The organism is Mesorhizobium shangrilense (genome assembly GCF_028826155.1).
Lineage (GTDB): Bacteria > Pseudomonadota > Alphaproteobacteria > Rhizobiales > Rhizobiaceae > Arvimicrobium > Arvimicrobium flavum.
On sequence record NZ_JAQGPN010000002.1, the window covers coordinates 55913 to 164605 of the forward strand.

The following is a 108693-nucleotide window of genomic DNA, read 5'->3' on the forward strand; positions in this document are numbered from 1 at the left end:
GATGACCGAGCCCATGCCTGGTGGCGGCTCGGATCCGTCGATGATCCGCACACGCGCCGAGAAGCGCAGCGACCGCTATGTCGTCTCCGGCCGCAAATGGTTCATCACCGGCGCCGAGGAAGCCGAACACTTCATCCTGGTCGCCAAGACATCGGACGACCCGCGCAAGGGCCTCACCGCGCTGCTGTTCGACCGCAGCCAGCCTGGCTGGCGCATCGAGCGGCGCATCCCGATCATGGGCCCGGAGGAGCACGGCGGCCACTGCGAGATCTCCTTCGACGGCCTCGAGGTTCCCTTCGAGAACGTGCTCATGAAGGAAGGCGACGGCCTCAAGGCGACGCAGATCCGGCTCGGGCCGGCCCGCCTCACCCACTGCATGCGCTGGCTGGGTCTCTCGAAGCGCTGCGTGGAGATCGCCCGCGCCTATGCCGCCGAGCGCACCGGCTTCGGCGTGCGCCTGGCCGACCGGGAGTCCGTCCAGCTGATGCTGGGCGACCTCGCCATGAAGATCGAGATCGGCCGGCTGCTGGTCATGAAGGCGGCATGGGCGATTGATCAGGGCTCCTTCGCGCGCAAGGAGGTTTCGATGGCCAAGATCCATGTCGCCAACCTGCTGCACCAGGCCGCCGACACCGCTATCCAGATCAACGGCGCGCGGGGATACTCCAAGGACACGGTGCTGGAGTGGATCTACCGCTACGCCCGGCAGGCCCGCCTGGTCGACGGCGCCGACGAGGTCCACAAGATGGTCCTCAACAACCACCTCAATACGGAAGGCGACGCCTTCTGGTCGTGGAACGCTGCCGAGTAGAGGCTGCCAGGGAGGGGATATTGCGCGTCGAGCCGCATCTAGCGCCGCGAGCGGCGAACCACGTGCCGCTCACACCGGTCGAGTTTCTGGTGCGTTCGGTGGAGGTCTATCCGCAACGGCCGGCCGTCGCATGGAACGGCCGGCAATGGAGCTACCGGGATTTCGGCCGGATGGTCGCCCGCTTCGCGCGCTTCCTGCGCGCCAGCGGCGTGGCCGAGGGGGAGGTCGTCTCGGTCATGGCGTCGAACCGGCCGGAGATGCTTGCCGCGCACTATGCCGTGCCGATGATCGGAGCGGTGCTCAACACGATAAACACGCGGCTCGACACCGATACGGTGAGCTACATCCTCTCGCACTCCGAGAGCAGGCTCGTCGTCGCCGATCCGGCGAGCGTCGCGGTCGCGTCCGAGGCGGCCAGCGCCGCCGGCACCAAGTGCATCGCTCTTGCGGGCGGCGAGGGCACTGGGGGAACGCCCGAGCTCGACCTTCTCAGCGACGACGACATGCCCTTCGAACCCGACCTCTCGGCGATCAGGGAAGAATGGCAGCCGCTCTGCCTCAACTACACGTCGGGGACCACGGGTCGGCCGAAGGCCGTCGTCTATCATCATCGCGGCGGCTACCTGAACGCGCTCGGCAACGTGCTTGCGCTGGGGCTGACGTCACGCTCGGTCTATCTCTGGAGCCTGCCGATGTTCCACTGCAACGGCTGGTGCCACACCTGGGCGGTCACCGCGGCAGGCGGCCTGCATGTGTGCCTCGACCGGCCCGACCCGGCGCTGATTTTCCCGGCGATCGAAGCCCATGGCGTGACCCACATGTCCTGCGCACCCGTGGTGCTCTACATGATGCTCAACCATCCGGCGCGCGCGACCCGCGACGCAGGCCGGCGCATCATGGTTGCGACGGGAGGTGCAGCGCCCACCAGCGCCCTCATCGCGCAGCTCGATGCGCTGGGCTTCGACCTCACCCATCTCTACGGGCTGACGGAATCCTTTGGTCCCGCCACGCTGCGCGAACTGTCGGATGAGCAGCGCGCCGAGCCGGCCGGCGTGGTTGCGGCCGAGCTTGCCAAGCAGGGCGTGCGTCATGTCGCCGCCGGGCGCGCGCGCGTCATCGGTGAGGAGGGCGAGGATGTCCCGATGGACGGCACGACGATGGGCGAGATCGTGCTGAAGGGCAACACGCTGATGGCCGGCTACTACCGCGACGCCGAGACCACCGAACAGGCGTTCAGGGGCGGCGTCTTCCACACCGGCGACCTCGCCGTGCGCCATCCCGACGGCAACATCGAAATCCGCGACCGGTCGAAGGACATCATCATCTCGGGCGGCGAGAACATCTCGAGCCTCGAGATCGAAGCCGTGCTGCATCAGCATCCCGCGGTGCTGCTGGCGGCGGTCGTGGCGGCTCCGCACGAGAAGTGGGGCGAGACGCCGGTGGCGTTCGTCGAGCTGCGCGGCGACGCCGAGCCGAACGAGGCGGAGCTGCGCGCCTTCTGCCGCGACCGGCTCGCCGGCTACAAGGTGCCGTCACGTTTCGTGCCGCAGGAACTCCCGAAAACGGCCACCGGCAAGATCCAGAAATTCGCGTTGCGCGAGGCGGCCCGCAGGCTGTCCGGTAACGAAGGCTGAAGGGCCCCATGATCACCGAATTCTCCATCGATCGCCTCGACGCGTTTCTCGCCGGACAGTTCGGCCATGCGGAACTCCGCATCGAGCGCGTCGGCGGCGGGCAGTCCAATCCCACCTTCTTCGTCGATCACGGCGCGCGGCGCATGGTGCTGCGCAAGAAGCCGGCTGGCCACATCCTGCCCGGCGCCCACGCGGTGGAGCGCGAGTACCGGGTGCTGAAGGCGCTGGAGGCGACCGATGTGCCGGTGCCGAAGACCGTGCTGCTGTGCGAGGACGACGGGATCGTCGGCACGCCGTTCTACCTGATGGAGCGTGTGGAGGGCCGCGTCTTCCACGACTGCGCGCTCCGCGACATCGCGCCGGGCGAGCGCCGCGGCATCTACCTCGCGATGGCCGACGCCATGGCCAGGCTGCATGCTATCCGTCCCGACGCGATCGGCCTCGCCGACTACGGGCGCCCCGGCAACTATTTCGAGCGGCAGATCGCCCGCTGGTCGCGGCAATACGACGAGTCGCCTGGCCAGCGCATCCCAGCGCTCGACCGCGTCATCGCGTGGCTGCGGGCCAACCAGCCCGCGGACGACGGCCGCGTGGCGATCGCGCATGGCGACTTCCGGCTCGGCAACATGCTCTTTCACCCGACCGAACCGAAGGTCGTCGCGATCCTCGACTGGGAGCTCTCTACTCTCGGGCATCCGCTCGCCGATCTCGGCTTCTGCTGCATGCCCTGGCACTCCGCACCCGACGAGTATGGCGGCATACTGGGCCTCGACCGCGCAGCGCTCATGCTTCCCGACGAGGCGGAGTTCGTCGCCCGCTACTACGCCTCCGCGATCCCCACGCCGACGCTGACACCCTTCCACGTCGCCTTCGCACTCTTCCGCTTCGCGGTCATCTTCGTCGGCATCGCCGACCGCGCAAGGGCAGGAAATGCAGCCGAGGATGCCGGCAAGCTTGGAGGTCTGGCCGGCTGCTTCGCCAATCGAGCTGAGGATGTGATCCGCGAATGCATCGACCGTAACCTGCTGCCGTTACGCTCTTCCAGGTGATAGAACCGCGAAAGGTCTCCGCCGACGGATCGCATTGAGCCAAGTCTACCCACATGCCAGCCAGAGAGGGTCGCCCAGCTGGTTGCTCGACCGAGAGGGTTATGAGTAGAGCCCGCTTCGACACCGCGATCCTACGCTGCGTTGATCGGCGACCTGGCATTCGTGGGTTCGCGTGTTCAATCCAAGGTTAGGTTAGGGTAGAGTCCAACCAAAAACATTCTGAAATCACATTTGGCGCGCTGCCGGCTTGGCAAACTGGACGCCGCGGTGGCTGGCGTCGCCCCTCGATGGCGACGCTTTGGAACGGACCAGTGACGGGGCGTCGATGTCGCGCTCGACGGTGTCGATTGTGGCGATCCCGAAAGTCTGGTTGTGGACGATGCCGCGGGCCAGCTGCTGGCGCGTTGACCATGTCGCAGGCCTATCTCGCGCACCCACGATACCCGCAACGCCCGCCTGCAGGCATGATGGGGCCGCCGACAGCGGTCGCGGAAAGGCAGAGGCAGGCGCGTGTTGTCGCGTTGCGGGCGGCGCGGATGGGCATGGACTAGCTCCTTCTAGAAGAAATCGAGTGATGGGCCGCGGCCGCGGTCGCGACGGTTGAAGACCTTGAAGTCGTCGGCGTCGGCTTGCGAGCGCGGGAGATCGGGCTGCGCGCCTGGCGGCCGGGCGCGCACTCGGCCGCGGCCAAAGATGCGTTCGAGCGTCTGCACGCGTTGGCGCTCAAGCTCGGCGGCGGCTGGCAGGTCTTCGTCGGGACGGATGGCGAGGAAGCGGCCCTCGTTTTCATCATCAGGCGGCTTGTGGGTGAAGGCATCGAATTTGTCGGGGGCTTCCCGGCAGCCGAAGCGAAGAAAGTCGCCGCTGCAGGTGCAGCCATAGCGCTGGCGGTGGTCTGCCTGCTGGCGGGCGGCGACGCGCGCAAAGGCGTCAAATGTTTTTTCGGCATCATCTGTGTTTTTCATGTCATTCCTTTAGCATCTTTTCTGGTTGTTTCGCAAATTGTTGCTAAAACTGTTCTTTGCGTTTCTATACCTTACTTGCTGAAATTTGATTTCTTCGGTGTATTGTGTTATGACAATAGCACTTTTGTTAATATTTTTTGGCCGGGACGAAGCCCGCCCGGTTCAACGATTGGAGAGGTGGCGGATGGCGAAATACAGTTTCAACGCGAAGGCGGCGAACGCGGCGGCGCTCTATCTGCTGATGTTTGTCGGCATGCCGGTGGCCGGTTATCTGATGGCGCGGGCCGAGGGGCGGACATGGTTTCCGGCCCCGGCGGAGGAGCTGAAGGCCCATGCCGTCGGGCCGGGCCAGGCCGCCGTGATGCGGCCCGAAGAGGTCGGCTATGTGTTCGACTTCGAGAAAAACGAGGTCCGGATCGCCAGCGACTGGATGCAGGCGGCGGTGCCGATGACGCGGTTTCTTGAGCTCGACGTGGTCGAGCGGGTAAAGGCAGCGGCCTGCGCTGACGCCAAGGAGCAGTCGGGCGATGTCCCGGAAAAGTTTGTGCGCGCCGTGTGCTGGGAACGGGGGCTTTAGAAGACGCTGTAAGGCTAGAAACGCCGTCGTCGCCGCCGAAGCTGGCCTGCTTGTTGGCCCACCATTCATCGAAGTCGAGCCTATGGGGATCGCATTCCAGGGCGTAGACGACCGGCTGCGCTTTCATGCCTTCGTGCGGCTTGCCGTTGTGTAATAGATAGACGCCCTGATCGCCGACGATCCAGAACCCGGGGCCGGTGACTTTGCCGTAGAGCGGGCGGATTTCGAGCGGCCATTGCTGCATGGCCTGAGCCAGCAAGCCCTTGAGGGCGGCGTGGGGAAAGGTCAGTTTCATGATGTTCTCCTTGGTTTTGAGGGGGAGCGGGACGGTCAGGCGCGGATGTAGCCCTGCCGGGAGGCCTCGGCGGCGTACTGGCTGATGGTCTGCCTGGCGACGAAATGCAGGTCGCGTTCGACCGGCATGCCGAGCTTGCCGCGCAGCGCCTCGAGTTCGGAGACACGCACGGAGCCGAGTTCGGGACAGCCGAGGCCGAGATCGCAGAGTCCGACGGCGATGTCGGGGTCTTCCGGATCCAGCTCGGTGAGCAGCCAGGTGCAGCCGGCGTCGGGGGTGAACAGTTTGATCAGCGGCTGGAAGTCGGGCTCGTCGGGGGTGCAGGCGAGGCGGGCCATGGCGCGGCCGTTTTCGAGCAGCTGGTCGCGGATGGCGTCGGGAATGAGGATCATCGGGTTGTCTCCTTGGGGTTTGAGGGATGGTGAAAACGACACCGCCCCGCGTGTGGGGTTGCGCGGGGCGGTGAAACCGGTCAGCGGTGGCCGCCGTCAGGCGGCGTCGTCGAACCGCCAGACCGGAATGCCGAGCCGGCGGGCCTTGTCGGCGAGGTTGCCGGTGATGCCGGAGCCGGGGAAGATGATGACGCCTTTGGGCATGGTTGCCAGGAGGACGTCGTTGCGCTTGAAGGGTGCCGCCTTGGCGTGCTTGCTCCAGTCGGGCTTGAAGGTGATCTGGGTGACGTGGCGGCTGTCGGCCCAGCAGGCGGCGATGCGTTCGGCCCCCTTCGGGCTGGCCCCGTGCAGCAGCACCATGTCGGGATAGCGGGCGAGCGTCTTGTCGAGCGTGTCCCAGATCAGCTGGTGATCGTTGCAGTCGACGCCGCCGGAGAAGGCGATCTTGGTGCCGGCGGGCAACATCACTTCGGTCTCGGTGCGGCGTTTGGCGGCGATGAAGTCGCGGCTGTCGATGACGGCGGCAGTCATGTTGCGGTGATTGACCTTGGACCCGGAGAGCGGCCGCCAGGCGGAGCCGGTGTGCTGCTCGAAGAGGTCGCAGGCGAGGTCGGTGAGCGCTTCGAAGCAGTTGCGGCGTTCGAGCAGCGTGATGCCTTCGGCGGTGAGCTGTTCGAGTTCGACGGACTTGACCTCGGAACCGTCCTGTTCGTCCTGGCTGCGGCGCTGTGCGTGCTCGTTGTCGTCGAGCAGGCGCTGCGCGCGGTAGCCGGCGCGGTGGAACAGGTTGACCGCCGACCACAAGAGGTCCTCGAGGTCGGGCTCGAGGCGGGTGTCGGTGAAGGTCGAGACCAGCGCGTCGAAGATGTCGATGATCGCGGCCTGGGCGTGGTCGGCGTCGGGCATCGGCCGCGGATCCGGCTCGTCGTGCGGGCGAAACCCGTAGAGCTGCAGTTCCGAAAGGGCGGCGGCGGTGAGCGAGGTGGCGGCGTGAGGCGAGGGCATGATCATCGAATGGCTCCTTGGCTGGCTGTGGTGGGCCGCGACCTTCGCGGCCTTTTTCCGGGATCATCCCTGCGGCGGCGGGCGGGCCGTAGAACCGCGCGCCTCGGCGCGCGGCCGGAACGCCAGTGGAGGATGGCCGGGCGCAGATTTTTTGCTGGGCGAGGAGCGCCGGCCCTGCCGGCGCGGGGAAAAAATCTGCAGGACGGCCATTTCGAGGCCTGTCCCGGCGACGCTATGATCCCCTCTCGGAAAAGGCTGCGTGGAGGTCGTGAGCTGCGCCGGGACGAGAGCGCGGTCGAGGTCGCGCCGCTGGCCGCCGCCACTCTCCCCTAGCGGGGGACGAAACGGGCGGCGTCGGCGGCGGTGAGCTGGGCGCAGATGCGCAGGGTCAGGTCGGCGAGGCCGGCGCGGCGCAAATCGTCGTTGAAGTCGCCGAGCGCGGGCTTCAGGCGCATCGTCTCGATGCCGTCGTTGCAGGCGCGGGCGTGCAGGCGTTCGACGCCGCGGCGGCCGGCTCCGTCGGCATCCTCGGCGATGTAGAGCCGTTTGACGCCGGGCGGCAGCACGAGTGCGCCGAGATGGGCGGCGGACAATGCGGCGATCATCGGCATCAAGGGCATGATCTGACGCAGTGACAGCATCGTCTCGATGCCCTCGCCGGCGGTCATCACGTCGGCGGGGTGGTCGAAGCCGAAACGGACACCGTGGCCGAGCAGGGCGCCCATGGCGCGGCGCGGATGTTCGACATGTGCCTTGGCCGGATGGCGGGGATCGAGCCAGGTGCGGTGCAGGCCTTTGAGCGCCATGCGCTCGTCGGTGACAGCGGCGATCAGGGCGGGAAAGGTGGCGCGGGCGCCGTCGTCGCCGCGATAGTAGCAGCCGGGGTGGAAGCGGAGGCTGGCGGTCGTGCCGGTGAGATGGGTGAGGCAACGGGCGCGCAGATAGGCTTCGGCGTGGGTGCCGGAGAGCGTGCCGGACATCGCCCACAGGCGGCGGAAGGCGTCGGAGCGCTGCTTGCCGACGGCAGCGGCGGGTCGGGCGGGCAGCGGGTCGGGGCGCGGCAGGCTGAGGAATCGGCGGGCCTCGTCGGCAGCGTCGTGGACGGTTTTCAGGCCGCAGCTTTCGCGGATGAGATCGAGCAGATCGCCGTGGCTGCCTTGTGCGGCGTCGGTCCATTTCCCGGCCGCTCCCTTGCCGCTGTCGGGACCGGCGAGGCGGACGTAGAGCGAACGGCCGGGATTGTTGGCGGTGTCGCCGACCAGCCAGTAGCGGCCATGTTTCGAGCCGCTGGAGAGATAGTGGCGGCACACCGCCTCGGCGTTGCGGGCAAGAGAGCGCGACAGGTCATGGATGGCGTGGGGAGGGGTCATGGCGCACCTCACGCGGCGGCGCGGTCGATGACCGCGGTCAGCGGATAGCGGGCGACGAGCCGGTCGAGGATGGCCGGGCCGTCGCTGCCGACGGGAATGAAGAAGCGCAGTTTCCAGCCGATGATCTCGTGGATGAGACCGTAGGCGGCGAGACGGTCGCGCATGGCCTGGCTGAAGCCGGTGAGTTCGACACGATACTCGTCCATGACGCGGACGCGCCTGAGCTGCAGGCCTTCGGCGAGCTGCAGGGTGGCCTTGCCGTCGGCGACGAGCCGCCAGGCCTCGTTGGTCGCCAGCTGCGGGGCGTCGTCGAGGCCGAGGTTGCGATAGAAGCGGCCGAGCAGGGCGGGCGGGAGGAGGCGGCCGATGACGCGCTCGCCGTCGTCGGTCTGCAGGCGATAGACGCGGCAGTTGTCGTCGGGCAGCCGCCGCCAGATCGGCAGGAGCAGCCCGGTGACGATGTGGAAGGTGGAGTCGGAGAACTCCGGCAGGGTTTCGATCTCGGCCTGCCAGGCGGCGGCGAAGCGGTCGCGATCGGCCGGCTCCCAGTGGGTGTCTTCGAGCGCATGGACAGGCATGCCGTGCTGTTCCATGGGCCGGATCAGGCGGATGCGGCGCTCGATGCTGCCGTCGTCGAGCATCAGGCTGGGGGCGGAAACTTTGACGCAGGCGCGGTTGGAGCGGTCGTTGACCAGCAGGGCGGCGCCCGGCGTGTCGGCCAGCGCTAGCGCGTCGGCAAGGGTGAGCGGATGGTTGCGCTCGCGCTTGGCGATGGTGAAGATGCGGGTCTCGGCGCCGCTGGCGGGATGGGTGTAGACGGTGCGCCGCGCTTCGATGCTGAGCGCATCGGCGCTGATCGTCTCCAGGCCCTTGTCGTAGACGCCGGCGGCGATCGCGCCCTCGATGCGGGCGGCGAGCAGCTGCTCGAACACCTCGAACAGCGCGTTCTGCAGCGCGATCGGCAGAGCCAGCAGACGGTTCAGGAAGGTGGTGATGGGCGGCAGCTCGTCCTTCAGCCCGCCGCCGTCGGCGTCGCGGAGCGACAGGCCGGTGGCGGATTCGAAGCGCTGTAGCGAACAGCATTCGACCTTGCCGGCGTAGGTGAGCATGTAGAACTGCCGGAGCGCATCACGGGCGTAGTGCGATTCCAGATTGTCGTCGGCGCGGAACAGGCCCTGGCCGCCGGTCTGGCGCTGGCCCTTGGTGATGGCGCCGAGCGTGTCGAGGCGGCGCGCAATGGTCGACAGGAAGCGCTTTTCACCCTTCACATTGGTGGCGACGGGACGAAATAGCGGCGGCTGCGCCTGGTTGGTGCGATTTGAGCGGCCAAGCCCCTGGATGGCGGTGTCGGCCTTCCAGCCGGCCTCCAGCATGTAGTGGACGCGCAGCCGCTGGTTTCTGGCGGCAAGGTCAGCGTGGTAGGAGCGGCCGGTGCCGCCGGCGTCGGAGAAGATGAGGATCTGCTTGTCGTCGTCCTGGAACGCCTGCGCCTCGGCGAGGTTGGCGCTTGCCGCACGGTTTTCGACGGCCAGCCGATCGAGCCCGTTGGCGGCGATCTTGCGGACGATGCGCCGGCTGCGGCCGGTGACTTCGGCGACCTTGTCGGTGCCGAAGCGCTGGATGATCTGGTCGAGCGCGGCCGGGATCGGCGGCAGCGAGGCGAGGTGCTCGATCAGCCGGTCGCGCTGCTCGACGGCCTCGCGGCAGATGACCGGTTGACCTTCGTGAAAGGCGGGCCGCGACGAGATGTTGCCGTCGGCGTCGGAGAACTCGTCGAACAGCTGCACGGGAAAGGAGTTCATGAGGTAGTCCATGACGTACTCCCTCGGCGTGACGTCAATCTGCAGGTCGCTCCACTCCTCGGTCGGGATCTCGGCGAGGCGGCGTTCCATCAGCGCCTCGCCGGTGGAGACGATCTGGATGACGGCGGCGTGGCCCTGCGCCAGCTCGTGGTCGACGCTGGCGATCAGCGTCGGCGTCTTCATCGAGGTGATCAGGTGCGAGAAGAAGCGCTGTTTTGACGACTCGAAGGCGGAGCGCGCGGCGGACTTGGCTTGCGCGTTGAGCGTGCCATGTTCGCCGGTGATGTTGGCGGCCCGCATCGCCGCGTCGAGATGATTGTGGATGATGGTGAAGGCGTCGGCATAGGCGTCGTAGATGGCGATCTGCTCGTCGCTGAGCTGGTGCTCGAGGAGGTCGTAGACGACGCCTTCGTAGGACAGCGAGCGGGCGGTGTAGAGGCCGAGCGCCTTCAGGTCGCGGGCCAGCACCTCCATGGCGGCGACGCCGCCGGCGTGAATCGCCTGGATGAACTCGGCGCGGGTGGCGAAGGGGAAGTCGTCTGAGCCCCACAGGCCGAGGCGCTGCGCATAGGCGAGGTTTTCGACGTCGGTGGCGCCGGTGGCCGAGACGTAGACGACGCGGGCATCGGGCAGGGCGTGCTGCAGGCGCAGCCCGGCGCGGCCTTGCTGCGAGGGGGCCTGGATGCCGCGGTCGGACTTGCCGCCGCCGGCATTGGCCATGGCGTGGGCCTCGTCGAAGACGATGAGGCCGTCGAAATCGCGGCCGAGCCAGTCGACGATCTGCTGCACGCGCGACGCCTTGCCCTCGCGCTCCTGGGTGCGGATGGTGGCGTAGGTGGTGAACAGGATGCCCTCGGCGAGCTTGATCGGCGTGCCCTGGCGGAAGCGCGACAGCGGCGTGACCTGCAGGCGCTCCTGACCGAGCGCGGACCAGTCGCGCTGCGCGTCGTCGATCAGCTTGTCGGACTTGGAGATCCAGATCGCCTTGCGGCGGCCCTTCAGCCAGTTGTCGAGCAGGATGCCGGCGGCCTGGCGGCCCTTGCCGGCGCCGGTGCCGTCGCCCAAAAACCAGCCGCGGCGGAAGCGGACAGCGCCCTCGGCCTCGTCGGCGGCGGCGGCGATCGTGTCGAAGGTCGCGTCGACGGTCCAGGATCCGTCGAGCCGGCCGGAGTGGGCCTCGCCGGCGTAGATGACGCTCTCCAGCTGGGCGTCGGACAGGATGCCGTCGCTGATCAGGCGGGACGGCAGATGCGGCCGGTAGCTGGGCCGCGGCGGCGCGACCGAGGCCATGGCGGCGGACTGGACGAGGGTGTCGGGGTGCGGCTGCGCGTCGGGGATGCGGATCGACTGCAGGGCGTAGGTTTCGTAGATCGCCTGGCTCAAGGCGTGGCCCTGCGGCGGCGTCCAGGCGCAGGTCTCGTAGGCGAGTTCGACGGCTGGTTCGCTTGGCCGTGTGACGGACGGGACAGGCGCGCGGCGCGGCGCGGGCGGGGCGGTGGTGCGGCGCGCTGGCAGCGTTGGCAGCGGGGTGACGCTGACCGGGGCGCGGTCCGGAAGAGTGGCGAGCAGCGGCAGCAGCGCGTGTGCGTCGGCGACCTCGGGGCAGGATGCGACGAAGACGTCGGCGCGATCGGCGGGGATCTTGTCGAAGACAGAGAGGCGCGTGGCGATCGACGTGCCGTGGCGGGCATAGGCGCGGCCGTCGATCGGCGCCGTGAAGACCAGGCGCGCCTGCTGCTGGAGGCGGATGAAGGTGTCGCGCAGCGCCGGGTTGTCGGGCGACTGGCTGGCCCCGGTGATGGCGACGAGGCGGCCGCCGGGGGCGAGGCGGGCAAGCGCGGAGCCGATGTGGCGCAGCGCGGCATCGGCGACGCGGCCTTCGACATGGGCGGCGACCGAAAACGGCGGATTCATCAGAACGACGGAAGGACGAAGGGCGGCGTCGAGATGGTCGTGGATATGGGCGGCGTCGTGCTGGGTGAGCGAATGCCCGGGGAAGAGGGAGGCGAGCAGCGCGGCGCGGGTGTCGGCCAGCTCGTTGAGGAGGAGCCGGGCGCCGGCGAGTTCGGCGTGGATGGCGAGCAGGCCGGTGCCGGCTGATGGCTCGAGCACGATGTCGGTGCGGGAGATCCGGGCGGCGGCGGCGGCGCAATAGGCGAGCGGCAGCGGTGTCGACAGCTGCTGCAGGGCCTGGCTCTCGGCCGAACGCTTGGTATGGGTGGGAAACAGCGCGGCGATGCGGGCGAGCATGGCGAGCGCTGCCGCCGGATCGGCGGCGCGGCGCAGGATGGCGGGCCCGAACTTGCGCAGGAAGAGCAGTTGCGCGACCTCGCAGGCTTCATAGGCGTCCTTCCACAGCCACAGGCCTTCGGCGTCGGAGCCGCCGAACTGGTGGGTCATGGCGGCACGCAGCGCGTCGCTGGTGACCGGCAAGCCCTGCTCGAGCGTCGGCAGCAGCTGCGCTGCGGCAGCAATTATGGGCGCGGCCCGGGCAGGCAGGACGGCGGGAGCGGCCGCGGCAGCGGCCGCGGGAGAGACGGTCAGGGTCATGGAGGAAGCCTCGCGGAGAGCGCGGTGAGGGAACCGAACCGCGCGAACGCGCTCTCTCTGGCCCGCCCGGTTCTCCCTCCTCGCGGGACGCTCTCACTCTCACTGGGCGCGGGGGAGTGCGTGTTCGGATTGGCGGGTGTTGTTGGGAGGCGCTGTCAGGTATTCTGCAGTGTTCTTAGGAGGAAGAGCGCGATGCGTTATCAAGAGCTCATACTCGACGAGAAGACCGAGAAGATTGACGGCGAGATCTATCGAGTCGTCATTGACAGCATGTTTGACGATGAAGCGTGCTCGATCGATTTTGCGGGTCGCATTCTACGGGAGGATCGGCCCGTGGCTGTGGTTACCTTGCGGGCTACTGTCATCAATCCGCTTGATGTGACCGGGATGTTGCTTTTTGCGGGCGGGGTGTACGGCGTTTGCGTCGCGGGCGGCCTCATTGGGGCGGTAGGCAAAACCGCTTTCCAATCCTACGAGGCTGCAAAGAAGGATAGCCCGACGGCTTCACGGTCGGAGAAAGCGAAGATGGTGTGGGAGGGTGTCGTGGCCCGCAAGACAGATTTGAAGGGTGAAGCGGTAAAATCGCTGACGGGATGCGTGACAAAGTTTTTTGGACCATGACTCAGGGCGCGCGAGGCTCTGGAGGCATCAGAACGTAGCTGGCGACACGGCAACCAACGCCGATGCCGTGATAGATAGTGGGTACAGATAAGACGAAAAGCGCTGTGGTGGTGCTTAGCGGCAGCGCCGCGAGGCTCATGAGCACGGTGGCTCCGACAAACCAGGGATTGCTAACCATCCGTGTTACGTTTTCGGCGCGGCGATTGAAGCTGTCACTCAGGCGTGCGCGTGTCTCATTTTTCATATTTGTCTCCTTGTTATTGTTGGCCTTTTGGGCAGTTGATTTTTAGCATTTTTGAACGGTGGCGTCCGCATCGGTTTGGATTCTGTCCACGCCGTAGTCATGGTAGCCCTCTTCCTTGCGGAGCGCGGTGAGGGAACCGAACCGCGCGAACGCGCTCTCTCTGGCCCGCCCGGTTCGGCTTCTTCCCGGGAGGCCTCTCTCTCTGGGGTATTAGCGCGGGCGGCCTGAGAGGGGGCCGCCCGGATCCTCGTCTGAGTCTGGAGCTTACTGCACGGCAGGGCGACGGCAGCTGCGTGAAGGTCGGCCGAAGGTTCCGATGTTACCAGTCAGAGCCGCGAGCTGTGGGCTATGCAACGAACATCGGGGACGGTGGCGCAGCCTTCGCCACAGTCGAGATTGGCGGATGAATGGGCATGCGAACAAGGTTTTGCAGGAAACGGGAGCGCACTACTTGTCTTTGTTGAGCAACGCGTGCGTCCTCTTGCTGACCTCATCGGCGTGCCGGATTGCCGCGTGAAGCGAGGCGCGGGTCTGCTTGGACCGCTCAAGCTGCGCGCGGGCTTCGTCGAATTCCTTCGTCAATGTTTGTTGAAATTCCTTGTCGCTTTTCATCTACTCTCCCGTGTGCGTGTTTCATTTTTCATACTGTATCCTTGTTGTTGCCCTTTTGGATAGTTAGGCAGAGTCCCTTGATATCATGTAAACTGTATTTACGACTTATTGTGGTATTATTTTGAGCGCATTATTTATGCAGCGGGTGAGCATGGCTCATTCATCTGAAAGCGAAGGGTCAGCGGCAAGCGGCGTGGATGATGATGTCATCGAGGAGATGCGGCGGTTTCGCGCCAGGATCAAGCGGGCGCGACTGTCGGGCGTGTTCATGTTCGCCGACGGCTCGGCGGAGTTTTACGAGAACGGGCAACGGCATTCGGAGGACGGCCCCGCGGTGCTGGCGGCCGATGGATCATTGCTGTGGTATCGCCGCGACAGGCTGCATCGCGACGACGGGCCGGCCATCGAGGAGGCCAACGGCAATCGCGCCTGGTATCGGCACGGCAAGCTGCACCGCGACGACGGGCTGGCGCTGATCGTCGGCGGCAGGATGCGGTGATTCCGCGACGGGGAAGAAGTCGCGCTGGTCTGACAACGGGCGTGTCCGGCGTGGCGTGGCTAGGGTCGTGGCGCTGCCGGAGACGCCGGGGGAGTTGACGGGGCCGCGATGCGGGCGCCGTGCTTCCACCAGATGGTGGCGGTCGTCGCGCCTGTGGTGGTGTCGCGTCTGATCTCGGCGGGGCCGTCGTCGCGGTGGCGTTTGCCATCGATCCACCAGGCTTCGTAGACGGCGACGCCGGTTTTCGGGTCGCGGTTAAAGTAGGCTGGTCCTTCGGTGCGATGGGCTTTGCCGTTGATCTTCCAGGCTTCGATGACGGCGATGTCGCCGGCGGCGCTGCGCTGGATGTGCTGGGGTCCGTCGGCGCGATGCGGCACGCCGTCCTGCCGCCAGTCTTCGAGGTGGACGACGCCGGTGTCGCCGTCGCGGTGGATGATGGCGGGAGCGCCATCGCGATGCAGGACGCCGTCCTTTTTCCACTTTTCCAGCGTGATGATGCCGGTTTTCCTGTCGCGGACGACGTCGGTCAGGTACTGGCCGCCGCTGACGACGGTTTCGCGGTCGTCGTCATTGGTGGGCGGTTCGGCGGCGTGATTGCTCAGGTTGAAGGCGATGGCCAGGAGCGTGCCACCGAAGACTAACGCCGCAATTGCTTTCTTTTGCATGATACTTTTTTTCTTCTTTGTTGCTACTTGACGATCAGCGTCCGGGCGGAGCGTGACAGATTCTGCGTGTATTCGAGCTCCTGGCGCGTGCGCAGAACAAACTCGTGGGCGGTCTGCGCAACGGCGACGACGGAGGCTGCGATCGCGCCGGCGGTGGCGGCGTCGCGAAGGTCGCCGGCCAGTGGAATCCTATCGAGCTGGTTCATCGGACCTTGTGAGACCATGACCGCAATGTGCCGCGGTGTGCGAGGGTCCTGCAGCTTGTCCTTGCCCCAGTAGCCGGCGAGCTCCGTCGATAGAGCGCAGGTGTAGGACGTGTTGTCTTTTTGCAGAGCGAGCGTTGTTGAGAGTTTGGTCGGTCCGCCGTCGTCGATGACGGCATTGTCGAGGTTATCGATCTGCCAGCCAGCGGCCTTGAGCGCGATCAGGCTCTGCGCGAAGATCCGGAGGGTGCATGCGTCGTGCTCCTCGCCGGTTAGTTGCGGTTGTTGCGAACGCCCGAAATAGGCAAAGATGCTGGTAAGCATTGGTCTGCTCCATCCTAGATTGTTGTCTTTGCGAGCCCTTTTATTTTGCTTGGATCTAGGCAATTGCTGTCCGGTTTCGCAAGTTTATTCTGCAACGTATTGAAATCGTTTCGGTATTGTTAGGCGCTTCTCGCGCCCCATTTGATTGATTATGTGTACTCTTGTGAATTATTAATACTCTGGGCGTATATTATACTTGTCGGAATAGTCTCGATAAAGGCAAGTGATCGCCCCGGAACACGGGATGATGAGCGGCAACGAACAGTTTTGGGGAGAGGAGTCTGAATGAGTTACAGCATCCTGAAGTCGGCGTTCAACGCCAGTGCGCGGGTTGTGGAAGCAGTCGCGTCGTGGCTTGGTTTGGCCACGATCGACATCGACCCGGCAACGGCCGCGGTCAACGCGGAGGGGCTGTTCGTCAGGGCCGATCCGGCAACCGGCCTGACGGGCTATTACAACAAGCAAGGGCAGCTGCATCGCGAGAACGGTCCGGCGCTCGTCGTGCGCGATCCGGTCAGCGGCGTGGTCACTGCCGAAACCTGGTGCCAGAACGGTCGGCCGTGGCGCGACGACGGCCCGGCGGAGATCAAGCGCGACGCTGAAACAGGCGTGACGACGTTCGAGGGCTGGTGGCAAGGCGGCAAGCCGCAGCGTCTCGATGGTCCCGCGGAGATCACGCGCGACGCCAAGACAGGCGTGGCGACCTACGAGGCGTGGCGGAAAGACGGCCAGCCGCACCGCGATGGCGGGCCGGCGCTGACCGTGCGCGACGCCGACACCGGCGTCGCCACGCGCGAGGAATACTGGCAGGACGGCGAGCAGGTTGCTCAACGCCCGGCGCGATCCTTCGGAGGCGGGCCGAAGCCGTAGTGGATCGGCGAAGCGTTCTGGTTCTGGGTGTTGTTGTTTATGAGCGCGGGCTTAGCGCGGCGTGATGACGCCGGCGTCGGTGATCGCTGACGTCTGGTCGGGAGAGCTCATTGTGGGGGTTCTGAGCGTGGCGCGGAGCGTGCGGCGATGACCTCGGTCAGCCGCGCGACAATGAGCGCGGCGGCCTCGTTGGTGCTGGTGTTGTGTGCGGTTTCGAGCAGGGCGATGCCGGCCTTGCGGACGGCAAGCAGCTTGACCTCGTTGCGGAGGATGCTTTCGCGTTCGCTTTGCGGGGAGGCGCGGCCGATGTGGCCGCGGCCCTGGTGCTCGATGACCAGAACCGGCCAGCCGTAATTGTCGCAGATAACCAGATCCGGGCGCTTGGTGTTGAGCGCCTTGTAGACGGCGTAACAGCTGTCGCAGCGGCGCCTGAGCGCGCGGTTGCGGCCGTAGCTGCAGGCCATGCATTGCGTCGTCAGCAGTTCGCCGAGCGAGGGCTGGGCATGGACATGCCAGCGGCGGGTGCTTGGCTTGAGGATGTCGAGGGCGGCGAGCGCGCCGAGAAAGATCTGGCTTTCGCCTTTGTTCATGATCCGCTGCGGCGCCAGGGTGTCGCATGCGGTGATGCGGGCAAGCTCGTCGGCGTAGAGTTGCTCGTAAGGCGAGGCGGGCCGGTCGGAAGGGGCGGGGACGCTGGCCGGGATTTCGGCTGCAGAGGTCGATCCAGGGGCGAAGCGGACGAACGGGTCGGTCGCCTGCACAACCGCCGGGGGCGGCGGTTTCTTCAGCCAGTGCCAGGCGATGGCGGCGAGGCAGAAGGTGGCGATGGCGGCGAGGCAGAGCGTGGCGATCGCGGCGGCGAAGGGATTCGCCGCGATGAGGTCGAAGATGACGGCGGCGACGCCGAGCAGGACGAACAGCAGGACGAGAATGCGCCCCGGTCCTTTGTCGCGTGCGGCGTGCCGCCTTGAGGTGGGGCGGCGGTTGGTCATTTGGAATGATAGGTCACCTTTGGCAGGGGTGGCCAGCATCATTCAAGTATTACTTAGACTTACGGAAACTGTTTGCGTGTATTTCTATGTAATGATATGTCATTAATCGTATGAATTAGCATTTTGAGGAGGAACGACTATGGCGCCGAAGCAAGACGATGGCGGAAATATGGGCAAATCATTTGATGCGGCAGCGGGCGGCAAGCCCGATCCGGAGATGGTGAAGCGGGCTGAGCAGTTTGTGGCGGATGCGTTGCGACAAGCCGAGGCCATGGCCCCTTATTTGAAAAACGTGCCCCCGGCGCTGGAAAGCCTGTGCGCAACCAAGAAAAAACTCGGACTGTAAGGAGACGATGAGGACGCCAGCATTGGAACAAGCGGGAAGCATTGCGAAATCGTTCGCCGACGCAATCGAGGCTGAAACCAAGAACGACCCCGGCAAGGTGTTCGACCTGCTGGCGCAGGCGACGGACGAGGAGCTGATGCGCGTCCTGGGCGCGCAGCTGCCGAAAGCGGGCGCGAGTGTGGCGGATGTGGCCGTCAGCCAGCTGTTTGCGGCCAACACGTATGCCGAGGTGGCCGGCCGGGCAGGCCTGTCCGGCGCGCTCCAGGCCTATGTGCCGTCGACGCCGCGATCGGCCGAAGTGCAGGCGGAGCTGAAGTGCCGAGCCCCGGCCTTTGCAACATTGTGCAGATAGGAGGGAGGGTCATGTCGACGCGGAGGGACGTAAAACAGCTGTGCAAGGCATTCGTCGGGGCGATGGAGTGCGACCTGCTGCGGCATATGGAGATGCACGAAGAGGAGAGGAAGAAGACGACGCAGTTCCGGTTCATGGGGCGCGTGTCGCAATCGGACCTGTATGCGCTCACGGGCTTTGGAGTGACGCGATTCTGCTTTGATACTGGCTATGTGCGCAATGCCGAGATGTACGCGACGATGGCCGAACGCGAGGGCGCGTTGGCCAATCTTCGACAGTACGTTCCGGCGACGCCGCCGTCGGCCGCGATGCAGGCGGAGTTTGCGCGTCGGGCGCCGACCTTCACGAAACTCTGCCTGTGAGGACGCCAATGACAGTCACATCGAAACAGATTCAAAGCATCGCGCGGTCGTTTATCGAGGCCGTCAATGACGGGTTCGCGCCGGAGGCTGAAAGTGCGGCACTGGTCGATCAGCTGAGCGACGAGCAGGCCGAGGAGCTGGTGGACGCCATGGAGGCCGAAGGGCTGCTGGGCGATGTCAGCCTACGGGAGTTACGGGAGGGGCCGCCCAGTCGCGACGAGGAAGACCTCTTCATGGCCGAGGTCTATGCGAAGGTGGTGGAGAACGCCGGCCGAAGCGCCGAGTTCAAGAAGTTCGTGCCCGCCGACGCGCACGCCGGAAATGCAGGCGGTGCTGAAGGCGAAGGCCCCTGCCTTCGCGAGACTCTGTCTTTAAGCCGATTGCGAAAGTCATCTGCATGCCAACCTATTTCATTGCCATTGGGCGCGACGACAATCAGGCCGCGCAGGATCGGTCCTCTTACCTGGAATCGCGTTTGGCTGCGGGCGTTGCCGTGAAGGCCCGCCTTGAAGCCTTTCTGGCCGAAAATGGCTTGTCGCGTAGCGTGGAACATCTGGATGAACCGCAGAGGATGGGCGTGCTGCGGATTCTCTGCTCTCCGGATGTCGCCAGGAAGATCGAGGAAGCCGGCATTCCCGGCATCGACTTCATCGTGAAGGATTTCAGTGTCGCCGTTCGTCGTGGCCACCTGCCTTCGCCGGGATGAATGTGATGGGTGCTGGCATGCAGGGAACGGTCAACGGAGGACGGATCGGAAACTGGGCTTTTTACGCGCTGATGCTGAGTTTGCCGGTGTATGCGCTGATCTTGACCAACAAGTTTCTGGGTGACGATGCGGTGAAGGTCTATGCCGCCAATAGCGCAAGGCTGGCGGAGCCCGGCAGGAGCTTTCAACTGGTCGATCCGCATACCGTGGAGGAGGGTGGGGGCTGGAAGACCGCCGAAGCCTTCAACTTCGAATCGAGGCGCGTGCTCGGTCACCATTGGTTCGGGACGAGGATGGTCGATGTGGTCATTCCGTTCGAGGCGTACGCAGATCCGGGCAAGATCGAAGAGGCCCGCGCTGCCGGCTGCCGGATCGCGGTTCAGGTGAAGGCGGCGTTGGCGGATTACGATTTCGGCGTTTACGCGTTTGCCAACGAATTGCAGGTCTCGAAGGAGATGCAGGCGCGGGCTGACGGATTCCAGCAGGCATACTGTCCGGCCTATCGCCCTTGACGGGTCCGAGGGTCGTTATTGCGCCTGTCTATCTTCCAATTGAGTCAAGGCTCTAGTTTCGGTCTTGCCTATTTTATGGAAATTCCCGGCGTTTGCAGGCATACTGTTGTTGAACAATATTTGCCGGGAGGCTTTTTTTATGACGGAACAGCTTGAAGACACCTCTAAACCTTCGCGTCTGGCCGTGGCTTTTGGCCAGGCGGCCCCCTATGCGGTTTGCGCCGGCCTGATGGGCGTCGGGGCGGCTGTCGGCATCGCGCCGGTGGCGCCCACGGCGGCCGCCGTCAGCGCCGTTGTGGTGGCGGGCGTGAGCTTCGTGCAGGGGTACAGGCGTTAGACGGCTCTTTTTCTTCCCATCCGACCTTGTCAGCACGTCCTCGCGAGAGGGGTGCTGATTTTTTTGGCTGAAAGTCTTTCTGCGCGTTCGGCCTCATCAGTCTTTTTCTAATGTATTAAGAATACATTGGATTTTATGCATTGTTCAGTCACCCTTAAACTTTCATGTGTAATCTTGGCAATATTGTTCAACTTTAAGAAGGGGACTTTATGTCGATACACGCAAATCCTGAAGACATTGTCGATAATCTGAGAGCCATGGGCTACAGCGCAAATCACTACACGCGCGAAGCCGACGGCGACAAGCGGCCGATCAACGCCGTCTACATCAATGCGGGAACCAGCCGGGTGAAGGCCTATCTCGACCTGATGGGCGAGACGCCGGCGTTCAAGGTGTGGACCGAGTACGAGGAGGGCTACAAGCCGCGCCACGGCGAGCCGCTGCATGGCGCCGAGCTGGTGCGCTACAACGTCCATGAGCGCGAGCGGGTGCGCGCCGACCTGACCCCGGCGGCGCTGGCTGCCTACGCGGTGGCGGCGGACGGCGGCGACCTGCAGGCTCTGCAGAGCGCCTTCGGGCTGGCGCCGTGCCATGATCGCTACAAGGCGAAGGGGCCGAAGGAAGAGGTGGCGGCGGAAGCGCAAGGCCCTGCGGCTGCGCCGGCGGCCGCGCCCGGCATGTAACGCGCTCGGGCGGCTTCCCGGCGACGGGGGCCGCCCGGAGGCGGCGGGCGTTGCAATGGGTTGCGCCCAAAATTTTATGGCACGGGGTTGAGCTGATGGCCGAGCATACCGACCGTACCGTTTACCCGACGAGCGCCTTGGCTGCACAGGCCGCGTTCAACCACGTTGCCAAAGAAGGTCGGGACACGTTTCGCATGGACGAGAAAGAGATCGCGGTGCTGCCGACCGAGGGCGGTTACTGTGTCCAGCTTTGGCAGCGCAAGGTCGGCCACAGTTATCTGTGACGTCGCGTGGGGAGCGGCCGCGGGCAGGTGGTCTGCGGGCGTTGTCGGTCGGATTGGCTGGCGTTGTCAGAGATCGCGGGCCGGGGCAAAGAACATGCCGAAGCCGTTCTGGCGAAGATGGTCGGTGGCGGCGGTGGCCTTGTCGCCGGTCTTTTGCTCGCACTCTTGCGTTGTGATTTGCACACCGAACGGGTTGAAGGTGACGATGCCGCCGGGGCCGCCCAGCAGATAGTGTTCGCTGGACTGCTTGACCTGGTGTCGCATCTCCTCGAGCACGCATTCGTCAGCCTTTGACAGTTGCGGCGATTGCGCATTTGCCGTGCCGCAAAGAAACGCCGACAACGCAATGCATGATAAAGATCTGTTCATCGTTATTCCCCTTCTTGTTGAAGCCACGTTAGTACACGATCGGCCTTTCTTTAGTCAAATTTTACCGTTTTTCTTTGATTAAGCTATTAGCGACTGCCGCTGTGCTTTGATCCGCGTTAACAACAGGCCGCTCGGCGAGGGTGACTGGAGGGCTTTGTCCATGATCCACATGGGGAAGAAAGCGCTGGCGATCGCAGCGGTCGTGCTGTTCGGCCTGGAGGCGCAGGCCGGGAGCCAGGAGGGCCAGTGGGACGGACCGGGCAGGGCCGCGCTGAAGGCGTTCGTGGCGGCGCAGAAGGGCTGGCTCGATCTGCCGACGCCGATCGCCTTCTATGGTGACTTCACCGGCGACGGCGGCGAGGATGCCGTGGTCTTCGTCTATAGCGACATCGCGGGGGCGGCCGGCAATTTCGACCTGAAGGTCGCGCTGTTTGCGGGCGCCGATGGAGCGTATCGCTTCCTGGGCTATGCGTCGGAGGTCTACGGGGTGGAGCCGCGCGACGCGGCGTTCTCCAAGGGCCTGGTCGAGATCACCACGACGATGCCGCAGCCGGGCGATCCGCGCTGCTGCCCGACCGGGTCGCAACGCTACGCCATTGTCACCCCGTCGGAGTGAGGCGGGGGGAGGCCGCCGCGGGGCGGCAGGGAAGCCCCGGACCTCGGCGAACGGACGGGACGAGATTGGGGCCGTCGAGGCTGCACCGCCAGGGTCGCGGGCGCCGGGGTTGTTCAGGGTTGCTGGCGGAAGGGCCTGGCTGGTCTGCGGGCATTGCCGGTCAGCCCGTGACATCCGCTGCGTGAATGGTTGTGTGGCGTCGAAGGCGCCGTGTCACCGGTTTTTCCTGTTGACGTTTTTGTTCTGAAGCTACGCGAACGCCAAGGGGGCAAGCGTGAAGCTCCTCCTCTGACGTTGCGGCCCGCGGGGCGGGTGCTGGGGGGCGTTACGCGTGGGTGCTGTCCTCACAAACGCAACATAAAAAAACAGGAGGACACGACAATGACGACACACAAATTCAGCATCGGCCGCCAGGGCGCCCTGCAAGCCCGGTTCCAGCAGGCCACCAGCAACCTGAGCGTCGCCCTGCTCGAGGTGCGCGACCTGGCCGCGCAGCTCGAGGCCGAGGAATACCTCGCCCGGCTGTTCGGCGAGGTCCGGGGGATCCGGCCGCAATAGCGGCCGTCCCTTTCCCCTTTCCGGGTAGCCCGGCGTGCCCGCGTCAGAGCGACGGGGCGCGCGGGGCCTTGGGAATGGCGGTGTTGAGATCGGTGTCGATGCCCTCGGCCTTCAGCGTCTGCAGCTGCTGGGCGGCGGTGCGCTCGAGCTGGTCGACGCGGGCGCGCATGTCGTCGATCGGCTGCCAGGCGTAGAGCTTGGCGTCGACGGTGGCGAGGTCGAGCTTCTTGCCGATGTCCCAGCCGCTGGCGTCGTGGTCGCCGATGGCGATGCCGAGATGGCCGCCGATCTGGCCGAGCTTTTCCTTCATCTCGGCGTTGAAGGAATTGCTGTTGGGCGCGTTCTGCCCGAGCAGGCCGAAGTCGAGGTCCTGGTTGTTGAGCTCGATGGTGACTTCGACCAGCGAGCCGTAGAGCGTGAGCACCTCGCGCTCGCTGCCTTCGAAGACGACCTTGGTGTAGTTGTCGCCGAGCCAGTTTTCGACGTCGGCGTGCTGCAGCTGGTTGGCTTTGGCGGCGTGCGGATCGTCGCGCTGGATCGGGTCGGCGCTGAACGGCGTGTGCTTGCCGTCGATGACCATGCCGACGAGGCGGCCGCCGCCGGTCATTTCGAAGTTCTCGTCGAGGCCGACGGTCGCCAGCGTCTTCACCCACAACTACATCGAGGTCGGCCGCATCAACCGTTTCTCTCGACAAGACGGCCGTCTGCGTTCTCGATCGCGACGAGACGCTCATCTGGCAGGGCAAAGTGGGTAGCGAGCCCGGCCCGCTGATCGACAAGCTAAGCCTCTGGCAGGCCGACCTCGATCTTGTCGGACTTGAAGCCTGCCCGCCGTCGGAATGGCTGCACCATCATCTGACCGAGGCCGGCCTTCCGGTTGCCTGTGTCGAGACGCGCCATGGCTTGCCCGTCCTGGCCGATGCCCGCCACCGCCATGGTGATGCGGTAGGCGTCCTCGCCGGTCCTGGCGATGTCGTAGGGCGGCCAGTTGTCAGCGTTCGGCGTCCGGCTGGCGTCTCGAGCAGGTCGAAAACGCGATCGAAGCCGATGCTCGACCGATAGAGCGGGGAAAAGTCGAATGCAGTTCTCATAGCCATATCCTCCATTGCTGAGCAACATGGGTACGAGGAGCGCCAAGGATACGACGCTCCTTGACCTTGCCGACCCCTGAGGACCCCGGCAAAATCGATCTGGGAATTCGCTTTCCGCGCGTCAAGAGGTCAGCGCCGGAACGTCCTTCGCTGATGCGCATTGTCTTGAGGTCGCCAGCCGGATTTGTGTTCCGACGGCATCTTCCAGATTGGACATGAACGGAAGCAGCCATGCCGATGACGCGGGAAGAGATCGTATCCGTCCTTGGGCCGACCGACGAAACGCTCGTCGCCCACATCCTGTCTACCGGCGCGTCCTTCAAGGAACTGCGGGAAGCTGGGGCCTGGCTCAACGAGGACGAGGCGCTGATGGGCGAAGGACGGCCGCTGCCGGACACGCGCGTCGCGGCACTGATCGACCTGCTGGACGCCGACGAGGACGATTGAGCGCCTGTGTCGGAGTGGGCTATTGCGGCCTTGATGTTCCGGAGAAGGTGCCCATCTCCACGAGAGATGCGTGTCGCTGACGCTGTCCGATTGCTTGCTCGCAAAAGACGTCAAAAACGGAGAAAGTGATGAACGACGTTCGGTTTCCCGAACCTGTAACCCTCGAATTTCCCACTGCCTCGCGCAATGTCGCCAGCAGTTTCGAGGCGCTGGAGTGCCTGGACCAGCAGTGGCCCGAATGGGCGCGCGGACGGAGCTGGCGCGCGGCGGAACGCGCCTGCCGCGATGCGCTCGACGGATGGCGCAGCGCGCGCGACGCGCGCAAGGCGTTTCTCAAGGCAGCGAGACGGGCCGGACTGGTGTCGTCGAAAGTACTGTCTCGCAAGTCGAACCCGGCACCGTTAATCGGCGGCCTGCGGCCCGACATGAGCTTCAGTGGATGGCAATGACGCCGTCGACGGCGCGCCATTCCGACGGCTCGATGAGACGATGGTGGGCGACGCGCACGGAGTGCAGCGCGCCCTCCAGTTCGCGCTTCCAGTAGCCGAGGAATCCCTTCAATTCCGGAAAATGCGGTGCCAGATCGTATTCCTGCCAGACATAGAGTTGCAGCAGGCTCGGGTGGTCGGGAAGATGATAGTGGATTTCGGCCGTGGTCAGGCCGTAGCCCTCCATCTGCAGGCGGAATTCCCGGCTGACCGCAGTGACCATATGCGTCTCCTCTGCCTTGGGTCTTCATGCATCCAGACGGTCGAAACTGGGCCGTCGATCACCCGAACGCGATGGGACAGCCGCCTTGTCGAGCCGACATAGCGCGTCCATGATCTGGTCGAAGGAGACCGGCTGTCCGGCCCCCGGCGGTGGGCGCAGCGCCGGAACGGATTCCGCCGCGCAGGCATCCGAGGCCCAGGACGAAAGGATCGCGCGCTTCTCCTGAATATCGAGCGTGTCGTCCTTCAGCACGTCATCAGGATGCCTGAAATGCTTCGCCGGCGACAGCAGTCGGTCAAGCGCGAGATCGGATGTTTCGGGAACAAGAGAAGGAATGATCGGCGAGAGCGTTTGTCGGTCCATCTTGGTCCTCCGTCTTTCCAAAAAGCTCCTTTGTGCAGGCTTCGGTTTCACCGCCCCGCCTGCGGCATGGGTTCGGATAATCTTGTTCGACCGGGCGGAAAATTCAAGCGGGAAATGCACGGGCCTCGATCCGATTAGTCGTATGTTTTCATCGCTCTAGCACTTCATCGGTGCGAGTGCCAAAAAATTTTGCCGGGCCTCTTGAAACCGGAAAATCGCAAAATTAGCTCGATATGCGTACGCGATGCCATAAGGGTCGCGGCGCCCCACATCGGCCCTATATTGCCGGTCCGGTGTGGAGGAACCTCAAAAATCTGTTTGTCCTGAAGGAGAACGATATGACGTTCCGTCCATTGCACGACCGTGTCCTGGTCCGCCGCATCGAGGTCGACGAAAAAACGGCCGGCGGGATCATCATTCCCGATACCGCCAAGGAAAAGCCGCAGGAGGGCGAGGTCATTGCCGTCGGCCCCGGCGCGCGCGACGAGGCCGGCAAGCTCGTGGAACTCGACGTCAAGGCCGGCGACCGCATCCTGTTCGGCAAATGGTCCGGCACCGAAATCAAGCTGAACGGCGAGGACCTGCTCATCATGAAGGAAAGCGACGTGATGGGCGTGATCGAAAATGCCACGACGCTGAAGAAAGCGGCCTGACCGGCGCGAACCCATTATCAACCAGTCAACGAAAGCTGCCTATCAAAGGAGTGATCCAATGGCTGCCAAGGAAGTGAAGTTCCATTCCGACGCGCGCGAGCGCATGCTGCGCGGCGTCGACATTCTCGCCAATGCCGTGAAGGTGACGCTTGGCCCCAAGGGCCGGAACGTCGTCATCGACAAGTCGTTCGGCGCGCCCCGCATCACCAAGGACGGCGTCACCGTCGCCAAGGAGATCGAGCTTGAGGACAAGTTCGAGAACATGGGCGCTCAAATGGTGCGCGAGGTCGCCTCCAAGACCAACGACCTTGCCGGCGACGGCACCACGACCGCAACCGTTCTCGCCCAGGCCATCGTCCGGGAAGGGGCCAAGGCCGTCGCCTCCGGCATGAACCCGATGGACCTGAAGCGCGGCATCGACAAGGCGGTCGACGCCGTGGTGGCCGAGCTGAAGGCCAATGCCCGCAAGATCACGAAGAACGACGAGATCGCCCAGGTCGGAACCATCTCGGCCAACGGCGATGCCGAGATCGGGCGTTTCCTGGCCGAGGCGATGCAGAAGGTCGGCAACGAGGGCGTCATCACCGTCGAGGAGGCCAAGACCGCCGACACCGAGCTGGAAGTCGTCGAAGGCATGCAGTTCGACCGCGGCTATCTCAGCCCGTACTTCATCACCAACCAGGACAAGATGCGCGTCGAACTGGAAGAGCCTTATTTGCTCATCCACGAGAAGAAGCTCGGCAATCTCCAGGCCATGCTTCCCGTGCTCGAGGCCGTGGTGCAGTCGGGCAAGCCGCTGCTCATCATCGCCGAGGATGTCGAGGGCGAAGCGCTGGCCACGCTGGTCGTCAACAAGCTGCGCGGCGGCCTCAAGGTTGCCGCCGTCAAGGCGCCCGGCTTCGGCGATCGCCGCAAGGCGATGCTGGAGGACATCGCCATCCTCACTGGCGGTACGGCGATCAGCGAGGATCTCGGCATCAAGCTGGAGAACGTCACGCTCAACATGCTCGGCCGCGCCAAGAAGGTGGTGATCGAGAAGGAGAATACTACCATCGTCGACGGTGCCGGCCGCAAGGAAGAAATCCAGGGTCGTGTTGCGCAGATCAAGGCCCAGATCGAGGAGACCAACTCCGACTACGACCGCGAGAAGCTGCAGGAGCGGCTCGCTAAGCTGGCCGGCGGCGTTGCCGTCATCCGCGTAGGCGGCGCGACCGAGGTCGAGGTCAAGGAAAAGAAGGACCGCGTCGACGACGCGCTGCACGCCACCCGTGCCGCGGTCGAGGAAGGCATCCTGCCGGGCGGCGGCGTCGCGCTGCTGAGGGCGGTCAAGGCACTCGACACGCTTGCGGCCGACAACGTCGACCAGAATTACGGCATCGACATCGTCCGCCGCGCCATCGAGGCCCCTGCCCGGCAGATCGCCGAGAACGCCGGCGCGGAAGGCTCGATCATCGTCGGCAAGCTGCGCGAGAAGACCGACTTTGCCTGGGGCTGGAACGCCCAGACCGGCGAATATGGCGACCTCTACAAGCAGGGCGTCATCGATCCCGCCAAGGTCGTGCGCACCGCGCTGCAGGACGCCGCTTCAGTCGCTGGCCTGCTGGTCACCACCGAGGCGATGGTGGCCGAAAAGCCGAAGAAGGAAACCGCGCCCGCGCTGCCTGCCGGCGCTGGCATGGACTTCTGACGTCCTGACAAACGGCCCGCTCCCGCTGTCGGGAGCGGGCTTTTCGTAGATAGCCCGGGGGTGCCATGAACAAGATGACCAGCGTCGGACCCGTTCCGACGCCGACCCATTCGCCGAGCGAGTTCCTCGCCTATGAAACGGAGTGCCGCAGCGCCTTGAAGCCGCTGCTGACGGGCCTGCTGGACATGGCCGAATCCGCTGGCTGGAACCGACGCACCGCGGCGTCGACGCTGATGTTCCTCGCGGCGCAACATGTGTCTGCGGTATCGCAAGCATCCAAGGCGGGATGAAACTAGATCGGTTCTCGCCGATTACACTCGGGGATGGAAGGCAACGCTCCTGACGAGGAGGGCGTAATGCCTTTTTGTTTTTCAAAGGGGGCAATCGAGGGCCGGAACGATGCAGCAATACCTGGATCACAAACTCGAATGTCCCTGTTGCGGCACGATCCGATTGCGCATTCCCGTCGGTGTCACCGACTCCACCGAAATCAAATGCGATGACTGCGGCCTGCGTCTGGGAAGCCGGGCGAGCTACAGGACGACTTTGCAAAGCAAGGCGGCCATGACGGTGTCTTTTGGCTGTCAAGAGGCAGGATCAAACGGATCGACTGAAAGACTCGCCCACCGCATTATCACCGAGGCAACGTTCTGGACGCGCGTTCCGTAAGAGAGGGAGCGGCGGCAGCATAGCCGCCGCCCTGGGTCGCTTGTTGATTAGACGCGCAACGGTTTCTCTGTGTTTCTGATGGACGGTATCATCCCGTCTTCGACTAGGATGTCTTTCTTCCTGGCGAACTGCACGAGAATGCCGCGCGCGGTCTCTGCGTCGATCTCGCCGGCTAGTGCTGCTTTACAGGCGCGGATCACCGCCCTTTGCTCCGGGCTGTTTCCACACCAGTCTACGACGAACTGGTAGGCATCCACGACGGAGTTCAGCTGGCGCGGAAAGCCAAGCCCGACCCACACCCGCACAGGCTTTTCGAAAGGCTGGGAAAGCATCGCTTCCTCCCTCCGAAACGGTCAGGTGGCGACACCGCCAATCTCGCCGGTTTTCGCCCCGGCCGTCCAGGGCATCGCCGCAGAGACATCCTCGAGGATTTTCGCCGAACGGGCAAAGCCGACAAACGCATCGCGCGCTGCCTTCAGCGGGACAAGGCCATCGAACGCGCGATGGCACGCCCGTGTCGCCGTTTCATAGATCACGCCGCGGCGGTGCTTGGGCCACTCGTGGAGAAAGTCGCAGGCATCCTCAAGACAGGCGATCTCCTGGATGAGGCCCTCCGTGGCCCTCACGAATACGGGACTTTCGAATGTTCTCTCGCTCATTGAAACCTCCAATGGTTGAACGATTTCAGCTGGTTGAGGTTGATCACCCCGGCAATTGGCGGTGACCAAAGGAAATATGTGAAGGCCGATTTTCGGCGTCAAGATCATGCGAGGACGGTCGGACACAATTGACAGGCGGGTCGCGGCACTTGCGATCAATCAGCTGTTGGCAGTGATGTCAGCGTCCGGATACGATCAGACCAAGTCGGCTTATCGCAAACCGAAGCACGTGTTTCAGCCACGCGCCTCATTGCACTCCGGTACGGGGCGCGACATGCGTACCGGTATGGTCCAGCCGGCGCTTACGCTTCGCCGGCGCGCTCGCCCCCGTTCTTTCCAACCTATCGCCCGCTGAAGCCTGGAGAATCGAGGCGCTGGCGCACCTACTCTATTCGGGCTCCGCCTGGGAGGTCCTGAAGGATTACGGCGGTCTCAACGGTGCCCAAGCCGGAGAGGCCGCCTCTTGAGCGCTCGATACGATCTTGTCCGCGGTCGCCTCGGGTTCAATGCCGCGGGCATGACATGGAAAGCCAAGGAGAATGGCAATGAGCATAAATGTCACCATCATGCATGAAGGCGAGACCCGCTGGGTCGTCGCCGACCGCATCCGCTTCCTGGGCGGTCTTGCCGATTTTGCGATGTCTGCTTCTGGGCAGAGGCAAAGTTTGTCTCTATGGCCGACATTGGGGGGCGCGTTGCCGCCGAAGCTCGTTCACTCGGTGGAGGTCAGCTTTCTCGACGGAGCCGTCCGAAACCTTCCCGACCGCTTCCCACCACTTCTCCGCGTTGGCGGACATCGCCAGATTGGCGCTTGACGATCAGGTACCGATTACAGAAGGGATCGTCACCTCTGGCCGAAACCCGCGGCGCGGGGTTCGGGGCGCCGCAGGCGCCTAGAGCCCGGCCCGGCGCAGGCCGGGCGCGCCCCTGTCCATGGGGGAGACGAAAGCTGGAAAAGACAGAGGAGGGCCCGGCCAGGACGCCGGCGGGTTACGGACGCGGCGCCGGCGGCGACGGCTGTTTGCCCTGCTTGGCCTTGGCGGCTGCCTCCAACCTGTCGAAAAGGGGCGCCGTCGTGGGCGATGAGGCGTTCGGTGACGTCGCGCAGCAGCTGTTCGCGGTTGCGCGGTCCCTCAAGGACGGCCGAGACCTCGGCCATATCGTCGAGAGCCGATATGGTTCCGAGCGTGATCATCGCTGCGCGGACTTTGGGATAGTTCTGGAGCAGGGGGGAGGCATGCGGCGGGAGTTGCTCCTGGATGCCCGTCTCAATGTACGGCCTCAATGTTTCGCGCAGGAGGTGAAACCGGGCCTCGTAGCCGGGATCCTTGCGCAGCGCCTGCACAAAGGCGGCGTGGGGGATCTCCTTGTCGAGAACCATTTGCTCGACGATTTGGTCTTCTGTCATCAGGAAGCTCAGGAGCGCGAAGGTGCGTTTGAGCTCACTGGCGTCGGGTGTGTTGTTGTCCATAATTGCTCCGTTGTTAAGGTTTTATGGACAAGTGCTAGCATGGGCGCGCGAGCGCGTACTATTTCAATAAGTTTAATAAAGTTTCAATTTTGGCTATACTTTCTCAATTTGCTGGCTTTTCGGCCACAAGCTGCGCTATTCAGCATATGATTACATAATATTTGGAGGATACTACATGCCAATGTTGTCGAAACTTTCGCTCTGCGCAGCCTTTCTGGCGGCGGCACCGCTGTCTGCGGCCATTGCGCAGACGTCGTCGAAGGAGATCATTGCCGTCAGCTGCGGCAAGCTGGACACGGTGCTCGACATCGGGACCTGCCTGCAGGGCGCTGTCGCGGCTGGCGATACTGTGAGAGGTTTGCTGCCGCCGGGGATCATGGTGGATCGCAGGGTGGTCGAGGCGGCGCGAGCCAGTGCCGCGTGCGTGGGGTTCAAGCAGAGTGCTGCAGCCGTTCTCGGTGAGATCGGCACGGAATCCGATATGAGCGCGGCCGTCACATCGGCGCTGAAGACGGCACTTGCTGATCTGCTGGAGGACACGGCCGATTGCAACATGGAGATCGGGAAAGCCTTTGAAGGCGCAGCGTCCGCGGTGAATGTCGACGTTTCCAAAGCCATGGAAGAGGCGGCGGCGGTCAGCCGGGAGTTGAAGCTCGTGGCCGGCAAAGCGCGTGGCCCGGCCCCCTGATATCGTCGCAAAACGCGGCTGCCGCCGTCCTTTTGTGGGGCGGGGCAAGCCGTGTGGGTTGTCAGGGCGTGGCGGCGCGGGGCGGCACGGGGGTCAGGGCGTTTTCTTGCGGGCCGGTTTGGCGGGCTGCGGGGCCTTCTTGCGGTTGCGGCCGAGGCCCATCTTCTTGGCGAGCGCGGAGCGGGCCGCCGCATAGGCGGGGGCGACCATCGGGTAATCGGCGGGCAGGTTCCATTTGGCGCGGTATTGGTCCGGCGTCATGTTGTGGTGGGTCATCAGGTGGCGTTTCAGCGACTTGAACTGTTTGCCGTCCTCGAGACAGACAATGTAGTCGTCGTGCACCGATCGTTTTGGATTGACGGCTGGCTTTAGAGGCTCGTCCGCGGATGCCGGCCCGGGGTTCGCCAGCTGCGACATGGACAGGTGGACCTGGGCGATGAGGGCGGCCAGTTCCGAGGCCGGCACGGGGTTGTTGGAAACATAGGCCGAGGTAACGTCGGCCGTCAGTTCGAGGAGTTGCTGGGTGTTGTTGTCGATCATGGCAATCTCTTGATGGCAATACCTTCAGATAATTGGTTTTTGTGCGGATTGCAAAGAACGCGCGCAGGCGAAAGACCGTGTCCCCAGCTTATGGGAGCAGAACCTTGTGTTGGCGAATTTCTGGGGAGGGGAGCCGGGAAACCAGCGGGGCGGTGCGAACGACATCGGGAAGCCGTCGAGGTGCGTGGTGGTTTCGTCGTATGGCCGAGCAACCTGGCAACGAGTACCAAAGTTTGGTACACTGGAGAAAAGGAGACAAGCGATGCCAAGGAACACTTCCGTTTCGCTCGGCGAGCATTTTGCCGGCTTCATCGATGACCAGCTTCGGGCCGGGCGCTATGCTTCGGCCAGCGACGTGGTGAGGGCCGCGCTGAGGCTGCTGGAGGAACACGAGACCAAGGTCGAGGCGCTCCGCGCTGCGCTGATCGAGGGCGAGCAATCCGGCCCGGCGCTGCCATTCGACAGCGACGCCTTCCTGAAACGGATGCACGAAAAGCATGTCGGATAAGACCGGCGCCTACAGGCTTTCGCCACGCGCCATCGGCGACCTGGAAGAAATCTGGCTGTACACGATGAAGAACTGGTCGCCGGAACAGGCCGACACGTATCACGAAGCCATCATGACCGCGGTCAGGGAATTGGCCGCGGGGACAAGAACGGGGCGCGCCGTCGATGTTCGCGAGGGCTACTTCAAACAAGCCGTGGGCTCGCATTTCATCTATTATCGAAAAACCGTGTCAGGCCTGGGGATCGTCCGCATTCTGCATCAACGCATGGATGTGAATCGGCACCTGTGACCGTCCATCGGCGACGCATTTGTCTGGTGCCATTGCGCGGACGTCATCGAGAGAGATCTATTGCGTGTTCGGGTATTTTGAGAGGAGCCGGCGGGCGCAGATAAGTGCGGCGGCGCGAAGGACAGGGGATGCCGTCGCGGTGCAGGTGGGCGGTGGCCTGCGTCGTCTTCTCGCCGGTCTTGCGCTCGCAGGCGGCGGCGAGGGTTTGCATGACGTCGGGCTTGATCGCATAGGCGACATCCCGCCCGTGCGGCATACGCGCTCGTCTGCGATAGCGTTGCAGCGGTTCGGTCAGGGCGGTGGAGCATTGCGGTTCGTCTCGCGATGATGCAAAATCCCGCCGGGTGTCCTTGCGTCTCTTGTGCAATGGGCAGGTGATAGCGCTGGTCGGGCCGCCAGCGGCTAGACTTGTTCGAGGCGCCCGATGGCTCATAATCCGCACGCTCGTGCAACCGTGTTCCGCCGCTTCATCGACAGCGAGTCGTCTGGCGGCATCATCCTCATGGCCGCAGCCGCGCTTGCCCTTGTGGTGGCGAACTCGCCGATGGCGGAGACCTACTTCGCCGGTCTGAAACTCGATGTCGGACCGCTGAACGTCAGCCACTGGATCAATGACGGGCTGATGGCGGTGTTCTTCCTGCTCGTCGGGCTGGAGATCAAGCGCGAGTTCGTCGACGGCCAGCTTTCGACCTGGCCGCGGCGCATCCTTCCTGGCATCTGCGCGGCCGGCGGCATGGCCGTTCCCGGGCTGATCTTCGCCGCGCTGAACTGGAGCAATGGCGAGGTGATCCGCGGCTGGGCTGTGCCGACCGCAACCGACATCGCCTTCGCGCTCGGCGTGCTCTCGCTGTTCGGCAACCGGGTGCCGGTCTCGATGAAGGTGTTCCTGACGGCGCTCGCTATCATCGACGACCTCGGCGCGGTGGTCATCATCGCGATTTTCTACACGGGCGACCTGCAGCTGTGGGCGTTGGGGGGCGCGGCAGCCGTACTGGCCGCGCTGTTCGCGCTCAACCGCACGGGGGTGAAGCTGCTGCTGCCCTATCTGCTGCTGGGCGCCGGCCTCTGGCTTCTGGTGCTGCTGTCGGGCGTGCACGCGACCGTCGCCGGTGTGGCGCTTGCCCTGACCATTCCGATCGTCCGCCCGAAAGGCGGCAGCAGCGAACGCACGGTGGACTCGCCGCTCCATCGCCTCGAGCATGCGTTGGCAAAGGTCGTGCCGTTCGTCATCATCCCAATTTTCGGGTTCGCCAATGCCGGCGTGTCACTCGCCGGCGTGAACGCCGCGTCCTTGACGGACAGCTTGACGCTTGGGGTTGCCGGCGGACTGGTCGTCGGCAAGGTGGTGGGCGTCTACGGCACGGCGCTTGCGACCGTGAAGCTCGGCTGGGCCGATGCGCCTGTGAACGCCGCGCCGCTGCACCTGCTGGGAGTGGCGCTGCTCTGCGGCATCGGCTTCACCATGAGCCTGTTCATCGGCCTGCTGGCCTTCCCGGACAATCCTGCCCTTCAGGACGGCATCAAGATCGGCATCCTTGTGGGCTCGGTCGTCGCAGCCGTGCTGGGTTCGATCGTTCTGTTTGCCAGCCCAAGGCCGGGCGGCGCGGAGTCGCGCGTGTTTTGAACGATCTCGATAGCGCGGGCCGCCAGATCGAAATGCCGGGGTTCCGGTCCCAGGCGTTGGGAGGCGTGGGGAAGTCAGAGGACGGGATCGGTGTCTCTGGTGGACCTGGAGAGGGCGGTGCGGGCGCCGTGCTCGAGCCTTGCGACGGCCATGATCGTTGGCTTGAGTTCGGCCGGGGCGTGGTCGTAGTTGCGGCCGGACTTGCCGTTGAGGCGCGGCAGCAGGCCCTGCGGGATGGCCTGCCAGTTGGAGGGGTCGGTATTCTGCCGGTTGCCGTCGAGGCATTTCAGCACCATGCCCTCGGGCACCGGGCCGTTGGCCTGTTCCCACAGCCAGCGGTGCTTGTGGACGCGCCAGGTCGCGGCGCCGGTCCACGGGTTGGTGGCGTCGGTGATGATCCAGACATAGCCGTCCTCGTCGACGGATTCGTGGCCGGGGCCTTTATAGTTGTGCGGCAGCTGCCCCTTGCTGAACTGGGTTTTGCGGGCGTTGGGATGACGACCGCCTGTGCCCGCAGGGCAGGGCTTGCCCTTGTTGGCTGGAACCGCGCCCTTTTCGAAGTGTCCGGTGCGCCCGGTTTTCCAGCCTTGCCGCTTGCGCAGGCTGTTGAGCTTCGCCGCCGAGGTTTCGGTGCGGCCGAAGCGGTCGCAGAAGGCGCGGTGATAGTCGGCGATCGGCAAGGTGCAGTTGTCGCGCAGCCAGGCCAGCTCTTCGCCGGTGTATTTCATGCCGCGGCCGACATAGCGGCCGGGGGCGCGGCCGACCTTCCAGCCGTTGCGTTTGCGCAGCGCGTGGAGGTGCGCGGCAGAGACCTCGTCGCGGCCGAAGGCGGCGCAGAAGGCGCGGCGGTAGTCGCTGATCACCAGCGTGCGGTTGATTTCCAGCCAAGCGAGCTCGGCGGCGCTGTAGGCGATGGGGCCGCGTCTCATGGCTTGTGCTCGATGACGGGCTTGTTCTCGATGACCGGCAGGCTGAGCGTCTGGTCGGGGCTGTACTCGGCGGCGATCCTGGCCGCCTCGACGCGCAGCGCCGCGTTGCGGATGATCTTGTCGGCGACGGCGACGATCGCCTTGCTGCGGCGGGCTTCGATGTCGAGCTGTGCGGGCGTCAGGTCTTCGTCGCACAGGCGTTCGAGCTGGGCGAACAGGTGATCGTTGAGGTGGGGCAGCTTGTTCTTCATCGGAGGTCTCCTCTGTTGCAGGGCGGTCAGCCGAAGTGGCGGCCGGTTTCGGTGAAGGTGTAGGAGTTGGCGGCAATGCCGTCGTCGACGGCCTCGTCGCTGGTCAGGTACTCGTACTCCGTCAAAAGCTGGCGGTAGAGCCAGTGGGCGAGGTCGCGCAGCGCTTCGACGACGGCGGTTTCGGCGTCGGCGGTCATCGGCTGGCGGGTCGGGCTGTCGCGCTCGACGTCGAAGTCCATCGAATACGCGTGGCAGTAATGGCCGCGATGCCGGAAGCTCGCGGCAAGCTGGTAGAAGTTGCGGCGCTGAACCGCCTGCAGCGCATCGGCGATGGCGTGCAGCTTGGCGTCCTGCGGGGCGTAGGAACGGATCTGGCGGCCGGCGTGGGCAGCATAGGCGTAGTGGCCTTCGTAGCAGGCGCCGTCGCCCTGCGAGGAGAATCCGCGGAAATAGATGCGCGGGTCCTGGCGGAGGCCGCCGCCCATCAGCCTGACGGGGGATGCCGCCAGCGTGATGCCGAGGATGCGGCAGATTTCGGCGAAATCGTCATAGACGCTGTCCCACCAGTCCCAGCTGTTGACCCAGCTTTCGCGGAACCAGGTGCGGGCCTTGTCCTTGGCCGGATCCGACAGTTCGGCGAAGTCGTAGACGGTGGTTTCGACGATGCGGGCCATGGCTCATGTCTCCTCTGCGGCGGCGGCGTGAACGGGGAGCGCCGGCGGCTGAACCGCGTGTGGCTCGCGGGCGTCGTCGACGGCGATGGAGGTGGCCCCGATGCGGACGCTGAGCGGCTCGTCGTGGTCGGGGTCGTAGCAGTGGGCGACCAGCTCGCCCTTGTCGATTTCGATCCAGATTTCGCGGTTGCGGCCGTCGGGGGCGGTGGCCGAGACGTCGAAGCGGTCGGCTCGGATGCGGATCGTCGTCGGCCAGGGCTGGCGGTCGGCGGCGGTCAGGTCGGTGTCGTAGCCGTCGGCGAGACGCCAGTCGTGGAGCGCGAGGGCGAGGGTTTGCGCGTCGGTCATGGTTTAGGCCTCCTCTGCATTGTCGGGATCGGCCAGCATGCGGGTCAGCCATTCATTGGTGCTGAGCCAGCCGATCTCAGCGCCGGTGGCGAGGTCGAGGGCGTGGGCGCCGCCGCCAAACGTGTCGAGGCGCGGTTTCGAGCAGGTGTGGGCCCACTCGAATCCCCAACGGCCGGTGAGGCCGAGAGCCGGGCCGAGCTCGCTGACGAAGGCGATGACGTGCTGCGGTTCGCCGGAGGTGTCGTCGTCGCGGATCCACAGCGTGGTCGGGTGGGTGTCCGCGACCCCGAGCATGAAGCCGATGGGCGTGGCCTCGTCGCGCTCGAGGCGTTCGGCGAGCGCGTGGTAGCGCTCGCGCGCCCGGGTGACGTTGGCGGGGCTGCCGACGTCGAGGATGCAGGAGAAGTGGGTGAAGAAATCAGCCATGGAGTTTCCTTTCAGAGGTTGGTGGTGACGGGGTGGGTGCCGGGCTGGCGTGCGGTGAAGGTCATGCTGGCGCGGCGCTGGAGGACATCGAGCCTGACGGTGCCGCGCGCGCCGGGTCCGTCCTGCCAGCCGATGTGGAACTCGCTGAGCGCGTCGTAGGCGAAGCCGTCGATGGCGTCGGCCAGCGGGCGGTGGGCGGCGATGGGGTATTCGGCGACGGAAACGACGGCGTAGAAGTCGACGGTGACGTCAGGGACGCGGACGAGGTCGATGCTGCCGCGGCGGGCGCGGCTGCTGAGGCTCGTGCGGTTGTCGTGGCCGTCGAAGGCGACGGTCACCTGGTCGATGCCGCATTCGGCGAGCGCGTCGAAGATGATGTCGCGGTTGAGGGGACGGCAGAGCGCGAGGGACGTCAGAAAGCGCTGCAGCTGGCGGTCGTGGGCGTCGGTCATGGCGGGTCTCCTTGGGTTGGAAAAACCGAAAGGCCCCGGGGTGAGCGGGGCCTTTTCGGGGAGCTGGGTATCTGGCGGCGGCGTCAGAGCCGCCATAGGTGGACGAGGTGCTGCGCGTCGGCATGGTGGGCGAGCATGGCGCGGTAGAAGTGCTTGCGGCGGTCGCGCAGGGCCGGGTCGCGGCGGGTCTCGGGCGCGATCCTGGTGCGGGCGGCGCGCACGACGCTGCGCCAGTTGTCGTGGACGGTGATGTCGAGCCGGAGATAGGTGCTGAACATAGCGGTCATCCTTGGTTTGCGGGCGGCGGATCGACGGTTGTGTGGAGCGGCACGGCGCGCCCCATCCAGGGTTCGGGATGGATGGCGCGGGCCCAGTCGGCGAAGCTCGGGATGCGGCCGAGATCCTCGGTGACGTGCTGTTCGCCGATCCAGCGGGTGGGGATGACGCGGCCGGTCGACAGCGTGATGGTCGGACCGTAGACGGTCTCCAGCATGAAGATGCCCTCGGCGTGGTGGCGCAGCGCCCGGTGACGGAAGTCGGCGAGGATTTCCTTGCTCTGGTCGAACCAGGTATGCAGGGGCAGGTAGTCGTCGACGCTGCCGCCCCATTTCTTCACCGAGCTCAGCGCGTGATGGTAGGGATGGGCCATGGCGATCTCCTTCAGAGGTCGTGGATGTAGCCGTCGGAGGCGGTGTAGCGCCCGTTGAAGTCGAGGGTCGCCGTCTTGGCGGCGACGCAGAGCGTCACCGTGCCGTAGCCGCCGTCATTGTCCTGCCAGCCGCTGTGAAAATCGCAGAGCGCGTCGTAGGCGAAGCGTTCGAGCGCCTGGTCGAGGGTCTCGACGGTGGTGGCGGGTTCGTCGGTGGCGGACGCGGTTTCGGTGAAGCTGACGGTGATGGCGGGCATGCCGACGACTTCGTTGGCGTCGTTGTAGAGGGTGACGGACTCGATCTGGCCCTCGTCGCCGGATCCGTCGAACTCGATGGTGGCGGTGGCGACGCCGTACTCGGCGAGAACGGCGATCAGCATGTCGCGGTTGCGGCGGCGGCGGTGCTCGGCGAGCGCCGTCAGGGCGGCGTGTTCGGCGAGCCAATCGTGGGAGTCGGTCACGGCGGGTCTCCTCGTCAAGGGTTGCAAAAAGACGCAAGCCCGGTGGCGAGCCGGGCCTGTGGTCGGGCGCTTGGTCGAAAGTGGGCGGCGTTACGCTCCGGTCGGCAGCGTCAGATGCGGGTAGCAGCTGGCGATGGTCTTGCGGGCGATGGCGACATGTTCGGGCTTGAACGCCTCGGGGAAGGCGAGGGCGACGAGCCCCCAGTCGCAATCTTCCTCGAACCAGCCGTTGCCGCTGTAAGCCATCGAGCGCCAGGCGGGCGGCATGGCGGCAAGGCGCTGGTCGGACAGCTTGAGGCCGCCGTGCGAGGCCGTGTCGATGCGCCAGATGCCGTCGACGATCTGGGTGACGTGCTGGATTGCGCCCCAGGGCGAGTGGGTGAGGCGGCGGGCGTCGGGGGTGTGAATGACGGGGTCGGTCATGCGTGGCTCCTTGCGGTAAAAAGGACGGAAGCCCGGCGGTGAACCGGGCTTCCGTTGAGGTCGCGGGAGAATGAACCTATTCGGCGGCGACTGCGGCGCCGTGGCCGTCTGCGTCGCCGCTGTCGTCGTCACCGTCGCCTTCGCCGTTGAGGAAGGCGGGCAGCGCGACGACGTTGTCGTCGTCCTGGTCAGCCTCGGCCGCCGGATCGTCGGCCGCCTCGTCGTCATCGGCCGGCGCGTCGAGCAGCGTGGCTTCCGGCGCGTGCAGGGCTTCGGGCAGCCAGCCGGTGTCGGCCAGCAGGCGTTCAGCCTCGCGGGCCATGTCGGCCTTCTTCAGGTGGTCGATCAGCTGTACCGACTGCTCGCCGCAGGCTTCGCGCACGGCGTTGAGGATGTGCGGCTTGGAGACCCGGCCGAGATAGTTGTCGACGGTAGGCTTCCAGCCGGCCGCCGCCATGTCGAGCGGCGCTTCGCGGGCCAGCGTGTCGCCATTGGCGGTTTTGGCGGCGTTGCCGTTCCACTGGTCGCGGACGACGTTGACGGTCATCGCCGCGCAGTGGGCGAAGAGCCGGGCCTGCACGTCGGCGTCGAGGTCGCCGAGATGCGCCCACAGCTGGGCGGGATTCTCGGGCAGCGAGTCCTCCCAGTCCTGATGCCGTTTGTCGATCTCCTGGGCGGCGGTGCTGTCCTTGAGCAGCGGCACATGCGAGAGCTGCATGGAGGTCAGCGCGCGGATCTGCAGGCAGGTGCCGGCGGAGGACGCGCGATAGAAGACGTCGACGCAGAGCGCGTGCAGCACGGCGCGGTAGGCGGTGGCGGGGTTGCCGGCGACGGCGTTGCGCAGGAACAGCGTGCGGTGCGCCGACAGCTCGGTCAGCAGCGCGTTGGAGAGCGGCTTCAGCTCGTCGTCTTCGTCGTCGGCCGGCGGCGGCGGATTGAGGCCGCTGTCGAGCACGATCGCGGTGACGCCCGACGCGCGCGGCATGCCCGGCGCGGCCTCGCCGGATTGGCCGCCGGCCGCGTCGGGATCGTTGGTTGCCGGGCGTTCGTCTTCCGGCTTGACGAAGCCGCGTTCGATGCGCAGGTCACCGTCACGGTCGAGGCTGACGAAGATGCCGGCGCGGGCGATGTCGTCGGGATCGAAGACGACGGGGCGGTTGTCGAGCGCCTCGATCATGGTCTCGATCTCGCCGAGCCGCTGGTCGACCTCGTCGGGCAGTTCGTCGGCCTCGGCGTATTCGGCCTCGAGCCGGTCGAACTCCTCCTGCAGCGCGGTGCGCGACTGTTCTTCCTCGGCGGTCATGTCGACCGTCTCGCCGCGCAGGCGACGCATGCCGTTGGTATGGCCGTAGGGAAAGTCGATGGCGACGGCGATCCACTTCCAGCCTTCGGCCGTGAGCGTTTCCGCCTCCGCCTTCAGCTTGTCGTTGACCAGGCGGTCGAGCAGCGCCGGATCCTGCAGCCAGCCGCCCTCGTCGTCCTCGAACAGATCGCGGGTGACGATGCCGCCGGCCGCCTCATAGGCGTCGACGCCGACGAAGGTGACGCGGCGGTCGTCGCCGCGGACAGCGGTGTCGGTCAACAGCCGGCGGATGTAATAGGGCTGCTTGTTATAGCTCTGATGCACGGCGTCCCAGACCTGCAGCTGGCGGGCCTGGTCGGTGGTGACGGTGAACGCCATCAGCTGGTCGAGCGTCATCTCGTCGGCGACGTAGAGCGCGAGCAGCGCCGGGGCGACGGCGGCGAGGCGCAGCCGCTGCTTGACGATGGCGGCGGTGACGAAGAAGCGCGCGGCGATGTCTTCTTCGGTCATGCCCTTGTCGACCAGCGTCTGGAAGGCGCGGAACTGGTCGACGGGATGCAGCGCCTCGCGCTGCGTGTTCTCGGCGAGCGAGTCCTCCTCGGCGATGCCGGTCTCCTTGATGATGCACGGCACCGGCACGTTTTTCGGGACGCGCTTGGCCTTGACCAGCATCTCAAGCGCGCGGAAGCGGCGACCGCCGGCGGGCACCTCGTAGAGGCCGGTTTCGGCGCCGTCGGCGGCGATGACCGGGCGGACGTAGAGGCTCTGCAGCAGGCCGCGGTTGGCGATGTCCTCGGCCAGCGTCTCGATCGACACGCCGGTCTTGACCGTGCGGACGTTGGCCTGGCTGAGCACCAGCTGGTTGAACGGGATCTCGCGGGTGACGGCGAGGGTCTTGATCTTCGAGGGCTTCGACATAGGAAAGAAACTCCGTGACAGGGCGCCGGGAGCCACTCTCCCGGTCTCTGAGACCCGTCACGAAAACCGGAACGGCTCTCTTCCTCGGCGGCGGCCGCGCAGCGGCCCGCCGCATGCGGGCGAGCGGCGGCTTGGTATTTCTCAAGTCTATCTTGTGATTCTGCCGAGGTTCTCCGTTTGCTCTGCAATTTGACAATTGTTTTATTTGGGCGAAACCGAAAGCCGTTGGTATAACCGTTCCTTGATATTTGAACGACTTTGAAAGGCGAGAATGATGGGGCAGAAAAGGGGCTGGATGGGCGGTTTGCGGCGGTGGTTTCGGGAAAGGGCCGAGAGCGACGAGACGGCGGCTGCCAAACGCGGTCCGGCTGATGAGGAGCGGCGGCGGGCGCATCCGCAAACGACGAGCGGCGCGGCCGACAGCGGGCGCGTCGGCGCGCCGCGCGCTGCAGGGGTGACAGTCTAGAAGAAATACAAGCTGATCCCGTCGGAAAAGCCGGGGCTGTTTCGCGTGCGGGCGACACGGGCCTTTGGCGCGGTGGCGGCGAACCAGATCGGCGGCTTTGTCGAGAGCGAGCGCAATCTGAGCCAGAAGGATCTGGCGTGGGTCGCCGACCATGCCGAGGTGACGGGCGAGGCGACGGTGCTGCATGACGCCTGGGTGGGCGAGAACGCGCGCGTCTTCGGTCTGTCGCGCATCGGCGGCGACGCTCGTGTCGAGGGCCGCGCCGTGGTCGACGGCTGCATCGTCGGTCATCGGGCGCGAATTTCTGGGAGCGCCCGCATTGAGAACTCATGGGTGGACTGCGAAGCGAAGATCGGCGGGACGGCGGATCTGCGCGGCGACGGTAAAGTCAGCAACTGCACGATCCGGGGTCGCATGCCGCCATCAGAGCCGCCGGCGCCGAAGGGCGTGTGAGGCGCGGTGGAAGCGAAACGCAAGAATTTCTCGGACGAGATCGAGATCGTCTACCAGGAGCGTTCCGCCGGAAAGTGGGGGGAGTATTGTTGTTGTCCGCCGATGGCGGTGGATCTGAAGACCGGGGCGGTCATTTTTGATCTTTCGGGGTCGGGCTGGGATTACGATTGGGTCGAGATAAAGGATGACCGGTTGATCGTGCATATGAAGCATCATCCGGACGCTCTTTGTGCAAGCTACGAGATTCTCCTCAAAGGCCGGGATTTGCGGGTGAACGGCGAGGCGGTGACGGCGGAGGACCTGGAGCGGCGGCTTGATCAGGCGCGCAACGCGAGCGTCCTTGCGCTTCTCGGTAAACTCGGCGGCGTTCCACAAGTCCGACCGATCCTGCGCCCAATCGGCGTTCACGCCCTCGGGCAGGACAATCTCCGCATGTTCCACGCCCTGCTTGGCCGTGTAATCATGCGTGATCCCGTCGCGCTCGTTGGTCAGCTTTTTACCAGTACGATAGCCGTAGAGGCGACGTCGCTGCGGCCCTTCGCCCGCGAAACTGGCTTCATGCTTAAATGGTACATCGCCAACCCTGTTGCCTCGATACCGTTTCCAACTCTCCCGCCAGCCTCCAAGCTGGTGGCGCGCTGAGTTGCGTAGCAACTCGGAAGTGCGCCCTTATGAATCTCAACCACTTCCCTCTTTCATCAACGGTGTAACGGTGCTGACCCCCAGCCGCTGCGGTACCTCTGCATCAGGATAACCCCGATCGGTGATCTAGCGGACTGCGTCACGTTGGCGGAAGCGAGGCAAAGGAGCCTGACGTTAGATTATTTCGAACATACGAACAGGATATTCCATTGGACATATTCCGGTGGTCAAAATAGCCTCCCTCGAGAAAAGGGAGGAGTATTCATGCGTTTATCAAAACTCGTTTCGGCTTCGTTGATTTCATTTTCGACGTCTATATTGTATTCCTTTCCAGCCATTTCGGAAGAAATCGTTGTAATGGGCTATAGAGGCGTTTTTGAAGATAATTTCAAAAGTGCAGTCGTTGAGCCATTTCAGACAGAACATCCCGATATTAAGGTGATTTACTACGGCGTCCAGAATACGGCGACGATGCTGGGAAATATGCGTGCTCAAAAGGATGCGCCTCAGACGGATGCCGCCATTCTCGATATCTCCGCAGCGAATATTCTCCTGAAAGAGGGGCTTATCCGGGAGTTGGATACGTCGAAGCTTTCCAATTACGCAGATCTTGGCGAGTTCGGCAGGGAAATCGGCGGCTATGGGCCGCCCCTGACGTACGATACACTCACACTGATGTATAACACCAAGGCTTTTCCGGAGAAGCCCAATAGCTGGGACGCGCTTTGGCACGAGAAGGTAAAGGATAGGATCATTGTCCCGTCGGAAGGCGGCGGTGACATCCAGGCCATTCTGATGATGATCATTGCCGACAAGATGGAGGGCGGAAAGGGCTACAGGGAGTCACTTCAGGCCGGTGTCGACAAATTGGTCAAGCTGGCACCTCACGTGCAGACGTGGGAGCCGAAGCCGGATACCTATACGCTCGTCGCCAATGGCTCCGCCGATCTCGGTATAGGATGGAATGCGCGGACGCAGTTCTATGCGGATAAGACCGGCGGGCTGATCGACGGCGTTGCACCGGTTGAAGGCACTGCGGCCCAGATCAACGTGATCAGCGCCACGGCTAACCGTCCGAGAAACGGCGCGGTGGAAACCTTCATCAATTACGCCATCGATCCGACAGTTCAGGCGCGCTTTTCCAAGCTGATGTACTATGCGCCCACCAATACCAAGACTGTCCTGGACGACGCAACGCAGAAGCGTATCCCGCTGCTGAATCCGGAACTGCGCAGCAATCTCATTCCCGTGAACTGGATCGAGATCGGCGACATTCGCCAGACGTTGCTGGAGCCGTGGCGCCGGAACGTGCTTCCAGCTGGACGCTGATCCAATACTGCACTCCATCGAGGCAGATTTTTCTAGCAGGCAATCGCGATGAACTCAGTTGTAAGCCGCGCGTCCGGCCAGGGCTATTCCGGTAGCCCGTCGGAGCACAGACCGGTCTCGAGCCGATCCGTCACCCTTTGCCTCGACGGAGTAACCAAAACCTATGGTGGGCGCGCCCCGGTCGTCGATGCGCTCTCCCTAGAACTACCGCCGGGAAAGCTTCTCGGACTGCTGGGACCCTCTGGTTGCGGGAAGTCCACCACGCTCAGGATGATAGCTGGACTCATCGGCACCAGCAGCGGGCGGATACTGGTGAATGATGAAGACATTGCGCAAATGCCACCCCACAAGCGCGACATAGGCCTGGTATTCCAGAGTTATGCGTTGTTTCCTCACATGAGCGTGGGCGAAAATGTTGCGTTCGGCCTCTCCATGCGAGGGGTGAAGCGCGAGGAAGCCAATGCACGCGTCGAAGAGGCGCTTGCCATGGTCAGACTAGAAGGCTACGCGGCCCGAAAGCCGCGCGAAATGTCCGGCGGTCAACAACAGCGAGTAGCTTTGGCCCGGGCGCTGGTCATCCGTCCGCGCATCCTTCTTCTCGATGAGCCGCTTTCCAATCTGGATGCAAAATTGCGCGAGGAAATGCGCCTCGAAATACGAGAAATCCAGAAGCGCCTGTCTATCACTACCCTGTTTGTGACGCACGACCAGACAGAGGCGCTGACGATGTGCGACCTCGTCGGGGTCATGGCCAACGGCAGGATTGCGCAGCTTGGAACCGCAAAGGAAATCTACGAGCGTCCCTCGTCGCTTTTCGTGGCCGAGTTCGTCGGTCGGACCAACGTGCTTCCTTGCGAGATCCTCGGCCAGGATATTATCCGCATGGGCTCCATGACGTACAAATGCAGGACCGGCGATCTTGCCTCGGGGACTGGCAAAGCTGCCATAAGGCCTCATCGTATAAGTATCAGCCCGGATCGCGACCTGTCGCTTGTGAGCAATGTGACGAATACGGCAAGGGCTAAGGTCACGCGGGTTACTTATGTGGGAGAAACTGTCCAGTATCAGGCCGAGATCGATGGCGCGACATTCCTGATCGAGGTGCCGACCACGAACGATGACCGCACCTACTCGGCCCACGACAAGGTGCTGTGCGAGTGGAAGCCCGACGACATGGTCGTTTTCAGGGGCTGATCATGATGGAAAATCAAAAGCAGAGAAAGATCTCTGGCGGACGCAGGCAGATCTTCACCGCCTTGCTTCTACCAATGGTTCTGATCAGTTTTGTAGCCTTCGTTCTTCCTGTTGCCCGGTTGATCCAGATGTCGTTTGAAGAAAGCGACGTGAGTGGCATGCTGACCGGAAATTACACTTCTGGTAATTACCCGGCCTTCTTTACCGACGGTTTCAATCTCGATCTCATTACGAACTCGCTCGTCATGAGCATCGTTGTAACAGTCACAACACTCGTTTTTTCCTTTCCAGTCGCGCTATATTTGTTTCGGATCAGTCCGGCATGGCGCAACATCCTTTTCGTTATAACCATTTCTCCGCTGCTGGTCAGCAGCGTGGTCCGAACCTATGGATGGATGATCATCCTTGGCCAAAGCGGCTTGATCAACAATGCGCTCATTTATAGCGGCGTGATCGTCGAACCACTACGCATGGTGAACAATTTTCTGGGTGTGATCATAGGTCTCGTGGAGATTATGATGCCCTATATGATCCTGTCTCTCATCGCTGGTTTCGGACGTCTCAGCGCTGTCTATGAGGAAGCAGCAGCATCTTTGGGTGCGAGTGCATTCACCCGCTTCTGGCGCATCATATTGCCGCTGGCACTACCCGGCATAGCGCTTGGTTGCCTGCTTTGCTTCGTGCTGTCGGTAAGTTCGTTCATCACCCCGAAGCTGCTTGGCGGCGGCCGGGTCTACGTTCTGGCGACCGAAATATACGACCAGGCAATCATCCAGTTGCAATGGCCCAAGGCGGCCACGATCTCGGTGGTGGTCCTGATCATTTTCGCCATAGCACTTTTTGCATATTCGTGGGCGCTTCGCGCTCTTGACCGTCGGTTCAGCTAGCGGGCGCGTGAGGAATTCAATGGTAGGCACCAGCAAATGGCCGCTACGGATACTGGTCGTACTCCTGTACATCTTCCTGCTCGGACCGATCCTGATCGTCGTGCCGCTATCGTTCAGCAACGACACATATCTGACCTTCCCGCCTGAAAGCTGGGGTATCCGGTGGTATGGCGCGATGTTTTATCACCAGCGGATGACAGATGCATTTCTTGTCAGCCTGGCCATTGCGTCCATCGTGACAGCGTTGTCGCTGGTCGCGGGAATTCCGGCCGCCTATTGTCTGGCCCGGGAACGGTTCACCGGCCGTGATGCCTTGTTGAACCTTTTTACGGCCCCGCTGCTCCTGCCGACGATCGTCCTCGGGCTTTCGATCCTTCTGGTTTTCGTCAGGCTCAATCTGCTTGGTACGTATCATGGGATCGTGATCGCGCATCTCATCGTAACCACGCCCTATGTCATCCGGATAATGATTACTTCCTTCACGACGCTGCCAGCCTATGTGGAGGAGGCGGCCAAAACCCTTGGTGCTTCTCCGCTGGTCGTCTTTCGCAAGATCACATTACCGCTCGTCCTGCCTGGTTTCGTGGCAAGCGCCGCACTGTCGTTCCTGCTTTCCTTCGACGAAGTAATTATCTCGCTCTTTCTTACTGGCCCGCGATTAACAACACTTCCGGTAGAAATATATAATTATGTTGAAAGTCAGACTGACCCCATGGCCGCATCTGTTTCAGTTGTTCTTGTCTCCGCCACAATGGCAATCGTCATCGTAATTGAAAGGACTGTTGGCTTGGCCAAGGCCATCGGACGTTAGTTTTGCCATCACCTTAAATAGATAGTTAGGAATACAAAGTGCACAATATTGCTCTGTGGATGTCGCAGCCAAATCTGAGCTATCTCGAAATTGCCCATAATCTCGGGATGAGCTCCCTCGTGCTCGAGTTGGAGCACGGGACTTTCGATCTGGCGACTCTCGATCAGTTTCTGGCCTTTTCAAGAGCCCTTGGCTTGAAGACCATCACCAAGGTTTTGGGCCCGACGAGCGAAGCGATACAGCAGGCGCTTGATTTCGGCTCCGGCGGCGTAATCGTTCCCCACATCCTCGACCTAGAGCACGCCAGGAGCGTGACGAGAGCGGCGAAATATCCTTTGCTGGGAACACGATCCTATGCGGGTGGTCGCGTATTCAAGTATGCACGCCCAGCAAGCGAAGCGTTCGCGAGGGAAAACGAGAACACAAAGTGCTACGCGCTGGTCGAAACGGCCGAATGTCTTAACGACATTGAAAAGATCGTCGAATTGGAGACGGTCGACGGAATCTTCCTCGGACCGTCTGATCTGGCGCTCGCTCGGGGTCGGGGCGCTTACGCATTCAATGATGAGGATCGCCGCGACCTGGTTCGGTGCGCGAAGGCTGCGATCGGTGCCGGAAAAACCTGGATCATGCCGGCATGGACTGCCGCCGAGCGCCGGTTCGCGCTTGATGAAGGCGCTTCGCTGCTCGTTGTAGCTACCCAGCACATGACAGTGCGTCAGGGCATTGCCGAGACATTCCGGTCGCTCAAGGCCGAAGCGATCATCGCCTAGCAAACAAATTTGGAGTCCTTCAATGAAGATCAGTCTTATTCAATCGAATCCGCAGACAGACAGGGCGAAAAATCTGTCGACATTGCAGGCGATCATGTCGGGCGTTGTCGCGGAGGATCGCCCGGACCTCATCGTGCTGCCTGAATATTTTGAATATTATGGGGGCAGGGCGATCGATAAGGTCGCTGCTGCACAGTCTCTTCCGGAGGCCGATGCCTATCAGATGGCGAAGGCTTTCGCCCGGACAACAGCGTTTTCGTTCACGCTGGATCGATCATGGAAAAGGCGCCGGATGCCCCGAAAATCTACAACACCACCGTCGTCTTCAATCGGTCCGGTGAAGAGGTTGCACGCTATAGAAAAATGCATCTCTTTGACATAGCGACCGCCGATGGTACGACCTACAGGGAATCCGACACCGTCATGGCGGGGTCAGAGACGGCGATCTACGAGGTCGATGGCCTGAAAGTAGGCTGCGCGATTTGCTACGATATCCGTTTTTCAGAGCTATTCCTGAAGCTTGCCAAAGACGAGGTAGATGTCATCATTTTGCCGGCGGCCTTTACCTTGCAGACAGGCAAGGATCATTGGGAAGTTTTGGCGCGCGCGCGCGCAATTGAAACGCAGGCCTATTTCGTGGCGTGCGGCCAGTGCGGTCCCAATATCGTCGGCAATGAGACGCGTTACACCTATGGGCATTCGCTGGTCTGCGATCCTTGGGGGCACGTCGTCGCAAGGGCATCTGACGGTGTCGGGCATGTCACGGCCCGGATCGACGTAAACCAGATCAAGCGCGTCAAAGATCTTATCCCGATGAATAGTCATCGTCTGAATGTCTGGGGCTGACGATGGACAAATTCATTGTGAGGGGAATGCCCGAGCAAATTGCTAGGGACGACCTTGAATTGTTGAGCGGAGTGGAAACGGCCACTGTCGGTCATTGGCGCGTTTTCGGATTCATGGATCGGGGTATTCAGGGGCTTTTGCGTGGAAAACGGGTCGTCGGCACGGCAGTCACGCTAGCCATACCCGGTCCGGACTCGACGTTGTTGCATCATTGCATCGGAAAATTGCGGCCGGGCGACATACTGGTTGTCGATCGGCTGGGTGATAATCGCCACGCGTGCTGGGGGGGCGCTGTCACGGTCGCTGCGAAGGCTGCTGGGGCAGTGGCCGGGATCGTCGATGGACCATGCACCGACATTGCCGAGATCGAGGGTTCCGACTTTCCGATGTGGTGTCGGGGACTGTCCCCTATCACGACACGTCTTTATGCTCTTGGCGGCGGCTTCAACGTGCCGGTTTCCTGTGGCGGTGTTCCCGTATTGCCCGGAGACGCGATACTCGCCGATGAAAGTGGCGTGCTTGCTCTGCCACCGGGCGATGTCCGGGACGTTGCACGGGAGGCATTGCGAAGGCAACAGGTCGGAGGGGCGCGCGAGGAACAGATAAGGCAAGGCGCGCTATTGGGCGACCTTTCCGGTGCCAGTGCAAAGATCAGCTCCTGCGCGTGACCGCCAGAACAGCGATGCCGTATTCACTTTCGGGTCGGCGGGGTTCTCCGATAGAAGTCGGAAAGCAGTGGCCTGGCCTGGGTCGGGTCTAAATGGAATCGCCATGAATATCCGATTTCTTGAGACGGCCATCTGGCTCGCGGAATTGAGAAGTTTCCGCGCCACCGCGGATAAGTTGAACATGAGCCCCGCCGCTATCTCGAATCGTATAACGGCCATCGAGCATGAATTGGCTGTTCGTCTGTTTGAGCGAGACACCCGCGATATCAAGCTGACGGCGGAAGGAGCCCTGTTCGTGGAACGGTCAAAGAAGATCGTCGACGACTACTCGTCGCTCATCGGTGCACTGAAACGACCGGGGTCGATCGCAGGCGTCGTTCGGATAGGCCTGGTTCCGGGAGTGGCGATGACGATCTTTCCGCTCGTGTTCAAGACGTTGCGAGAGAGTTTTCCGCAGATAACGGTGTCCTTAACCACGGACAGCAATTCGACGATATTGACGAAACTCGATGAGAAAAAGCTTGATATCGTCTTCGGTACGGAAACGCCCAGCAACCGCAGCCGGACTTCGGTGAGCCTGTGCAAATTCGGTATGTTCTGGGTAGCCAACCCGGCCAAGATCGAAATCGACACTACCGAGCCCCTTGGAAAGCGCGAACTCTCGGAATATCCAATAATCTCCTACGAATTCGGGACCATCAATCACAGACGGACGGTAGAGTATTTTGCCGATACCAATTCCGGCGAAACGCTGATGCACTATTCGAACTCCCTGGCTACGACCATCAGCATGGTTGTTGCCGGGATCGGCATCGCAGTCGTCCCTCCCATCCTCATCCAAAACGAGCTTCGGTCGGGATCGCTACAAGTACTGAAGACGAAAACTGCCTTCCCCGCAGCGGACTATTTCGCTGTCTACGGCGATACGGAAGCTTCGAGACTGTCGTCATTCATCGCGTCGCTCGCCTGTAGGGCCGCGGATGAGTTTTGCTCGTTGTACGACGATAGTCTGGCGGCCTCAAGAGTGACGCAGCCATGACCCTTTTAGACGCCGCTACAGTTAATAGGCAAACCAACCAACCCGGCTGCTTGAGGGCTTACTGAATGGAAATGACGGACCAGGAGTTCGAGGCCCTTTTCGAGAGGATGGGATTTAATTTGGATAGGCAGACATATAGCGAGATACACGCGCACCGCGCCGTCCTCGATGCCCTGTTGAAGGCAATACCCTGTGATCTGCCATTTGAGCTGACGCCTGACGTTCCTACCCAAGGCGAACCGTCATGAACCCTCAGCTGACTATCTCACAGGCATCGCGGTTACTTGCAGAGGGAAAAATATCAGCAGTTGAGCTGACCAAGGACTGCTTGTCTCGAATTTCGCAATTTGATGGGCAATTGAATTGTTTCATCCATGTAACAGATGAACGTGCTCTTGCCGACGCCAAAGCGTCCGACGCGCGCCGCAAACGAGGCGAAACGCTCGGACGCCTCGATGGCATTCCGATCGCGCATAAGGATATTTACAATACTGCTGGCATAGCAACTACCGCTCACTCCCGCCTTCTTCAGGCCAATGTGCCCTCTGTAGACGCCCATTGCGTAATGCAGTTGGCCGATGCCGGTACAGTTTTACTGGGCAAGCTCTCGACATTCGAATTTGCGATGGGGGGGCCTATTCGGCATTCCGATTGGCCTCCTGCAAAGAATCCTTGGAACCCAGCCCATATGCCCGGCGGCAGCAGCAGTGGCTCGGCCGCTGCCGTGGCCGCGGGTTTTGTGCTTGGAGCTACCGGGTCGGATTCGGGTGGCTCGGTACGCATACCCGCAGCCCTCTGCGGGACAGCAGGTATTAAACCGACACAGGGCCTCGTGAGCACTGCGGGCATTATGCCGTTGACCCCCTCTTTGGATCATCCAGGGGTGTTGGCATGGACAACAGAAGATTGTGCCATTCTGTTTGATGCTCTGACTGGCGCGGGAAGCTCATTTGCGGACGGACTTGAGGGGGGCTGTCACCTTCTCGAGGGCATCCGAGTCGGTGTCATTGATCACTTTCACAAGGTGGACCATCCTGTCGATTACGCAACCCAGACCGCCATATCGAACTGTCTTGCAAGTATGGCGCGGTGCGGTGCCAGAATTGGGACCGTGAAGCTCTCGCCACTCTGGGATTATCACGCTTGTGGTTTCATCATTTTGCTGGCTGAAGCCTTTTGTCTGCACGAGTCTTGGCTGAAGACCCGATTCCATGAATATTCGGATGTTTTTCGTGACCGTGCTGTCTTGGGAGCTGCAATCTCCAGTTCTGAATATCTGAATGCTCTGCGCCAGCGCAGCGCGCTCCGAATGGAGATGGACCGTGCCATGTCGGATGCAGACATTCTGGTGACCGCCGTCCAGGCGGGCGAGGCCCAGCACTTCAAGAATTACGACAAATGGGCAATGCTCGAGCGCCCGAGCTTAACAATGCCTTTCAACTTGACGGGTTTCCCTTCGATTTCGATATGTTGCGGCTACGGCCCCAAGGGGCTTCCCCTTGCCATTCAGATCGCCGCTAAACCAGGCTGCGACGAACTGCTGCTTCGCGTCGCCAGCAGGCTGGAAAAACAAATTGAGGGCCGGCGACGTCCCAAACTCTGCTAGGCTCAGGGATAGGCAAAGGGCGGGTATAACAATACCATGCTGCGCAGCGCATAAGTCCGGGTTTCGGCCCGTCCTTTGGTCGTGTTCTCATTCATTATCTCTCTTACCGGCTCAACACTACCCCTGCGATCGGGAAAGCTGCTGTTTCAGCATATGATCTCGGGATAGTTCCGCCATTCGCGTGCGCTCCACGACACGGGCCATTTCCTTGATCTGCTCGGACTTCTTCGCCAGCTCGGGATTGCGCTCGAGCTGCTGGGCGAAGTCGCGAGGATCAGAACGGCCGAACCGCACCGCGAGCGCCTTGCCAACCTTCCGCGCTTCCTCGAGCGCAGCCGTGCCGTCCGGTGTCAAGCTAAGCTGATTGATCCAGCGATTGCGCTCCGTCATCGGCACCTTGTCCACCTGGGCGATAGCCTCGGCGCTGCGCGGCGTGAGGTCGGGAACCTCGACCACATCGCGCTTTTCGCGCAGCCACTGCTCTGATTTCCGTTCCTCACCTAGACGGCGCTGCCATGTCTCGGCCGCCGATTCGACATGCCGGGCGATTGCACCGACATAGCCCAACGCCTGCTTGCGCTCCTTGTTGTCGCCAAACAGGCGGACTTGCCGCGTCTCGAAAGCGCTCCGGCTACGCGGTAATGGCTTTCGCCATCACCTTGCCATCGCCCCCTTGGTCGATGATCGCGGAACCCAAGCGACCGGGCACCTCGTCCGGATCGTGAAATGCGGCCCGGATCATGGATTCCGCTGATTTCCAGTGGGTATCAAATGTCAGCAACGCCTTTTCGCGGGTCGAATAGCGGACAAGCTCGGTCTCGCCCGTTGCCGGGTCCGCGCGCTCGGGCTGCAACTTTACCAGCGCCGGCGAGGCCATGGCCTTCGCAAAGGCACTCTGGAACTCCTGCGGGTCGTCGTTGATGTAGCGATGCAGCGTCCGCGCAACGTCGTGGTGTTCGAACACACTCGTTTCCCCGGTGATGATCGCAAGCACCTGCTCGGGCTTCTCGTGGATCAGCTCGGGCATTGCGCCGCGCTGCGTCCTCGTCCAGCCGGACGCGCGACACGTCCATGCCACGCCTGTCGATCTGCGTGGCATGGACGCCCATATGCTCGGTCGGCGTCAGCTCAAGCCCACGTTCCGAATGCGACCGGTGGTCGATGCGGATATCCAGCCCGGCCATGGCCAGCCGCCCATTGGCCACTCCCTTCCACCTCTGGCGAACGTCGCGAAGCTGCATATCGGTCGTCGGCAGGTCGTTCGATAGCAGCCATTTGTTTTCCCGCTAAAGAGTTGATCAGGCAGAATTTTGCTTTGGTATACATTGCATCCTTTATCATTATATTTCGCATTTCTTCGGATATGCTTGAGAGGCAGTGTGACGGGTCAGCGCTCGTGGCGGGGGCCACGGCAGACGGCCCATGCCGAGCGGCGCGCCCGGGCGGTGACGGCCGGTGACCTAGCGATAGAAATAGGCGTAGGCGACCGCGTTGAGCGGACCGCCATAAGCGGCGGCGAGGGCGCGGATCAGGCGGCGCTGGCGACGCGGCAGGGCGGCGATGTCGATGCGGACGGAGCGCCACAGGCGGGCGTCGCGGTCGCGGTCGATCTGCTCCTGACGCTCTGCGTCGTCGGCGCGGTCGCGCATGACGTGGTCGATCGTGGGCTGGAAGAACGCGATGAGTTCGGCAAACAGCGGCAGGCTGTCGCGTTCGGGCTGCTGACGGCGGGCGGCTGCCTTGCGCTTGCGTGGCGTATCGACGAACCGTCCATAGCGGGGACGACGGCGGAATTTCATGGCGACCTCCTTCGGATCAGGCCGCAACGGCGGCGGGTTGGACGGGCTGGAGGGCGTGCAGGAAGTCGGCGCCGCGCTGCTCGTGGGGGGCGGCGGTGAAGATGGCGCGGGAACCACCCTTCATGACGCCGAGCCAGTGGCCGAGATAGGCGGCGTGTTCTTCGCGCGGTGCGGCGATCGGCGAGAGACCGAGGTCGGCGCAAAGGAAACAGGCGATTAATTCAGCACATTATCTGGACAGTTTCATGGTTTTGGCGCCGGGTGGCGGATCCGGTTGGCTGTTTCGCTGTTCGTGGCGGACCAGGCCAGTTTTGACGGCGGCGACGAGGTCGTGGGGCTATTCGCCGAAGACGGTCAGCGAAGAGATCAGATAGCGGCCGAGGGCGGCGCTGTGGGCGCTGCGTTCGTCGGCGTTGCGCAAATGCGCATCGAGCAGGCGGCGGCCGAGATCGTCGCTGGGCTGCGTTGTCATGTAGGCGGCGAATCCGGTCGCATCGCTGAGATCCCCGGCGCTTCGCAGCCATATTAGGTAGTGAGCGGCGAGGTTTTCGTGCGCTTCCTTGATGTTGGTGAGATAGGCGTCGGGGATCGGGTTCACGACTGCCCCCGCGGTTGCGGGGCGACGATTTGCGGCTCGAGTGTGTCGCGCAGCAGCGATGCGGCGGCGGCGTGGCCGTTGGACAGGGCTGCTTGCAGTGCGTGGTGCGGCCTTTGGCGGCAGCGGTCTCCAGGGCTCTGCTGTCGCGGGCGTGGACGTAGGCGCCGCGCTCGATAAGCAGGGCGGCGAGGTCGTTGAGGCCGGATTCGGCGGCAAGTTCGAGCGCGCTGTCGCCTTCGGCGTGGATGTCGGCGCCGCGGTCGAGGAGAGGCTTGACGGTGTCGGTATGCCCCCACCAAGCAGCCTCGCGCAGGGGCGATGTCATCTCCGGCGTGAATGTCGGCGCCACGCTCGAGCAGAAGCGTGACGGTGTCGATCTTGCCGCCCGGGCGGCGCCGGCCAAGGCCTCGGGGTCAAGCGGGGTGCCGCGGTCAATCAACAGCCTGACGGCATCGGTGTGGCGATGAATGGCAGCGGCATACAAGGCGCTGGAGTCGGGGTGAGCGCCCTGGTCGAGCTGCTGTTTGAGGGTTTTGGTGTCGCCGCTGGCAACGGCGTTCCAGACGTCCCTGGAAGACATCGCGACACGGAGCGGCGGCGCGGGCGTATGCTCCTCGATGCGCAGCGACAGCGGGATGTAACGGCCGACGGACAGGCTGAAATCGACCAGGACTTTGGTTGTGACGGTGTCAGGCGGCGTCGGGGCGGGCGCGGATGCTGCGGGGTCATAGTCCAGGCTGAAGGTGACGGACGGGAAGCAGCGGTCGAAGATGGACTTCAGAAGGCGGGTCATGATGAATGCTCCTCTGGTTAGGGCTCGAGGTTTAGGGACGTGGCCCGCAATTGGTTGACGGACGCGGGCATGGCAGGATTTCGCGGCCGTACTTCCACCATTCTTCGCCGGTGACGGCGCCGGTCCTGGCGTCGCGGGTGGTTGAGGCCGGCGCGTCGTCGCGATGCCGTTCGCCGGCCACATGCCAGTGCTCGGCGACGACGATGCTGGTTATGGCGTCGCGTTCGATGAGGGCTGGGCCGTCGGCGCGGTGAAGTTCGTTGTTCTGATGCCATTCCTGCCAGGTCAGGATGCCGGTGGCAGCGTCGCGGTGGGTGATGGCCGGGCCGCCGTCGCGGTGAAGTTCGTTGTTCTGATGCCATTCCTGCCAGGTCAGGATGCCGGTGGCAGCGTCGCGGTGGGTGATGGCCGGGCCGCCGTCGCGGTGGAGGGCGTTGTCCTGATACCATTCCTCGCGGATGATCTTGCCGGTGCCCGGATCGCGGTCGATGACCGCGGGGCCGCCGTCGCGGTGCCGTTCGTGGTCCTGCCACCATTCTTCGCGGATGACGACGCCATTCGGGTGATGCTCGATACAGGCGGGCGCGCCGTCGCGGTGCAATGCGTCGTTGGGGCGCCAGGTTTCGATCTTGATGCCGCTGTCCGCGATGGTGCGGAAGCGACGGGATATGTCTTCAGTCATCGGCCCTCCTCTAAAAACTATTTGTCATATAACATATTGGCTATGTTATATGCAATATTTTACAGTTTTAATACTTGCCGTCATCTAAATCGGGACGACGCTATATAGTATCGCCATTGTTTAATTATGGGATTATTTATCTTAGCGTATGCACAAACATCGGATGTATAGAGGCGATGGCCTTGTTACTACTGGAGTTTTCGCACTCCTGTAAGGCGACTTTTACATATTGAGACAACTTTAAGGGGTATTGCCGCAAAATACTTATAGGTTTTGCTTCAACAAGGGTGGGGGATTCATGACAAGGCAGCGTCGACGGGTGAGGAGCGGATTTCAGGCGGCGGCGGACAAGGTGGAAGCGGCTACGCCGGAAAGGACGGCGGAGGAGGTCCGGATGTTCGGCGCGCGGCACAGGCGGGCGCCGGGGCGCTCGGACGAGGTGCGGCGGGCGGAACTGCAGCGTCTGATCGAGGAGCTGGAAAGGGCGGCCGACCGGGAGGACGGCGATTGTCCCGGGTCGATGGCGGCGGTGGACGAGGATGCGGCGAAGCGGCTGCATCGCCGTCGCCTGTCACGGCTCTACGACCGGTTCGGGATGGGGATGCACGAGCGTCATTCGAGCGGCGAGGTATATCTGACGCTGCGTGCGCGCGAGAAGCGGAGCGCGCTGACGGATTCTCAGTTGCGGGCGGCCATCCTAACCGGCGTGCTCGAGCATGGCTGGACGACGTTGTATTTCTACGGTGGACCGACGGCGATCGACAAGGATGTGTCGCGGCGGGCGCGCGAGATGCTGTGCGAGCTGACGCAGCGTGGCATGCCGTTGGCCGGCATGAACATCGATGTCAGCGGCCGCCGGATGGCGGGCGTCGAGCCATGGATCGACGGGGCGCTGCGCACGGTGTGGACGCAGTCGCTGAAGGATCTGGGCGAGCGCAAGGACGATCTGCTCGGGGCGTTTCGGGACGCCAAGACCAAAGGTTTCAGCGTGCTGGCGCTGCGCATGCGGTTCCGGTCGCCGGTCGAGGAGGACGAAGGTCGCGAACTGCCGGACGCAGGCAATCGCTGAAACACGGCTGGAGGCCGAGGGGCGCGCTAGTCCTGGGTGCGGCCGCCGCGCCCGACGCCTCGGTCGCGAAAGACGGAGAATTCTTCGGACGGCTGGAGCGCAGGCGTCTGGGTTTTTTCGAGTGTCTGTTGCGGACGGCTGTAGAGGTCGGCTGCGGCGATGGCGCGGCTGCATTCGAGCCAGGCGTTCCACAGGGTTGAATGCTCCTTGTCCGCCGACAGCAGGAACTGGGCGTGGCTGGCGCGGAGGGCCGCGGTGTCGCTCCATTCTCCCTTGTTGGTGTCGATCGCGTGGACGGCGAGCGAGATCTGCAGGCGCGCTTCGCGGGCCTTGTCTTCGAGCGGGGTGTGGCGGTGGCGCGCGTCGAGCGCGGTGAGCGCGTCTTGCAGGGAGCGGCGCGCCTCCGCGGTGGGTTTGACCAGGGCGCGGAAGTTGGCGGCCGATTGTGCGGCCTGTGAGCGGATGTCTTTCTGACCGCCGGGGTGTGGGATCAGGGCTGAGGCGTTCGCCGTGGATCCAGTAGGTGTCAGGCGGCGGCTGCATGGTCGTGGCCTGCTCCGGTGGTCGCGACGGTCGTCGCGTCTGCCGGGCCGTTGGGGACCCGGGCCCTGCGATGATAGGCTGAAAAGGCGCCGGGCGAAAAGATGGCTGCGTGACGTACCGCCTAAGCGATTCGTGTTTGGTGAGGGAACTTCGGGTGCCTACAACCGCAAATTATGTAGGGAAACGGCGGCCCGGAGAAAGACGGTTGCGGCCTTAGCCGGAAAGCCGCAGACTATCAGAGGTCTGCACAAGCAGATTCGACGTTATCGAAAATCCAACTTGAAGAGTATACAGGTATGAAATAAGAAAACCCGCTACTTGCGGGCTTCCTCAAAATTCGTGCTGAGATCGTGACAGACATCAGCATGCAGTATTGGTCGGTATGATGCAATAGAAATCTTGCAGCGTCGATCTGCGCGCAATTGAGCGGATTTTCTGACCTTAAGGGAGAAAATCTGATGACTAGTAGAAAAGAAATAGAACAGGCCGCTTTTGTCGATTCGTACGCGCGGCTGAAGCAACGCGTCCAGGCGATCGCCGCAGGCGAGCGGGTTGCGGATCCGGCGCGGCGGGCGCGATCGCTACAGACGTGTCATCGCTGGAAGGCGGCGCCAGAGGTGACGCCGTTGAGCGGCCGGAGCGGCGACGCTTATGTGCCGGAGCTGTCGGCCCAGGTCGAGGAGGACGGCAATATCACGGACGGCGCGCGGCGCTGCGTGCGCAGGATTGCCGAGCTCGCCTATCGCAGGGCACGGCGGGACCGCGCGGTCGCCGTCACCGTGAGCTATCTGGCGAAGGGATTGCGGCGGTGCGAGCGCACGGTACAGCGCTATCTGCGCCAGCTCGAGGCGGCCGGATACATCCGGACGGAGGTGGTGATGAGCGGGCGCTCGCGCATGAGCTTTGGGCTGATGATCTGCCTGCTGGAACCTTTGTTTGCAGCGCATCACCGGAAGAGATGGCCGGGTGCGCAAGCAAATGCGGGGGTGACAGCAGAGTCACAGAACAAGAGATTCCATAGATTGCACGCGAGAGGATGGCGGCGGATTCCGGTCGAGTCCTGGGCAATGCGCTGCATGGACGGTGTTTTCCGTGCGTTTATGCAAAGCGACGAGCGGCCTGTCTGGACCATGGCGCGATGACGATGGTCTGTTCAGGGCAAAATGAGGAACTGCCGCGGCGGCGGCACCGTTCGTTTTGCCTTCAGGTCGGGGCGGCGTCGACATCGCCGCAAGGATGGCCGGACAAGCGTAGCCGCGCAGGCGTTGCAACCGGGCGGGTGTGCACTGCTAATGATGTGCATGTGGGGAAGACGACATCTTTGAGCCCTTCAACCAGGCATCAACGACCTGCCGGATGGGGGCAGCATGCGAACTAGGCGCTCGCGATAGCGTGGACGACATGCTGTGCACAGCTTTCGATCTGAGGCCACAGGCGATCTCGTCTTCGAAGTTGCATATCCCCAATCTGGCTCGTGGGTGTCGGGCTCTCGCGCGTTTGGGCGAGCTGAGGAGCAAGAGCAGTATGGCGGCCTAGATAAACCACGTCGCCACCAACCCCAAAGAGGCCGAAAAAATTGCGACCGCAGTGGTCCAGCCGAGAGCGTTGGTGGCGCGGCTGTTGACTTTGTCACCCATGATGCGCGGGTTGTTTGTCATGAGCGTGATAAGAAGACGCAGCGGCGGCGTGGAAAAGCCCTGCACAATGCCGGACCAGACGAGGACCTGCATTGGATTGAAGCCCAGAAAATTCAGTCCAACCGCGAGCAGGGTGAAACGCCGATCGCAACATAGAACTTCGGCGCCTCTCTTGGCTCGGCGTGAAGGCTGTGCTTCCAGCCAACCGCCTGCGCCACGTCGTATGCCGAACAGGTCGTCGTGACGGGAACTGCAAGGAAGCCGACGCCGATTACGCCGGCTGCGAACACGCTGGCTGTTGCGCCGGCGAGAGGCTCGAGAGCTTCCGCCGCCTGGGCGGCGATCTCTATGTCGTGCTCGCCGGCTTCGCAGAGCGTAGCTCCTGTCGACAGGATGATGAAATACATGATGAGATTGGAGAAGGTCATTCCGACCAGAATGTCGCGGCGCGAGCGGCGCAGTTCGCCGTCGGTGGCGCCCTGGCGCTCGCGCAGCGTCCTTCTGCCTTCGGTGATCTCTTCCTCCACCTCCTTGGTCGACTGCCAGATAGGTGGTGCCGATGATCCTACCAGGATGGAAAACCGCCGCCACGTCCGGCTTTGCCATGACGGCCGATCCGACATAGGCAAGAAGGGCCAGAGCGAGCCAGCGGAAGATGTTGCGTATGAGCGTGTAATAGCCCCAAAGCTGGAGAGCGAAGATCATGGCCCGCACTGCGATCGCAATGAGTGGGACCGGAATGGGAAGGAAGATGTTGATGGATGCGGCCATGCCGCCGAGATCGGCGGCGGCTTCGATCGTGTTACCGATCAGCACGCCCACGAGGACGACCCAGAACAGCCAGCGCGGGTAGAAGTCCTTGATGACACGGAAGAGGCCCGCGCCCGGAAGCTTGTCCAAACTTGGACGAGAGATACACGACGAGTGTACATCATCGGGAGCGTTGCAGGGGCGGTCCAAAGCAGGTCCGGGCCAAAGCGCGCGCCGGCGCTTGCATAGGTGCCGATCGCCGAGACGTCGTCATCTGCGGCGCCGGTGATGAGGCCGAGCCCAAGTGCTCGTCCGATGCCGTCTTTCTTTTCTTCCTGTGGTGTGGGGCTGCAATTGCGCTGCATCATTGCGGCCACGCCGCGCTTAGGCCGTCGTGCGCACACGACCGAAAGGTCGAGAGCAAATTGTCCAATTAATGTACCACAGCGCGGAAACCTCTGCCGGCGTCTCCAACCTCGGGACCGAATGTTTGTTCTCCGGTCTGCGCGCCACCCGGGAAGCGGCTATCTCTGGATCCGATGAGCCAAGATGGCGCGGCGTCGAGTGCCGCCGACAAGGCTCGGGAGCTGACGGTTCCCGAGGACCGACCCGTAAACTTCTGCCGGGAGAGAGCATTTCTTTAATTGACCACGACCGTCACTGCACGACTCCCGGCTCTAGTTTGGTGGGCCCGAAGGCTATTCGTGAGTGCCCGGTCGGCATCGTCTCCGAAGGAACCGAGCTCGCGACAAAACGTTCAGAGCAGGGAGCTTCCAGTGGATCAGGCAATTCACATCTTTGATTGGGAACGCATGCTTTTCGGCGAAGAGCCGCCGCTCTTTCTGCTGGAAATAGCGTTCAGAACCGCCATTGTTTATGGCTACGCCTTGGTGTTGCTGCGATGGCTTGGCAGTCGTACAATCGGGCAACTGTCGACAATTGAATTCCTTTTGGTCATTGCGCTCGGGTCGGCCGTTGGCGATGCCATGTTCTATCCGGACGTGCCCTTGCTTCACGCCCTTCTGGTGATCACGGTGGTCGTAGTGGCCAACAAGGGTCTCGATATCCTGATTGCCAATAGCGCATCCGCAGAACGGGCGATCGACGGAATTCCGGAGGAAGCGGTCCGCGACGGAGTGATCTGTCGAGAATTTTTGGAAGGCAATGCCCTCAGCAGGAATGAGCTTTTTCAGCAATTGCGAGAGCACGGAGTTGAACACCTTGGAGAAGTCGCGCACGCTTACATTGAAACGGATGGTGCGCTGACCGTCTTCAAAGCAAAAGACAACAGACCCGGGCTGCCAGTCATGCCGCCGTGGGAAATTGAGGAGCCAACAGAGATGGAGCCAGCAGAAAGGCACCAATATCCTTGCCCTGTCGCATGTAAGAGGTGCGGCACAATTGCCGATCTTGACGCGGCCGCCTGTTCATATTGTAGCCACGATGTATGGGTGCCAGCTCGCGCTCGGTAGGCCGCGTGTGTGGTGATGCAAGGAAAAGATGCGATTTTCGCTAGCGCGAAGTTGGATCGTGCGCAGCGCTTCGCTAAGATTGAGCATAATTGCGAACAGCTCAGCCGTTCAACACAGTAGGGCTTCGTGGAATCCTGTCAGAAAGAGCCATGCTGCGCCGCCGTGATTGGCCGGGGCGATCGGCACCGGCATGGCGGCGCTGCCGCAAACCTGTCGGAGTTCAAAGCCTGGCACTTGCCCATGGCTGTCGCCTATTCGCCAGCCAGTGACGCGCTTGGAGGACTAGGGGCAGCTGCAGGCAAGGAGAGATTGCTGGCTGAGCCGGAGATGGGGTCTTTACGGCGGATAGGGCGGAGTGGCGGAGGTCGATAAGGTGCTTGGCGTTTGGCGAGGGTCGCGCCAGGGCGCGAATGACCGCTTTGCGCCCGCATGCCGGACGTTTAGATTCGGCTGGCCGCTGCTGGAAAGCGGACATTGCGTGCGCATTTCTACAGATGCCCGCACGACCGGTTGCTCCAACTGGAAGAGGGTTTAATGCGCGCCAAAGCCGTCTGATCTACTGAGCAAACGGAACGGAACCATACAAAAACTCGACCGTTACCTCGTTCCCGCCACCACGACAGGGGGTCATTGTGGACAGAGATGACGCGTCACCAATCTCTTCTGGAGTGGAAGGCCTCGATTACGTTCTTCGCGGAGGATACGCCAGATTTCGTTCTCACCTTGTGGAAGGAAGGCCTGGATCGGGCAAGACAACGCTCGGGCTGCAATTTCTGATCGAAGGAGCCCGGAACGGCGAGAAATGCCTTTACATTACGCTCTCTGAAAGCAAGCGCGAATTGCTCTCCGTGGCCAGCCGCCATGGTTGGGATCTAAATGGCATCGAAGTGCTTGAATTGGTGCCTCCTGAGCTCAGCTTGGACCCGTCTCAGCTGCAGACGTTGGTACATTCCTCCGATCTAGAGTTGGGGGAAACAATCAAATCGGCGCTGGCCGAAATAGGCCGGATGCGACCCGACCGGGTGGTATTCGATTCCCTGTCAGAAATCCGCCTTCTGTCACAGGGATCGCTGCGCTATCGCCGTCAGGTCCTTACGCTCAAAAGCTTCTTCTTGCTCAACAACGTCACGGTGCTTCTTCTTGACGACCTGACTGCCGAGCATGACGACCTCAATCTGCATTCGATCAGCCACGCTGTGATCCGGATGGAGCAGTTATCGCCTGTTTATGGTGGTGAGCGGCGTCGGCTTCGAGTGATTAAAATGCGGGGCGTTCAGATAAGAGGCGGATTCCACGATTTTGTTATCAGGTCGGGGGGCGTGTCGGTATTTCCTCGCCTCGTGGCCTCAGAGCACGAAGTGGCAAAGACAGGAGCGCCGGCGATTAGCGAAAACTCGCTCGATACATTGGTAGGCGGGGGTTTGGAACGCGGCACAAGCACATTGTTGATGGGCCCGTCAGGCGTTGGCAAGTCGACGATTGCTTGTACCTATTGCCATGCAGCCTTGGCGCGTGGCGAGCGTGTGCTGGTACTCTTGTTCGACGAAACCAAGCATATCTTTTTGGAAAGAGCTGCCGGGCTCGGCATGGATTTTAGGGCGTTTGCTGACAGTGATATGCTTTTGCTCGAGCAAGTCGATCCAGCGGAGCTTTCGCCTGGTGAATTGTCATCACGTATTCGGTCGGCGGTAGAACGGTCAGATGTCAGAATTGTCGTTATCGACAGTCTGACTGGCTACCTCAATGCTATGTCTGAGGAGCAGCAGCTCGTGCTCCAGATGCATGAGATTCTGACATATCTCAATCAGAAGGCTGTAGTCACTATCTTGCTCTTGGCTAATCACGGACTGATCGGCCAAATGTCCGCACCAGTCGATATGACCTATCTCTGCGATTCCGTCATGCTGCTGAGGTTTTTCGAAAGCGGCGGTCGCCTACGACGCGCCATCTCGGTGGTCAAGAAGCGCGTTAGTTCTCACGAAGATACTATTCGAGAGTTCCGAATTGGTCGCGCAGGTGTCACGGTTGGAGAGCCGCTTGTAGATTTCAGGGGTATTTTGACGGGCGTGCCAGTGTTTGAGGGCAAGCAGGGCGACCTTCTTAAAGACAAGCCATCATAATGCTCTCTACGTCGCAAGTCCTTGTTCTCGCGCCCGTCGGACGTGATGCAAAGATCGCTGTTTCAATCCTGTCTCAGCACCAAATCAACTCGCGCATTTGCCTCAATTTGGACGAGGTCCTCCCGCTCCTCGAGCAATCTCATTGCCTTGTCATTGCCGAAGAGGCTCTGATCAACACTGATCGACGACAGTTCGCCGCGTGGTTGGAAAGTCAGCCTGGATGGTCGGATTTTCCTGTCGTTTTGTTGACAATGCGTGGAACGGAGTTTGACAAGAGGCTTTCGTTTCTCGATCGGTATCTGATTGTATTGGAGAGGCCCTTCTTGGCCTCGAGCCTTGGCAATTCTGTCCGTTCGGCACTGCGAGCCCGATGGCGCCAGTTGGAGGTCAAGAAATATATTGAGGAAAAAGAGCAGGTTGCGGCCCGGCAGAACCTGCTTATTCGGGAACTGCACCACCGGGTCAAAAACACGCTTGCGAATGTCCGGGCGATGATGGGGGCTACAGTCAATTCTAGCGGCACAGTTGAAGAGTTCGTCCGCGACTTTTCGGCCAGAATTGTGTCATTGGCCGACACCCATTCCATGCTCACGGACGACTATTGGCAAACGGCATCCCTGCAAAACATGCTGGACGGGGAACTCAGGCACTACGAAACTCAGACAAAGCCACGTATCGCCGTCGAAGGGCCAGAGGTGTTTCTAGTCGCTGATATAGCCATCCCGGTCGGCATGGCTTTTCATGAACTTGCCTCCAACTCCGCGAAATTTGGTGCGCTCTCGCGACCCAACGGGCGCCTGGATGTGCATTGGTCGGTTGCAAGCTCGGCCCACACGCACGTCGTCAATCTTGAATGGCATGAACACGATGGACCGACGGTCCATCCGCCCAAGCGGCGAGGCTTTGGCACAACGTTACTCGAAAAGGTTCTCACCGTTCAATGTGATGCCAAAGTCAAATTGGACTATCGGCCTGAAGGCCTCGTTTTTACGATGACTCTGCCGTTGAGAGAGACGAGGCTGGTGCCTTCGTACTCCTGACCAAGCGAAAGTGAGGCGGTTGGCATTGGTGATAGCGGGCTTGGCCCGTGGCTGATATTGAGGGTGCTGCCATCAGCGCAAGGTCTCTCGCATGACATTAGGTTCTGAAGATGCCGAAGCAGTCGGAAAACTGCTTGAGACACCTGATCTCGCCACGGCCTTGGAGAGCGAACAGTTTAAGAAGTTTCTCGACCAGGTGCCGATTGCCATCGCCGTCTCGGATCTCACGGTCAGCGAGCGCGTCGTCTACGCCAATCCGGAGTTCGAGAAGCTGTCAGGCCTGGAAGCGGCTTCTCTCACGCGAGAAAACTGGGAGGCACTTGTGGGGACGGGCCTTCGCCACCAGAAGGAGCGATCGCTGGCCCAGGCTGTTGTTGAAGAAACCGATTTTGTCGGCACTTTCCGGCTGGAGCGGGCGTCCGAGAAGCCACCGCTTGTGGACGTCTACTCAAACCTCATTGAGGACGACAACGGCAAGATCTGCTTTCGCTTGGTGGCGCTGGTCGATGTAACAGCCCACGGAGACGCTGATGACGGATCGGCCGAAGTGCGCGTCCACGAAAAGGATACGCTGCTGCGTGAACTCCAGCACCGTGTCAAAAACAATCTTCAGATGATAACCGCTTTGATCCGCATGGAGACCCGCAACGCGACGGTCTCGGATCAAAAACGTTTTGAAAGGCTAGCAGGCCGAGTGGATGCGCTGGCAATCCTGTACCAGGCGCTTGCAGCTGAAGAGCAGAAAGGCGAAGTCGATCTCGGTGTGTATCTAAGCCAGATCGCCTCCGCGGTTATGGCCTCTCATGCGGTCGAGGGTATTCGCCTCGATATGAAGGTCGACACCTATCCGGTTTCTATTGACGTGGCCATGCCAACTGGGCTCGTCGTGAATGAGCTTTTAACCAACTCGCTAAAACATGCGTTCGCAGGACGCGATGGTGGCAGCATAACGCTGCACAGCATCGTCAATGGCGACGGATGTCGTGTCGTTATCGCCGATGATGGGGTGGGCCTTCCGGAGGGGGAAACGTGGCCCAAGCCGGGCAAACTCGGGGCATTGATTGCACGCTCTCTGACTGAGAATGCAAAGGCGCAGTTCGACGTTCGCTCCAGTCCAAGAGAGGGAACGAAAGTCACCATAGCTTTTAAGAGGTCGGCTGCCGCAAGCTAACACTGCTTTGGAGTGCTCCGGGTGTGGTCACCACTAGGGCCGTGCAGGCGCCTGTACTATCGTGGCGGTAGCTGTGGGGAATGCTGGAATCGAAGTATATGGCGTCGCCCGCATCAAGCTTGCTTTTCTCCTTGCCAACTTCGACCCAAAGGGTGCCGCTCAACACGTAGATGAACTCCGCGCTGCCGTGCCGGTGCGTCGGCGAGGGCGGCGAGCCGGCGGGAAATTCGGCATAGAACGCCTCCATGCGGCGGTCGGCGACAGGATAGTCCAGGCTCTCAAACAAATAGGCGGGCGGCTCCTCGCCAGGCGGGCTGGGAAGCCTGAGACGCTCCTTCTTGCGCACCACCGCCACCAGCGGCTTCTCCTTGTCGGCAGTGAAGAAGTGATCGAGCCCGACGCCGAAAACCATGGCAATCCGGACCAGCGTCGGCAACGTCGGAAACATCTGCCCGCGCTCGATCTTCGACAGCATGGCGGTGGACAGCCCGGTATGGGCGGCAAGCTGCACCAGCCCCAGCTTTTTCCGCAGCCGCAGCGCCCTGATGCGCGGGCCGACGGCGTAGCGCTGAAGCTCGTTGGTGATCGTATCGGACAGCAACGGCAAAACTCCTTTTCGTCCCGCGAAACTATTCCCGCCGGATTTTCCTTACACGATAATGTAGTCTACTGTCACGACAATTTTACTGGCTAGAAAATAATTTTTCCCCAGATGACAAGCGGTGCCATCGCATCGGCACGGTCACAACAGGAGCAAGGTTATGATTATGAAGACATCGATATTGGCCGCGGCGTTCGCGCTGGCCACCAGCGTCAGCGCGCTCGCCTCGGGCAAGGACATCGTGGACACCGCCGTCGAGGCGGGCCAATTCAAAACGCTCGCAGCCGCGCTGACAGCCGCAGGGCTCGCCGACACGCTGAAGGGAGCCGGTCCGTTCACCGTCTTCGCCCCAACCGACGACGCCTTCGCTAAGCTGCCCGCCGGCACGGTGGAGAATTTGCTGAAGCCGGAGAACAAACAGCAGCTCACCGACATCCTGACCTACCACGTGGTCGCCGGAAAGGTGATGGCCGGGGATGTGGCGGGCCTAGATGAAGCCAAGTCCGTCAACGGCAAGATGATCGACCTCGAAGCCGCCGGCGGATCGGTCAAGGTGAACGGCGCCACCGTCACCACAGCCGACGTCGCGGCGTCGAACGGCGTCATCCATATCATCGACACGGTGATCCTGCCGCCGGAAGGCTGAGGCTCACCTCCAACTCTGGGGAAAGACCATGAAGTTCATCAACATACTGACGCTCGTCCTGGTCATCGTGGGCGGGCTGAACTGGGGACTGGTCGGACTGTTCGACTTCGACCTCGTGGCCGCGATCTTCGGCGCGGGCTCGATGCTCTCAAGGCTTGTCTACATCTTGGTCGGGCTCTCGGCGGCCTGGCAGATCGTGCCGCTGTTTGCGGTTATGGGTTCGGGCGAACTTGCCGCGGAGCGGAACCGCTAGGCCGTGGAGGGGCCGCTTGACAGCCAGGCGGCCCCCTCCACCTTCTTCACATGGACGCATCATCCCTGCTCATGATGATCGCCTTCGGCGCCGCGAGCTTCGGCGCGGCAGCGACTGGCGGGATCTTTCGGCCGGGCGACTGGTATAAACAGCTCGACAAGCCGCGATGGCGGCCGCCGGACTGGCTGTTCGCGCCAGTCTGGACAATGCTCTACGCGTCGATTGCCGTGTCGGGCTGGCTGGTCTGGCGAGAGGCCGGCATTGAAGGCGCAGCCCTGCCGCTCGCCGTCTTTGCATTGCAGCTCCTGCTCAACGCGGCCTGGACAACGCTCTTCTTCGGATTGCGGCGGCCGGACCTGGCGCTGGTGGAGATCGCGTTGCTGTGGGGATCGATCGTCGCCACCATTGTGCTGTTTCATCCTGTCAGCGCGGCCGCGGCCTGGCTGCTGGTTCCCTACCTTGCCTGGGTCAGCTTCGCATCGGCTCTCAACGCCTCCATCTGGCGGCGCAACCGCGCGACCGCCACCGCCGGGGGCGTTCGATGAAGCCGCGCTGGATCGGGTCAACGACCGCATACAGCAGGGCTACCGCCACGCTCTGGTCGCGCCGGCCGGGCGCGCCGTGGATCCCGAGTTCCGGCCAGACCTGACGCCGGCCGAGATGCCTGCGCTCGGCGCCTTCGGCGGCAACTACACGACCGATTGCCGCGACGAATTTCCCACAAACTGGTACGCCGGAGCGGGCCTGTCGGAGCCCAAGCATGCGGCGCTCAACTGCTTCGGCGTCGACGCCAGCTAGCCGCTCAGCGTCTGGCGGGCCAAGGGCTGGATACATCCAGACCACCCGCGCGCTGGTCCCAGTGGTACTGCTGCTACGATGCGCGCCGGGGGATGCCGGGCGAGGACGAGCGGCAGATCGGCTGATGGAGGCCCTTCGCCGCCACATCGCCCAGCTTCGCCGCGCGTGCGAGCCCGGCGATGTCTGGTGCCGCCCGCGCCAGCGCTAGGCCTTGTTGCGCTCGGCGTACGACAGTCGACGATGTAAAAGGTCGTGGCGGCATCGATGGTATGCGTTAAGTCAACGCGAGCCAGTGTTTAGCACCAAACCTGCTGGTTCGCCGTCGGAGGAGAGGTCAGATACACGTCCGCTATCGTGATAGTCTGCCCCGCAAGCCGACCGACCGCTTATGATGCGGTGGACGGCTCTCCTCCCTCCCTGCGGTATGATCGCGGGGTTAGAGCTGGAGGAGCGCTATGATGGGCAAAGTTGCGACGATCGGTCTGGATATCGCGAAGTCCGTGTTTTCAAGTCCACGGCGTGGACGCGGCTGGTGAGATTGCCGTTCGCACAAAGCTTACGCGTGGGCGCGTGCTGGCATTCTTCCAGAGCTTGCCGCGATGCCTGGTCGGTATCGAGGCGTGCAGTTCTTCGCATTATTAGGCTCGGGAGCTCATGGCACTTGGCCACGATGTGCGGCTGCTCCCTGCACAGTATGTGAAGCCCTATCTGAAGGGGCAGAAGATGGGATGGTTGCCGCCCTCCCCAGACGGCATCGCAATGTGCCAGGGTCGTGGTGTTCAACGCCACGAAAAGGAGAGGACGGCAAATGGAAGATACAATGATCGGGGTGGACCTGGCAAAGAACGCTTTCCAGCTTCACGGCGCGACAATGACGGGGAATTTGAAATTCCGTAAGAAGCTGACGCGGTCACGGTTCCGGCAGTTCATGGCATGCCAGCCGCCTGCTGTGGTTGTGATGGAAGCATGCGGTAGCGCGAGCTACTGGGCACGGGAAATGGTCAAGCTCGGCCATGAGGTGAAACTGATCGCGCCGCAATACGTACGGCCCTTTGTGAAGAGGCAGAAAAACGATGCTGCCGATGCTGAGGCAATCGTCGTTGCGGCACAGCGCCCCGAGATGCGTTTTGTCCAGCCGAAGTCGGAAGCTCAGCAAGCCTGCGCTGTGCTGTTCCGAACGCGGGAGCGCCTTCTCCATCAGCGCACCGAGCTTGTGAATGCTCTGCGTTCGGTGCTGTATGAATATGGCCATATCGTTCCGAAAGGAATCGCTCACATCAAGCGGATTGAGAGCATTCTGGAGGCACCTAACAGTGACCTGCCCGAGTTGGTGCGCGAGGAATGCCGCGACCTGATTGAGCAGATTGCCGAGAAGACAGCTCGGATCGAAGCCAAGACGAAGAAGGCCAGAATCCTGTCCATGGCGACTGATACAGCGCGGCGACTGCAGACAATGCCGGGCGTCGGGCCACAGACCGCGCTGGCGATCAGCGGCTTTGCTCCTCCGATGGAGAGCTTCAAACGCGGACGAGATTTTGCAGCCTGGCTTGGCCTCGTGCCACGCCAATACACCTCCGGTGGCAAGGAGCGACTTGGACGTGTGTCGAAGGCCGGACAGACTGATATCCGATCTTTGTTGATCATTGGCGCCATGTCACGCCTGACAGTGCTGGCTCGCAAATCGATCGCCGAGGGATCATGGCTGGGACGGATGCTGCGTCGCAAGCCGCTCATGCTGGTCGCGATCGCGCTTGCGAACAAAATGGCGCGGGCGATCTGGGGGATGATGACGAAGAAAGAAGATTATCGAGATCCGACGTGTGTGGTGGCTGCATGATGAATGCGCTTCGCTACGCAAGCTGGCGTCGGTGAAGGGAGGTGTAGGAAGTCGACGACCTGAATGGGCGCAATGATCGAATAGATCTGGGTTGGGAAAACCAGCCGTCGTTCGCGAGATTGAAAAGCTCTTGCAGAAGATTTGGACCCGATCCGCAGATCACCATACCGGCCAGCGGCTTCTTGAAAGGCCGCGAGGAAAAGGCCTGAGAGAAGAACGCACTCGATCACCGAACACCAGGTTGGAAAGCTTCTTGCATCGAGGGCGGCAACCAGAGAAGAACGACGCTGCAGACGCAGAGGCGATCTGCGAAGCCGTGACGCGGCCGACGATGCGTTTCGTGCCGGTGAAGTCGCCCGAGCAGCAAAGCGTTATGATGCTGCATCGTGTGCGGTTGACGCTCAATCGTCAGCGCACTCAGATATCGAACGCGCTGCGGTCACACCTGTCTGAGTTCGGAATCGTGGCGCCGATCGGGCGCAATGGAATTGAGCAATTGCTTGTAGTCATCAACGACGGGAACGACGCCAGGATACCTATGCCTGCGCATGCTGGAGGCACAGCTCAAGGTCGTGAAGGAACAAAATCCCAGGGGTCGGCCCGCTGCTGGCGAGCGCGTTCGTCGCCACCATCGCCGATCCGCACGCATTCAAGTCGAGGCGCTGTCTATCGGACTGGATCGGGCTCGTGCCGAAACAGAACTCGAGCGGGGGCAAGGCGAAGCTCGGCAGCATCTCCAAGGCCGGTAATCGCTATCTACGCCAGCTGCTCGTCGTCGGCGCAGTGGCGGTCATCCGCCATGCCGAACGGAACGGAACCAGGAGGCCATGGCTCGTGCAGTTGATGGCGCGGCGAACAACCAAGGTTGCAGCGGTTGCGCTGGCCAGTAAGACAGCCCGCATGGTCTGGGCATTGATGACAGGCGGCGAGCGCTACAGGGAGCCGGTCATCGCATAGAACGAGACAAGGCGAGCGATCGCCGACGAGGTTGGAAAGGGCGGACAGCTGATGTACCAAGCCGGTTGAAACCGCCGGATCAGGAGAACCCACTGGGGCCGTGCTCCTCGAGTGCGAGCTTCCGATCGGGATCTGAGACGCGCGAACGGCATTATGGCCAGCGGCACATGAAAGGTCGCACCTACAGGTCGGATACATGGCCGCACCAACCAGCAGCTGCGACGCTCAAATACCCCTTGCCAACGGAAGGCCGTCCAGACGGCCCCGAAGCTGACGTCTGCAACGCGCCCCCATGTCGACCGTTCCAAGTGTCATCGATGACACCTATCCGCGGACATTCGAGAGGCACTGTGAAGGATGCCGAGTCATTCCTTAACTCGAAACGCTACTGCGAGCGTTCGAGAATTTGTCGCGAGCAGACCCTCCACAGCCCTCGTTGTATCGTCTCAGGTCACGATGCGAGCCACGATCAGCGTCGCGTCGGGTTATGTTTGGAGGAACTGGAAGTTCTATCGGAAGCGAGTATGGCGAAAACCCCAGGCTTTGGCTCGATGCCGCGGAACTACAACACTGCTGCGATGGGCCTTAGGAGATGGTCGTGACCTCATAGGTTCATACCTGAAAGCCCCTGCGCACATGCAGACTGAAGGAATTGATGAGCGGGATCGCGTCACGGCCGCGCAACAACGAGCCTGCCGATTCGAGGCACGTTGTTGCGCGGATCGAAAGTATTGCCATTCGCCACCGATAAACAACTCGATCCATGAAATCCATCGGATCGACAACCGGTACGCAAATGTCGCCAAGATGACCGTTCACGCATCGGGCCGGAATGTTGAGCGCTCGGCAAACGTGACCGCCAGATGCGCGAAGTCGCGGCAGACGCCTAGCCGCTCATTAAAGGTGTCGAACGCGGTCCGTGTCGAGCGGGCCTGCATGTAATCGAAGAGTACATGGTTGTGCTCGAGGTCGCAGATGGCCTGCACGCGACCCCGCCCCGGCCGGACCTTGCCTAAATGTCCCACGCCTCCTGGCTCAGTTGTCGTCCGGCAGTTCTGGCACCGGAAGCTCCTGCGCGCCAGGCATCACCCTGTCCAACTGTCCGTCATCCCAGTCGTTGCATCGCCCCACATGGTCAGGTCGCCGGCGAGCGCGACGAGCCTGCCGCAGCGGTTGCCGAACAGATCGCGGTAGGTCGAAATCGGGACGTGCACCGACAGCAGACACACTGGCGCGGTCGGCTGCTGGCAGGTCAGCGTGATCTCATATCCGTAGCGGATCAGCATGACGCGATCCCTCTACCGGAAATCGGCAGCGGTCAGCGTATAGGTGGTACGGCGGCCGTAGGAATAGGCCTCGCGTGCGACATCGTGGATCGAACTGCACGCCGAATCGAAAGCCGTCAAAGAGTCCGCTTCGGACAATTGCGTCTTGCCGGGCTTTGCCAGCGCTGCGGTCTCTACAAAGAACGGCACCTCGAACATGCCATCATGTCCGATGAAGCGAACGGCGTTGCGCACTTCGTCGAAGCTGCGGCTCGGATTAGGGAATTCGAGGGTCACCGTCGGCATTCCTCTGACGTACGTTGTGCAGTCCGGATGTCTGCCATCGGGCTGCCTCCACTTCGGCGGCGCGGTTCGTTGTGGCGATTAAGCGATAGCATCCCGTCGGTCGCAACCCGTTGAGTCAGCCCGATCATCGTGTTGCCGTTAATGCGGGCCGGAACCCCCGTGAAGACATGGTAGACCGTCCAGGAGCGATCCGTTTCGACGCGCCGGCCATAGTGATGGTCCGGGGATTCATGGCGGTGCGCGCCGCCCTCATTTTCCCATCTGTCGATGGCGAGGTCCGGGGTCTGTTGTGTCCGCTTTGTGTCATTGTTGCGGGCGTTCATGGGCGTGTGCTTTCTTCATTAGGGACGTCGGCTTCGGGCGCGCCGGCATAGAGCACCGTGCCGACCCCATCGGTGATCGTCATGGCGTCGGGTCGTTGCGGCATGTTAAGCGTTTGCGAGAGACGTCGCGCGACCTCCATTGCGTCGTCGAGGTTGGCAGCTTCAGCAATCTCCCGACCGACAACGGCGTGCGCGTCGTCCCTGTCCCGGGTGCGGTAGAATTCGATTACGATGTGCATCGCCATCCCTTCCTCGTCGCGCGCGCAACACGGGCTCAGTTCTTGCCCTTGCCACGCGGCGCGTTGGCGTTCGCAGCAAGTTTGATCTGGTTCCGAAGGAGCTTTCAGGCTTGGGCGCCGCTTTTCCTGCTTCGCCTTCAGATCTCGCGATTGCTTCGTTTCTGGCCCTTAGCCATGTCCGAACGTCCGTGCGATGAGCGTTGCGCGGCTGCCGGATTGCGACATGTCGACCGGCTCAAGACTGTCTTGCGTCGTCACCCGCTCATGACGCTCGTCATCGTTGCGGATGCGATACTGAAGCGACTCTCCCCGTGGCGGCAACGTGCCGGTGATGCGGTAGATTTCTGCATGTTGAGGCAGCTTTCCAAACCAGCCCCTCAACCGGACAGCCTGCCCGATCGTGAAAAGATGGGTAGGAGGCTCGTGGCGGGTGGTTCGGGCGGTTGGCCGGATCGAATTCATCGAAATCATGGCTGCTGGTGGTCCTTTTCGAGTGCGGCGTCGAGATCACCAGGATCGATCGGCGCCATCTGATGTGTCTGGCCATCAATGCCGATGGCCGGCAGGTGGACAAAGGCGCCTACACGTCTCCAGGCAAGGCGGGAGAATACCTCCAGCAGTTCCTCATCCTGGTCCACGCGATAGTCGCCGGCAGGCTGCGCGGCGTCGAAGCCAGGTAGCAAGAAGGGTGCGGAGAACCGGACGACGGTTTGCGTCGTGCGCGTTGTCATGGGTAGATACCTCCACAGAAGCGCGCGAACGCGCCCCCCATCATCCCATTCGAACCGGAACGAACTTCCGTGCTGCCAGTACATCCGTGGTCAGCGGCGGGGTCCGTTCCAATGTTCGAACAGAGCGATATGGGCGCCGGATCGGCGCTTCATGCATCGCTATCGAGAATTCGGTGGTGAATGGCGGGTCGTAGTCTCTGACACCGCGAAGCCAAATCGGCCAAATCAACGAGTTTCATATATGGGCTAAGATCGCCTTTTCTGCAAGGCCATCTGTATTTTTTATTTATTTTCGCACATGCAGCGAAATAAATAGCCGGAAAATATTTCCGCAAAACTGGAGAATTTCGTCTTCCATGCGGATGTGTGCGGAGAGTTTGATGGCTAATGATTTGGGTCCCTGCAACATATTTCTGGCACTCCTACCATTCGAGCGCCAAAGTACTATGTATCTGAAGTGGTCGCCCTATGGGCGGACCCCAGAAAGAACGCTCATGAAGTTCCGGCCCCTCCATGACCGGGGGGAAGGCAAGGTGGTCGCCGTCGGCCCCGGTTCGCGTGACGAAAGCGGCAAGCTCATCCCGCCCGACGTGAAGGCCGGCGATTTCATCCTGTTCGACAAATGGTCCGGCACCGAGGTCAGGATCGACGACCAAGACCAAGGAGAGCGACTTCATGGGCATCGTCGAGAAGACAACGGCGGCCGCCAAGAAGCCGCCTGACGGGCCGATCCCCGATCTCAAGACCGAACTGGACGAACATCATGTCTGCCAAGGAAATCAAATTCGCCGGCGAAGCCCGCGACCGCCTGTTGCGCGGCGTTGAACTGCTCAACAACGCGGTCAAGGTGACGCTCGGCCCGAAAGGCCGCAACGTCGTCATTGACAGGGCTTACGGCGCCCCGCGCATCACCAAGGATGGCGTCACCGTCGCCAAGGAGATCGAGCTTGCCGACAAGTTCGAGAACATGGGCGCACAGATGGTGCGCGAAGTTGCATCGAAGACCAACGACCTCGCCGGCGACGGCACCACCACGGCGACGGTGCTCGCTGCCTCCATACTGCGCGAGGGCGCCAAGCTGGTCGCCGTCGGCATGAATCCCATGGACCTGAAGCGCGGCATCGATATTGGGGTTGCAGCCGTCGTGAAGGAAATCCAGGCGCAATCGAAGAGGGTCAAGTCCTCCGAGGAGATTGCGCAGGTCGGCACCATAGCCGCCAATGGCGACGCGACTGTCGGTGAGATGATCGCCAAGGCGATGAAAAAGGTCGGCAACGAGGGCGTCATCACCGTCGAGGAGGCCAAGACTGCCGAGACCGAGCTCGACGTGGTCGAAGGCATGCAGTTCGATCGCGGCTATCTTTCGCCCTACTTCGTCACCAATGCCGAGAAGATGCACGTGGAGCTGGAGGCTCCCTACATCCTCATCCACGAGAAGAAGCTGGGCAATCTCCAGTCGATGCTGCCGATCCTCGAAGCGGTGGTGCAGAGCGGCAAGCCGCTGCTGATCATTTCGGAGGATGTCGAGGGCGAGGCGCTGGCAACGCTGGTGGTCAACAAGGTGCGCGGCGGCCTGAAGATTGCCGCCGTGAAGGCGCCAGGCTTCGGCGACCGCCGCAAGGCCATGCTGGAGGATATCGCGGTGCTGACTGCCGGCCAGATGATCTCCGAGGATCTCGGCATCAAGCTGGAAAACGTCACGCTCGAGATGCTCGGCCGCGCCAGGCGCGTGCTGATCGAGAAGGACACGACCACGATCGTCGACGGTTCCGGCGACAAGGCCGGGATTGCCGCGCGCATCGCCCAGATCAACGCACAGATCGAGGAAACGACCGCGGACTACGATAAGGAGAAGCTGCGGGAGCGGCTGGCCAAGCTCGCCGGCGGCGTCGCGGTGATCCGCGTCGGCGGCGCGACCGAGACCGAGGTGAAGGAGAAGAAGGATCGTGTCGACGATGCGCTCAACGCGACGCGCGCGGCGGTCGAGGAAGGCATCGTACCCGGTGGCGGGGTCGCGCTGCTCCGTGCGAAAACAGTGCTGTCCTCCCTTACGGGCGTCAATGCCGACGTGACCGCCGGCATATCGATCGTGCTCAGGGCGCTCGAGGCCCCGGTCCGCCAGATCGCCGAGAACGCCGGCGTCGAGGGCTCGATCGTCGTCGGCAGGCTGACGGCCAGCAAGGACCGCAACCAGGGCTTCGACGCCCAGACCGAAACCTATGTCGACATGATCAAGGCCGGCATCGTCGATCCCGCCAAGGTCGTTCGCACCGCCCTGCAGGACGCCGGCTCGATCGCTGCGCTCCTGATCACCGCCGAGGCCATGATCGCCGACATTCCCGCGAAGGAATCCACCCGGTCGGCCGGCAACGGCGGCATGGGTGGATACTGAGAACAGTGCCTGAACCGTTCGGCGCTTCGGCCGGACAAAGCAGTCCGCACCACAACCTGGAAGGATCTCCATGGTCATGCGGAGCACGACGAAACATCTCTCTCCCGCCGTTGGGAAGACTACTAGCCCTCTAAGACCATGCTGGTCTGGGCATGGCACCGCGGCAGTGATCGCAACGATCGTCGTCGGCTTCAGCTGGAGCGGCTGGGTCGCCGGCGGCACGTCGCAAACCATGGAAGGTGGCTGGCGACACGGCCGAGTTCAAGGCGATACCCGACGGCTTCCAGAAGCGTCAGTTCATCGAGGCCGGTGGCTGGGCAACGATGCCGGGGCAGACCTCGCCCGATAGGCTGGGCGCTCAAGGCTGCGCTACCGCTCTCGCCGCATAAGCCTCCGAGGCGAGATATCCCTGATCGCCGGACGGCTTTCGGCGGTCCCTACAATGACCAACCAGCAACAGGAGCCCATTCAATGATCACCTCTGTCGAGAGAAAAGACCCGAAGCCGGCAACGGAAGGGAACGAACAAAACCGCTTCGAAAACGTCCGCGAGGCGGCTGCCGAACGGCATCGGAAAGCGGACACCGACGGTACCCGTCGGCGTGCTCGCCAGACTGCGGAAGACAACCGCCTCATATGAATACTGGAGCCCGACTGGCCGTCTATTTTCACATGGCTTCTGCTTGCCGGATCGTTCCGGGCAGCGGTCTCCAAATCCATCGCGGCCCTTCCCATTGTCGTTAACGCAGACCGCCATATCGCTCTCCCAGCACCGAGGTGGCCAACGAGGCTGGCCGAAGATCCTTGCCAACTATAGGGAGCCACGCAGGGGCCGCAGCCTGCTTGAACTCATGGTCACAATTGTCCCGTTCGTCGGCCTTTGGACGCTTGCCGCGATGGCAGCGCATCACGGCTTCTGGTGGGGGATGCCGCTGACGGTTCCGGCGGCGGGCCTCCTGCTTCGCCTGTTCATGATCCAGCACGACTGCGGCCATGGTTCCTTCTTCGCTCACCGCAAGGCGGATGACTGGACCGGCCGCGCGATCGGCGTCCTGACGTTCACACCATAGGATTATTGGCGTCGTGCGCATGCGGCGCATCACGCCTCGACAGGTAATCTCGACGAGCGCGGCGTCGGCGACATCAGGACCCTGACCGTGGCGGAATATCGGTCCCTCTCGCGGTCGCGCCGGCTCGCCTACAGGCTCTATCGCAACCCGGTCGTGATATTCGGCATCGGCCCGATCTGGCTTTTCCTGTTCAAGCAAAGACTGCCCTTCGGCATGATGCGCTCGGGCATGGAGCCCTGGGTCTCGACCATGGCGACCAATCTCGCGATCCTGGTTCTGGCTCTCGGCCTCATCTGGCTGGTAGATGTTGGGTCGTTCAGGCTCGTGCAGCTGCCGGTCGTGGTGTTGGCCGGATCGGCGGGTATCTGGCTGTTCTATGACCAGCATCAGTTCGAGGAAACGCACTGGTCGCAAAAGCCCCAGTGGCAGTTCCAGGACGCCGCCCTGCACGGCACTGCCCTTTCTCCTGCGATGGCTGACGGCCAATATCGGCAATCATCACCATCTTTCGCGCAGGGTGCCATATTACCGGCTTCCGGAGGTGCTGAGGGATTATCCGGAACTGCGCGGCATCGGCCATATCACCATCATGGAAAGCCTCCGCTGCGTGAAGCTCGTCCTTTGGGATGAAGACCGCCAGCGCCTCATCTTGTTTCGTGAGGCAGGCTGAGGGCCGTCGCCACGGTAGCAAAGGTAACTACTTTCGCTGAGCACGTCCGACTGTCTCCTTGGATTCAAAGGCTATCTCTCCGCATGCCCCGCCGAAGCATGATCTCGTCCGCCCGGCAGGAAACTCGTTGCGATTGCCGGCACGCCGCGTTACCAATTGCGAGCCGTCTTTCGTCGGCGCATTATTGGATAGATGGTGCTGCGGGCGCCGAATTCGTCTCATTGCATCGTCGGCACCGACACGCCTCCGCTACAATCTCACTGAAAGCCGACAATTGAAAAGCGACTATCAGGCGGACATCGACGCCATCAGGAGGATCGATGCAGTGCCCACCATCCTCGACGTGGTGTGCCGGACGACGGGAATGGGATTTGCGGCTGTCGCACGCGTCACCGAGGATCGCTGGGTCGCGTGCAGTGTGCTGGACCGTATCGCGTTTGGCCTTCAGCGCGGAGGCGAGTTGAAGGTCGAAACCACCATCTGCCACGAGATCCGCCAAAGCGGATATCCCGTTATCATCAACAACGTTGTCGAGGATCCCCTCTATTGCGGTCATCCGACGCCGGCGATGTATGGCTTCCAGAGCTATATCTCCATGCCGATCTTGCGCAAGGACGGCTCCTTCTTCGGGACGCTCTGCGCGATCGACCCGAAGCCGGCCAAGCTCAAGGATCCAGAAATCGTCGGCATGTTTAGGCTCTTTGCAGAATTGATCGCCGCTCACCTCGATTCCGTCGATCAGATCGCGGTGAGCGAGCAATTGCTTGCCCGGGAAAGGGCATTCGGTGCGATGCGGGAGAAGTTCATCGCCGTGCTCGGCCATGATCTGCGCAATCCGCTCGCATCCGTCGTCTCGGGCACCAAGATGCTGATGCGCAAGCATGAGGCGGAACCCGAAAGCAGACAGATCCTGCTGCTGATGCAGGGAAGCCTGCTGCGTATGCGAGGTTTGATCGACAACATTGCGGACTTCGCGAGATCCCGACTGGGAAGCGGGCTGACGCTCGACCTACAGGCGGATGCTCATCTCCTTGAGCAGACGCTCGATCAGGTTGTCGACGAACTGCGAACCGCGCATCCGGATCGGCCAATCATTGCCGAGTTCTCGGTGAAACACGCCGTGCCGGTGGACCACGGACGCGTTGCCCAGCTTCTTTCCAATCTGATCGGCAACGCCCTGAGCTATGGGGACGTGGCTAAGCCGGTCCGCGTGTCTGCAAAAGCGGACAAGTCCGGTTTAGAGCTCGTCGTGGAGAATGGCGGCGCCCCAATTCCGGCAGAAACGTTGGCAAACCTTTTCGAGCCCTTCGCGAGAGGCGACGTTGGACGGAATGTCGAAGGCCTAGGCCTTGGGCTGTTCATCGCTTCCGAGATTGCGAAGGCCCATGGCGGAACGCTTGAAGTGACATCGGACGAATCATCGACGAGATTTGTTTTGGATATCCGCGCAGCACCGCCGGCTCAGAAAAATTCCGAGCCATCCGGAGCCCAACGACTAAACGGGTGATTTCCTCTGCTTGCAGCGAGCTGCCATTCCCGATGTGGGAGGCTTGGATGCAATTCTGCATCTTACGGAGCCTCAGTGAGCCTCCCGCCCTGCAGCCAAGATACCGTTGTCGAGGATGAGCCGCTCATCCGGATGGATCTGGCGGCGGTGCTGGAGGAGATGGGCTTCTCGGTTCTCGAAGCGGCCAATGCCGACGAAGCGATCGCGATGCCGCAGTCCGATCCTGCAACTAGGACGGTGATCACGGACGTGGACGTGCCGGGAACCATGGATGGCCTCGCCTTGACCTTTCTGGTTCGGGACCGGTGGCCGCCTTGTCACCTTATCGTGTCTGGCCCTAGGAGGCCAAAAACCTCGGGTATGGCTGAGGGCGGCCGGTTCATCAGATAGCCGCTCACGACCGGCGACCTTCAGAGAATGTTCGCCGAAATGGACTTCGGAACCCAACGATCGCAGCGGGACATTTGGAACCTTTCCGCTTGCGGGACGCTGTATGTGATGCGCTTCACGACCCCGTGAATGGCAGCGCACATCAGATGCGCACCAAAGGAAAACCCCCATGGCAAGAGAAAAGACGCTGGAAGATCTTTTCCACGATACGCTCAAGGACATCTATTACGCCGAACGGAAGATCCTGAAGGCTCTTCCCAAGATGGCCCGCGCGGCATCATCCCCTGAACTCAAGGCGGCGTTCGAGAAGCACAAGGACGAGACCGAGGGCCACGTCGATCGTCTGCAGCAGGTCTTCGAACTGATGGGCAAGCGGCCTCAGGGCAAGACCTGCGACGCCATCGAAGGCATCATCTCTGAAGGCGAGGAGATCATCGAAACCTTCAAGGGCACGGCAGCGATTGATGCCGGTCTCATCTCGTCGGCCCAGGCCGTCGAGCATTACGAGATCACGCGTTACGGCACGCTCAAACGCTGGGCCGAGGTGCTCGGCATGGCAGACGCCGCTAAGCTGCTTGACCAGACGCTCGGCGAGGAAACGATGACCGATGAGGCCTTGACCGGCCTCGCAGACGCATCCGCCAACGAGATGGCCAAGGCCGCCTGATCCGGGCGTCTTCGCACGAAATGAGTCGGCATCCATACCGACGAGACGTTCTTCCGCGACACCGCTCATGGCTTCATGGCCTGGGCGCTGGCCACGTTGCTCGTCGGCTTCGTACTGGGCTCGGCACTATCGTCGGCAATTGGCACGGGCGTTCAGGCGGCTTCCACAGTGGCCTCGGGAGCTGCGATGGACGCCTCGGCGGGAGCATCCGCAAGTGCCGGAGACGGTGGTGGAAGCGATGCCACGTCCTATTTCGTCAACGCGCTTTTCGCGCTCGGCGGCAGGCAGCGTGACAACGACGAGATCGCCTACGTGACGACATCGCGATAGCCGGTTCGCGGCCCGGCTTGATCGGCATGGGTCGGCCCGCACCTATCTTCGATGGACCCCGACGAATGATCGCTAGGGTTCATGCTCTTCGTCATACCATGGCGATTACGATGATGCGCAAGCGCGACCTGCGGACCGCGTTCCTGTAGGGGAACGCCTACCGTGCTCCCAGCATACCGACGCAAAAGCTGACACGCGACGTCACCTGCGACATGCTGGTAGTAGGGCTCGGCATCAGCGGCGCAATGCTGGTCGAGGCGCTCTCCGCTCAGGGTCTCGGGGGTCATTGGCGTCGATCGCCGGGGCAGCATGCTCGGCTCGACGCCCGCAAGCACCGCTCTGGTGCAGTTCGAAATTGATCAACCGCTCTCTGACCTCAGCCGGAAGATTGGAAAAGGTGACTGCATAGTCGATGTCGTTTACTGCTCTCAATCCAATCCAGCTCTTACTTCGACGCGAAGCGCCTGACTCGACTATGCGTCCGCACTTATCCGAGCACCAGCGCCTGCGTCCTCCGCGTGAGCTGTCGAGGAAAAGCAGCTACAGTTTGGGCCTCTGCACTCGCGCACGGTCCGATGATCCGTACTTTTCACCATAAATTTCCCGGCCGCGAAGGCAGGTATTGCTTGAGGAAAGCCCGGGTGTTTTTTACTGCTGATCCGGCCGGCGATGAGGTCGCGCTCAGACGAAGTAGGCTCCCCGCCGACAACCAAACGCCAGCGATGCCCGATCCGCGGCAGATGGTGCTGACCGACTGCCGTTGCAGTCGCTCCGGCGATGTGCCGTGATGTGCCACCATGCCATCCAGAGTTTGTCCACCACCCGCTAGCGGATTGGGGGAAAGCGGAACCGATAGAACCGCGCTGAGGTCATGCCGATGGTCCTCGCGTGCGACCGCGCCAGTTTGGTAGCGGGCACAGAGAGCGCAACTCACAAGTCGAAATTGCTCGGAGCCATCCGACTGTCCCGGCGTTAAGGCCGGCGGAAGCAATTCTATGAGTGCGGTAACCGTCAAGAAGAAAGAACTTAGCCGCGATGAACGCCGTGAACAGCGCGAGCTGCGCAGGGAGAAGCAGCGGGCAGTAAACGTTGAACGCGCGGAGAAGATGCATTCCGCGCGCTTAGTTGATCACGCTATCGAAGAATGCGATCTGTGGACCGAGTTGTGCTTCACTGGCATGCGTATCCCCATCGTTGGTGCCTTGTCCCGGATGGCCGGCAGACTTCGTCGGCATGGAATGTCGGGCCGAGCGTCACCTCACTCTTAGCGAACATGTGGTGGCCGCTATCCTGCTCTTACTTCGGACGGTCGGCTTTGCATCGCCGCGCCTCTTCTATCAGCGCTGAGAAGCGCTTGCTGGAATGAGGCCAGCTCCAATTTCGCAGAACCGTTTCGCGCGGTCGGAATCTGTTTAGATCCGTCATCATTTCCTGCAGGACAGCGGCGAACCGATCTTCATCCGCAGTGCGGCCAGTCGCGGGGGTAATGAACTGCAGGCCGCAAGTTAGGCGGGAATTGACGAGCACCGGCAGGCCGGCGAGCATGTATTCGGTGAGGATAGCTGGCGCGCCGTCGTCGACGCCGCAAACGACGCCGATACGCGCGCGGTTCATCAGCCGGTTGAGCTCCGGGAATCCCACGCCCGGGGGCCCGACGAACTTAACGGAAATGCCGAGTTCGTGAACGCGTGCGCTTAGAACGTCGCCCAGTTCGCCGTAGCCGCACACGCAGAGCGCCCGCATCGACCGCGGCATTTGGGCCAACGCGTCGAAGAGCACCTCATGCTTTTTGTAGGCCTGCGCGGCGGCGACGTAGATGACGTCGTAGGTCTTTGCCAGTCCAAGTGGAAAAAAGGTCTCCGGTGACGCGAATTCGGGGCCGATGGGCATGACGGCCGTCAGCATGCCGGGATGACGGCGCTCGACCTCTTCGGATTGCCATTCAGCGCCGGTCAGAACGATGTCGAAGTGGCGGCTTACATCGTCCGGGACGCGGAGCGCCGGCGCATCGATGGAGTTGTAGACTCTGATGCTGCCGGCGCAGGCCTGCAGTATCGCTGCGTCGATGCCGAGCCCCCACACACATAGAACGTCGGGCGGGCCGAAGGTGGCGATATGCCCGAGCATGTCGGCCGACGAAAACGGGCGGCCGGCGGGGTCGTCTGGCCGAAACGAGCGCCGGGTCAGAACCGGAGGCTCGAACGACCACGACGGAGGTGACTCCTGGGCCCAGAAGGTCCAGATCTCGGCTGTATCGCACAGGCCGTGTCGTACGACGGACAGCGGCAGGCGCTCGAGATAACTCCCAACAACCACGGGCGCATCAAGGCTGGATGCGCTCCCCGGAGCGGGCCCGCGCTGGCCGGAGCGCCATGCTGCTGCGGCCTGTTCGATCGATGGTACGCGGTCTGACGCGTATGCGCCGTCGCAAAAATCGCTGATGACGACGATACGCCGCGACCGAGGAGGGTCAGGGGGCATGGGGCCGTCGACGGAAGCCGTATTCGTTTGCCTGTCGCCATTGCTGTACGGCTTCGGCGAGAGGGGCATGCGCCTCGCGCCGGCCGCCCAGGCGGCGGGACAACAGTCCGCTCGGGCAGTCGCGGTCGTCGTCCCAGCCGACATGGTCTACGACCGGATAGAGACAGACGCCCTCGACCGGAACGCCCGCGCCGCGCGCCGCCGCGACCTCATTGACCATCATGAGGAACCAGGCAGCGCGGCCATCGCCCTCCGTTCCGGTTTCGGCGACGAGGAGCGGCCGGCCATAGCGGGCGTAGGTTTCCGTCAGGAAGTAGCGAAAGCGCTTGGACTGCGGATGGCCGACGGCGATGGGTGGGCCTTCAAACAGCCACTGGTTGCGATGGTAATAGTTCAGGCCGACGATATCTAACAGCTTCACCTCGCCACCAAGTTGCGGCCAGCAGCGCCCTGCAATCATGTCAAAAGCCTGGAACTGCGCTAGCCGCGCAGCCTCCGCTTGGCCGCGTTGATGCGGCCTGGACGGATCGGCGGCGACGTTGATCGCGGGCTCGCAATGCACGAAGCGCGCGCGCGGATCGACGCTCAGAATTTCGTTCATCGCCGCGATGGAGCCGCGGGCGAGCTGGACTTTCAGTTCGAAGCCGCGCCCGCGTGCATAGGGATTGAGATACGCTGCGTCACCACCGCCCCAGGCGTGAAAGGAGATCTCGTTGATCGGACAGTAGAACGGGATGGCATCCGTTTCATTCCGGATGAATCGTGCCGCGGCTGCGCAGTAGCCCGCAAAGCGGTTGACGAAAGCCGGCGACCAGATGTCGAGATCGTCCGGCCAGCCATAGTGCATCAGGTCCCAGATCACCTGGATGGGCTGCGCCTGCGCCGCGCGCAGCATCGGCAGAAAACTCGACCAGTCGTAGTAACCGGGACGATTCTCGATCACGTGCCAGCGCATGCCGTCTCGAACGGTACGCATTCCGTACGCGGCGAGCTGCGCGAAGTCGGCGGCGGCATGGGTGTCATGGCCGGTCGCTGCAAGCAGGTCGAGGCGCTGCCCGTCGCCCCGCTTATGGGTGGAACACTCGAAACCACCCTGGATGAAGCTGGCGAAAAGCGCGGGTGGAGGAGCCGGCCTGCGCTCCCGCAGCACATCCTCGAAAAGCGCTTGCCACTGCGGTACCACGACCTCGGCGGCGTAGGTGATGGAAACCTTCTCACGCAGGGAGCGGCCAAGCCTCGACCGCATCACCGGATCGCCAGCCAGGCGTTCGATCACGACAGCCACGTCCGCCGGCGATTCATACGGCACGAACAGGCCGGACGCGCCGTGTTCGATCTGCTGCATCGCGCCGTTGTCGGCCGTCGCTATCACTGGCAGACCCGCCGCCCCCGCCTCCGCGATGACATGCGGCATGCCTTCCTCACGTGAGAGCCAGACGAAGATGTCCATCGCCGAGAGCAAGGCAGGCACGTCGGCGCGATCGCCGAGAAATGTCAGCGAGCCTGAGAGACCCCGCGCGACGGCAAGTTGCCGCAGCGCCCCGGCGTAGTCCGGCATGAAGGCATCCGCTCCGCCGACGACGACGAAACGGATAGGTGGTAGCCGGGCGTGGACGATTGCGGCGGCCTCGATGAAGTCCTCGACGCGTTTCTTGGCATACAGCCTGCCGACCCAGCCGACCAGCACAACGTCATCTGGTACGTCGAGAACGCTGCGCATGCGGGCGCGATCGCTCGGTGAGAACTCAGCCAAATCGACCATGGAGGGGATTTCGATGGCGTCGTGCTCGCGCCCGGGCATCTGAGACGCGGCGGCATCGCGGATCGAGCGGCAGACGCCGACGTAACGCCTGGTAAAGTGCTTGGGGCCCGCAAGCGCTTCCGAGACGAGGCCGCCATGCTCGATGAGCGGCGGCCGCCAATGGAGCTTTTCGAGCGCGGGATAGATGTCGGCGACGTTCTGGCAGGCAACGACCAGGTCATAGGCCGGGATCTTGTTCGCCAGATAGGCCACCGTGTCGTCGAACGACAGATCATAGGGCGCGCAGTCGACATCCACGCCCAACGCCTCCAGTTGCCGAAGCGTCTGGTTCGGCATCCCCGCCTTGCGGAAGCACACGACGACATCAACGTGGTACCGTCGCGGATCGAGGGCGCGGACAAGCAGCCGCAGCTCCGTTTCCTCCCCGCCGACCACCAGCCAGGCCAAGACAAACAGGATGCGGATGGGCCTCGGCTTTTCGTCCATCATTCGAAGCTGAATACGATTTGAAGGAATTCGGGACGCTCGGAAACCAGGTGGGACAGGAAGGACGGGGCGTCATCCACCGGCACGATCTGCGTGATCATCTCGCGGCAGATGGCTTGGCCATATCGTTCGAGGAGCACGAGCGTCTCGGCCGAAAGACGGCGACGGTCCCACCGATGTGCCAGTTCACGTGGCACCCGGCCGACCTGGGCGCAGCGCAGCGACAGGCCGTTGTGGTGGAATTCCTCGCCCAAACGGGTCCGGTCGGCGGCGCCTTGGTAGAAAGCGAGGTCGATGACCGTGCCCTGGGGCCGCAATGCCCGCAGTGCGTCATGCAAGCTCTCGGATCGCGCCCTGGTCTGAAAGGCAAAGTCGGCGCCGCGGTCCTGCCCGCCGTGATGCCAGCGCGCCTTGGCGTGCTGCCAGGCGTGGGCTTCTGTCATCGCCGTCAGCCCAAGCGCCTCGGCCTTGTCGCGACGCCAGGCGGACGGTTCGGCGAGCACGATCTCAGCGCCAGCGGCTTGGGCGAAAAGGGCGGTCAACAGACCGACCGTGCCGCCACCGAACACGACGATAGGACGATCGGTGAGGCTTTCGCCCAGACGCCGGACTTCTGGACCGAATGTTTCGGCATCGGCATGCAGGATGCCATTCGCCGCAATCGGCCCCATTTGTGCGACGAAGATGCCCAGGATCGGATGGATGCCGTTCGGCATCCCGACCACCAACTCCTGGAAGGGATCAGCGGTGTGGCCGGATTTATGGCCATAGCTCGCGGCGACGACGTCGGCTGCGACGAAACTGTCCGCGCGGCTGTCGGCGACGCGTGCGACCTCCATGTAGCCCAGAAAGGGCACCGGAAACCGCACGCTGGGTTCGCCGTCGACGAAGACGCCGCGCTCGCCATCCCAGCGCGACCGCAGGTAGGGATTGGTGTCCTTCAGGAAGGTAAGCTCCGTGCCCGCCGAAAAGCCGCTGTAGAGCGCGTCGAGACGAACCTGCCCTTCCGCGAGCGGCCCCTCCTCATAGCAAAAGAAATAGGGTCTACCTGGTGCCTCGACGCCGAGGGAGCGGATGGTGCGATAATCAGGCATCTGCCAGATCCACTAACGAATCGATCTTGACTGGCTGGCGCGAGGCAGCGGACTGTGCAATGGCCAGCGTGACGCGATGCGACTTCAAGGCCTCCCCATAGGGACAGCGGATGCGGTTGGGCAATCCGCGCACGGCATCAAGAAAATGGCGGTCCTCGAGTTCGACGGCATCGCTTCCCGCTTGCCGGAGCGGACGTCCACGGCCGACATCAACCATAATGTCGCGGTCGGAAAGTTCAATCGCCATGCCATCGCAAAAGAGATGAAGGCCGGTGCGATGGGGCCAACCCAGCAGACAAGTCGCCGACAGCGTGCCGACCGCGCCTGTTGCAAAGCGCAGGGAAACGGCGGTTGCGGTGGCGATGTCGAGTCCGGGAAAGTCGCGACGCTCAGCGGTGTGGGCATCCTGAGCATAGACCTCTGTGATTTCGCCGACGAGGTAGCGGGCCAGATCGATCGCGTGGGTCGCCTGTTCGACGATCTGGCCGCCGGACTGACCCTGCCGCCACCACCATCGCGGCGCCGGCGTCTGATCGAGCCAATAACCCACGACCAGTGCGGGCGGGTTGCCGACAAGCAGGTCGCGTACCTCCTGGACCGTGTCGAGATAGCGCCAGTGGTAGCCGACGGCGGTGACGACGCCGCGTGCTGCCACTGTGCGGGAAATACGCTCAGCCGATGCGATATCCAGCGACAGCGGCTTTTCGACGAAGAATGGCAACGCGGCGGCGATTACCGCGGCCTCGACATCCCCGTGGGCGAAAGGCGGAATGCAGATATAAGCGGCGTCGAGTTTTTCCATGACGATGAGATCGGCATGGGAATTGTAGGCACGGGCGCCAAGCCTGCCCGCCAGGTCGGCGGCGCGCGCGAAATCAGGATCGGCGACGCCAACAATCGCGACATCCTCCATAGCGGACAGCACGCCGACATGTCGCTCGGCGATCCCTCCGGCGCCGATGAAGCCGATCCTGAGGTGTGTCTGCCCTATCCTCATGTCAAACACACCCTCTTGCGCATCGCCTGGTAAAGCGCCGCCGTTTCCCGGCCCATGCGTGCTGCAGTGAAGCGTTGCTCGAAGCGCGCCCGGCCGCGGATACCGACGGTCCGGCTCCCGGGTCCGTTGGCAAGGGCCGCGACGATCGCCCCAGCCAGCGAATACGGGGATCCGGCAGGCACCAGAAGCGGATGGTCGCTGCCCAATGCCTCGAGAGTGCCGCCGATGCGGGTCGCCACCACAGGGAGGGCGAGCGCCATTGCCTCCAGCACGACAATGGGCAAACCCTCGAATAGCGAGGGTAGGACGAACAGGTCGGCGGCGGCGAGCAGATCCGGGACGTCCGCACGCTGGCCGAGGAAGGCGATGTTCGCCAATTTCAGGGAGGCCGTCAGTGCCTGCATGGTTTCTCGTTCGGGGCCATCGCCGACCATCAGGAAAACGACATGTGGTATCTGGCGGGTCACCTCCGCCGCTGCGTGCAGCAGGCAGTCATGACCCTTCTGCGCGGCGAAACGCGCCACGGTGATCACAAGCCGCGCGTTATCAGGCAGGGCCAAAGTCTCGCGGGTATCTCCGCGTGGGTGTCGCACAATCGGCGTATCTATGCCGTTGCGGATTGTGACGAGGCGGTCGAAGCCTTCGGCCCGGTAGCTCTCGGCGGCGGAGTCCGAAACAACCACGAGGGTGTCGGCCAGACCCGCGGCCATGCGGTGCTGGGATTTTTGTTGTTCATCGGTGATGAGATAGGGAAGGTGCTCGGTCCGCACGATGGGTATGCCGGCGATCCGGCCGGCCTCCACCAATCCATGGCCTTCCCAGCCGATGCCGGCATGGACATGAAGGATCGCTGGACGGCGTGCGGTCAGCCATTTTGGGAAAGCCTCGTCCAACGCAACGGTCTCGAACCCGGCCGCATCGCCGCGCACGAGGAAGCGAACTCCGTCGCCATGGGGCGGGAAGGCGAGCGCCACCTCGTGCGTGGATGAAATAGCGCCGGCAAGCGTTAGCATATGTTCCCCCACCCCCGAGGGCACCATGCTATCCGTGGCCATCACGATCAGTGGAGTGTTGCTCATTCCGCTGCCGCAATCCAGTTTTCGGCGTGCGCGGTCTCCGCCTTCTCCAGGCGGCGGAAGGTTGCGAGCGCCTGCCCGACCACCTGATCCATGTTGTAGTATTTATAGGTGCCGAGGCGGCCGACGAAGATCACGTCGCGCTGCACGCGCGCCAGCGCCTCGTATTGTTTGTAGAGCTTCTGATTTTCCAGTCGTGGGACTGGGTAGTATGGCTCGCCGTCAGCGCAAGCGTACTCGTAGGAAATGCTGGACTTTGCGTGGCTCTGGCCGGTCAGGTGCTTGTATTCGGTGATGCGGGTGTAGGGAACATCCGCAGACGGATAATTGACGACGGCGACCGGCTGGAACTGTTCGCGGTTTAGCGTCTCGTGGCGAAATTCGAGGCTGCGATAAGGCAGCGGCCCGAACCGATGATCGAAATAGGCGTCGATGGGACCAGTGTAGATGGTGCGATGCGCCAGGCCTTCGCCGTTCAGGTCGCGGTGGTCGACGCCGGTCTCGACGCGAATGTTGTCGTGGTCAAGCATATTCTCGAACAGGCGGGTAAAGCCGCTTGCCGGCATCGCCTGATAGGTATCGAGAAAATAACGATCGTCAGTCGAGGTGCGGGTGGGAATGCGAGCAGCTACGGACTTGTCGAGTTCCGACGGATCGAGTCCCCATTGCTTGCGCGTATAGCCTTCAAAAAAGGTGCGATAGAGATCGGTGCCGATCTGGGAGACCACCACGTCGCGCGAGGTGCGGATGTCGGACACGGGCTCGGCACGACCCGCAAGGAACGCGGCGGCGGCCGCTTCGTCCTTCAGTTCGATCCCGTAGAGCCCGCTGAGCGTGGTGCGGTTGATCGGGATCGGCAAGAGCTTACCGTCCACCGCAGCCAGCACGCGGTGTTCGTAGGGCCGCCAGCGCGTGAAGCGGGAGAGGTAGGCAAAGATCTCCTCGCTGTTGGTATGGAAGATATGCGGCCCGTATTTGTGGACAAGGATTCCGGCTTCGTTGTGGAGGTCGAAAGTGTTGCCGGCGATGTGGGGGCGGCGGTCACAGAGGAAGACTCGCTTACCCGATGCAGCCAGCCGTTCGGCCAAGACCGAGCCAGCGAAGCCGGCGCCGACGATCAGATAGTCGTAGGGTGTTGCACCGGTGGGCCGAAAGACCGCCGGTCGAGACGGCCGCGCCGTATTCTTCTCCTCTTTCTTCGCGATCGCCTCGTCAACTAGCGCCGACATCTTCATGAAGGTCTGATCCCACGAGTTGCGCGCCAGAAGTGCGTCGACGGCCGGCAGCCATGTTCGCCGGTCGCGCGACAGGTCGAGGGCACGTTCGCAGGCCTTGCCGAACTCATCGGCGCCGCCCGCGATGAGGACGCCCTCCACATCGCCGTAGTGGCGGACGACATCGGGGACGGGAGTTGAGACCACGGGTCTGCCTGCCGCGAGATATTCCGGCGTCTTGGTCGGGCTAATGAAGCGCGTCGCTTCGTTGCTCGCGAAGGGCATGAGCGCAACGTCCCAGCCGGCAAGGTAGGTCGGGAGCTCGGCATACCCTTTGCGGCCTAGGTAGTGAATGTTCTTGGCCTGCGGCAGCGTCGCCGGATCAATCTTGGCCACCGGACCGATCAGAACAATCGACCAGTTTGGCCGCCCCGCTGCCAGCTTTTCGATGAGAGCGAGGTCGATACGCTCGTCGATGACGCCACAGTATCCGAGAACTGGTCCCGCCAGTTCCGGCTGGTCGCTTGGGACGTCTGTCGTGCGCGCGGCATTGAAATGCGCGACATCGACGCTCGAGGGAAACGGATGGATGTTGCTGTGCTGATGCCGCTTTGCCTCGTAGAGGCCGTGGCCGCCCGTGAACACCACGTCGGCCTGCCGCATCAGAAGCGCCTCGAGGTCGCGCAGCTCGGGCGGTGCAAACCGAAAGGCGGACAGTTCGTCCATGCAGTCGTAGACCACCGCGACGGCATCGATATGCTGTGCGACTGGATACATGATCGGGGTGTAGAACCAGAGCAGGGGCCGGTTCGCCCTGTGCAACAGGAGAAGCTGGTCAAGAAGGCGAGATAGTGCGACTTGCAGCCGTTCCCCGTGCCAGGCGAGGGGAATGCGTGGGCGCACCGCAACCACCTCGCTGTCATCGAAGGCGTGAAATTCGAGATAGGGCAGATGATGGTCTGTCGGGATATGTTCTTCCCAGTAGAACACCTGTCGGTGGCGGGCGAAGCGTTGCATCAGATGCTGTGGGCGCTGCAGGACGAAATCCCAGCGCAGATGGGAAAAGCATATCAGGGGCGACGCCTGGGGATCCGCGTGTTGCGGGACAGGCGGAAGTGAGACTGGTAAGTTCAAGGCAAAACCCTCTCGGTTAACACGCTCCGCGGGCGACGCACCGGTCGCCAAGGGAAGGTAAGCCAGGATTGGTCTCCCTGACGCGAAAAGTTCTAGGGGCTGCAGTTGCAGCCGCTGTGGCTGCGTTTAGCTGTGCGCGGCTTCCAGGAGGCGGCGACGGGAAGGCATGACCCTATCCGCGAAAACAGGATAAACCACGCCGGAGCGTCCGCCCAACCAGCCTGCAATAGCCCCGAGCACCAAGGCGACGAACGCCGAAAGGGCGCCAGTGGAGACTATTGACGCTGCGGCGTCGGCGGCATCTGTGGCAGCCTGCCGTGTCCGTTCGACGGCCTGCCGGTACTGCTGTTCGATCTGCGCGACCTGCGACTGCGCCTGGTCGATCGGAATAGCGCGAGCGTTGGCCAACGCCTGTGCAGCCTGCTGTCGGGCTTCCTCCGCACCGCCTTCGTCCCCCGTTACCAGTGCGCGGATGGCATTGACCGCGTTCACCTGTAAGGCCTCCGGGTCGCTACCGGAGGCGCGAACCTGGTTCTCGATTGCGTCGAGCGGATTGGCATCTGCGATCACCGGTGCGGTCTGCGCCACGGTCTGGCCGATGCCGCCGATGGCGCTCGAGATACCGCTGAACGCACCGCCGACGATGGCCCCGACGGTCGTCGACAGGAGGTAGAGGACCAACAAACTTGTAAACGCCCAGGTGGTCAACCCATGCAGTGCGCCAGTGGTGGGCGAAGTCTTTCCAGACATGCGCGCTGCGATGTACCCGCCGGCAAAGGCTGCAAGGATACCGGCAGCCGCGTACCATATTGCCGCGGAGATCGAGAATGTGGAGGCGGCAGGATTGTCGCCCGCGTGGGGATCGAGTACGGCGACACCGATGCCCACCCCGAGCATTGTCAACAATACCTGGATGACAAGGGCGACCACAACGCCGGCGAGGATAGCGCCCCAAGAGACCTTGTTGATCAGGATCGTATGGGCTTGCTCGGATATGGTGGGATGCGTCTGGATGTCGTCAGGGGCGGGGTCGTCGATCACGTCGGCCGGTTGGGAGTAAACGCTCAATGTTCTGGACCTTGATTCGGCGACAACGTCCGTCGCGCCAGGTTGGGATTGCCAGCGTCAAAACCCTAGTCGGGACAACTCGTTCCGGCGATCCGGGAACGATCCTCCAATTTCTGGACACCCTTTTAACATAAGTTGAAATCTGGACTTTGCCGGCTTCACGGCCGCCGTAGTCCCCTGTCTCCCAAGATGCGCAGCGTTCCGACGACCCGGCCCGCCGGGTTATGCACGGTGGCCACGATCTCGACGGCGTCGGATATGGTACAACCCAGATCGCGCAAAACTTCCCCCGTTGAGGTCACGGCGAGAGACCACGCTGCATCGTCGTCGGCGAGATCGATGCCATCGCCCCCCGCTATCGAGGGCGACCCTGTGATGCGAAAGTAGTACAGGGGCATGGAAATATCCCGCCCGCGCCGGAGTACGGCTGAGCCCACGCCCGGGGCGCGGATGCTGGGGCTGTGGGGCCGAATACAGTACATATCCTCGCCAGGCGCACACCATACTATGTGTGCAAAAGGTGATGTCGAAAACTGGGGCTCGTCGGCCGCAACCTATGCAAGCGCCTGACATTGTAGCGTTGTCGGCAGTATCGTTGGGACCCCGGTCCTTGGAAACTTACGACGTCATGCCGTCATCGAACCTCTTCATCCGCAAGCTTGAGAGCTTCCATCCCCTGTCGGGCGAGGACAAGAAACTTCTGGACCGTTACAGCCGCCCCCTGAGGGAGGTTCCGGCAAAGCAGGACATTATCGCCGAGGGTGAAAGACCCAGTTCCGTTTTCGTTATAATCTCCGGCTTCGCCTGCCGCTATAAACTCATCGAAAGCGGCAGGCGCCAGATTATGGCCTACATGCTTCCGGGAGATACATGTGACTTCAACATGTTCATCCTCAAGCGGATGGACTATGGAATCGCCGCGCTGTCGCGCTGTCAGGTGCTGGAATTGTCCCGGGCGGCTATCCTCGAGATGACGGAGCACCCGGCCATCACGCGCGCGCTATGGTGGGCCAATCTGGTTGACGAAGCGACGATGCGCGAGTGGCTCGTTAACATCGGCCAACGCTCGGCCGAACGGCGAATAGGTCACCTGCTTTGCGAGATTCTCACGCGCTTGGAGATTGTGGGCCTGGCGAAGGGGAACACCTTCTCCCTGCCGGTCACCCAGACTGATCTGGCCGATACATTGGGAATGACGGTAGTTCATGCAAACCGGATGCTGACCAGCCTGCGCATCCGCGGTCTGATCGAAATCGACGCCAGGAAGCTCATCATCAAGGATGCTGAGCGTTTGCGGGCATTCAGTGGATTCAACCCAAACTATCTGCATCTGGGTGCTGGACTCGCCGATGCTCAGTCGGAAAAGGAGACGCCGTCATGATTGACGCCGCTCGTTGCCGTCCCGGCGGCCCGGTTTCTAAGATCTAGAGCGGCGGGCGTTCTAACTGAATCAAGGGGATTCTAGCGGCTGGGTTTTCGTGATTCACTTCGGTTGGAGGTGATTTGCGATGACGAGATCCTATTCGCTTGATCTTCGTGAGCGTGTTGCGGGCTTTGTGGCACGCGGCGGGTCGTGCCATGCGGCTGCGGCCCATTTTGGCGTTTCCGTATCGTTCGTCGTGAAGCTGATGGCGGCGTTTCGAGCGAGCGACAGCCTCAAGGCAAAGCCGGAGGGCGGCTGGCGCTACTCGAAACTCGATCCGCACCGGGACTTCCTGATGCGCCGGATCGCCGAGCAGGACGACATCACCATGCCGGAGCTGGCCGCCGAACTGGCCGGGCGAGACACGGTCGTTGCGCCGTCGTCGATCTCGCGCTGGCTGATCCGCAACGGCTACCGCTTCAAAAAAAACACTGCTGGCCAGCGAGCAGGAGCGGCCCGACGTCGCCGCCGCGCGCCGGGAATGGGTCGCCCGCCAGCCGAGGATGCGGCTTGAACCCCATCGCCTGGTGTTCATCGACGAGACCGGGACCACCACAAAGATGACGCGCCTGCGCGGGCGATGTCCAAAAGGCCAACGGCTGCGCTCGAAGGCGCCATTCGGGCACTGGAAGACCCAGACCTTCATCGCCGGGCTGAGATGCTTCGGCCTGACCGCGCCCTTCGTGGTCGACAGGCCGATGAACCGCTGCATCTTCGAGACTTATGTCGAGACCCAACTCGCACCGACGCTGTCCAAAGGCGACGTCGTCATCCTCGACAACCTCGCCGCCCACAAGAGCCCAAAGGCGCAGGCCGCCATCAGGGCGCGTGGCGCATGGATGCTGTTCCTGCCGCCCTACAGCCCCGATCTCAACCCCATCGAGATGGCCTTCTCAAAGCTGAAGGCTCACCTCAGGGCACGTGCCATCCGCACCATCGATCGCCTCTGCCACGCCATCGGCGACATCTGCACCCTCTATCCGCCAACCGAATGCCAGAACTACTTCAAAGCCGCCGGATATGTCTGAATGCACGTCGCTCTAGGGCGTTCCGAGCGCGGAAAGCGCCTCGTTTCCAATCCGGATCAAGCGGCTCCTCGTCGAGTTGCAGATACGCAGTGCTGTGCGTCGAAGGATGATCTGAGGTCGGGGCAGGTGATGTCGGCGACGCGATCTGCGGTGCAGTCGAGTTGGTCAGCATAGGAGCGAGGTGTCATGGTGTGCCACTCACTCCAAGGAGCGCCGGACACAAAATTCCTTCTGGGTTGAACGGATCGGTCGCCCTCGGCGCAAAGAAGCTTCGACGCTCCGGGCGCCAAGAAGGAAGAAAACGCCGCTACAATCCATGGCTTAAAGGATCATTCGTCGATATGGGGCTGCGGTCCGGTCGGTCAGATGGCGACCCTGCTCTGCCGGCAGCGGGCGCCACCACGATTGCAGCCCCCCGGCAAGGTATCGTGCAACAGATGCTGCTGAAGATTGCTCCGCACTGAGGATTGCGATGTTTAGAATCCGACGCCCTCCAGTGAGGAGGCGGCTGCACCTGCAACATCCTGCCTCGCGGCCCTGAGCGACCGCCGCTGCAGATCACGCGACGGCGGGAGGACGCGCTCCTGCGTCCTGCGGCGGACCGGCCGACGAAACTAGCGTAGCCCGCGGCCGGTCGCCGCGCCGCACTGTCTCTACCTATGCCTGCTCACCAATCCACAGAGCCAGACCGTAGATCGCAGTGCAAATAGCAATGAGAAGCAGGGTTTCCATCCGAAGCAGCGTTTCCATCCGAACTTGCCCGGCTCGGTTCATCAACGCTCGGCGCGAGAAATTGTTGCGACCGCAGACGCTCAGAGCCCCTGTAACGACCGCCGCGCTGCGGCGCGTCAATTAAGAATGTGGACGTCGACCAGAAAGAAACTTGGCGTCTTAGATAATTCGCTGCGGAACCACCTGCCCCCGGTACAGTTGTTGCTGCCTCGCCTGCTGCGTTTCGCTTGCAGGACGGAGCCAGCAAAACAGGAGATTGGCTATGCCTAGCAATGAAACTGGCGGCACGACGGGTCTCGAAGACCTCTTTCTCGACGGACTCAAGGACATCTACTACGCCGAGAAGAAGATCCTCACAGCCCTCCCCAAGATGGCGAAGGCAGCGGAGGCGGACGAAGTATCAGCTGCGTTCGAGAAGCACCTGAGCGAAACGGAAGGCCAGGTCGACCGGCTGGAGCAGGTATTCGAGCTGATGGGGCAAACTGCGAGCGCCAAGGCCTGTCCGGCGATAGATGGCATCCTTGAAGAGGGTGCGGAAATCCTGGAGAAGTACAGCGGCACGCCCGCGATTGATGCCGGTCTCGTCGCAGCCGCCCAGTCAGTCGAGCACTATGAGATCGCGCGCTACGGCACGCTGGTTGCTTGGGCCATGCAGATGGGCATGGCGGATGTCGCAACGCTGCTGCAGGCCACGCTGGAAGAGGAAGAGACGACCGATACGGCATTGTCCTCGCTTGGCGAAGGCGGCGTCAACGAACGGGCGATGCAAGAGGCTGCGTAGGAGGCCGGCGAGGAAGGCGGAGAGTTCGTCGCACAAATTCCGCGCGCCGGGTCAAACACGCCCGCTGGCGACTGCCGGCGGGCTTTTTTGCGCAACGGTAGGCAGATGTAAGACCAGGCGATGACGTTCTTCGCTTTCTTTTGTCGGTCAACGCGCGCCAGCAGGAAAACGCGCTGCAGCCGTCTCCCTGTCGAAATTGCGCACCCGGCCGGATTCGGGCGTCTCAGCAAATAGGGCTTTTGATAGCGACAGTTCGGGGCGGCACCATAGTCATGATGTCCCCTGCCAAGGCGCGATCACCGCCCACAGCCGACAGCGCCCGTGTCATGGGTGTCAGCTTATCCTGGATGCACAATCGCGAAAATAACGCGCTGCAGCCATCTCGAATTATGAAAGACCGGTGGCCGGCAGAGATTTTTATAAATACAATACAAATAGTCTCAGTTCGTGCTATTATTGAACGTGGCCAAAAAACAGAAATAAGGAGGCCTGAAATGAGAAATTACATTCTGAAGTGGGAAAAATACTTCGATTTCGGGCAATTTTTCGCAACAATCGCAGTCACTTCGGCGATCGCGATTGTCGTCTACTCCGTGCTTTTTGGCGGGTGAGATCGCAGCCCTCATGCCATAGGGCTTTGCAAGGCGTTTCGCATTCGCCGCGGAGGGAACCTGACGACATGCATCCGCGAGTGTCACCGCCTGGAGGGACAACGAGAAGGAGCGCAACCCGCGCCCCTCAAGCCAAGCAAGGAAACCAGCCATGAAATACCTGGATCAACTGCCCAATGAAATGTATGGCGCGCTGATGACGGTTTTCATCGTCATTACTAGCGCCTTTTTCTACATTTTCCTCACCAGCATCACCTATTGACGGTTACCAGGAACGCGGCGCGGGGTTCGGTTGCCCACGAGATAATGACGAACGCCGCGCTGGCGCAAATACCCTCTGAGGCGCCTGCCGTCGATTACGCGGGCCGCAGTTTGTCACCACCTAGCCGCCGAGCTTGGCTGTAGACGACGGAGCCCTTTCCGTCGCGCACCTCGACGGCAACGGCGCCATCATTGGTGTTCTTTTCGGGAAACGCTTCGATCGCGTGGTCCTTTGCGGACCGCTCAGTATCGAATGCCTCCCTGCCGAGTATCCCCGCCTTTGAATACCACGTGACACTGAACCCCATGATTTCCTCCATCGATTGTCGGCCGCGCTCGCGCTGCTGCCGCCTGCTGTTTCGCAACAGGGGTATCGAGCGATGAAGGTCATCCAAGCCAGACCTCAGACCTTTAAGATCAGTCCCTCCCGAGGCGTACAAGAACATTAGCCGGAGAGCGATGGTCTCACGATCTGCAGAGGTTGAAACGCCGTGGGCCCTGCAATACTCATTCAAAACCGTGGCGAACAGCTTGAGTTGATAGGGTTTGTAATCCATCGCTTCCTCCCAGGGTCGGGCGAAAGCGCGGATCGTCTCTTCCAAGCGCCCGTAGCCGTAGGAGATCGGGCGACCAGGCACCTTACGCCGAACGCCGCCCCACCGCACTAAGAAATGACGCAGGACGCGGGGTTTCTCACGGTTGGCCCCAGGCAACACGCCTGCTCGGCTCGGCCGGCAGGCCATTTTGGCGCAGTGGCTTGTCCTGCCTGGCCCTTCACCGCGGCAGGGCCGTGCGGTTGAACGCCGCCTTATGTTGACTTCACTCTACGGCAACTCGTGCGCTACGACTGGACCGGTGAACGGGCGCGGCGACGGCAGCGGATCAAGCTGGCGCTGATCGTGCTCTCGGCGGCTCTTGCCGCAGGCATAGCCTGGATGCTGGAAGTGCGATCATTGCCTTGATCGCATCGCTCCGCCGCCCGGACGGATTGATCGGCGTCGTCCAGGCCGGCCCGGAGCACCTCGACAGTTGTCGCGCCACTGTCGAATAGGCCTATTAGGCGAAGCGCCACATCCTCGCGATCGTCGGCAGTGGTGACGCCTCTAGCCGCACAATACTCTTCGAGCACGGTTGACAGCATCTTTACCTGGTCAGGCTCATAGACGTTGGGAAACATCCTATTCTACTCCGTACTGAACCGCGCTTCTTCTCCTCTGTGCGGTGCGAACTGCGCCTACCACCGATCGCTTAGCTCAGGGCGCCGGGGTCGCCATGGTTTCGGAGAGCAGATGCCAGCAGCAGGCTGATGGGCTCACTCGTCAGAATGCCGGCTTCTCGCGCGAAGTCGACAAAAGCCGAACGGGCGACCTGTGCATCGACTTCACCAGTGAGCGCCGCACGGCAGGCGCTTAGGGCGAGCTCGTGAGCGGGACCGCGTTGACTCGTCGGCCAATCAGCGAGCAGGCCATAGGCCCGCGTGACGTTGCTGATGGAGCTGGGAAATCCGAGGCCGACGAGGATGGTCACGGGCTTGGTGAATTGCATCGGCTCCTCCATTGCTACCGCCGCGCTACGGAACGGCGGACGACCAACAAAAAAGTCTGCAGGGAGAAAATTTAGGTAGAGAAAAAGGGCACTGCAAGAGGTGTCTCACACTCCGACGACCGTGATAACCGCGATTCAGAAAAAGGCCCGCCAGGCCAGAGGGCGGGCAACGACGGGACATCTAGCCGCGAACGACTGATGCTCGTCGCTTGGACCATTGAAGCAGATCGCCCCATGTGTTGCAGTGTCATTTGTTAACGGGACGGTTCCGCCAGATGATCTCGACTGCCCCCGCGATTGAGGCCGCACGCCGCGCTGCTACAGGAATTCGTCGGCAGCTAGAGACGCCATGTCGACGTAGTGTGTTACGTCGCTCATAGCGCTGGTGCGGCAGATGATTCCGATCTCGCGTAGCATCTGCTCGACGTGGAGCGCCGCGGGCTTCTGTTCCTGGGACGCAAACTCAGCCTTCGGCATCGTGCCACCCCTTTCGATACGGGGAGGATGGACCGCAACGCGCAGTGCCGCAAGCTACGACAAAACACCAGTCCTTGCGGTTCGGTCCGGGCTATTTCTTACCACGGCCCTAGAGCTGACGACGCTGCCTGCTATGTGCAGCGAGTACAGACGGGTTGTTGGGGGAACCCCGGGGATTTCTATGACGGACGGCGACAAAGGTGACCCGCCCTGGCGCTCTGCGCTGGTGGACCGCCTTGTGGCCGCAACCGGGATACCAGAGATACAAGCACGAGAGCTGATTGCCCTGCTGGGCACCAATTGGCCTTTCCCTTTTACGGGAGGCGCAGCTCATACAGCTTGGCCTCGCATAGGAAGGTTCAGCCCAAAAGCCGGAGGCGGCTCTTGGTGATCAACATGATCGTGTTCCTTTCCGGATTTGGACGGCCGTGACCGTCACGGCCCTTGTAGGCGGGGCTGGACGGCCCTGACGCGCCCCGGATCCGCAGCCAGCGAAGGAGCCGCCCGCAGGCGTGCCGAGGACACGGGAGCGTGGCTGCGCCGGGAACCGGTTGATTTGGGGAAAAGCGGCAGGGCTAGCTTAGAGATCGGCCGTAAAAGGCGGTGATGCCGGGTTGCGGGTGGGCCGGCATACGGAAGGGGATCGGTGGAGGAAAAACCACGGGCGGCGTCGGGCGAAGCGGCGACGCGTCAACTGCGGGACGGGCTATCGGACAAGACGGGGAGGAAGGGCGGAATCTTTTCGAACCGTTTTTCGCGCGCAGATACGAGAGGCGGGGGAAGCGGTACAGGAAGCGGGGATTCGGGGGCGACCAGTGACGCGGGTCGCGGCCGGGGAACGACTGCCGGTCACAGGCGTGCAAGGAGGAAGCCTTGTTTGGCGATCCTTTCGCCGATGCAGGGGATGAGGGCGCGGTGTCGCCGGGCCCGCCCCGGCGGCGATCGCACGGGGGCGTCGTCCGGGAGGTCAGTGCAGATGGGCGCTGATGTTCATGCGCTGATGAAGGATGCGGATGACCTCGATCAGGCGGTGGTCCGCGATGCGGAAGAACAGGAAGTGCGCGCCGACGGCGTATTCAGGTAGCCGGCGCGGATGTCGTCGATGGGGCGGCCGCGAGCAACGAAAGGGGGCCGGACTCCCGACCCCTCACGCATGCTCCTACGCCGCCAGTTCATACGTGGTCGGCATAAGGCGCAAATTCAGGTGGCTTATGCCGCCGACAGGTTCGCCGCAGCACTCTTGCCGCTACGACGGTCCACTTCGAGGTCGAAGTTCACCTTCTGGCCTTCGAACAGGCTGCGCATACCTGCGCGCTCGACGGCGGTAACATGGACGAACACATCCGCGCCGCCGGCTTCTGGTTGGATAAATCCAAACCCCTTGGTGGAGTTGAAGAATTTCACGGTACCTGTAGTCATGACGATTTCCTTTCGAATCGACAGTCGCATTGCCCACACTGCTGGCGCAGCGCGGATACATCGATTTTGAAGGGAAGATCGGCAGAGCGCTTTTTGGCGCGGAGACAAGCTAAGCAGCAAGATCGACTGTGCGAACATAAGCGTCTTCTGGTCCGTGCACAATGCGCATTGTCGAATATTGCACCCACCCTAGGTATTTACCTGACTGTGCCACGTTGAAGGAAGGCCGCCAGCGCAGCAGCGACCTGATGAGATTTTGGATTTAGCGCAGAGCGACCAGGGTCATGGAAAACATAGACGCACGAAACCCAGGAATTTCAACGTTGCTAACGTCGACGGCATCCTGAGAACTGGCTTTGTCGGGATTAGACGGTGGTCAAGTAACCGAATAGAGCGCTGCACCCGCAACGATACCTATCAACGCCCAAGTGTCGGGACGCTCGTTCAGCCGCGCCAAGTATTTCACAGCCGGCCCCTTCGCTCCAGCCCGGTTGCTCGCCACCGCACATCCAGAGCCGTTCACTCCCAGGAGTCGCCCGGCCGCAGCGCGCGTCCCGCCGTCCTTTGGCGCTCAAGAACATGGGGGGCGTCTCTCACCAAGTCGCCAAACCGCAACGCATCAGATTAGCCGGTTGTCCTCGGCAGTTTGTCGAGCGCGACGTCTCGTGCCATCGGTGTCGGCCTTCTTGTGCCTGTCCATGGCGGCCTGGCGGATCTGCTCGAAACGATTGTCTTCAGCTTGCCTCGTCTCGGGAGACCCGATCGGTGAGTTGGTAGATGATGTCATTTCGTCGAGGTCCTGTTCTGGCAAATTCTGACAACGATTGACTTGGCACACGCGCGGCGCTTCGGGGGGGGGGCGGCGTGGTCGCCTCGCCTTTGCTGGCGAGTCTGACTTCAAGCACCTTTCATGTGAATGGAGCCGTCACGCGCGACCGGGTCACGGCCGTCATAACCAAGCAGGTTGGCAATTCCAGTTTCCGCGCCCGCTTGAAAACACCTGGATCGCGTCATAGCGCATTTGACCCATGATGACTATATCGCCTGCACTTTTATCTTGACCTGCGGCAATTTTCAAAGAGTTGACTGCCCGGAATAATGCGAAAGATCTAGTATTTTTTGTTGAAACTCCAGCGATTTTTGCTCGGGGTTTCCCTCGGCAGGCGGCTACATATCTCCATTGTTTTTCGAATGCCCGATATTTTCCTTGAATATTATCGCACCGAAGGCTATTGATGTCTCATCGTCTATTTGGCCGATTTGGCTTCGCGGTGTCAGAGGCTTCGACCCGCCATTCACTTCCGAATTTTCGACAGCGATTGTGTTGCGCGGATCCAGCGCGGCATGCCGCTCCGTTCGAACCGTGGGATAGACTCCGCCGCTGACCAGGGAGGTGCTGGCAGCATCGGCAGCGCTCCGGTGGTTCGCGTGGGAACTATGCAGAAAGCGTCGTCGTGCGCTTCGGCGGAGAACCACCCCGTGACCAGTCGTACCACGCAAACAGTCGTCCGCTTTTCGTTCCCTTTCTCGCTTCTCGGCCTTGGAGAGCCGCAGGCGGCTGGAGAATATCGCGTCGATCATGACGAGGAGTTGATCGAGGGGATTCCGGTGCTTGCCTGGCGGCGGGTTGGCACCTTCATCCACCTGCCCGCTATTGGCGCGCAAAGTTCGAAACAGCAGATGGTTCCGATCGAACCGGCAGACCTCGAAGCCGCACTCAGAAACGACCAACAACAATCATGACCACCATAACCATGCAGCGCAATATTGGTGCAACTCGGCCCGACGCCGCAAGTCATCGCTTCTGTGTGGGGGATATCGTCCGCCTCAAAGGGGGGCGGGGAATGGCTTACCACACTGCGGACACTTACCGCGTTACCGGCAAGCTCCCGCCGCGGGAAGATTCACTGCAGTACCGTATTCGCAATGATGCCGAGCAGCACGAGCGCGTGACGACCGAAGACAGGCTGGAGCCTGTGCGCACGTCGTCGACAAGTGAAACCACTCTCATCGAAAGGACGTTTGGCCATGGCCAAGGGACAGAAACGCAGCAATCGTGAGATTCGAAAGCCGAAGCAGGAGAAAGCGCCGCCAAAGAGTGAAAGCTCATTCGGCGATCAGCTCAACTCTGCCGCTAGCACCAACGTGCAGCGAGGCAAGGGCAAGAGCTGACCCCAAGCGCTGACAGTGAGAAAGTCTTGGAAGGCTGGGCAGATAGCGATGAAGATCAAGGTCGAGTTCTACCGTACCCGGAGCGAGGATGATGCTCACGCGATCGTCGGCCGGGAGACAGAGGAAGCGACTTATTTGGAAGATGTCATTCGCATTGCGCGGGCGCTGCCATTGAGCCTGAGCATGCCGCAACGTCCTGACCCCAGGACAATCACCGATGCCGATGGCAACAATCCTTATTCGGTCCGATTCGACATGCCGAACCATCCGAACAAGGGCTTAGATTCGAAACAGACGACGCACCGAACACGCCCGCTCCGTCGCGGAGCAATCGGCGATCAGTTCGGGCGCCGAATCGGGACGGACCGTTCGTGGACCGTCTATCATGTCTTCACCGGCATTCCGGCGCGCATTGGTGGGTGCCCCTCGACGGGTCTGAACCGCTCCGATGCGACAAAACACATGATGTCTCTCAATATCCGCTATGAGCGACGCAGGCTAAGTTGGAGGCTGATGGGGTTCGGTGGGAATCCCGGTGACATTGATGGGGTTCGGCCATGACGCTGGAGTTTCCGAACCGATGCCGCAGCTTTGACGAGGGAAGGAACGCGGTGCGCTTTCTCGGATACGACGGTACGTTCGAGGTGCCTTTCTTCGTCGAGGTTTCAGCACTCTCAAAATCAGGCGAAGCGCTGGACGGTTCGGAGGCAACATTCCTGGCCGCGTTTGACGCCTCCCGCGGTTCGATCCACGACGTCGCGCGAAAGACGTATTTGCTTAGCCGGCGCAGATTTTACACTTTGACCGCTGCCGACTTCCGATGACGGGGTGATGGCGATTTTTAGTGAACGATTAAGATCGTCGTCCAGAACGGAACGAATGACGATGGAGGTTTGCGTGAACAACGACATTCCCCTTGAATTGTCGGAAATGCGTGAAGTCCTCGCTGCGGCCTGCCGTCGGCTTGGTATCAGGGAAGGCTCGCTCGAGCATGAGCGGATGGCCTACAGAATTCTGGAGCTTTTCGAAACCAGCAGCGACGTCACCGAAGTTCTCGCGGCTGCGTTGAAGGGTGCTGAACGCTAACCTCGAAAGGGTACGGTCCCACGCTTCGCTTCAAGTTTTCCCGGCCGCGCAACAAGCGCGAACGAATTCGTCATGGGAGGTGTTCAACTCGCTGAAAACGACGTTGTCAGCAAGAAAGCCGGCTTTATGCTCAAACGGGGGGGCCTTGCTTGAAGGCGTTGATCGCCCATGCCCCCGCAGGATTACCCAGTCGTTCCACCGCGCGGTCATCGTCAGACAAAACTCAATCTGGCCCGATCAGCCGACGGAAAAGACACTTCGCGTCGCGGGAGCTTGGCAGCCGGCCGCCCGAAAGCGCGGAACGATTCGAGCCTCAGCGCGTTGGGTCTCACTCTTTCCTATGTTCTCAAGCGGCCAGGCCAGATCGGGTCTCAGGCGGTGAGTGCCCGGACTTCAGTCCTTGTCGTCGAAGATGAGCCCCTCCTTCGCTTCGACCTTGTGGATCATCTGTCCGAAAAAGGTTTCGATGTACATGAGGCGTCCAACGCCGACGAAGCAATTGCCATCCTGGAAAACGTTCCACACATCCGGCTGCTGTTTACGGACGTCGATATGCCCGGCAGCATGGACGGACTGAAACTGTCGGCAGCCGTACGGGACCGGTGGCCGCCGATCAAGATCATCGTCACCTCCGGTCATGGGTTCGTCAGTCCGTCGGATCTTCCGGAGGGCGCGCGATTTTTCTCAAAACCCTACCGGCATGCAGATGTCGTGCACTCGATGCACGAACTCCTGGCCCGTTGACCCCGCAAAACGATGCGCAAAACGATGCTGCCCAAGCAACCGGCTGGAACGCTCCCCTGATCAACAGATGGAACCCACTCCTTGCGGTCCCTGTTTCTTTGCGGCTGGGGGCGGGCTGGTGTGGCTACCCGATCACCAGCCCGGTCAACTTCCCGCAGGCTGTCCAGAAGATCCTCTACGGCTGTCACTCCTGAGTCATACAGCTGAATTAGTCGAGCGGCGACCTCCTCGCGATCGTCGTTCCTCGTGATGCCTCGAGCTTGGCAGTGCTCGTCCAGCGCCTTGCGAAGGATCTTGAGCTCAGATGGCTGGAAAATCATCCAAAAAAGGCATCGCAACCCCCTAACGTTAGGGCGAAAGCACAGACGGTCCTATTTCGCCTCGACCCGAGAAGATCGGTATGCAGAGCACAATATCATAACGTTTATGGGTTTTGGGAGAGGGAAGGATCGTATGTTCTGGCACTTCTTGAGGCCCGCTCGCGCCGCTTCCGCAAAGCCCGCGGGCAGTGGCGAGGCAAGCGACAGTGGTTAGGCAAAGGGGGAGACCGTCCGCCGCCGCTCGGGTTACCCAAGCAAATGGTGCTATTTCCGCAATGACATTTGTTACGCACGTTCGGCAGGCAGAGTCGGTCCCCTGAATCGGACTTTGGACGGCAACGCGCCGGCACTTCTCGCCGCGCCGGGCGGCTGGTGCGCCGGATAGGGCTTGAAGTCATGACTTTTTGTGATGCTTTCCAAGTGCGGCTTCGAGATCAGCAGGGGCTATCGGCACCATCTGGCGTTTCCGGCGGCCCTGCACGCCGATAGCGGGCAGGTGAGGCGAGGCCGACGGAGACGTCGATCAATGCCTTATCCTGGTCGACGCGGTAGCCGCCTGCGGGCTGTAGGCTGTCGAAGCCAGGTAGCAGGAAGGGCGACGAGAACCGGGCGACGGTCGGCGTGGTGCGTGTTGCCATGGTTAGATGTTTCCTTGAATGCGCGTACAGGCCCGGGATCGTTCTTTGCCGGAACGGTTCAAGCAGCCAGCACATCCGGGGTCAGCGCAGGGTTTCATGCCACGACTCGAACGAGTCAGAGGGGCATAAATAGTTCCGGTCCTTAAATCCATGAAGGTAGCCCGGATCCGTATTGTGGATCCGTCATGGGAACTTTTCGTTGCCCGCTGTGTTATCACCGTGGCGACATCCCTCGCTTCTCCGTGCCGACCCGGCCGGAGCGCTTTAGAAGCGCAGAAAGCACTCAGATGAAATTCCTTCAGCGCATGAACGAGCAACCCTCGTCCTGGCTCCTGCTGTTCGGGTCCATAGCTATCGTCGGATACCTTTTGTATCTGGTTGGCGATGGACTGACTTGGTAGCCGGACGATGCAAGCAAAGCGCCCCGTGTCGGCGAATATTCGCGCAGCCATCGCTGTTTTCTTGAACCAATGTCAGAAGGAAGCGAAGCCCTTTCCAGGAGATGAATCTCTCGGCGCAATCCGTACGATGTTTCCTGAGTTGAACATCTCGGACGCCGAGTTGGAGGACGCGATATCCAGCGAGGCCGCAAAAGCCGGCTTTGATGTGGGTGACGCCCCCCAAGCTGGCCCGGCGAGGTCTAACGGGAATGCACTTCAACGTTGGGAGAATGAAGGTGGCGCAACCGGGAAGGGCTCTCGCAAGGAGATCCAGCGGCGGATCGATAAAGACCCCGACGGCACGAATAGGCGAAATCGTCACTTTGTTTGCTGACAAACGCTGGAAGGCCGTGATCGACTATCGAACGGAGGAAGGCCCAACAAGTGTCGAACACTATTTCGAGGAGATTTCCGACCTGCATCTCATCATAGAACACGGACCGGATTGGAATTTCCTCATTCGCTGCACCGTTACGTTAAATCGCTCCGATGATGGCGAGGAGCAAAACAGCGTCGAGAAGGCGCTGCGCCATGAACGCACGTCTTAGCAAGACTCGCCGATCGCCGACAACCAGCTCAAGGTGCCGTCATGCAGGGTTTTAGACCACCTGAGATCCGCTACGCCGTGCGGATCGAAAGCAACGGGACATGGACGGTATTCGACACGTTCACCGATCAACCTGCGGAAATCGGCAGCCGACTGACCACGGAGATGCAGATGAGCGACGCCGAGGAGATCATGCACGTCCTCAACCTCATCCATCCGGCCAACGACAACGGGACGATTAACTAGGAAATGGGCCGTTCGGGTAAACGTGTCTCACAAACAGCGCCGCAGAGGCTCCCGGATCGCCGCAGAAAGCATGCGCCGACGCCTCAGGGTTGGTCGCGCCTCTCCGATGTCATCGCTGTTCTGGTGGAAATGGATACTCGGCCGCTTTGACAGCTTCAGTCTTCTGGAGCACCCCGCGTTCTTCGTCAGCTGTTCCTTGTGCGGAGGCTTGATCCTCAGACGCGTTCGCTGACACCGCCACGACGCTGCCTATGTGAACGAGCCCGATAAGCGAAGCTCAAGGTGATGAGTGCGCATCGATGAAGCTGACCGTTCATCATGAAACGACGTACTGGTACGCATGTCCCGTGCTGCTGCAGCCCCACCGCATGATGCTCCGGCCCCGTGGCAGCCACGAAATTGTGATCCTGGCAAGTTCGCTGAGCTGCTCGCCAGAGGCGGAGTTAGACTGGACCCAAGATGTTTTCGGCAATCTGATCGCAACGGCGACCTTCTCGCAGGCTGCGGCCGAACTTGTCATCATCAACGATCTGACTGTTGAGCAGTCTGCGGTGGAATGGCCGATCTTCCGGATCGCGCCGGAAGCACATTCGTTTCCGTTCGACTATTCACCGGACGATCTTGCCGCGCTCGGCACCCTCGTCACCGTTGAACATGAAGATCCCGAAGGCAGGCTGGCAGCGTGGTTGCGAGGGTTCATCCACGGCACGTCGACAGATACGCTGTCTCTGCTGAAGGATATTAACGCAGGGATACTCGATGCAGTGGCTTACCGGGCGCGGGATGAGGAGGGTACGCAGACGCCACTTGAGACCCTTTTGCTAGCCAGTGGCTCGTGTCGCGACATCGCTGCGCTCTTCATCGAGGCTGCCCGCCGTCTCGGCCTCGGCGCCCGCGCAGTCTCGGGCTATCTCTTTGATGCGGATGCGTCTCCGGGTGATCGAGGGGCAACCCATGCGTGGACCGAGATCTATCTCCCTGGTTCGGGATGGATCGCCTTCGACCCCACACACCGTCGAATTGGGAACGCCAACCTCATTCCGGTAGCGGTGGCTCGCAGCAATCGACAGATCATGCCAATCACCGGGGGTTATGCAGGCCTACCGGAAGATTTCATGACCATGGAGGTGACGGTCCATGTCGCGCGGAAGGAATAGTCGCAGCTCTACTGGCACCAGGTATCAATGCGCTTTCGAGGCATGTCACTGACACCTGGTGAGTCCCCTTGGTGCCCGCCTGATTTGGGTGGGGCCAGGACAGCATTCTGGGCGAGTTTCCAGACTTGCGTGACCGTTCGATGGACTGGCGAGTGAGGCTGCGAGGTGGACATGATGGCATCCAACCCATCGGTCGAGCGGTTCTTCGGAATTGGCGCACTTGTGCTTCTCGGCATCGGCTGCATTGTCGTGCTCTGGCCATTTCTCTCCGCCCTGATCTGGGCAGCGGTACTCTGCTTTTCCACCTGGCCAATCTACACTTGGTTGGAGCGACTTCTGGGCGGAAGGAGGACGCTTGCCGCGCTTCTCATGACCCTGCTCGTAGCCGCTGTTGTTGTGGCGCCGTTTGCAATCTTGGTGGCAACACTGGCCGATAGTGCGGCGACCGTCGCCAAAGCCGTGAACAGCCTGCTTGAGCACGGCCCGCCTGCGCCGCCCGGTTGGGTGGCCGAAATCCCCCTCATCGGTGAGCGCCTGGCCCTCTACTGGCAGGGCTTGGCTTACAATGCACCGGCTTTCCTCGTCGAACTGACGAAGCTCATACGTCCTGCGACAGACATCGCGGTGGCCAGCGGCGCAGTTCTGGGTGTGGGGCTCCTCGAACTGGCCTTGAGCGTGTTTATCGCGTTCTTCTTCTATCGGTACGGCCGCCAGATGGCAGCCTCTTTGCGCGGGAGTTCCGAGCGGATTGGTGGCACTCGCGCACGGCATCTGCTCACAGTTGCGGGCTCAACCGTCACCGGGGTGGTTTACGGGGTGATCGGGACGGCTATTGCGCAAGGACTACTGGCCGGCATTGGGTTCTGGATCGCAGGTGTGCCTCAGGCCCTGCTGCTCGGGTTCCTCACATTCCTTCTTTCCTTCGTGCCCGCCGCCCCGCCCGTGGTCTGGGGGTCTGTTACGCTCTGGTTGTTGTTTCAGGGCGAGGTCGGCTGGGGCATCTTCGTGGCTGGTTGGGGTTTGCTGCTGGTCAGCAGCATCGATAACGTATTAAGACCCTATCTTCTCACCCAAGCGAACAGCTTGCCCGTGCTGCTCAGTTTCTTCGGATTTCTGGGCGGCATTTTGGCCTTCGGCTTCATCGGTGTGTTCCTCGGCCCGGTGCTCTTGGCGGTGGGGTACAGCCTGTTCCTTGAATGGCAGGCGGCCGGCAGTCGAAAGGGGAGCCCTCCCTCCTCGTGATTGCTCCAGCCGGCAGGATGTACGGATGCCTGTCGGAAAGCGATCCGCCGGCGAGATCGCTCTCGGCGGGCGAGTTTTACGGGAGTGTCAAGTGTTGGGATGCCCTGCCGTAAGCATAAGGGGTTGAATTTCGCTGCCCTCTTGCGGACCCGCGGCATCAAACAACGGTTAGCGCTCTCCATTAGGGCAGCCGAAGTTCGTGCTGCTTAGCCTTCGCCGGATCTTCGCGGCCTGAAGGAAGAGATCAACGATTGCCTGGCTGTGGTCGGGGATTGAAGGTATGTCGATGTTCTTATCGGTCATC

The 108693-nt window shown here is 62.1% G+C and carries 122 protein-coding genes and 15 pseudogenes (1 of these 137 running past the window's edge); 72 read left to right on the forward strand and 65 right to left on the reverse strand.

The window, feature by feature from the left end; genetic code table 11:
• From PD284_RS23575 to PD284_RS23585, 3 genes are all read left to right on the forward strand, one after another.
• Nucleotides 1–811, forward strand: partial view of an acyl-CoA dehydrogenase family protein gene (locus PD284_RS23575; protein WP_274630801.1) — the 3' portion only. 395 nt of this gene lie to the left of the window's left edge; 811 of the gene's 1206 nt are visible here — the last part of the coding sequence; the start codon falls outside the window, past its left edge; its stop codon occupies nt 809–811.
• Between the two features lie 62 nt (nt 812–873).
• Nucleotides 874–2445: an AMP-binding protein gene (locus PD284_RS23580; protein WP_274630802.1), complete on the forward strand. Its 1572-nt coding sequence runs from the start codon at nt 874–876 to the stop codon at nt 2443–2445.
• 8 nt (nt 2446–2453) lie between these two features.
• Nucleotides 2454–3494, forward strand: a complete 1041-nt coding sequence (locus PD284_RS23585; RefSeq protein WP_274630803.1) for a phosphotransferase family protein — start codon at nt 2454–2456, stop codon at nt 3492–3494.
• Nucleotides 3495–4051: 557 nt separating this feature from the next.
• Here PD284_RS23585 and PD284_RS23590 read toward each other — a convergent pair.
• Nucleotides 4052–4459, reverse strand: coding sequence for a hypothetical protein (locus PD284_RS23590; RefSeq protein ID WP_274630804.1), 408 nt, complete (start codon nt 4457–4459; stop codon nt 4052–4054).
• 109 nt (nt 4460–4568) lie between these two features.
• On the opposite strand from PD284_RS23590, the gene PD284_RS23595 reads away from it, so the two are divergent.
• Nucleotides 4569–5036: a hypothetical protein gene (locus tag PD284_RS23595; RefSeq protein ID WP_274630975.1), complete on the forward strand. Its 468-nt coding sequence runs from the start codon at nt 4569–4571 to the stop codon at nt 5034–5036.
• A gap of 13 nt (nt 5037–5049) precedes the next feature.
• Here PD284_RS23595 and PD284_RS23600 read toward each other — a convergent pair.
• The 5 genes and pseudogenes from PD284_RS23600 to PD284_RS23620 all read right to left on the reverse strand — a co-directional run.
• Nucleotides 5050–5331, reverse strand: a pseudogene (locus PD284_RS23600) (DUF3085 domain-containing protein); the annotation flags it as partial.
• 35 nt (nt 5332–5366) lie between these two features.
• The gene (locus tag PD284_RS23605) at nt 5367–5723 is read right to left on the reverse strand and encodes a DUF2958 domain-containing protein (protein ID WP_274630805.1); all 357 of its coding nucleotides are present in this window, start codon (nt 5721–5723) and stop codon (nt 5367–5369) included.
• A 96-nt stretch (nt 5724–5819) separates the two neighbouring features.
• A complete protein-coding gene (locus PD284_RS23610; protein WP_274630806.1) occupies nt 5820–6734 on the reverse strand; it encodes a DUF2493 domain-containing protein in 915 nt (304 codons plus the stop codon).
• A gap of 323 nt (nt 6735–7057) precedes the next feature.
• A complete protein-coding gene (locus PD284_RS23615; protein WP_274630807.1) occupies nt 7058–8098 on the reverse strand; it encodes a DUF7146 domain-containing protein in 1041 nt (346 codons plus the stop codon).
• Nucleotides 8099–8106: 8 nt separating this feature from the next.
• Nucleotides 8107–12450, reverse strand: a complete 4344-nt coding sequence (locus PD284_RS23620) for a strawberry notch family protein (RefSeq protein ID WP_274630808.1) — start codon at nt 12448–12450, stop codon at nt 8107–8109.
• Nucleotides 12451–12642: 192 nt separating this feature from the next.
• On the opposite strand from PD284_RS23620, the gene PD284_RS23625 reads away from it, so the two are divergent.
• Nucleotides 12643–13071: a hypothetical protein gene (locus PD284_RS23625; protein ID WP_274630809.1), complete on the forward strand. Its 429-nt coding sequence runs from the start codon at nt 12643–12645 to the stop codon at nt 13069–13071.
• A 1-nt stretch (nt 13072) separates the two neighbouring features.
• On the opposite strand, the gene PD284_RS23630 is transcribed toward PD284_RS23625, so the two are convergent.
• Both PD284_RS23630 and PD284_RS23635 read right to left on the reverse strand, forming a co-directional pair.
• Nucleotides 13073–13315, reverse strand: a complete 243-nt coding sequence (locus PD284_RS23630) for a hypothetical protein (RefSeq protein ID WP_274630810.1) — start codon at nt 13313–13315, stop codon at nt 13073–13075.
• 447 nt (nt 13316–13762) lie between these two features.
• The gene (locus PD284_RS23635) at nt 13763–13927 is read right to left on the reverse strand and encodes a hypothetical protein (protein WP_274630811.1); all 165 of its coding nucleotides are present in this window, start codon (nt 13925–13927) and stop codon (nt 13763–13765) included.
• A gap of 193 nt (nt 13928–14120) precedes the next feature.
• Between PD284_RS23635 and PD284_RS23640 the strand changes: the two genes are divergently transcribed.
• Nucleotides 14121–14426, forward strand: a complete 306-nt coding sequence (locus PD284_RS23640) for a hypothetical protein (protein ID WP_274630812.1) — start codon at nt 14121–14123, stop codon at nt 14424–14426.
• 59 nt (nt 14427–14485) lie between these two features.
• On the opposite strand, the gene PD284_RS23645 is transcribed toward PD284_RS23640, so the two are convergent.
• Both PD284_RS23645 and PD284_RS23650 read right to left on the reverse strand, forming a co-directional pair.
• A complete protein-coding gene (locus tag PD284_RS23645) occupies nt 14486–15091 on the reverse strand; it encodes a hypothetical protein (RefSeq protein WP_274630813.1) in 606 nt (201 codons plus the stop codon).
• 23 nt (nt 15092–15114) lie between these two features.
• A complete protein-coding gene (locus PD284_RS23650; RefSeq protein ID WP_274630814.1) occupies nt 15115–15618 on the reverse strand; it encodes a hypothetical protein in 504 nt (167 codons plus the stop codon).
• 285 nt (nt 15619–15903) lie between these two features.
• Between PD284_RS23650 and PD284_RS23655 the strand changes: the two genes are divergently transcribed.
• A complete protein-coding gene (locus PD284_RS23655; protein WP_274630815.1) occupies nt 15904–16488 on the forward strand; it encodes a hypothetical protein in 585 nt (194 codons plus the stop codon).
• 107 nt (nt 16489–16595) lie between these two features.
• Here PD284_RS23655 and PD284_RS23660 read toward each other — a convergent pair whose 3' ends face one another.
• Nucleotides 16596–17522 (reverse strand): DUF2726 domain-containing protein, encoded by a 927-nt coding sequence (locus tag PD284_RS23660; RefSeq protein WP_274630816.1) that lies wholly within the window; start codon nt 17520–17522, stop codon nt 16596–16598.
• Between the two features lie 97 nt (nt 17523–17619).
• Between PD284_RS23660 and PD284_RS23665 the strand changes: the two genes are divergently transcribed.
• The 9 genes from PD284_RS23665 to PD284_RS23705 all read left to right on the forward strand — a co-directional run bounded on the left by PD284_RS23665 (nt 17620) and on the right by PD284_RS23705 (nt 21062).
• Nucleotides 17620–17826: a hypothetical protein gene (locus tag PD284_RS23665; protein ID WP_274630817.1), complete on the forward strand. Its 207-nt coding sequence runs from the start codon at nt 17620–17622 to the stop codon at nt 17824–17826.
• 22 nt (nt 17827–17848) lie between these two features.
• Nucleotides 17849–18178: a hypothetical protein gene (locus tag PD284_RS23670; protein ID WP_274630818.1), complete on the forward strand. Its 330-nt coding sequence runs from the start codon at nt 17849–17851 to the stop codon at nt 18176–18178.
• A gap of 11 nt (nt 18179–18189) precedes the next feature.
• Complete coding sequence (locus PD284_RS23675) at nt 18190–18540, forward strand: hypothetical protein (RefSeq protein WP_274630819.1); 351 nt, start codon at nt 18190–18192, stop codon at nt 18538–18540.
• An 8-nt stretch (nt 18541–18548) separates the two neighbouring features.
• Complete coding sequence (locus tag PD284_RS23680) at nt 18549–19037, forward strand: hypothetical protein (protein ID WP_274630820.1); 489 nt, start codon at nt 18549–18551, stop codon at nt 19035–19037.
• A gap of 35 nt (nt 19038–19072) precedes the next feature.
• Nucleotides 19073–19246: a hypothetical protein gene (locus PD284_RS23685; RefSeq protein ID WP_274630821.1), complete on the forward strand. Its 174-nt coding sequence runs from the start codon at nt 19073–19075 to the stop codon at nt 19244–19246.
• Nucleotides 19247–19251: 5 nt separating this feature from the next.
• A complete protein-coding gene (locus PD284_RS23690) occupies nt 19252–19758 on the forward strand; it encodes a hypothetical protein (RefSeq protein ID WP_274630822.1) in 507 nt (168 codons plus the stop codon).
• Nucleotides 19759–19897: 139 nt separating this feature from the next.
• A complete protein-coding gene (locus PD284_RS23695; RefSeq protein ID WP_274630823.1) occupies nt 19898–20095 on the forward strand; it encodes a hypothetical protein in 198 nt (65 codons plus the stop codon).
• Between the two features lie 209 nt (nt 20096–20304).
• Nucleotides 20305–20778 (forward strand): hypothetical protein, encoded by a 474-nt coding sequence (locus tag PD284_RS23700; protein WP_274630824.1) that lies wholly within the window; start codon nt 20305–20307, stop codon nt 20776–20778.
• A 95-nt stretch (nt 20779–20873) separates the two neighbouring features.
• Nucleotides 20874–21062: a hypothetical protein gene (locus tag PD284_RS23705; protein ID WP_274630825.1), complete on the forward strand. Its 189-nt coding sequence runs from the start codon at nt 20874–20876 to the stop codon at nt 21060–21062.
• 66 nt (nt 21063–21128) lie between these two features.
• Here PD284_RS23705 and PD284_RS23710 read toward each other — a convergent pair whose 3' ends face one another.
• Nucleotides 21129–21404 (reverse strand): hypothetical protein, encoded by a 276-nt coding sequence (locus PD284_RS23710; RefSeq protein WP_274630826.1) that lies wholly within the window; start codon nt 21402–21404, stop codon nt 21129–21131.
• Nucleotides 21405–21591: 187 nt separating this feature from the next.
• On the opposite strand from PD284_RS23710, the gene PD284_RS23715 reads away from it, so the two are divergent.
• Together PD284_RS23715 and PD284_RS23720 are read left to right on the forward strand one after the other, a co-directional pair.
• Nucleotides 21592–22047, forward strand: coding sequence for a hypothetical protein (locus PD284_RS23715; protein WP_274630827.1), 456 nt, complete (start codon nt 21592–21594; stop codon nt 22045–22047).
• A 381-nt stretch (nt 22048–22428) separates the two neighbouring features.
• Nucleotides 22429–22605 (forward strand): hypothetical protein, encoded by a 177-nt coding sequence (locus tag PD284_RS23720; RefSeq protein WP_274630828.1) that lies wholly within the window; start codon nt 22429–22431, stop codon nt 22603–22605.
• Between the two features lie 43 nt (nt 22606–22648).
• Here PD284_RS23720 and PD284_RS23725 read toward each other — a convergent pair whose 3' ends face one another.
• The gene (locus tag PD284_RS23725; protein ID WP_274630829.1) at nt 22649–23254 is read right to left on the reverse strand and encodes a hypothetical protein; all 606 of its coding nucleotides are present in this window, start codon (nt 23252–23254) and stop codon (nt 22649–22651) included.
• A gap of 260 nt (nt 23255–23514) precedes the next feature.
• Nucleotides 23515–23696 (reverse strand): annotated as a pseudogene (locus PD284_RS23730) (alpha-crystallin domain-containing protein); the annotation flags it as partial.
• 231 nt (nt 23697–23927) lie between these two features.
• Here PD284_RS23730 and PD284_RS23735 point away from each other — a divergent pair.
• Entirely contained in the window at nt 23928–24143 is a 216-nt protein-coding gene (locus PD284_RS23735; RefSeq protein WP_274630830.1) for a hypothetical protein, read from the forward strand.
• Nucleotides 24144–24271: 128 nt separating this feature from the next.
• Nucleotides 24272–24592, forward strand: coding sequence for a DUF982 domain-containing protein (locus tag PD284_RS23740; protein WP_274630831.1), 321 nt, complete (start codon nt 24272–24274; stop codon nt 24590–24592).
• Here PD284_RS23740 and PD284_RS23745 read toward each other — a convergent pair.
• Entirely contained in the window at nt 24576–24854 is a 279-nt protein-coding gene (locus tag PD284_RS23745; RefSeq protein ID WP_274630832.1) for an usg protein, read from the reverse strand. The genes PD284_RS23740 and PD284_RS23745 overlap by 17 nt on opposite strands.
• A 24-nt stretch (nt 24855–24878) precedes the next feature.
• A complete protein-coding gene (locus tag PD284_RS23750; protein WP_274630833.1) occupies nt 24879–25217 on the reverse strand; it encodes a hypothetical protein in 339 nt (112 codons plus the stop codon).
• A gap of 338 nt (nt 25218–25555) precedes the next feature.
• Here PD284_RS23750 and PD284_RS23755 point away from each other — a divergent pair, with 338 nt between their 5' ends.
• The 3 genes from PD284_RS23755 (at nt 25556) to PD284_RS23765 (ending at nt 27847) form a co-directional block, all read left to right on the forward strand.
• Nucleotides 25556–25870, forward strand: coding sequence for a co-chaperone GroES (locus tag PD284_RS23755; protein ID WP_274630834.1), 315 nt, complete (start codon nt 25556–25558; stop codon nt 25868–25870).
• Nucleotides 25871–25928: 58 nt separating this feature from the next.
• Nucleotides 25929–27557, forward strand: coding sequence for a chaperonin GroEL (gene groL, locus PD284_RS23760; protein ID WP_274630835.1), 1629 nt, complete (start codon nt 25929–25931; stop codon nt 27555–27557).
• Between the two features lie 65 nt (nt 27558–27622).
• Nucleotides 27623–27847, forward strand: coding sequence for a hypothetical protein (locus tag PD284_RS23765; protein WP_274630836.1), 225 nt, complete (start codon nt 27623–27625; stop codon nt 27845–27847).
• A gap of 426 nt (nt 27848–28273) precedes the next feature.
• On the opposite strand, the gene PD284_RS23770 is transcribed toward PD284_RS23765, so the two are convergent.
• Together PD284_RS23770 and PD284_RS23775 are read right to left on the reverse strand one after the other, a co-directional pair.
• Nucleotides 28274–28558: a DUF982 domain-containing protein gene (locus PD284_RS23770; RefSeq protein ID WP_274630837.1), complete on the reverse strand. Its 285-nt coding sequence runs from the start codon at nt 28556–28558 to the stop codon at nt 28274–28276.
• A gap of 21 nt (nt 28559–28579) precedes the next feature.
• Nucleotides 28580–28885, reverse strand: a complete 306-nt coding sequence (locus PD284_RS23775) for a DUF982 domain-containing protein (protein ID WP_274630838.1) — start codon at nt 28883–28885, stop codon at nt 28580–28582.
• Nucleotides 28886–29430: 545 nt separating this feature from the next.
• On the opposite strand from PD284_RS23775, the gene PD284_RS23780 reads away from it, so the two are divergent.
• Complete coding sequence (locus PD284_RS23780) at nt 29431–29700, forward strand: hypothetical protein (protein ID WP_274630839.1); 270 nt, start codon at nt 29431–29433, stop codon at nt 29698–29700.
• Between the two features lie 29 nt (nt 29701–29729).
• On the opposite strand, the gene PD284_RS23785 is transcribed toward PD284_RS23780, so the two are convergent.
• Nucleotides 29730–30356 carry a hypothetical protein gene (locus PD284_RS23785; RefSeq protein ID WP_274630840.1) on the reverse strand — a complete coding sequence of 209 codons (627 nt, stop codon included), beginning with the start codon at nt 30354–30356 and terminating at the stop codon, nt 29730–29732.
• A gap of 184 nt (nt 30357–30540) precedes the next feature.
• On the opposite strand from PD284_RS23785, the gene PD284_RS23790 reads away from it, so the two are divergent.
• Nucleotides 30541–31044 carry a hypothetical protein gene (locus tag PD284_RS23790; RefSeq protein ID WP_274630841.1) on the forward strand — a complete coding sequence of 168 codons (504 nt, stop codon included), beginning with the start codon at nt 30541–30543 and terminating at the stop codon, nt 31042–31044.
• Nucleotides 31045–31137: 93 nt separating this feature from the next.
• Here the strand turns inward: PD284_RS23790 and PD284_RS23795 are convergent, their stop codons facing one another.
• A complete protein-coding gene (locus tag PD284_RS23795; RefSeq protein WP_274630842.1) occupies nt 31138–31584 on the reverse strand; it encodes a Ros/MucR family transcriptional regulator in 447 nt (148 codons plus the stop codon).
• Between the two features lie 262 nt (nt 31585–31846).
• Between PD284_RS23795 and PD284_RS23800 the strand changes: the two genes are divergently transcribed.
• Together PD284_RS23800 and PD284_RS23805 are read left to right on the forward strand one after the other, a co-directional pair.
• Complete coding sequence (locus PD284_RS23800; RefSeq protein ID WP_274630843.1) at nt 31847–32092, forward strand: type II toxin-antitoxin system ParD family antitoxin; 246 nt, start codon at nt 31847–31849, stop codon at nt 32090–32092.
• Nucleotides 32082–32381 (forward strand): type II toxin-antitoxin system RelE/ParE family toxin, encoded by a 300-nt coding sequence (locus PD284_RS23805; protein ID WP_274630844.1) that lies wholly within the window; start codon nt 32082–32084, stop codon nt 32379–32381. Before PD284_RS23800 ends, PD284_RS23805 begins: the two co-directional genes overlap by 11 nt.
• A gap of 43 nt (nt 32382–32424) precedes the next feature.
• Here the strand turns inward: PD284_RS23805 and PD284_RS23810 are convergent, their stop codons facing one another.
• A complete protein-coding gene (locus PD284_RS23810) occupies nt 32425–32637 on the reverse strand; it encodes a hypothetical protein (protein ID WP_274630845.1) in 213 nt (70 codons plus the stop codon).
• A gap of 168 nt (nt 32638–32805) precedes the next feature.
• On the opposite strand from PD284_RS23810, the gene nhaA reads away from it, so the two are divergent.
• On the forward strand, nt 32806–34005 hold the full coding sequence (gene nhaA / locus PD284_RS23815; protein ID WP_274630846.1) for a Na+/H+ antiporter NhaA: 1200 nt from the start codon (nt 32806–32808) through the stop codon (nt 34003–34005).
• A gap of 74 nt (nt 34006–34079) precedes the next feature.
• Here nhaA and PD284_RS23820 read toward each other — a convergent pair whose 3' ends face one another.
• The 11 genes from PD284_RS23820 to PD284_RS23870 form a co-directional block, all read right to left on the reverse strand.
• On the reverse strand, nt 34080–34934 hold the full coding sequence (locus tag PD284_RS23820; RefSeq protein WP_274630847.1) for an HNH endonuclease signature motif containing protein: 855 nt from the start codon (nt 34932–34934) through the stop codon (nt 34080–34082).
• Nucleotides 34931–35185, reverse strand: a complete 255-nt coding sequence (locus PD284_RS23825; RefSeq protein WP_274630848.1) for a hypothetical protein — start codon at nt 35183–35185, stop codon at nt 34931–34933. The genes PD284_RS23820 and PD284_RS23825 overlap by 4 nt, the downstream gene beginning before the upstream one ends.
• A 26-nt stretch (nt 35186–35211) precedes the next feature.
• Entirely contained in the window at nt 35212–35859 is a 648-nt protein-coding gene (locus PD284_RS23830; RefSeq protein WP_274630849.1) for an antitoxin of toxin-antitoxin stability system, read from the reverse strand.
• Between the two features lie 3 nt (nt 35860–35862).
• Nucleotides 35863–36207, reverse strand: coding sequence for a hypothetical protein (locus PD284_RS23835; RefSeq protein WP_274630850.1), 345 nt, complete (start codon nt 36205–36207; stop codon nt 35863–35865).
• A 3-nt stretch (nt 36208–36210) separates the two neighbouring features.
• Nucleotides 36211–36633, reverse strand: a complete 423-nt coding sequence (locus PD284_RS23840) for a hypothetical protein (RefSeq protein ID WP_274630851.1) — start codon at nt 36631–36633, stop codon at nt 36211–36213.
• Nucleotides 36634–36644: 11 nt separating this feature from the next.
• The gene (locus PD284_RS23845; protein WP_274630852.1) at nt 36645–37085 is read right to left on the reverse strand and encodes a DUF6878 family protein; all 441 of its coding nucleotides are present in this window, start codon (nt 37083–37085) and stop codon (nt 36645–36647) included.
• 83 nt (nt 37086–37168) lie between these two features.
• The gene (locus PD284_RS23850; protein ID WP_274630853.1) at nt 37169–37363 is read right to left on the reverse strand and encodes a hypothetical protein; all 195 of its coding nucleotides are present in this window, start codon (nt 37361–37363) and stop codon (nt 37169–37171) included.
• Between the two features lie 5 nt (nt 37364–37368).
• Nucleotides 37369–37734: a DUF6915 family protein gene (locus tag PD284_RS23855; RefSeq protein WP_274630854.1), complete on the reverse strand. Its 366-nt coding sequence runs from the start codon at nt 37732–37734 to the stop codon at nt 37369–37371.
• 11 nt (nt 37735–37745) lie between these two features.
• Nucleotides 37746–38195: a DUF6878 family protein gene (locus PD284_RS23860; protein WP_274630855.1), complete on the reverse strand. Its 450-nt coding sequence runs from the start codon at nt 38193–38195 to the stop codon at nt 37746–37748.
• A gap of 90 nt (nt 38196–38285) precedes the next feature.
• The gene (locus PD284_RS23865; protein WP_274630856.1) at nt 38286–38618 is read right to left on the reverse strand and encodes a DUF7007 domain-containing protein; all 333 of its coding nucleotides are present in this window, start codon (nt 38616–38618) and stop codon (nt 38286–38288) included.
• Nucleotides 38619–38694: 76 nt separating this feature from the next.
• A complete protein-coding gene (locus tag PD284_RS23870; protein ID WP_274630857.1) occupies nt 38695–40839 on the reverse strand; it encodes a ParB/RepB/Spo0J family partition protein in 2145 nt (714 codons plus the stop codon).
• A gap of 538 nt (nt 40840–41377) precedes the next feature.
• On the opposite strand from PD284_RS23870, the gene PD284_RS23875 reads away from it, so the two are divergent.
• Nucleotides 41378–41758: a hypothetical protein gene (locus PD284_RS23875; protein WP_274630858.1), complete on the forward strand. Its 381-nt coding sequence runs from the start codon at nt 41378–41380 to the stop codon at nt 41756–41758.
• A gap of 321 nt (nt 41759–42079) precedes the next feature.
• Here the strand turns inward: PD284_RS23875 and PD284_RS23880 are convergent.
• Nucleotides 42080–42339, reverse strand: a pseudogene (locus tag PD284_RS23880) (MobA/MobL family protein); the annotation flags it as partial.
• 325 nt (nt 42340–42664) lie between these two features.
• On the opposite strand from PD284_RS23880, the gene PD284_RS23885 reads away from it, so the two are divergent.
• The 9 genes and pseudogenes from PD284_RS23885 (at nt 42665) to PD284_RS23925 (ending at nt 51553) form a co-directional block, all read left to right on the forward strand.
• Nucleotides 42665–43729 carry an extracellular solute-binding protein gene (locus tag PD284_RS23885; RefSeq protein ID WP_274630859.1) on the forward strand — a complete coding sequence of 355 codons (1065 nt, stop codon included), beginning with the start codon at nt 42665–42667 and terminating at the stop codon, nt 43727–43729.
• Between the two features lie 48 nt (nt 43730–43777).
• The gene (locus PD284_RS23890) at nt 43778–44923 is read left to right on the forward strand and encodes an ABC transporter ATP-binding protein (protein ID WP_274630860.1); all 1146 of its coding nucleotides are present in this window, start codon (nt 43778–43780) and stop codon (nt 44921–44923) included.
• A gap of 2 nt (nt 44924–44925) precedes the next feature.
• Nucleotides 44926–45810, forward strand: a complete 885-nt coding sequence (locus PD284_RS23895; RefSeq protein ID WP_274630861.1) for an ABC transporter permease — start codon at nt 44926–44928, stop codon at nt 45808–45810.
• Nucleotides 45811–45829: 19 nt separating this feature from the next.
• A complete protein-coding gene (locus tag PD284_RS23900) occupies nt 45830–46621 on the forward strand; it encodes an ABC transporter permease (RefSeq protein WP_274630862.1) in 792 nt (263 codons plus the stop codon).
• Nucleotides 46622–46659: 38 nt separating this feature from the next.
• Nucleotides 46660–47394, forward strand: a complete 735-nt coding sequence (locus PD284_RS23905) for an HpcH/HpaI aldolase family protein (RefSeq protein WP_274630863.1) — start codon at nt 46660–46662, stop codon at nt 47392–47394.
• 22 nt (nt 47395–47416) lie between these two features.
• A pseudogene (locus PD284_RS23910) lies at nt 47417–48240 on the forward strand (carbon-nitrogen hydrolase family protein).
• Between the two features lie 2 nt (nt 48241–48242).
• Nucleotides 48243–48908 (forward strand): RraA family protein, encoded by a 666-nt coding sequence (locus PD284_RS23915; RefSeq protein ID WP_274630864.1) that lies wholly within the window; start codon nt 48243–48245, stop codon nt 48906–48908.
• A gap of 103 nt (nt 48909–49011) precedes the next feature.
• Complete coding sequence (locus PD284_RS23920; protein ID WP_274630865.1) at nt 49012–49947, forward strand: LysR family transcriptional regulator; 936 nt, start codon at nt 49012–49014, stop codon at nt 49945–49947.
• Between the two features lie 244 nt (nt 49948–50191).
• Nucleotides 50192–51553: an amidase gene (locus PD284_RS23925; protein ID WP_274630866.1), complete on the forward strand. Its 1362-nt coding sequence runs from the start codon at nt 50192–50194 to the stop codon at nt 51551–51553.
• Between the two features lie 117 nt (nt 51554–51670).
• On the opposite strand, the gene PD284_RS23930 is transcribed toward PD284_RS23925, so the two are convergent.
• The 7 genes and pseudogenes from PD284_RS23930 to PD284_RS23955 form a co-directional block, all read right to left on the reverse strand.
• Entirely contained in the window at nt 51671–52120 is a 450-nt protein-coding gene (locus tag PD284_RS23930; RefSeq protein ID WP_274630867.1) for a hypothetical protein, read from the reverse strand.
• 220 nt (nt 52121–52340) lie between these two features.
• Nucleotides 52341–52839 (reverse strand): annotated as a pseudogene (locus PD284_RS26965) (MobA/MobL family protein); the annotation flags it as partial.
• A 174-nt stretch (nt 52840–53013) separates the two neighbouring features.
• Entirely contained in the window at nt 53014–53352 is a 339-nt protein-coding gene (locus PD284_RS23940; protein WP_274630868.1) for a hypothetical protein, read from the reverse strand.
• A 16-nt stretch (nt 53353–53368) separates the two neighbouring features.
• The gene (locus PD284_RS23945) at nt 53369–53569 is read right to left on the reverse strand and encodes a zincin-like metallopeptidase domain-containing protein (protein ID WP_338036694.1); all 201 of its coding nucleotides are present in this window, start codon (nt 53567–53569) and stop codon (nt 53369–53371) included.
• Nucleotides 53570–53689: 120 nt separating this feature from the next.
• Entirely contained in the window at nt 53690–53950 is a 261-nt protein-coding gene (locus PD284_RS23950) for a hypothetical protein (protein ID WP_274630869.1), read from the reverse strand.
• Between the two features lie 154 nt (nt 53951–54104).
• A pseudogene (locus tag PD284_RS26970) lies at nt 54105–54743 on the reverse strand (ankyrin repeat domain-containing protein); the annotation flags it as partial.
• Nucleotides 54744–54774: 31 nt separating this feature from the next.
• Nucleotides 54775–55425, reverse strand: a complete 651-nt coding sequence (locus PD284_RS23955) for a toxin-antitoxin system YwqK family antitoxin (protein ID WP_274630870.1) — start codon at nt 55423–55425, stop codon at nt 54775–54777.
• Nucleotides 55426–55723: 298 nt separating this feature from the next.
• Between PD284_RS23955 and PD284_RS23960 the strand changes: the two genes are divergently transcribed.
• Nucleotides 55724–56494, forward strand: a complete 771-nt coding sequence (locus tag PD284_RS23960; protein ID WP_274630871.1) for a hypothetical protein — start codon at nt 55724–55726, stop codon at nt 56492–56494.
• A gap of 1001 nt (nt 56495–57495) precedes the next feature.
• On the forward strand, nt 57496–58179 hold the full coding sequence (locus PD284_RS23965; protein WP_274630872.1) for a helix-turn-helix domain-containing protein: 684 nt from the start codon (nt 57496–57498) through the stop codon (nt 58177–58179).
• A 390-nt stretch (nt 58180–58569) separates the two neighbouring features.
• Here PD284_RS23965 and PD284_RS23970 read toward each other — a convergent pair whose 3' ends face one another.
• The 3 genes and pseudogenes from PD284_RS23970 to PD284_RS23980 form a co-directional block, all read right to left on the reverse strand.
• The gene (locus tag PD284_RS23970) at nt 58570–58767 is read right to left on the reverse strand and encodes a hypothetical protein (protein ID WP_274630976.1); all 198 of its coding nucleotides are present in this window, start codon (nt 58765–58767) and stop codon (nt 58570–58572) included.
• Nucleotides 58768–58787: 20 nt separating this feature from the next.
• Nucleotides 58788–59201, reverse strand: a complete 414-nt coding sequence (locus PD284_RS23975; RefSeq protein ID WP_274630873.1) for a divalent metal cation transporter — start codon at nt 59199–59201, stop codon at nt 58788–58790.
• Between the two features lie 106 nt (nt 59202–59307).
• Nucleotides 59308–59634, reverse strand: a pseudogene (locus tag PD284_RS23980) (divalent metal cation transporter); the annotation flags it as partial.
• Nucleotides 59635–60200: 566 nt separating this feature from the next.
• Between PD284_RS23980 and PD284_RS23985 the strand changes: the two are divergent.
• The 4 genes from PD284_RS23985 (at nt 60201) to PD284_RS24000 (ending at nt 65227) form a co-directional block, all read left to right on the forward strand.
• Nucleotides 60201–60896 carry a DUF421 domain-containing protein gene (locus PD284_RS23985; protein ID WP_274630874.1) on the forward strand — a complete coding sequence of 232 codons (696 nt, stop codon included), beginning with the start codon at nt 60201–60203 and terminating at the stop codon, nt 60894–60896.
• A 632-nt stretch (nt 60897–61528) separates the two neighbouring features.
• The gene (locus PD284_RS23990; protein ID WP_274630875.1) at nt 61529–63016 is read left to right on the forward strand and encodes an ATPase domain-containing protein; all 1488 of its coding nucleotides are present in this window, start codon (nt 61529–61531) and stop codon (nt 63014–63016) included.
• Nucleotides 63016–64056, forward strand: coding sequence for a sensor histidine kinase (locus tag PD284_RS23995; RefSeq protein ID WP_274630876.1), 1041 nt, complete (start codon nt 63016–63018; stop codon nt 64054–64056). The genes PD284_RS23990 and PD284_RS23995 overlap by 1 nt, the downstream gene beginning before the upstream one ends.
• A gap of 91 nt (nt 64057–64147) precedes the next feature.
• Entirely contained in the window at nt 64148–65227 is a 1080-nt protein-coding gene (locus PD284_RS24000; protein WP_274630877.1) for a sensor histidine kinase, read from the forward strand.
• On the opposite strand, the gene PD284_RS24005 is transcribed toward PD284_RS24000, so the two are convergent.
• Nucleotides 65202–65828 (reverse strand): helix-turn-helix domain-containing protein, encoded by a 627-nt coding sequence (locus PD284_RS24005; RefSeq protein ID WP_274630878.1) that lies wholly within the window; start codon nt 65826–65828, stop codon nt 65202–65204. The two genes, PD284_RS24000 and PD284_RS24005, sit on opposite strands and share 26 nt — an antisense overlap.
• Before the next feature lie 160 nt (nt 65829–65988).
• On the opposite strand from PD284_RS24005, the gene PD284_RS24010 reads away from it, so the two are divergent.
• The 6 genes and pseudogenes from PD284_RS24010 to PD284_RS27030 all read left to right on the forward strand — a co-directional run.
• On the forward strand, nt 65989–66474 hold the full coding sequence (locus tag PD284_RS24010; RefSeq protein WP_274630879.1) for a fasciclin domain-containing protein: 486 nt from the start codon (nt 65989–65991) through the stop codon (nt 66472–66474).
• A 28-nt stretch (nt 66475–66502) separates the two neighbouring features.
• On the forward strand, nt 66503–66727 hold the full coding sequence (locus PD284_RS24015; RefSeq protein ID WP_274630880.1) for a DUF378 domain-containing protein: 225 nt from the start codon (nt 66503–66505) through the stop codon (nt 66725–66727).
• 50 nt (nt 66728–66777) lie between these two features.
• On the forward strand, nt 66778–67272 hold the full coding sequence (locus tag PD284_RS24020) for a TspO/MBR family protein (protein ID WP_274630881.1): 495 nt from the start codon (nt 66778–66780) through the stop codon (nt 67270–67272).
• A pseudogene (locus PD284_RS24025) lies at nt 67269–67733 on the forward strand (hypothetical protein). Before PD284_RS24020 ends, PD284_RS24025 begins: the two are co-directional and overlap by 4 nt.
• A 600-nt stretch (nt 67734–68333) precedes the next feature.
• Nucleotides 68334–69362, forward strand: coding sequence for an IS110 family RNA-guided transposase (locus PD284_RS24035; protein WP_274630882.1), 1029 nt, complete (start codon nt 68334–68336; stop codon nt 69360–69362).
• Nucleotides 69363–69639: 277 nt separating this feature from the next.
• Nucleotides 69640–70319 (forward strand): annotated as a pseudogene (locus PD284_RS27030) (IS110 family RNA-guided transposase); the annotation flags it as partial.
• 612 nt (nt 70320–70931) lie between these two features.
• Here PD284_RS27030 and PD284_RS24050 read toward each other — a convergent pair.
• From PD284_RS24050 to PD284_RS24075, 6 genes and pseudogenes are all read right to left on the reverse strand, one after another.
• A pseudogene (locus tag PD284_RS24050) lies at nt 70932–71605 on the reverse strand (transglutaminase-like domain-containing protein).
• Between the two features lie 12 nt (nt 71606–71617).
• A complete protein-coding gene (locus PD284_RS24055; protein ID WP_274630883.1) occupies nt 71618–71881 on the reverse strand; it encodes a DUF1488 family protein in 264 nt (87 codons plus the stop codon).
• Nucleotides 71878–72213: a hypothetical protein gene (locus PD284_RS24060; RefSeq protein ID WP_274630884.1), complete on the reverse strand. Its 336-nt coding sequence runs from the start codon at nt 72211–72213 to the stop codon at nt 71878–71880. The genes PD284_RS24055 and PD284_RS24060 overlap by 4 nt, the downstream gene beginning before the upstream one ends.
• Nucleotides 72210–72452, reverse strand: coding sequence for a hypothetical protein (locus PD284_RS24065; protein ID WP_274630967.1), 243 nt, complete (start codon nt 72450–72452; stop codon nt 72210–72212). Before PD284_RS24065 ends, PD284_RS24060 begins: the two co-directional genes overlap by 4 nt.
• A 168-nt stretch (nt 72453–72620) precedes the next feature.
• Nucleotides 72621–72914, reverse strand: coding sequence for a hypothetical protein (locus PD284_RS24070; RefSeq protein ID WP_411956291.1), 294 nt, complete (start codon nt 72912–72914; stop codon nt 72621–72623).
• A gap of 5 nt (nt 72915–72919) precedes the next feature.
• Entirely contained in the window at nt 72920–73183 is a 264-nt protein-coding gene (locus tag PD284_RS24075) for a hypothetical protein (protein WP_274630886.1), read from the reverse strand.
• 494 nt (nt 73184–73677) lie between these two features.
• Here PD284_RS24075 and PD284_RS24080 point away from each other — a divergent pair.
• The 9 genes and pseudogenes from PD284_RS24080 to PD284_RS24120 form a co-directional block, all read left to right on the forward strand.
• Nucleotides 73678–73894 (forward strand): annotated as a pseudogene (locus tag PD284_RS24080) (co-chaperone GroES); the annotation flags it as partial.
• A 52-nt stretch (nt 73895–73946) separates the two neighbouring features.
• Entirely contained in the window at nt 73947–75575 is a 1629-nt protein-coding gene (gene groL, locus PD284_RS24085; RefSeq protein WP_274630887.1) for a chaperonin GroEL, read from the forward strand.
• A 138-nt stretch (nt 75576–75713) separates the two neighbouring features.
• Nucleotides 75714–75964: pseudogene (locus PD284_RS24090) on the forward strand (hypothetical protein).
• 82 nt (nt 75965–76046) lie between these two features.
• Complete coding sequence (locus PD284_RS24095) at nt 76047–76214, forward strand: hypothetical protein (protein ID WP_274630888.1); 168 nt, start codon at nt 76047–76049, stop codon at nt 76212–76214.
• Nucleotides 76215–76308: 94 nt separating this feature from the next.
• Nucleotides 76309–77314, forward strand: a pseudogene (locus tag PD284_RS24100) (fatty acid desaturase).
• A 274-nt stretch (nt 77315–77588) separates the two neighbouring features.
• The gene (locus PD284_RS24105) at nt 77589–78821 is read left to right on the forward strand and encodes a GAF domain-containing sensor histidine kinase (protein ID WP_274630889.1); all 1233 of its coding nucleotides are present in this window, start codon (nt 77589–77591) and stop codon (nt 78819–78821) included.
• A 75-nt stretch (nt 78822–78896) separates the two neighbouring features.
• Nucleotides 78897–79211, forward strand: coding sequence for a response regulator (locus PD284_RS24110; RefSeq protein WP_274630890.1), 315 nt, complete (start codon nt 78897–78899; stop codon nt 79209–79211).
• A 169-nt stretch (nt 79212–79380) separates the two neighbouring features.
• Entirely contained in the window at nt 79381–79878 is a 498-nt protein-coding gene (locus tag PD284_RS24115) for a YciE/YciF ferroxidase family protein (RefSeq protein ID WP_274630891.1), read from the forward strand.
• A pseudogene (locus PD284_RS24120) lies at nt 79879–80148 on the forward strand (hypothetical protein); the annotation flags it as partial. It abuts the gene before it with no gap.
• A 294-nt stretch (nt 80149–80442) separates the two neighbouring features.
• On the opposite strand, the gene PD284_RS24125 reads toward PD284_RS24120, so the two are convergent.
• From PD284_RS24125 to PD284_RS26980, 9 genes are all read right to left on the reverse strand, one after another.
• Nucleotides 80443–80748 (reverse strand): CGNR zinc finger domain-containing protein, encoded by a 306-nt coding sequence (locus PD284_RS24125; RefSeq protein ID WP_274630968.1) that lies wholly within the window; start codon nt 80746–80748, stop codon nt 80443–80445.
• Between the two features lie 756 nt (nt 80749–81504).
• A complete protein-coding gene (locus PD284_RS24130) occupies nt 81505–82524 on the reverse strand; it encodes a glycosyltransferase (protein WP_274630892.1) in 1020 nt (339 codons plus the stop codon).
• Between the two features lie 154 nt (nt 82525–82678).
• The gene (locus PD284_RS24135) at nt 82679–84937 is read right to left on the reverse strand and encodes a glycosyltransferase family 4 protein (RefSeq protein ID WP_274630969.1); all 2259 of its coding nucleotides are present in this window, start codon (nt 84935–84937) and stop codon (nt 82679–82681) included.
• On the reverse strand, nt 84937–86031 hold the full coding sequence (locus PD284_RS24140; RefSeq protein ID WP_274630893.1) for a zinc-dependent alcohol dehydrogenase: 1095 nt from the start codon (nt 86029–86031) through the stop codon (nt 84937–84939). Before PD284_RS24140 ends, PD284_RS24135 begins: the two co-directional genes overlap by 1 nt.
• The gene (locus tag PD284_RS24145; RefSeq protein ID WP_274630894.1) at nt 86024–87028 is read right to left on the reverse strand and encodes a Gfo/Idh/MocA family protein; all 1005 of its coding nucleotides are present in this window, start codon (nt 87026–87028) and stop codon (nt 86024–86026) included. The genes PD284_RS24140 and PD284_RS24145 overlap by 8 nt, the downstream gene beginning before the upstream one ends.
• On the reverse strand, nt 87025–88107 hold the full coding sequence (locus PD284_RS24150; RefSeq protein ID WP_274630895.1) for a glycosyltransferase: 1083 nt from the start codon (nt 88105–88107) through the stop codon (nt 87025–87027). Before PD284_RS24150 ends, PD284_RS24145 begins: the two co-directional genes overlap by 4 nt.
• Nucleotides 88104–90335 (reverse strand): UDP-galactopyranose mutase, encoded by a 2232-nt coding sequence (gene glf, locus PD284_RS24155; RefSeq protein ID WP_274630970.1) that lies wholly within the window; start codon nt 90333–90335, stop codon nt 88104–88106. The genes PD284_RS24150 and glf overlap by 4 nt, the downstream gene beginning before the upstream one ends.
• A 243-nt stretch (nt 90336–90578) precedes the next feature.
• Nucleotides 90579–91520: a PhnA-like protein gene (locus tag PD284_RS24160; RefSeq protein ID WP_274630896.1), complete on the reverse strand. Its 942-nt coding sequence runs from the start codon at nt 91518–91520 to the stop codon at nt 90579–90581.
• A gap of 158 nt (nt 91521–91678) precedes the next feature.
• On the reverse strand, nt 91679–92002 hold the full coding sequence (locus tag PD284_RS26980; protein WP_411956287.1) for a DUF6894 family protein: 324 nt from the start codon (nt 92000–92002) through the stop codon (nt 91679–91681).
• Nucleotides 92003–92130: 128 nt separating this feature from the next.
• On the opposite strand from PD284_RS26980, the gene PD284_RS24165 reads away from it, so the two are divergent.
• The 3 genes from PD284_RS24165 to PD284_RS24175 all read left to right on the forward strand — a co-directional run bounded on the left by PD284_RS24165 (nt 92131) and on the right by PD284_RS24175 (nt 95484).
• The gene (locus PD284_RS24165; RefSeq protein WP_274630897.1) at nt 92131–92901 is read left to right on the forward strand and encodes a Crp/Fnr family transcriptional regulator; all 771 of its coding nucleotides are present in this window, start codon (nt 92131–92133) and stop codon (nt 92899–92901) included.
• A 127-nt stretch (nt 92902–93028) separates the two neighbouring features.
• Nucleotides 93029–93971, forward strand: a protein-coding gene (locus PD284_RS24170) for an IS630 family transposase (protein ID WP_411956288.1) whose coding sequence is annotated in 2 segments (ribosomal slippage) — nt 93029–93345 and nt 93344–93971 — 945 coding nt in all. Because the reading frame shifts where the segments join, the coding sequence is not laid out codon by codon here.
• A gap of 994 nt (nt 93972–94965) precedes the next feature.
• Nucleotides 94966–95484 carry a YciE/YciF ferroxidase family protein gene (locus PD284_RS24175; protein ID WP_274630899.1) on the forward strand — a complete coding sequence of 173 codons (519 nt, stop codon included), beginning with the start codon at nt 94966–94968 and terminating at the stop codon, nt 95482–95484.
• A gap of 967 nt (nt 95485–96451) precedes the next feature.
• Here PD284_RS24175 and PD284_RS24180 read toward each other — a convergent pair.
• The 5 genes and pseudogenes from PD284_RS24180 to PD284_RS24200 all read right to left on the reverse strand — a co-directional run bounded on the left by PD284_RS24180 (nt 96452) and on the right by PD284_RS24200 (nt 99797).
• Nucleotides 96452–96913, reverse strand: coding sequence for a hypothetical protein (locus PD284_RS24180; RefSeq protein ID WP_274630900.1), 462 nt, complete (start codon nt 96911–96913; stop codon nt 96452–96454).
• 284 nt (nt 96914–97197) lie between these two features.
• Nucleotides 97198–97533, reverse strand: a complete 336-nt coding sequence (locus tag PD284_RS24185; protein ID WP_274630901.1) for a hypothetical protein — start codon at nt 97531–97533, stop codon at nt 97198–97200.
• Nucleotides 97534–97604: 71 nt separating this feature from the next.
• Nucleotides 97605–97901: a DUF982 domain-containing protein gene (locus tag PD284_RS24190; protein WP_274630902.1), complete on the reverse strand. Its 297-nt coding sequence runs from the start codon at nt 97899–97901 to the stop codon at nt 97605–97607.
• Between the two features lie 1444 nt (nt 97902–99345).
• Nucleotides 99346–99435, reverse strand: a pseudogene (locus tag PD284_RS24195) (type II toxin-antitoxin system RelE/ParE family toxin); the annotation flags it as partial.
• 152 nt (nt 99436–99587) lie between these two features.
• Nucleotides 99588–99797 carry a cold-shock protein gene (locus tag PD284_RS24200; protein WP_274630903.1) on the reverse strand — a complete coding sequence of 70 codons (210 nt, stop codon included), beginning with the start codon at nt 99795–99797 and terminating at the stop codon, nt 99588–99590.
• Between the two features lie 1479 nt (nt 99798–101276).
• On the opposite strand from PD284_RS24200, the gene PD284_RS24205 reads away from it, so the two are divergent.
• The 6 genes from PD284_RS24205 (at nt 101277) to PD284_RS26905 (ending at nt 103799) form a co-directional block, all read left to right on the forward strand.
• Entirely contained in the window at nt 101277–101540 is a 264-nt protein-coding gene (locus tag PD284_RS24205; RefSeq protein WP_274630904.1) for a hypothetical protein, read from the forward strand.
• Complete coding sequence (locus PD284_RS24210; protein WP_274630905.1) at nt 101537–101857, forward strand: hypothetical protein; 321 nt, start codon at nt 101537–101539, stop codon at nt 101855–101857. The genes PD284_RS24205 and PD284_RS24210 overlap by 4 nt, the downstream gene beginning before the upstream one ends.
• A 160-nt stretch (nt 101858–102017) precedes the next feature.
• On the forward strand, nt 102018–102530 hold the full coding sequence (locus tag PD284_RS26900; protein ID WP_338036691.1) for a hypothetical protein: 513 nt from the start codon (nt 102018–102020) through the stop codon (nt 102528–102530).
• A complete protein-coding gene (locus PD284_RS24220) occupies nt 102527–102793 on the forward strand; it encodes a DUF1488 family protein (RefSeq protein ID WP_274630906.1) in 267 nt (88 codons plus the stop codon). The genes PD284_RS26900 and PD284_RS24220 overlap by 4 nt, the downstream gene beginning before the upstream one ends.
• 73 nt (nt 102794–102866) lie before the next feature.
• Nucleotides 102867–103055, forward strand: coding sequence for a hypothetical protein (locus PD284_RS24225; protein WP_274630907.1), 189 nt, complete (start codon nt 102867–102869; stop codon nt 103053–103055).
• Between the two features lie 168 nt (nt 103056–103223).
• On the forward strand, nt 103224–103799 hold the full coding sequence (locus PD284_RS26905) for a response regulator (RefSeq protein WP_338036692.1): 576 nt from the start codon (nt 103224–103226) through the stop codon (nt 103797–103799).
• Between the two features lie 754 nt (nt 103800–104553).
• Here PD284_RS26905 and PD284_RS24235 read toward each other — a convergent pair.
• Nucleotides 104554–104757, reverse strand: coding sequence for a hypothetical protein (locus tag PD284_RS24235; protein WP_411956289.1), 204 nt, complete (start codon nt 104755–104757; stop codon nt 104554–104556).
• Between the two features lie 649 nt (nt 104758–105406).
• Between PD284_RS24235 and PD284_RS24240 the strand changes: the two genes are divergently transcribed.
• From PD284_RS24240 to PD284_RS24255, 4 genes are all read left to right on the forward strand, one after another.
• Nucleotides 105407–105745: a hypothetical protein gene (locus PD284_RS24240; protein WP_274630908.1), complete on the forward strand. Its 339-nt coding sequence runs from the start codon at nt 105407–105409 to the stop codon at nt 105743–105745.
• 41 nt (nt 105746–105786) lie between these two features.
• Entirely contained in the window at nt 105787–105990 is a 204-nt protein-coding gene (locus PD284_RS24245) for a hypothetical protein (RefSeq protein WP_274630909.1), read from the forward strand.
• 299 nt (nt 105991–106289) lie between these two features.
• Nucleotides 106290–107147 carry a transglutaminase family protein gene (locus PD284_RS24250; protein ID WP_274630910.1) on the forward strand — a complete coding sequence of 286 codons (858 nt, stop codon included), beginning with the start codon at nt 106290–106292 and terminating at the stop codon, nt 107145–107147.
• Between the two features lie 171 nt (nt 107148–107318).
• The gene (locus tag PD284_RS24255) at nt 107319–108389 is read left to right on the forward strand and encodes an AI-2E family transporter (protein WP_274630911.1); all 1071 of its coding nucleotides are present in this window, start codon (nt 107319–107321) and stop codon (nt 108387–108389) included.
• Nucleotides 108390–108693 lie beyond the last annotated feature (304 nt).

Bases quoted from the DNA above. Each gene is read 5' to 3' on its own strand.
- PD284_RS23740 (WP_274630831.1), top strand. From the start codon at position 24,272: ATGAACGACGTTCGGTTTCCCGAACCTGTAACCCTCGAATTTCCCACT.
- PD284_RS23605 (WP_274630805.1), bottom strand. From the start codon at position 5,723: ATGATCCTCATTCCCGACGCCATCCGCGACCAGCTGCTCGAAAACGGC.
- PD284_RS23995 (WP_274630876.1), top strand. From the start codon at position 63,016: ATGCTCTCTACGTCGCAAGTCCTTGTTCTCGCGCCCGTCGGACGTGAT.
- PD284_RS23785 (WP_274630840.1), bottom strand. From the start codon at position 30,356: ATGGACAACAACACACCCGACGCCAGTGAGCTCAAACGCACCTTCGCG.
- PD284_RS23610 (WP_274630806.1), bottom strand. From the start codon at position 6,734: ATGATCATGCCCTCGCCTCACGCCGCCACCTCGCTCACCGCCGCCGCC.
- nhaA (WP_274630846.1), top strand. From the start codon at position 32,806: ATGGCTCATAATCCGCACGCTCGTGCAACCGTGTTCCGCCGCTTCATC.
- PD284_RS26905 (WP_338036692.1), top strand. From the start codon at position 103,224: ATGCCCCCGCAGGATTACCCAGTCGTTCCACCGCGCGGTCATCGTCAG.
- PD284_RS23765 (WP_274630836.1), top strand. From the start codon at position 27,623: ATGAACAAGATGACCAGCGTCGGACCCGTTCCGACGCCGACCCATTCG.
- PD284_RS23795 (WP_274630842.1), bottom strand. From the start codon at position 31,584: ATGATCGACAACAACACCCAGCAACTCCTCGAACTGACGGCCGACGTT.
- PD284_RS24240 (WP_274630908.1), top strand. From the start codon at position 105,407: ATGCACTTCAACGTTGGGAGAATGAAGGTGGCGCAACCGGGAAGGGCT.
- PD284_RS24245 (WP_274630909.1), top strand. From the start codon at position 105,787: ATGCAGGGTTTTAGACCACCTGAGATCCGCTACGCCGTGCGGATCGAA.
- PD284_RS23700 (WP_274630824.1), top strand. From the start codon at position 20,305: ATGTCGATACACGCAAATCCTGAAGACATTGTCGATAATCTGAGAGCC.
- PD284_RS23635 (WP_274630811.1), bottom strand. From the start codon at position 13,927: ATGAAAAGCGACAAGGAATTTCAACAAACATTGACGAAGGAATTCGAC.
- PD284_RS23845 (WP_274630852.1), bottom strand. From the start codon at position 37,085: ATGACCGACGCCCACGACCGCCAGCTGCAGCGCTTTCTGACGTCCCTC.
- PD284_RS23660 (WP_274630816.1), bottom strand. From the start codon at position 17,522: ATGATGCTGGCCACCCCTGCCAAAGGTGACCTATCATTCCAAATGACC.
- PD284_RS23705 (WP_274630825.1), top strand. From the start codon at position 20,874: ATGGCCGAGCATACCGACCGTACCGTTTACCCGACGAGCGCCTTGGCT.
- PD284_RS23625 (WP_274630809.1), top strand. From the start codon at position 12,643: ATGCGTTATCAAGAGCTCATACTCGACGAGAAGACCGAGAAGATTGAC.
- PD284_RS23780 (WP_274630839.1), top strand. From the start codon at position 29,431: ATGAGCATAAATGTCACCATCATGCATGAAGGCGAGACCCGCTGGGTC.
- PD284_RS23900 (WP_274630862.1), top strand. From the start codon at position 45,830: ATGGTAGGCACCAGCAAATGGCCGCTACGGATACTGGTCGTACTCCTG.
- PD284_RS23770 (WP_274630837.1), bottom strand. From the start codon at position 28,558: ATGCTTTCCCAGCCTTTCGAAAAGCCTGTGCGGGTGTGGGTCGGGCTT.
- PD284_RS24095 (WP_274630888.1), top strand. From the start codon at position 76,047: ATGATCACCTCTGTCGAGAGAAAAGACCCGAAGCCGGCAACGGAAGGG.
- PD284_RS23650 (WP_274630814.1), bottom strand. From the start codon at position 15,618: ATGCTTACCAGCATCTTTGCCTATTTCGGGCGTTCGCAACAACCGCAA.
- PD284_RS23855 (WP_274630854.1), bottom strand. From the start codon at position 37,734: ATGGCCCATCCCTACCATCACGCGCTGAGCTCGGTGAAGAAATGGGGC.
- PD284_RS24220 (WP_274630906.1), top strand. From the start codon at position 102,527: ATGACGCTGGAGTTTCCGAACCGATGCCGCAGCTTTGACGAGGGAAGG.
- PD284_RS23865 (WP_274630856.1), bottom strand. From the start codon at position 38,618: ATGACCGACCCCGTCATTCACACCCCCGACGCCCGCCGCCTCACCCAC.
- PD284_RS23620 (WP_274630808.1), bottom strand. From the start codon at position 12,450: ATGACCCTGACCGTCTCTCCCGCGGCCGCTGCCGCGGCCGCTCCCGCC.
- PD284_RS23810 (WP_274630845.1), bottom strand. From the start codon at position 32,637: ATGCCGCACGGGCGGGATGTCGCCTATGCGATCAAGCCCGACGTCATG.
- PD284_RS23665 (WP_274630817.1), top strand. From the start codon at position 17,620: ATGGCGCCGAAGCAAGACGATGGCGGAAATATGGGCAAATCATTTGAT.
- PD284_RS23920 (WP_274630865.1), top strand. From the start codon at position 49,012: ATGAATATCCGATTTCTTGAGACGGCCATCTGGCTCGCGGAATTGAGA.
- PD284_RS24200 (WP_274630903.1), bottom strand. From the start codon at position 99,797: ATGACTACAGGTACCGTGAAATTCTTCAACTCCACCAAGGGGTTTGGA.
- PD284_RS24250 (WP_274630910.1), top strand. From the start codon at position 106,290: ATGAAGCTGACCGTTCATCATGAAACGACGTACTGGTACGCATGTCCC.
- PD284_RS24065 (WP_274630967.1), bottom strand. From the start codon at position 72,452: ATGCACATCGTAATCGAATTCTACCGCACCCGGGACAGGGACGACGCG.
- PD284_RS24145 (WP_274630894.1), bottom strand. From the start codon at position 87,028: ATGAGGATAGGGCAGACACACCTCAGGATCGGCTTCATCGGCGCCGGA.
- PD284_RS23615 (WP_274630807.1), bottom strand. From the start codon at position 8,098: ATGACCCCTCCCCACGCCATCCATGACCTGTCGCGCTCTCTTGCCCGC.
- PD284_RS23965 (WP_274630872.1), top strand. From the start codon at position 57,496: ATGACTAGTAGAAAAGAAATAGAACAGGCCGCTTTTGTCGATTCGTAC.
- PD284_RS24190 (WP_274630902.1), bottom strand. From the start codon at position 97,901: ATGCAATTCACCAAGCCCGTGACCATCCTCGTCGGCCTCGGATTTCCC.
- PD284_RS23840 (WP_274630851.1), bottom strand. From the start codon at position 36,633: ATGGCTGATTTCTTCACCCACTTCTCCTGCATCCTCGACGTCGGCAGC.
- PD284_RS23675 (WP_274630819.1), top strand. From the start codon at position 18,190: ATGTCGACGCGGAGGGACGTAAAACAGCTGTGCAAGGCATTCGTCGGG.
- PD284_RS23645 (WP_274630813.1), bottom strand. From the start codon at position 15,091: ATGCAAAAGAAAGCAATTGCGGCGTTAGTCTTCGGTGGCACGCTCCTG.
- PD284_RS23825 (WP_274630848.1), bottom strand. From the start codon at position 35,185: ATGAAGAACAAGCTGCCCCACCTCAACGATCACCTGTTCGCCCAGCTC.
- PD284_RS23745 (WP_274630832.1), bottom strand. From the start codon at position 24,854: ATGGTCACTGCGGTCAGCCGGGAATTCCGCCTGCAGATGGAGGGCTAC.
- PD284_RS23755 (WP_274630834.1), top strand. From the start codon at position 25,556: ATGACGTTCCGTCCATTGCACGACCGTGTCCTGGTCCGCCGCATCGAG.
- PD284_RS24255 (WP_274630911.1), top strand. From the start codon at position 107,319: ATGATGGCATCCAACCCATCGGTCGAGCGGTTCTTCGGAATTGGCGCA.
- PD284_RS23590 (WP_274630804.1), bottom strand. From the start codon at position 4,459: ATGAAAAACACAGATGATGCCGAAAAAACATTTGACGCCTTTGCGCGC.
- PD284_RS24235 (WP_411956289.1), bottom strand. From the start codon at position 104,757: ATGGCAACACGCACCACGCCGACCGTCGCCCGGTTCTCGTCGCCCTTC.
- groL (WP_274630887.1), top strand. From the start codon at position 73,947: ATGTCTGCCAAGGAAATCAAATTCGCCGGCGAAGCCCGCGACCGCCTG.
- PD284_RS24185 (WP_274630901.1), bottom strand. From the start codon at position 97,533: ATGTTTCCCAACGTCTATGAGCCTGACCAGGTAAAGATGCTGTCAACC.
- PD284_RS23585 (WP_274630803.1), top strand. From the start codon at position 2,454: ATGATCACCGAATTCTCCATCGATCGCCTCGACGCGTTTCTCGCCGGA.
- PD284_RS24010 (WP_274630879.1), top strand. From the start codon at position 65,989: ATGATTATGAAGACATCGATATTGGCCGCGGCGTTCGCGCTGGCCACC.
- PD284_RS23735 (WP_274630830.1), top strand. From the start codon at position 23,928: ATGCCGATGACGCGGGAAGAGATCGTATCCGTCCTTGGGCCGACCGAC.
- PD284_RS23720 (WP_274630828.1), top strand. From the start codon at position 22,429: ATGACGACACACAAATTCAGCATCGGCCGCCAGGGCGCCCTGCAAGCC.
- PD284_RS24210 (WP_274630905.1), top strand. From the start codon at position 101,537: ATGACCACCATAACCATGCAGCGCAATATTGGTGCAACTCGGCCCGAC.
- PD284_RS23870 (WP_274630857.1), bottom strand. From the start codon at position 40,839: ATGTCGAAGCCCTCGAAGATCAAGACCCTCGCCGTCACCCGCGAGATC.
- PD284_RS24175 (WP_274630899.1), top strand. From the start codon at position 94,966: ATGCCTAGCAATGAAACTGGCGGCACGACGGGTCTCGAAGACCTCTTT.
- groL (WP_274630835.1), top strand. From the start codon at position 25,929: ATGGCTGCCAAGGAAGTGAAGTTCCATTCCGACGCGCGCGAGCGCATG.
- PD284_RS26900 (WP_338036691.1), top strand. From the start codon at position 102,018: ATGAAGATCAAGGTCGAGTTCTACCGTACCCGGAGCGAGGATGATGCT.
- PD284_RS24020 (WP_274630881.1), top strand. From the start codon at position 66,778: ATGGACGCATCATCCCTGCTCATGATGATCGCCTTCGGCGCCGCGAGC.
- PD284_RS23890 (WP_274630860.1), top strand. From the start codon at position 43,778: ATGAACTCAGTTGTAAGCCGCGCGTCCGGCCAGGGCTATTCCGGTAGC.
- PD284_RS23595 (WP_274630975.1), top strand. From the start codon at position 4,569: ATGACAATAGCACTTTTGTTAATATTTTTTGGCCGGGACGAAGCCCGC.
- PD284_RS23835 (WP_274630850.1), bottom strand. From the start codon at position 36,207: ATGACCGACGCGCAAACCCTCGCCCTCGCGCTCCACGACTGGCGTCTC.
- PD284_RS24150 (WP_274630895.1), bottom strand. From the start codon at position 88,107: ATGAGCAACACTCCACTGATCGTGATGGCCACGGATAGCATGGTGCCC.
- PD284_RS23960 (WP_274630871.1), top strand. From the start codon at position 55,724: ATGACAAGGCAGCGTCGACGGGTGAGGAGCGGATTTCAGGCGGCGGCG.
- PD284_RS24070 (WP_411956291.1), bottom strand. From the start codon at position 72,914: ATGAATTCGATCCGGCCAACCGCCCGAACCACCCGCCACGAGCCTCCT.
- PD284_RS23820 (WP_274630847.1), bottom strand. From the start codon at position 34,934: ATGAGACGCGGCCCCATCGCCTACAGCGCCGCCGAGCTCGCTTGGCTG.
- PD284_RS24000 (WP_274630877.1), top strand. From the start codon at position 64,148: ATGACATTAGGTTCTGAAGATGCCGAAGCAGTCGGAAAACTGCTTGAG.
- PD284_RS24115 (WP_274630891.1), top strand. From the start codon at position 79,381: ATGGCAAGAGAAAAGACGCTGGAAGATCTTTTCCACGATACGCTCAAG.
- PD284_RS23655 (WP_274630815.1), top strand. From the start codon at position 15,904: ATGAGTTACAGCATCCTGAAGTCGGCGTTCAACGCCAGTGCGCGGGTT.
- PD284_RS26980 (WP_411956287.1), bottom strand. From the start codon at position 92,002: ATGTACTGTATTCGGCCCCACAGCCCCAGCATCCGCGCCCCGGGCGTG.
- PD284_RS23970 (WP_274630976.1), bottom strand. From the start codon at position 58,767: ATGCAGGTCCTCGTCTGGTCCGGCATTGTGCAGGGCTTTTCCACGCCG.
- PD284_RS23775 (WP_274630838.1), bottom strand. From the start codon at position 28,885: ATGAGCGAGAGAACATTCGAAAGTCCCGTATTCGTGAGGGCCACGGAG.
- PD284_RS24140 (WP_274630893.1), bottom strand. From the start codon at position 86,031: ATGCCTGATTATCGCACCATCCGCTCCCTCGGCGTCGAGGCACCAGGT.
- PD284_RS23850 (WP_274630853.1), bottom strand. From the start codon at position 37,363: ATGTTCAGCACCTATCTCCGGCTCGACATCACCGTCCACGACAACTGG.
- PD284_RS24135 (WP_274630969.1), bottom strand. From the start codon at position 84,937: ATGGACGAAAAGCCGAGGCCCATCCGCATCCTGTTTGTCTTGGCCTGG.
- glf (WP_274630970.1), bottom strand. From the start codon at position 90,335: ATGCAACGCTTCGCCCGCCACCGACAGGTGTTCTACTGGGAAGAACAT.
- PD284_RS24015 (WP_274630880.1), top strand. From the start codon at position 66,503: ATGAAGTTCATCAACATACTGACGCTCGTCCTGGTCATCGTGGGCGGG.
- PD284_RS23805 (WP_274630844.1), top strand. From the start codon at position 32,082: ATGTCGGATAAGACCGGCGCCTACAGGCTTTCGCCACGCGCCATCGGC.
- PD284_RS23940 (WP_274630868.1), bottom strand. From the start codon at position 53,352: ATGAAATTCCGCCGTCGTCCCCGCTATGGACGGTTCGTCGATACGCCA.
- PD284_RS23885 (WP_274630859.1), top strand. From the start codon at position 42,665: ATGCGTTTATCAAAACTCGTTTCGGCTTCGTTGATTTCATTTTCGACG.
- PD284_RS23750 (WP_274630833.1), bottom strand. From the start codon at position 25,217: ATGGACCGACAAACGCTCTCGCCGATCATTCCTTCTCTTGTTCCCGAA.
- PD284_RS23925 (WP_274630866.1), top strand. From the start codon at position 50,192: ATGAACCCTCAGCTGACTATCTCACAGGCATCGCGGTTACTTGCAGAG.
- PD284_RS23830 (WP_274630849.1), bottom strand. From the start codon at position 35,859: ATGGCCCGCATCGTCGAAACCACCGTCTACGACTTCGCCGAACTGTCG.
- PD284_RS24035 (WP_274630882.1), top strand. From the start codon at position 68,334: ATGGAAGATACAATGATCGGGGTGGACCTGGCAAAGAACGCTTTCCAG.
- PD284_RS23955 (WP_274630870.1), bottom strand. From the start codon at position 55,425: ATGACTGAAGACATATCCCGTCGCTTCCGCACCATCGCGGACAGCGGC.
- PD284_RS23680 (WP_274630820.1), top strand. From the start codon at position 18,549: ATGACAGTCACATCGAAACAGATTCAAAGCATCGCGCGGTCGTTTATC.
- PD284_RS24060 (WP_274630884.1), bottom strand. From the start codon at position 72,213: ATGAACGCCCGCAACAATGACACAAAGCGGACACAACAGACCCCGGAC.
- PD284_RS23895 (WP_274630861.1), top strand. From the start codon at position 44,926: ATGATGGAAAATCAAAAGCAGAGAAAGATCTCTGGCGGACGCAGGCAG.
- PD284_RS23695 (WP_274630823.1), top strand. From the start codon at position 19,898: ATGACGGAACAGCTTGAAGACACCTCTAAACCTTCGCGTCTGGCCGTG.
- PD284_RS23800 (WP_274630843.1), top strand. From the start codon at position 31,847: ATGCCAAGGAACACTTCCGTTTCGCTCGGCGAGCATTTTGCCGGCTTC.
- PD284_RS23630 (WP_274630810.1), bottom strand. From the start codon at position 13,315: ATGAAAAATGAGACACGCGCACGCCTGAGTGACAGCTTCAATCGCCGC.
- PD284_RS23715 (WP_274630827.1), top strand. From the start codon at position 21,592: ATGATCCACATGGGGAAGAAAGCGCTGGCGATCGCAGCGGTCGTGCTG.
- PD284_RS24075 (WP_274630886.1), bottom strand. From the start codon at position 73,183: ATGACAACGCGCACGACGCAAACCGTCGTCCGGTTCTCCGCACCCTTC.
- PD284_RS24180 (WP_274630900.1), bottom strand. From the start codon at position 96,913: ATGGATTACAAACCCTATCAACTCAAGCTGTTCGCCACGGTTTTGAAT.
- PD284_RS23915 (WP_274630864.1), top strand. From the start codon at position 48,243: ATGGACAAATTCATTGTGAGGGGAATGCCCGAGCAAATTGCTAGGGAC.
- PD284_RS23690 (WP_274630822.1), top strand. From the start codon at position 19,252: ATGGGTGCTGGCATGCAGGGAACGGTCAACGGAGGACGGATCGGAAAC.